Here is a 115343-nt window from a genome sequence, read left to right on the forward strand (position 1 = left end):
CTAACAACTAGAAAAAAGCTACCATTTACTGCGGTTAAGTGATCTCGATCTAAACTCTATAATACCCAAAGAAGTAATATCTTATTCGATAATTAATGAGACGACTCTCATTCATGTTTTGAAGCGTAATTTTTGATGTGTAACTCAAACTTATCTACACATTCCACCGCTCAAAAAACGGTATAACAATTTAGGCGATAACTGCCTTGAAAATACCGTTAATAAAATAATACAAATAAATCAAAGGCAAATAGATGATGAAATGTAATAAGAATGTACTCGTGATTGCAATGGCAATGGCCGGTATCAGTGGCAGTGCCTTAGCAAGCGACACCCTTGCGGACGCATTTTCAGATGGTCAGTTTAAAGGACAAGTAAAGTCTTACTACTTCGATGAAAGCTATGACTCTAACGAAGCTGCCGACAACAACATATGGGCCAACGGTGGTTTCGTAAACTATAACACTGCTGAATTCTACGGCTTCAGTTTTGGCACCACACTACAAACTTCTCATGTGACCAGCATTGATGATCCTGCTGATAAGATGAAGACGTCTATGAATGCCCAAGGCGCCGTAATGTCGGAGTCTTATATTGGTTACAAATACAACAACACAAGCTTCAAAGGTGGTCGCCAATACATGGCACTACCTTTGATTAAAAGTTCGGGTTCGCGTTTGATTAAAGAATCTTTTGAAGCCTACTCGATTACCAATACCGATTTGCCAAATACACTCGTATCTTTAGCAAACGTAACAAAATACCAAACCCGTACGGATAAAGCTACTAAGTATACGAACGCAGCAACCTTTTTCAATGATGATGTACAGCGCGGAGATGTGGGCGGTTTCTACGATATTGGAACCGACGGTGCCGTGTCTTTATACATCAAAAATAATTCTGTTGAGAATTTAAATCTTCAAGCTCACTATGTTGATTTTATCGATGAAGTGGCGGATCTCTACGTTGATGCGACCTACACCTTTGGTGGCGAATTTCACCCATTTGTAGCTGCACAGTACTATGGCTCTAACTACGATGATGCCGCGACTGAAGATAGCTCGTTAATGGGTTATAAAGTCGGCGCATCGTTTAGCGGTTATAATGTGCACGCATCTTACACTACAGTTGATCAAGACGGTTCGGTTAATCGCGGTATTGGTGAGGCCGCCACAGCGTCATTCACCAGCTCTACGTTAACATCAGGCAACTACAATGCAGACGCTGATACTTGGCAAGTTGGTGTTGCTAAATCGTTTGCCGATTTGAAATTGAAACTGGTTCATACAGAAACAGATAACCCAATATCTAAAAATCAACTCACACAAACATACTTAGATGTTGGTTATACACTTTCTGGCGCATTCAAAGGCTGCTCGACTTCGATCCGTTACACCGTTTATGACTACGGCACTGACGCAGATGCAAAAGACAAGGGTGAGCTAAGAGCTAGGTTCTTTTACTCATTCTAAGCAATATAGACTTTGAGATGTGAAAAAGAGGCCTCCTGGCCTCTTTTTGATTGTTTCACAATAACCGCAACGCTAATTTTTTGCAGCCATTGGGTGACGAGGCTGCAGCGAAGTAACGAAAGTCAGCAGCAACATGGCACAAGAAACCTACAGCCAAGCCGCTCGCAGGGCTAAGCGCCTCATACGGCCAAACTCGTAATTCCAATTTTGATAGTCATGCTTGCCGCAACATCTTTTACAGCCTTGCGACTTATATTGGCAGCAAAGACAACAAACATAAGTCATTAAATTACCCATTTGGCACTACTTTTCAAGGTTAGCAGTTGTTTTCAACGCTGCAAGACCTCGGCTATTTTACTTTTGCTAAACCAGTAGAAGTGATTGTTAATACCGATGACTTAGAATATGCATACCCAAAACCTTATGCCGGATCATTATCAGCAATTTAATTTGCAATGCATTACAGCATACCGCAGAAGGCCGAGTGATTATTGAGCAATCAGGCCACAGGGTCAATATCGAGAATCACTGTGACTCTACCGTATATGATGCAGATGATTTGGGCTTTGACCTAGGTCTTGAACTCACTCAAAAGTTGATTGCTCAGTATGGATGGTATTATCACCATACAGATATGGGCAGTGGCGGAAAAGTGTCAGTGGTGTTTGGTGACCGTGATATTGGATTAGTATCTGCTTGATGATCGTCATCATGCCTAATACTGGTTAGCTTGGTGTGTGCTTATCGCGCAGCAATGAGCATTTAGCCCATAACGATAAAACGATTGAACTCTTTCATCTTAGTACAGCCATTAAGTAAGGGCTATGCTTTAGCTTTTACGTTTATTCGCTTGTTATCGCTCGTCACCGCTTGCTCGCATGATTTTATAACATCTAGCAGCCGCAAAGCGTCCTAGCCTCTAGGCTTGTAGCTCGTATAGCCTATAGGCCTTTCGCTTCGCTTTTAGCATGACATCACCCAGAAACAGGTTGTTTTTCATCTTGGCCATCGGGAGTTCCCGTAGGATTTTTGCAACGAACATTTTGAAGTGACTTGGGTACGGCAGCGTTATTTAGCCCTGTTTAGGCTGGTTATCATTAATGTATTCAGCTTGTTGCTGCTTCCGTTTCTATGCCTGTTCATGGATCTTTTTTACAACAATTTATTATAATAAGATTATCATTTAATTATTTTAATATGATAATCGCATTATAACTGCAAGGCTGTTGAATTGTATGTATATGAGCATATAATTACCGGTATCTCTTTGCACGCCGAAGACAGTTTGGTTTTACGAGGTTACTTGACGATGAAATATAGAAAGCATTTATTTTCTTTGCGAATTGGTCATGCACTTAGAGAGTCCTTAAAAGATGTTCCTTACAAGGCTACTGCATTTTATAAAGATTTATTAGCGGGTTTGACCGTAGGCATTATTGCCATTCCGTTGTCGATGGCGTTGGCTATTGCCATTGGTGTTGCGCCCCAATACGGTTTATATACTGCCATTATTGCCGGTTTTATTACCCCGTTTACGGGGGGGTCGCGTTATAGCGTATCGGGTCCTACCGCTGCGTTTGTGGTGATTTTATATCCTATAGTCCAACAATATGGCTTATCAGGTTTACTGCTTGCCAGTCTCTTATCTGGGCTTATTTTGATCATCATGGCGCTGTTTCGGCTAGGACGATATATTCAATATATCCCAGAGTCCGTCACGTTAGGCTTTACCGGCGGTATTGCCGTGGTGATTGCGGTGCTGCAAGTTAAAGGGTTTTTCGGCTTAAGCATTACCGAGATGCCCGAAAGTTTTGTGGGTAAAGTTGTTGCGTTAGCCCAAGCATTACCGGCATTTTCACTGCCGACATTGCTGGTGGGATTAAGCGCGTTAGGGGTGTTTATTCTGTGGCCTAAACTCAAGATCGCTGTTCCAGCCCATCTTCCTGCTGTGGTTATCGCCAGTCTGGTGGCGGCGGTATTTAACCAGCAAGGCTTTAATGTGGCCACCATAGGTTCTACTTTTAGTTTTACCTTGCCTGATGGCTCTTTGGGGGCCGGCATTCCATCAATGTTGCCCGACTTTCAATGGCCTTGGCTACGCACGCAAGCAGATGAATCGCCTTTGGTGTTGAGTTGGGCAGTAGCAAGCGACTTGTTGTCTGCTGCATTTGCGATTGCCATGTTAGGTGCGATTGAATCGTTACTGTGCGCCGTGGTGCTCGACGGCATGTCAGGTAAAAAGCACAGTGCCAACAGTGAATTACTTGGCCAAGGCATTGGTAACATTATCACGCCATTTTTTGGCGGTATTACCGCAACAGCCGCCATTGCACGCTCTGCCGCTAACTATAAAGCCGGCGCGGTAAGCCCGATTGCGGCCATGTGTCATGCGGTTGTGGTGTTGGTGTCTTTATTATCGTTAAGTACTATTTTGGCTTATATCCCGATGGCAGGCATGTCGGCATTGCTGATCATGGTGGCATGGAACATGAGCGAAGCCCACAAGATTGTCCACTTGGTGAAAAAAGCCCCCGCCAGCGAAGTGTTGGTGTTGATGGTGTGTTTGTCACTGACCATTTTCTTCGACATGGTGATCGCCATCAGTGCGGGGATTATTTTGGCGTCGTTATTGTTTATGAAGCAAGTGGCCGACATGACCAAGGTGAAAGACATCAGTGGACAGAAAAAGCACATACATGTTGAGTTACCCCCACGTTGGAAAGTGTTTAAGATTAATGGCCCGTTATTTTTTGCGGCCGCCGACACTGTGTTTGGTGAGTTAGGGCATTTAAGCACGAGCCAAGATGGGGTGATTTTATACCTAGATGGGGTATCGATACTCGATTCCGGCGGAGTGGCAGCGCTGTACAAATTCCTCGGTAAATGTCGACATAATAACACTCGGGTATTGTTGGCCGATTTCCAATTTCAGCCACTTAAAACCTTAGCTAAAGCGGGCTTTGCACCAGATGGCGTTCATTGCGAGACCTATTCAACCTTGGCTGATGCGCTAGATGATGTGGTTCGTGAGATTGCGGTTAGTAAAATATAAGAAACGCCATACTGACGGATTAATACCAGAAGTATTGGTTGGTCAGTATGGCGCTTGCTATTTTGTCATTAGGTGACGGTGATCTGTGTTTATTTGCTAGCCGGTGCCACTTCAATATACTGCCAAGCGTCTGCAATGTGCAGTCTTGCTGAAGTAACGTGCTTATTACGCTCAACATTAATGTGGTAAGTAATCACTTGCTCACCTTGAATACGACGCTTTGGTTCATCAAGTGTGACATTGATTTTATAATCAACTTGCTGTTGCCAGTAATCGATTCCCGGTTTACCAGCGGCATTGCGATAATCATTTGGCGTGGGTAGGCTCTCTTCAAGTTGACGAAACTTGTCGTCGAAATGCTGCTTGCTTTGGACCATTTCTGTAGCCGAACTTGTAAAGGTTGCTGAACTGGTCAATGCCAATAACAGCTGGTGACGATACACGCGCACAAATACTCCTATGACGTCAGCAAGCTGATGCCAATAATCCCAAAATGATGATTTATTATGTTTTTGTTGGCGGAGTGTAACTAAGTTGACAAGGTTATGCAGTGAGAAGAGTGTTACGAAGTTTTGCACCTTGCTGATGCCAATTCCCTATGGCATAAAAACAGCTAGCAGTATTAATTGAAGCTAGGCAGAAACTTTTGCAGGTTTTTGTGGCGGGCTTCACCTGAGGTTAATTCAGGTAAAATTTTGTACTTATTGATAATCTGTTGATATTCGCCATTAGCTTTTAGTATCTCTATGCCGTTAGCAAAGGTGATCGCATGGGCTTTATTTTGCTGACTAAAACCAACATACAAGGGCACAGGTTTTCCTATGGTGCCAGCATAGCGAAGCTGTTTACTTAAATTTAATTGACTCGCGGTGTACTCAATAACATTTCTGTTGTCGACGATCACGGAATGACGGCCTTTTACAAGGCGAATAATATTCATCGCTAATGGATCGCTACCTGAGGCAAAGTACGTATTAGCATGCGCGTTAAACCAGGCGTCAAGTGCTGCGCCATAGCCGTAACCATTCACTATCGCCGCTTGTTGAGTTTTATTCAGGTCGCTAATCTGCTTAAATGACTCATTACTGTCAACAAGAGTATAAAAGTCGTTGCTGTTATAGCCCAAAATCACATCAGCACTGAGTAATTGATTGTCGGCTATCGCGCTTGAGGTCAGTGCAAGGACTGCATCAATATTGTTTCTTTGCAGTTCAATCAATGCCCGCTTAAACGGAAGCTTTCGAAATTCAACGGCTTGACCTTGGATCTCAAAAGCGCGACGGGTTAGTTCTACAACGTATCCAGTTTGATTTTCGCAGATATACGGACACCAAATATCTGAGGCGATACGAAGAGGCGCAGAGTGGGCATTAATACTGAAAAGAGACAGTAAAACGATAAAGTACTTTAACAAGTATTTTGCTCCATGATTTGAATGGGCGAGTATAGTAATTGTTTAAAGTGTATAGACAACCTTTTTTGATTAAAAAAGATACTAGTTTAGTTGTTCCTTAATAAACATGTCTGTTTTGTGAACAGATCCCAGAGCCCTATAACAGGTTGTTAATTCTGGTTACTTTTTGATAACAACCAACCGAGATAATATTTTTATGGCGACATTAAATAGACAATTTACCCATGTGGTTGTTGAACAAACCGGCGAACCCAGTGTGATGACCATGACTCAGTCAACGCTTGCGATGCCAACCGCGGGCCAAGTGACGATTAAAGTGTATGCTGCTGGCGTTAATGGCCCAGATATCAAACAGCGCGCTGGTGCTTACCCACCTCCAGCAGATGCCAGCCCTATTCTTGGTTTAGAAGTGGCGGGTGAAATTGTTGCTGTAGCCGACGATGTCACTCAGTGGCGAGTAGGCGATAAAGTGTGTGCATTAGTGCCTGGTGGCGGCTATGGCGAGTTAGTCAATACTTACGCAGCTCATTGCTTACCTATTCCCACCGGTTACAGTTACGTACAAGCTGCTGCTCTGCCAGAAACCTTTTTTACTGTTTGGGGTAACTTATTTATTCGCGGCGGGCTTAAAGCAGGTGAAACCGTGCTTATTCATGGTGGTTCTGGCGGAATTGGTACTACTGCGATTCAAATGGCGAGTTGTCTAGGCGCGACCGTTTTTGCTACCTCGGGCAGTGCAGAAAAATGCCAATATTGTCTTGAGCAAGGCGCCAGTGTGGCGATTAATTATAACCAGCAGCATTTTGTTGAACCCATCTTAGAGGCGACGGGTGGCCAAGGGGTTAATGTGATTATGGACATTGCCGGTGGCGACTTTATTAATGAGAACTTAAAAGCCATCGCAGTAGACGGGCGCATGGTATCGGTATCAATGGAGCGTGGTGCACAGGCCAACGTGGATATTTTCCGCATTATGGCGAAGCGGGTAGTGTGGACAGGTTCAACCCTTCGACCACAAAGTGTGGCTAATAAAGCCCAAATTGCACAAGGCTTGGCTCAATATGTATGGCCATTATTGAATAACGGTGAAATGAGTATCCCTGTCGACAGCGTATTTGCTTTTTCGCAGGTGGTTGAGGCGCACCAGCGAATGGAGTCTGGGCAACATAAAGGCAAAATAGTGTTAGCTCTGCAAGCGCAAGCTGATTAAGTCATGCACAGAGTAGCGATTGGGTCTTAATCAGCGATATATTTTGATAAAAAACTTGAAGCTTGGTTTTTTTAAGCTAAAGTCGTGATGACATAGTGATTGGCCTGAAAGTGGTTAATCACTTTTGTGGGACGTTTATTTGGTGAGAAAAATGACAGTAAAGTGTAAAAAACTGGCTACAACCGGCATTTTATACGATTACGTGAAAAATTCATCGTTTTAGGCATTGATTATCAGAAATATTCTGGTTAAATACCCACACAAATACAGAACAGATAATCGTGGCGCAGTATGAAGATGTTATCTTCAATAATTCTGCATCATTTTTAGAATATGTGTTGATTAAGGGCGTTAGCATATATGTATAACACGGCAAAAAAACAAGTTTGGTTTGGTGAATTAAGAACATCGAAAGGTAATACGATTGTCGTTCATGATAATCAATTGCCAGAAGCGTCTCCGGGACGCATCTACTTATACAATACAATTCGAAACACAATTGTTGAGTATGTAGAAGACATCGTTAAAGTTAATTTATATGACTTGGATGATGAGCAAACAAAAGTCGCTGTCGCTGAGTTAAATGAAGCTTGGAAAGCGGAGCGTGCTGAGTTTATGTTAAAACATCAATCACGTATCGATTTGTCAAAAGTACCTGATACTGCGCCTTCTCGTAAGGCTAAACCTGTACCAGAGCCAGATGAAATTGTTGACACAGATGATGACATCCCAGAATTAGATGACGATGATGATGACGATAGCTTTGATGAAATGGGGGATAGCGTAGACGATTAAACAAGCAGATAACATTAAGTCTCCGACTCAAGGTGTTTCTGTGGTTAATCTTATAATCCTATTTTTATTTGTTATAGATGACTAACGGCATAAAGAATAATCCATTCTTTATGCCGTTTATTCTTTGTCGAAACTGTCGACAATTATCGCCCCCATGGATGCGGGCATCGCAATCAAAATAATCCGTTTTAATGCTAAAATGGGATCGTCCCATAAGGGCAATTTATTTAATGCCAATAGCACAATACCCACCACCAATAACGTCAATATATACGCCGCTATCACCCGCAAAAAAAAGGCTCCTCTGCGCTTAACAATATTTGCCTGAAATACACTTTGGTAAGCAAACAGAGTAATAAATGCCAGCGATAACACCACCACCAGAACCAAATTTAATGTCGGTAAGCTTGCCGATAAGCGCCATGCTTCTTCAGAAAATGCTATCGGCACCGACAGGGCAAAAGCGCCCACGGCAATTTGGCCAATATCTTCGGCGTTAAATGTCGTCTTTCCCGGCGGATTACTCGGCATCGAACTGGTATCGAGTTATGTGGTGATACACTTGGCCAGGTCTTATCCACACATCGCCAGGTAAGTCGGGTTGATTAGGTGAATCAGGTAGCATTTGCGGTTCAATACACACAGCTTGATGGTCGTTCAATATTCGCTGTTTTTTGCCAATAGTGCCTTGTAAAAAGTTAGCGCCATACACTTGTACCCCAGGTTGATTGGTATAAACCGTCATGCTACGACCGCTATTGGGGCTGGCTAAACAGCCAAAACGTTGCAAGTCTGCCCCAGGGTTATCTAACACATAGCAATGATCAAACCCCTTGGTAGCGGCTAATGCAGCGCGCCCAGTTTGTACCGACATTGGCGTAGGTACAGCCATGTCTAAGTCGCTGCCCGCAGTCGCTTGCATTGACGTTGGTATGCCAACATCGTTCATGGTGAGGTAGGTTTTCGCATCCACTTGCAAGGTATGTTGTTGGTTGGTGTCGCTGCGATTGCCGTCTAAATTAAAGTAGCTGTGTTGGGTTAAACTGATTGGACAGGCTTTATCGGTGCTGGCGAGCATTTCAACGTACAAGTTGTTAGCCACCAAACGGTAATCGATTTGCACAGTACAATTGCCCGGAAATCCCATGTCGCCGTCTGGGCTTTTTAAGGTTAAGCGCATGCCATCACTTAACGCCCCAAGCTGCCACAACTTGCGATTGAAGCCCTCAATGCCGCCATGTAAACAATTGCTCGCTTGGTTAACGCTAAGATGATACTCGTTACCATTATATTGCGTTTTGCCATTGGCAATACGATTGCTATAACGTCCTGCAATGGCGCCTAAATGGACTTGTTGGACTAAATAGTCTTCGACACTGTCGCAACCTAAGACAATATTCTTACGCTCACCACTGCGATCGGGGGTCCATAATGATCGAATAATGCCACCTAAACTTAATACTTCAAGTGCGATGATGCCATTATCAATTATAACTCGTTCAATCTCACCACCACGGGGATCTTGCCAAGGTTCCAGCACACTAAAACGTACCATTTATGCCTCTCTGATCTAGATACATTACCGATTAACCGATGCGTCCTGCACCGCCACTGGCGGAACATAAGTATATAGTTGCTTCGATACCGGTTTGCTTAAGGTATTGGTTTTCAACCACATTAATCACCTTATCGGTGAGGTCGTGATTGACCAACGCTAACACACAACCATCGCTCATACGCACACCGCCTCGCTCACCGATAAGTGTTGCAACCATAGTGACTAAGGTGTCTATCTCGACAGTGATAATATCAAAGTCATCACGCATTGATGCTTGAGACTGAGCCATTAACTGACTAAAACGAGGGATGTTATTCTGTTGCAAGGCTCTGGCGGCATTACTGGTGCGTTGGTTTTCAGTGATGATATGGCGCGCTCGTCGAAATTGCTCATTACTTAGCACATCTTTATTTTGGGTCAGTTGGCTTAGTGATAAATCTCGCAGTGAGTCGAGGCCAAGCAACGCGGTGATCTGGTTGCATTCTTGTTTGCGTTGTTCAAATTGCTGGGTAAACCCATGGCGGTCTTGTTTTAAATCAATCACGATCAAGCTTAACTCTTCTGGCAATAAAACCGTTTCGCTTTCTAATTCTAAACAATCAATCAATAAGGCGTGATCGGGTTGTGCCATCGCGCTGATAATTTGGTCCATCATGCCGCAATTTAACTGCATAAATTGGCTTTGGCCGCGCTGAGCCAATTGGGCAATAGCTAAAGGTGACAAGTGTAATTGGCTGGCATAACTGATGGCCGTACCAAAAGCGATTTCAAGTGCTGCCGACGACGATAAACCTGCTCCGAGTGGCACGTCACCCACTATGGCTAAGTCTAAGCCATTTGCGCGTAAACCCGATTGGTTCATGGCTGCTGTCACGCCTTTGAGGTAATGACACCAATCATCACCTGCCGCAACTGCACCTTCTTCACCAAAGTGCCATTGTTTGATTTGTCCTGGAAAAGCTGTGGTCACGGCGCGAAATAAATTATCATCGCGATGTTTTACTGCAATCACAGTGTGAAAGTTAATTGCTGCAGGTAGTACGAGTCCTTCGTTATAGTCGGTATGCTCGCCCATAATATTCACTCGCCCAGGGGCTTGGTATAAGTCGTCAGGCTTGGTACCAAATGTTTGAACAAATAATTTAGTCGCGCGTTGAGCAGGGTTTGACATACTTCAAAAAATCCAACAAAAGGGTGACAATAAAAGTCTTATTAATGAGTTATAGCATGACTTTACTGTGTATGTAACGGAGATTTTTAATCCGCAGCAATACGCGGCAATAAACAAAAACGCCTAGAAAGTTATCTAGGCGTCGGTAAGTTAACCTCAACTCGGTATAAGAAATGGGATAAATCGATAAAAACCGGTTTATTATCCCGAGCTGAGGCGACTGTTCGTTTTATTATCACGACTCGGAAGAGACTTCATCGGTCACTGCCCGTGTTGGCTGAAGATTATTCTTCGTCAATGAGTCTGGGGTGATTTCTGGCGGAGAGTCGAGTAACTCTTTGATCACATGATCAACAAAACCGGCACCCGCCGCTTCATACAAGTTATATACAGTGTGCACACCTGAATCTTTCAACGATTCAGCATCTTCAGCGTACTGTACAATGGCACTGATTTTTCCTTGGTAGTTTAATTTTTGCAGTTGTTGTACCGCAAATAAATTACCGACGTGATTAGGCATCGCCAACAAGACTAATTCTAAATCTGGCGCCCGCTCAAGCTTCTCCCAAAAATCAGTATCGCCAGCGTCACCTTGGACGACATTACGGTTTTGGCTACGATGAAAATCAACCAATTCTTGTTTATGCTCAATCCCTAAAATTTCGCCGGTAAATTTTGAATGCAGTTCATCATAAGCACCGCAACCAATTCGTCCCATACCTAAGATTAAGAAGCGCGGATTACCAATGCGGATTTGACGATCTTCAGGATGTAATGGGTGACGTTCTAGCTTTATCAGCTTGGCTTGATAGCGCAAGTAAATTTTTGCGACGCTGCTGTTCAGCGGTGCAGCAAATAAGAAACTGATGCTTAACGCGACCGCGATAATGATCAGCCATTCTGGCGGTAACCAGCCTTTATGCGCCGCAACAGCGGCGACAATTAACCCAAATTCACTGTAGTTACCTAAGTTAAATGAGGCTAATAATGAGGTGCGCGAGCGCAGTTTAAAGCGGGTGAGCAAGTAGATAAACATCAAAATCTTAACCGGGATCAACAGCACTAAAATACTGGCTAAGCCGATATCAGCTAATGTTGGTAATCCGTTTAAGCCAATGGTTAAGAAAAAGGCGATTAAAAATATTTCTTTAAAGTAATAAATCGATTTGGCTAATTCCGATGATTTAGCATGCCCTGCTAATAAAATACCCACAATAAGCGCGCCTAAATCAGGTTTTAGCCCCACGGCTTCAAATAACCATGCACCCACCACTAATGCCATCACCAGGCCAAACAATACCAGCATTTCACCGTGGCCGACGCGATCAAACACTTTATAAATAAGCGGCCTTGCTAACGGCAACAAGAGTAAAGCAAAAGCCCAAACAGACGGAATATCACCTTTAGAAATGGTTAAAAATATCACGGCGAAGATGTCTTCCATAATCAAGATACCAATCGCCACGCGGCCATAAAGCGACTGCATATCACCGCTATCTTCAAGCACTTTTACGGCAAACACGGTACTGGAAAAACTTAATGCAAACGAAATCAACATCAGTTGATTAAAGCTAAATCCGTCCAGCTGCTCGATGCCTAAAAAGCCCAATAACTTGAGCATGGGCACAAAAAATAAAAGCGAACCAATTAAATGTAAGCTTGAGCCTGCCCATACTTCGGCTTTAAAAAGGCTCTTAAGATCAAGTTTAAGGCCAATGGAAAATAGCAGTAAGGTGACACCTAAGTCAGCCAATTGCTGCAAAATAGGTAAGCTAGTGTCTTTAATGCCTAAGGTGAACAATACAAAACCAGCAGCAAGATAACCAATGAGTGGTGGTAAACCTACTCGGCTGACAAGCATGCCGCACAATAGGGTTATGATCAGGATTGCGGGTTCCATAAAGCGCCTTAAATAAACAATAAAACCGTATTGTATAAGAAAAAGGTTAACTTTCGATGACTTTCGTTGCTTAAATGCAAAAACAGCATCTTTAGTGACTAAAGATGCTGTTTTACATTGTTTTTTTACATTATTTTTTACGGAATTATTTTACGAACTCGTTTTACGCTATAAGATCACTGATTGAGTGAATTTCATTAACGTACTTAATTTAGCGCATTAACTTATGCGCTAAATGAGTCGGTTAATTTACTTTGCTAACAGTAAATCTAAGTGAGCGGCAAAGTCTTTTGGGCCCATAAAGCCGGTAACGCGTAAGTCTTTACGTTGTTCGCCATCGCTATTAAACATTAACAAGGTGGGTAAACCTAATACGCCATAATGTTCTAAAAGAGTAATATCAATATCATCGCTGGCGGTCACGTCGGCTTGCAATAACACCATTTGACTCATGCGCGCTGCAACCTCGGCATTTTTAAAGGTAATGGCTTCAAATTCTTTACAGGCCACACACCAGTCGGCATATAAATCTAACATCACCGTTTTACCGCTAATACTGGCTTTATCCAATTCAAGTTCTAAGTCTTCCAGCGACTTAATATGGATAAAGTGATTGGCTTCGGTGTTGGCTTTGCCATCTATACCGGTTTGGGTCATATTTGAGGATTGATGACCAAAGCTGGTCATTAATGCTTGGAAGCCATAGGAGAAACTTGCCATCAAAGCCAGCAATAACAACACCCCTCGAGTGCTTTGTTTCCAGTTAAATGCTGACAACCTGTTTTGATGCATTAAGTAAGCGATTAAGCTTATTGCCCATACTGACCAAAGTAAATCGGACACTAAACCAGGCCAAATACGGCCAATCATCACAATCGATACTGAAATCAGTAAGAAGCCAAAGACGGTTTTAATGATGTCCATCCAAGCCCCTGCGCGCGGTAAGATTTTACCACCCGAAGTGCCAATAATTAATAACGGTACGCCCATCCCCATGCTCAATACATACAGGGCTAAAAAGCCTTGCAGTAAGTCGCCAGACTGCGCCACGTAAATGAGCACCCCAGATAATGGCGCTGTGGTACAAGGCGAAGCGACTAAACCAGAAATCACTCCCATCATAAACACACCAATGAGGTTGCCACCTTTTTGGTTGTTCGACATCGAGTTCATTTTTTGTTGCCATTTTGATGGCAGTTTTAAATCGTACATGCCAAACATCGACAAGCTCAGCAATACAAACATCACCGCTAAGAAAATCAAAATGGCCGGGTGTTGTAAGGCCGCTTGAAACTTAAGTCCGGCAGAGGCCACCACTAACCCGAGTAAGGAATAGGTAATCGCCATACCTTGCACATAGGCCATTGATAGGGTGAAGGCTTTGGCTGTAGACAGCTTCTTGCCTTGACCAACAATAATGCCAGACAAAATAGGGTACATTGGGAATACACAAGGCGTTAATGCTAAGCCTATTCCCAAACCAAAGAAAATCACTAAGGTCCATAATAGACTGTCGTTTTGTAGTCTATGGTTTAAGGTGTCTTGTTGGGTAATCGGTGCGGCTGGGGCATCGGTCGCCGTTGATGATTGTGCTTCATCAGGTGCGCCAATCACTTTTTTGCTGGTTAACTTGCCATCATTAGCATCAATAGCGGATAAGGTAACATCGTGTTTGGTGGGTGGATAACACAAGGTCCCTTCAGCACAACCCATAAAGGTGACATGAAATACTGCATCTGCTTGCGCTTCTTTAAAAGCAATCGGGATTTCAACAAACGAGTAAAACACCTCTTGGTCGCCAAAGTATTCGTCATGATGGTTTTTGCCATGGGGTAATGCAATATCACCAATCACCGCACCGTCGACGGAAAACTGTAGCTTGTCGCGGTATAAATAATAGCCTTCGGCGATCACAAAATTGATTTTGAGTTGATTACCTTGTTGTTGGTAATCAAACACAAAAGCATCGTTCACCTTCATTAATTCTGGTTCACTGCTTAAAAAACTGAATTTATTACTCAAGACATCAGCACTGTGTGCTGCTGGCGCGAGTATGATTGACGACATCATTAACAATGATGTGAGGCATATTGCGACGATTTTTTTCATGATGGTGAGTTGTCTTTTATCCATTGTAAATAAGGGCCAAAACCAACGATAATCGGAGTGGCAATGAATTCTGGTACTTCATAAGGATGCATTTGGATCACGAGTTGTTCAATTGCATGATAATCAGTTGCCATGCATTTTATCTGCATCGGCACTTCATTTGACTGACAAATGTTATTGTCCCAGTGATATATTGACTCAACGGCTTGGCCTATTTGTACACAAGCCGCTAATTGGGCCGCTACTAATGCAGTCGCAATACGTGAAGCGATTTCAACATCGGGACAAGTGGTTAAAATAAGTAGCTGTTCGGGTTTATACATAAGTTGTCTTAAAGTTTACTTAAGTTAATGCTGTTATCATGCTAAAAGTCATCACAGTACGCTTTTTTAAACGCATTTTCATTAAACTGAGGTGATATTCGTGACCTGTCTTGAAATCAGACCTGCTCACCCCCATTTAAGTTTCATCGGCAACAGTTATTTTATCGGTCGCCACTCTATCAAAAAGCGATCATTAGAGGCCAATATGTTTTTTATTTTATTGTTAATATTTGTTTTAATACCGGTTATAGAGCTCAATGTGATCATTGAAGTTGCCAGTTCGATTGGCTCGTGGCCCACGGTTGGTTTAGTGCTCTTTACTGCCGTAGTCGGGGTGTCGTTGGTGCGTAGCCAAGGTTTAAGCACCCTAATGTCAGTGCAACAAAAGTTAGCTCGAGGCGAAGCGCCTGGGCAGGAAATTGTCGAAGGCATGATGCTAGCTGCCGCAGGGGTATTATTACTGATCCCCGGTTTTGTGACCGATTTTATCGGTTTAATTTTATTAACACCGTTAACCCGTGCACCCATTGCGGCATTTTTTTACAAGCGCATGCAATTACGCGTAGTGGCTAATGGTGGTTTTAAACCAGGTTTTGGCGGTGGACAAAGTCCTTTTGGGCCATCAGGTCCATTTGCGGGACAAAAACCATCTGATCAACCCGGCAACACCTTCGACGGTGATTTTGAACATAGAAATGAGCAACCTCGTAGCCATCAAATTGAGCATGACGATGTTGATGACAACCTTAATGAAGACAAGCATCAAAACAGTCATAAAGATAACCATGACGACAAGCGTGACGACATTATTGATGTTGAGCCCGTTAACCCTAAAGATGACAACAAACCGACGTAGTGTTACCCAGCGAATTCAATGTCCATTGAGTCTTACGTTGAGGTCATTAGGTTTAGATCATTATTGTTAAAATAGTCGCTTTGGGGTTCAATTTTTAGAGCGTGTTCGATTGGGTGTGGCGTTTAAGCCCTAATGAAAGAAACAGCGAAACAGCCGATAGATCCATTATTCGGCTGTTTTTGTGTCTGTTTGTAGCTGAAGTTGTTTATCCTGCTGAGCGCCAAACCAAAATGCACTAATGATACTCAAGCCCCAATTGGCCAAAAATACCCAGGTTAACGCCGACATGCTTGAGCTGCCTGTGTCGAGTGCGACCTCTGATACAGCAGCATAAATTGAGGCTAAATCGTTGCCGATATTGCCCGCTAAAATTTGCTCTGCAATGACTTGTGCTCGACTGATCATCTGGTCCATAAGCACCATAATGCAGACCACACTGACACTGATAAACCCCCAGCCCTGTAATTTTTTACCTAACCAGAGTTGACCACTGCCAGGGCAAATAATGCCAGAGAGCATGGCGGCATAAATGGATTTTTTCATCATAGCTTAATTGTATTTTCGATTAATATACTGCTATTAATCCTCTGACAGCGATTAAAAAGCAAGTTTGGTCGGCATCATTAACACAGTTTAATATTCGCCAAGGTGAGTTGCTGAGTCTTTTGCATCAACTTGTTTGTCGGCTGCGCCAGTGTCAGTTGGCTCGGATTTGTCGGGACAAGGTACAGCATGCTTAATGTTGTCTGGCTCGCTAATTTTAGTCGCCAAATAATAACAAGCTAAGCCCATAAGCGTATTGGTAATGGGCAGTGCCAGTAAAATACCTTTTACCCCACCAACATAAGATCCTAAAACCGCTAGCGGTAACATCAATAACATTAACCGACACAAGTTAATCACCAGTGAACTCAACGGCCTATGGTAAGCGTTTAAGCTAGTGGCAAAAATAATCACAATACCCAGAGGCCCATAAGCGACAGGTAACACTAGGATATAAAAACTCAGCCACTCGATAACAAGCGGGTCGTGAGTAAACAATCCAGCAATAAAATCAGCATTAAAATACAGTGGAATATACAGCAATGTTTGAAATACAAACACGAATTGCAACGACATCAATAAGGCTTTTTTAGCGCGTTCAGGCTGGCCAGCACCTAAATTTTGCGCAATAAAGGGCATTAAACTCGATGACAGCGCCATCACCACAATTAGCGACACCGACTCAAGGCGAATACCTGCGCCAAACGCTGCAACGCCGGTATTATCAATTCGGGCTAACATCGCCATGATAATGCCGTTAGTAATAGGGTTAATCACATTCATTAATGCCGCTGGGCGGGCAATATGAGCTAATACCTTCCAATGCAAAATTAATCGACCAACATCAAAGCGAGCAAACTTGACCAGTTTACGCTTAACAATAATCAGGTAGCCCGACAACGACATTGCCATCACCCAGGAAAGCGTTGTCGCAATGGCTGCGCCTTGTATTTCTAATCGAGGAAAAGGGCCAATGCCAAAGATAAGTAGCGGGTCGAGTACTAAGTTTACAATGGCGGCGAGCATCATAATTTTAGCCGGTGAGCGGGTATCACCCGTGGCACGTAATCCCTGATTACCCACCATCACTAACACTAATGCAGGGGCACCTAAATACCAGTACCACATGTAGTCATGTATTAATGGCAAACTGGCACTATTGGCACCCAGCAAACTAAAAGTAGGTTCAATCAAGACACAGCCGAGTATCGATAACCCCCAAATAATAACTAAGGTCATGCACAAGGTGTCATATAAAAACACTCTAGACTCGGGCGCATGCCCAGAACCAATCAAGCGCCCCAGATTGGTCGACACGCCAGCACCAATGCCGATACCGATACTCGAAATGACCAAGGTTACCGGGAAGGTAAAACTCACCGCCGCCAGTGCTTCAGTGCCCAACTGACTGATAAAAAAGATGTCTACCAGACTGCCACCGAGAATGGTCATAATGCCAATCAGGTTAGGCAAGGTCATGTTAAGCAGAACACGACCAATTGGGGCTGTGAGCAACCCATGTCTGTCTTTCATCTATTCTCGGTCTTAATATTTCAAAGGAACAGAATTCTATCAGGATTAGTGCAGCATTAATAAATCAGACTTAAAAAAGTAGAGTTTTTTTTTTAAGTCCCCTTGGATCTGTGATCAATCACCCCCATATCACATGCATTAAGGGGGAAACCCTTATTTGTTAGTCAATAGCCTCGTTTTCTGGGCATCACATCATTAGGAGAGTTCATAGATGAATATTCGTCCATTACATGACCGCGTTATCGTTAAACGTTTAGAAGTTGAATCAAAATCAGCCGGCGGTATTGTGCTTACAGGCAGCGCAGCTGAGAAATCAACTCGTGGTGAAATCCTTGCTGTAGGCAACGGTCGCATCTTAGAAAACGGTTCAGTTACTCCGCTTGACGTTAAAGTGGGCGACGTTGTGATCTTCAATGAAGGTTATGGCGTCAAGAAAGAAAAAATTGACGGAGAAGAAGTCTTAATCCTGTCAGAAGCTGACCTGATGGCAGTAGTAGGCTAAGCCTCTTGCATCAACTCGACTTTCCAGTTAATCAACAAATTTAAAGGAACATCAAAAATGGCAGCAAAAGAAGTCTTATTTGGTAACGACGCACGCGTAAAAATGCTTGCGGGCGTTAACATCCTAGCCAACGCAGTTAAAGTGACCTTAGGCCCTAAAGGTCGTAACGTTGTTTTAGATAAAAGCTTTGGTTCGCCAATGATCACCAAAGACGGTGTGTCAGTTGCGAGAGAAATCGAACTGACAGACAAGTTCGAAAACATGGGCGCACAAATGGTTAAAGAAGTTGCTTCTAAATCAAATGATGCAGCCGGTGACGGTACTACTACTGCAACAGTATTAGCTCAAGCTATTGTTGTTGAAGGCTTAAAAGCAGTTGCAGCGGGTATGAACCCAATGGACCTTAAGCGTGGTATCGACAAAGCAGTTATCGCAGCCGTTGCTGAGCTTAAATTACTTTCTCAAGATTGTGCTGACACTAAAGCGATTGCCCAAGTCGGTACTATCTCTGCTAACTCTGATGAGTCAATCGGCGAAATCATTGCAACTGCAATGGAAAAAGTCGGTAAAGAAGGCGTTATCACCGTTGAAGAAGGCCAAGCGCTTGAAAACGAATTAGACGTTGTTGAAGGTATGCAGTTTGATCGTGGTTACCTATCACCGTACTTCATCAACAAGCCAGAAACTGGTAGCATTGAATTAGACAGCCCATTCATTTTATTAGTAGACAAAAAAGTGTCTAATATCCGTGAATTGCTGCCAATCCTTGAAGGTCTAGCTAAAACAGGTAAGCCATTGCTTATCGTTGCAGAAGACGTTGAAGGCGAAGCATTAGCAACATTGGTTGTCAACAACATGCGTGGCATCGTTAAAGTGGCTGCAGTTAAAGCTCCTGGTTTTGGTGACCGTCGTAAAGCCATGCTTCAAGATGTAGCCATCTTAACTGGCGGTACTGTTATCGCTGAAGAAATCGGCCTAGAACTTGAAAAAGCGACACTAGAAGATTTAGGTACTGCCAAGCGCGTTATCATTACTAAAGATAACACCACCATCATCGATGGTAACGGCGACCAAGTGCAGATTTCAGCTCGCGTTTCGCAAATCAAACAACAAGTTGAAGAGTCAACATCAGACTACGACAAAGAAAAGCTACAAGAGCGTATGGCTAAGTTAGCTGGCGGTGTTGCAGTCATTAAAGTTGGCGCAGCAACTGAAGTTGAAATGAAAGAGAAAAAAGCCCGCGTTGAAGATGCATTAAATGCTACTCGCGCAGCGGTTGAAGAAGGTGTTGTAGCCGGTGGTGGTGTAGCCCTTGTTCGCGTTGCAAGCATGATTAAAGATATTGACGTGCTTAACGAAGACCAAAAGCACGGTGTGCTTATTGCGCTACGTGCGATGGAAGCGCCTTTACGTCAAATCGCGACTAACGCAGGTCAAGAAGCATCAGTTGTGGCTAACACTGTTAAAAACGGTGAAGGTAACTTCGGTTACAACGCAGGTAACGACACTTACGGCGACATGTTAGAAATGGGTATCCTTGACCCAACTAAAGTGACCCGTAGTGCATTACAGTTCGCAGCGTCTATCGCGGGCTTAATGATCACGACTGAAGCGATGATCGCTGAAATACCACAAGAGTCTGCGCCAGATATGGGCGGAATGGGCGGTGGTATGGGCGGAATGGGCGGCATGATGTAATCTAGCTTGTCTAAATCGGTGATAACTGCGTTGCTTCACCACTCGTTTATGAAAAACTAAACATCGTGGTAAAGCGCCTTGTTCTAACACGATTTATCCTGCGCTATATTGCTTGTCGTTCTAAAGCCTAAAAGCTTAGAACCAAACTTCTTGTAAAAGAAAAGAGAAAGCCTCGATACTTAACTGTATCGGGGCTTTTTGTTATTGGTTATGAGGCAACGGTTCAAGATCTAAAACAAAGATTTCTACACGCCCTTGTTGAGTTGCTAGGCAATTTCCCTTGAGCATTACTCGTAACTCTTTGGCACATTTAGGCTTAGTTTTACCTTTACCGGGGGTCTTTAATTTTTTATTTGGTGGCTGATTTTGACCAAACCAAAGTACTAAATAAATACCACGATTTTCTGCTCGCCAATCTTGTGTATAAAGTCTATCTAGCTGTGTATCTGCTGCGTGCCATAGATCCTTATGCCATTGCCCCTTTACTTCTATCGGAAGTCTAAGTTGATCTATAGCACAAGTTATATCAACTTCTTTGTCATTTGATACATGTTGCTCCGGAGTATATTCAATACTTCTCATACCTTGGCGAAGTAATCCAATTAATGCGCTACTACAACGTTCTTCTTTGTGAGCAAAATGTTTATCATCATAGAACACACAACGGCTATCTACATCATCACTTTTAATTTTTGCTTGAACGATTTCTAACTCTGCAATGATTAACGCTTGGAGATCAGCTATTGATTTAGGAAGATTATTACAAGTGATAGCCTTGATTGTAGCTAAAGTTGGTGGTGTATAGCTGGCCTCAACAACAAGACGATGCTGCTCGGCAGCTATAACTTTTATCCACGATGTGTAGCTATCTTCTGGTGCTTGTCGTAATCGTCTTATCACTTTAACTGCCTCTATATCTGTAGATTTTCCTATACGTTCAATAAAGGAGTTTATGAATTGACTGGCATCCCAAGCATTATTAGAGCCGTACATTTCTTCATTTTGGAGCTCTGCAGTAGGCCATTGAACTCTAAATGTTTGTACTATCCATTCACATTGGGCAAAACTCAGCTCTAAAGGTGAACCGTGTCTGTAGTGACCTTGTATTAATTCGCGCAACTGCCAAATAAGCCCCGAGTCGATTTGGTCTCCTAATTTTTCAGTGATATTATGAAAATCAGCAATAAAACACACAGCATCCCAGATGGGACGATGAGTTCTATTTTTAAGGTCTAGATATTCATCAAATAAACTTCTTAATTCATCAAAATGATATGAGTAAACAAGCCTCTTAATTAACTCATTTTCTGAATTTTCATGAAGAGTCTTAAAACGTTTTAGCCATTCAAGCGCTAATTGATTACAGGCATTTTTTTTATTGTCATTACGCATAAGCTCATGAAAGCCTAAAATACATTCTTTATTAGCTTCAAGTTGTGGTTCATAAAAACGTCTGGTGGCAGTTTCCCAAAGACCACGAATTTCTATCTCTTGCTCAACGAACTCTGTTACGCCAAGTTCATTGATTCCTGCGTGTTGTTCAATATGAGAATGATGTCGTAATGAAAATAATACTGATAATATTACCTCATCGGGGAGGTCTTTAAGTTCCAGCCGTTTTCTTACGCGTTCTGCGACAGCTACGATAATGATGTACTCAGCATTATAATATGGCCTATCTTCTCTTATTTTCATTATTTCATGGGATGAAGGAAAGAAAGGTTTTTTAGTTAAGTATGCTTCAAAGCCCTCAAAAGCGGCATCACTTAATTCATCACCAAGCCACTCTGCAATACGTTCATGTGCTGGACTTTGTTGTCCCAAATCACTAAATTGCTTTAAATATGCCTGAGCTGGATTGACTATGTCTTTCAAATTTCCTGATCGCATTTTACTAATGTGGGGTAGAAACTGCTGTCGGTGAATTTCATTCCTTGAAGCGACTTTTTCTTGATATTTTCGCTGATTTTCTTCTTGCTCAATTTGCCACAATGAGACTAGTGGAGTAGCTAAGCTCGTTAACCATTCAATATCGACTTGTTTATTCTGAGTAAACTTTTGCGCTGTTTGTCGTAATTGACTTCCCTCTACACCATCATGGTAACAGAGCTGTATCAAATCTCTCCAACGCTGTTCAGTTTCATCATGATGATCCAACGTATTGAGAAGTAAGATTAAATCTTGCTCGTTAGGTGCCAGAACGGGGAAAGAATCTGTGAGTTTATAATTTCTTTCTCTAACAAATTTTGTTGAAGGTGAGTCAAGTAATACCCATTTTTGAATTGCTAGTTTTAGTTCATTATTCTCTGATATAAATATATTGAGTTCTTTTAGGTTATCTCGGTTGTATGCTTGTGAACTATGAAATGGGCTTAACCAAGTCCAAATTCTTTCAACTTTAACTTCTGTATTTTTTAGTTTTCTCAAGACTAGATGATGGGTAAAGTCAGTAAGTTCATGATCTCCTGAACGCTCATGCCACTTACCTTGACCTGTGAGTGTATCAGCAAGTAAATCTAGAATGTTGCCAATACGGTTTTCAGGTAAACTCCGCTGAATTGAATATAGGACTCCAAAAACGTGCTCTTTACTACCAGCATAAGCAATGACAGTATCTACGATAAGTTTGTCTTCAACATAATTGAAGTCAAGATGCTCAATTGCCTCAATTACTATACGTAATGAGTCCGCATCATTATATTTGTATAGTGAATTTAATATAATTGGCATATTAGTTTGGGCTTTGCTATCAATTAAAACTTCTAATGCCGTATTTCTAATAGTAAAACTATCTTTTTTATCTAATGTTATTATTTTTAAATCTTCAGCTAATTGAAAGCTGGCTTCAGTATTCTGGAACGCTTCAAGTAATAGCTTTCGCAACCCTAATGGAGTATTTGTGGAGATGATTAACTGCTTTAATTCATCAAAAAGCTCATCATGGATTAATCCTCGAACAGAATATTTTTTCCAATCTCGAAAATGAGAATTTTCATCCGCTAATTTTTGTAAAGCGGTCAAAAGAATACGTGCTTGATTAACAGTAAGTACGTCAGCATCACCGTATTCAATAAATCCCATTGGGTCATTTTCGATAATGATAGGCTTTAGTGTATGGTCTTGAGCTAACCAAGCATGAATACCTCTCAAACTGGCAGGTACTAAACCATCACAATAAAAAAGCGACAGAAACCGTCTTTTGTTAGTGCCTGAGTTTGAATGTTGAGCTAACCATTTCGCTCCAAGGTATTCACCTATGCTGCGATGTAGATAGCTAAATCTATCCACTCCACAACTTTTAAACAACCGCGTTGCAATAACATCATTGAGAGTTTCTGCATTGGGTAGTGTGCGTATATCTGAAAACGATAATTCGCCTTCTTCAACATTGGCAGCAGCCTTACGAGTTAAAGCCTCGTTACCAGTCAAAATTAAACTAGCAAAGGCCGCTCCTGAAGCGTTTATCGTTGTTTCTTTATCAAGCTGAGTTTGAGCTTTTATGTCATTATGCTCACACCAGAGTACATCAATAGCTCGCTCAAATAGTTCACTTTTACTATTGGGTAAATCACCTTTTTTAGCTACTTTAGAAATTAACTCAAGTGTTTGGGGATTTCCCAGTAATTGACTTAAACCACGAGAATTAAAATGTTGAATGACGGCCTTGGATTGTATATCCCCTAATGATAGAGATAAAAAGTTCTGGATGTCGTTATCACTAAAAGGCATTAAGTGAAGCTCAATTGGCTTCTCTGAGTAATCGTCACTAATTGAATTTACAGCAGTCGCACTTTGCCAATCAGCTACTCGACAGGACAAAATAAAAGGTGGGCAGCCTATTTCTTGGAGTTTTTGGAGTACAGAATCTACTGCTGCACCATCTTTTTGAGAACTAATTTCGTCTAAAGCATCTATGACAAGAACGCGAGCATTGCCAAGAATCATTGATGGTTTAAAGCTGCGAATAAGCTTCCTTGCTGTACAAAATTGGTAGCCAGAACGCTCACTGAGTCGAGTAAGTAAGAATGACTTTCCCATTCCAGCCTCACCTAAAATAATCAAGGGTTCGATTAAATCGCCTAGCTCAGATTCTGTGATTTCTGTACGGCCATCTTTATGATTAAACCAAAGAGATCTTTCTACACTATTTTCGATCATATTTGTGCCAGTTCCTATGGTAAATGGGATCTCTAAGGCTCTGAGTTAACTTTTTTACCATCTAAATAATCTGCTTTTCAAACCCACAATCCACACAATTCAATGTGTAGGTTTCTTTGCGCTTAGTGACTTTGGTATTTTTACTCATGCATTGTGGGCATGGTTGTTTCATCGATGTATTTTTGCTGCATTGGTTGCAGTTGATGTAGTAACCGAACTTGCCATACATGGGTGTATATTGTGTTGATCCACCGCAATATTTACAGCTTAGTATTGGTAGTTGGTTTGGCGCTAATGTGTTTACTGGTACAAGCGGTACAAGCGGTACAAGCGGTGCAAGTGTTGCCACACTTGCACCATTAGATTGAACTAGATGATTAGTGGGCGCTAACGCTGGCTGAAGCTCTGGTTTAAATTCTGGTCTTTTTGGTATCGGTTGGATTTGCTTTAGTTGTGCCGGAGCAGCGTCAGCTTGTTGAATATTTGAATCGATATGTTGGCTAATAAGAAATTGGCCGATTGAATTGAGTTCTCGTTGGCTAAAGTCTGGTCGGGTATCTGCGACGTTCATTAAGCGGATTATTTTGTGTTTAAGGTTCATGATATTTTTGAGTTCATCGACCAAAAACTCAGTTTTATACAGTTTGTCCGAAATCACTTTGGGCATGGTTTTTCTGTCGATCACAGCATTACTGGATACCGCACATAAATAGTGCCAACAGCGTCCATTGAAGCCTTGCTGCTTTATACCCAGTAACTTACTTAATATGTTATTTCTATGATGCATGAACATTTCTTTCAACAAGGCTTGTTGCAGCTCAACTTGCTTGATGGGCGAAGACATACCTGACCATTGGCTGTTATAGCTGCGTGTCCATTCGCCCTGGTTGTTCACTTTAACGTGACCTTTTATGCTTTTTGATTCAATTAGCACAAAACCATAGGTATACACGATCAAGTGATCGATTTGAGCCGTTTCATCATTAAAGCTGAATTTGAAGTCGTTGATAACCAGTACTTCGGGGTTGTCTTTAAACGCACGGCGTAAGAAGAAGGCCACATCCTGTTCTTGTTTTTGACCTGCAATCGTTTGTGGCGTTTTGGTCATTTGTAGTGTTTTAGTTTTAAGAATCATTTACCAACAGCATCCATTCATAACTTGATAATAATCATACTCATAATACCTATGATGCCGATAAGAAAGCCAGTGTTTAATTTTAAAAGCCGCAATAGGAATAAGTAGGGATCCCTCTGGGGCAGAGTAAGCTTTCTTGCTGGTCTAAATCGGTAATAACTGCGTTGCTTCACCACTCACTTAGTTGATTGATCAAAGCCGAACGTCTTGGTGAAGCGACATGTTATAACCTGATTCATCCTTCGAAAAATATTGCTGTGCTAAAGTCTAAAAGCTTAAAAATGGATAAATAGCGTTGATACTTGATGTGTTGGTTTTTTTTGTTTTACACAGGAGTAAATGTGTTTATTGTCTTGCTTAAGACTAGGCTATATAGAACAGCAGACTAAATTAGGCTATAATATAGCCATTATCGAGGAGGGTATAATGGCAAATTCAACAACAAATAAAACACCGAAGAATACACGCATTTTCACCCCGAAAATGAGTAATTTTGAAATGAGCTCTCGTTATGAAGGTTTGTCTACAAAAAAAGAAAATGTTGGAAAATCGATTAATGATTTGAAACTGAAATATGCGCGATAAGTATGGGGTAAGCCACGACAGTTACTGTTACCCAGATTCTGAAGTACTTCAAAATAAACTTAACATTCAAGATTATGATAACCTCGTGGAAGCAGAATTAGCATTTACTGCTATTCGATATAGTGAATACTCATCAACAATTACCTCGATACAAGACTTTAATTTAAAGCATCTCATGCGCCTGCACAGGCAATTATTTCAAGACATCTTCCATTGGGCTGGCGAAGTTAGAACCGTTGATATTGCTAAGGGTGAGACACGTTTTTGTACTTGTTCAAGAATTGAGGCAGAAGCAAACAAGCAATTCTCTCGAATTGTATTACTGGAACGATTCGATTCAAAAGATCAATTAATCACTAAAATTGCGGATATTTTCTGTGAGTTGAACATTATCCACCCATTTAGAGAGGGTAATGGAAGAACACAACGGTTTTTCTTTGAGGAGCTATTTTTCTATTTTGGTCTGAGTGTTAATTGGCCTGATATTTCGAAAGATGAATGGGTAAATGCAAACATTCAAGGGTATTTAGGCGACCTAAGATCGTTAAATCAAATATTGAGTGATGCCACTTCATCAATGTAATTATTATCGAATATCTCGGTACTTAAATCGGGTGATAGCTATCTTGAAAACACAGGTTGCATTGCTTCACCACTCTCTTAGGTGATTGATAAAAGCTGAAAGCTAAACGTCGTGGTAAAGCACCTTGTTCTAACACGATTTATTCTGCTTAAGAAATATATGCTGGTCTAGAGCCTAGAAGCTTAAAACCGAGTTAAAGAAAATCCTAGGTACTTAAAAGTGTCAGGGATTTTTTTATTTGGGGATCCCTCAGACTCTGGACTCATTTTTTGTGTGTTGTATTTAATATTTTGATTTTAATCCATGTATATAGTGAGTAGCTAGCGAATATTTTTTATATTATCACCGTAAAGTTATCAATATTAACGACTTTAATAGATATGCTGATATTTAATTGTTAGTGTGAAACCCCTTGTAACCTAAAGAGAAAATGACATGAAAAAAATAATACTCGGTTTGGTTTTAATCGCTGTTACGGGTTGTTCAAGTAATGGTCTAACAACGCTGAAGCAAATGGATCCAAACTTTGAAAAAGAAATCGTGATGACAAACGATCCAGATCAAACCGCAAAAGTTAGGGGTATTGTGACTAACTGGATGGTTGATAATGGTTACAATGTGTCTAAGGAAACTGCAAGTCCAAATGCTGAGTTAGGCGATGATCAAGTCATGTTTGAATTCAATGCTAACTGGTGGTGGGACATGGCAACTTATATGCGTTACGTAAACTTAGATGTTACTGATAGTAAAGGAAGCAAGGTGGCTGAACTTGATTTCGATTCAGTAAGGTATGGTGGTATGGATAAGTTTGGAAACGCAGAAGAAAGATTAAATCTAATTATGGAAGTGTTTTTCCAAAAGATTTCAGTACAAGATGCTGAACGTCAATTAGAGCATGGTAAAGAGAGAAGTACTAAATCAGCACCTACCTGTGCTTACGACTGCTAGCAAATGATGGTTAGGCAGATTACTTTTTACTCCTTAGAGGCTGGATTAAAAGGGGGGGGTAGATTAAACTTTTATCTGACCTACATCGTTGATAACTGAGTTGCTTCACCACTCACTTAGTTGATTGATAAAAGCTGAAAAGCTAAACGTCGTGGTAAAGCGGCTTGTTGTAACCTGATTTATCCTGCGCCAAAATTGCAAAAATCATTGCTGGTCTAAAGTCTAGAAGCTAAAACAAAATTTCTTGTAAAAGAAAAGAAAAAGCCTCGATACCTAACAGTATTGGGGCTTGTTGTTATTGATTATCGGGGGGGAGGACTTCAGAATAAGTTTACTCTGATCCCTGAGGGATCCTTATCAATAGAGACAGATCGAACCAACAAGTTACGATTTTTCAGCTTGCCATTCACTTATGGCTCAGAGTTATGGCGTCAAGTATCACTGACTTTCTTGAAAAGAGCTGAAAGAGTAGCACCACCGGATGAACCTGATTTTGGAGAAGATTCCTTATGGGTAGCTGACAACGTAGATAAGAGTATCAGCATTTGTATTAGAGCAACCGTAAATTGATCTATATTAAGACCTCATTTGTCATTACAGATCTTGTAAAGAGGCAGAGCCTTTAACTAATAACCCTGCTTCGATATAAAGAGTCAATGAGCTGGCTTCCGATAGCCTTGGGTTTTATCCTGTATAGAATATCCGAATAAAGCGCAGAACTCCGGAGCTCGGCCTGTTGCAGGTAGGCTTCTTTCACTGCTTGGGCCAATGCCTCTTCATCTTCCGGCGGCACCAACCAGACACCTTTATCTGTATTATTTAATAACTCTGCAATTGCGGGGGAGTCACGAGTGATTATCGGTTTGCCAGCTGCAATGATCTGAAACGCCTTATTTGGGATAACCATTGCACTTTTTTCAGTGTTTCCAAAGATACCCAGGCAAACATCTGCTTCCTGAATCTTTCGGCCAAGTTGTTCATAGGGTACCCATTTGATCCACTCTAGATTGGAAATATGGCCGGAATCTAACTCCGCCTGGATTTTGGATTCCTCTTGCCCCTTACCGATAATAGTCCAGTTAGCCATTTCACTCGGGACCAAGCGGCAAGCTCTAATAATAGTGCTGATGCCGTGCAGTGGTATGAAGGTGCCGTAAAAAAGCACCTCAATCGGGCCATCAACTTTAGCATTGTCCTTGATATTGGGCGAACTTAGAAAAAAATGAGCCTCTGCACCGACAAAAGTATAATGAACTTTGTTGTGTTCAAGATGATAACTTCTGCGAAAATAATCAGCATGTTCATTAGTATCGAGCAAAACCGCATCAGCCATTCGGCAAGCGAGCCACTCCCAAGCATAGAGTACCAGACTAACAGGATGGCGCTTGCCAAACATCTTACGATCTTCAACAACCGTATTATAAAGAGAAATAAAAGCATCCCAAACAATAGGAATGCCTCTGATCCGTGCAAAAGGCCAGAGAACAAATATATCTAGGTGACCCAAGTAACCTATTATAATAAAATCACTTTTCTTGAGTTTAAATAATCTCATCACCAGTCTTGGATAGGCCACTAGATAACTACATGCAATTGAAAGCCAGCGACTTAATTCCTTAATCTGGCTCTTATCATTATTAACGGTCCAAATATTCTCATGGCACGTTATAACATTGCACCCCGCTTGTTCCAGACTGTCATGCAAGATAGGATTACGAGGCTTGCTGAGATCGTAGGTTCCCCAATAAATAATGCTAAGCTGATCATTACTCTGTGGTGAATCAGACCATATATTTGTGACCTTTCTATGCTTCAAAATCAGCCTGCCGATAAGGAATGTTAATAGATCGCCAGACATTTGGGCGATTCGGGAAAAGCTGGCTACACCGACAGCACATAATTCGCCATAGATCGGCGTTAATAATAAAATCAGCATAAACTCTCTCACACCAATACCCGCAGGTGCTCCTGGTGTAAGGAATCCGGCTACAAACGAAATCGTGAAAATACCACTAACGATCAAGATATTATTAAATTTCACATTGAAAATGCTCTCCGCCAAATAGTTAGTCGAAAGACCTAAAAGCATATAGCACACCCAAAACAAGGCTAGGCAAAGGGCAAAAATCCTTATTGGTGGCATTTTCGGAATGTTCAGGATATCCGGCTGTCCCAAACGCGCTGATAATTTAGGAGAGAAGAAAATGATTAAGGTAGCAATGGCAATACAAAACAGACCAATTGTCAGAAGTTGAATCAGGCTAGGGATATGTCCAGAAAACTGGCTGAGATCCGAATAGTAAATAGTAATTGCAGCGAAAATTGTTGCTGACAAGACTAGTAGAATGAGTTCGAAGGCTAGTGTATATAAAACACTGGTCGGCCTGATACCGATGGATTTAGCGTTCACTACGCGACCAATTAAATGGACGATATTGCCAGGGATATATTTACCAATCTGGGACACAAAAAATATCTGCGTAGTGGTCGAAAAATGATGCGGCTCATCGACGCCCGTTAGTAACAGAGACCAGATACAAGCGCCTATAAAATTAATCGCCAAATAGACAAGCGCAACAACAAACAAAGGAGCAAAGTAGGAGGCCTCCCATCGGAAGTGTTCGAGTTGTTGTTGTGCGAAGTAGCAGAAAAATAAAATTGTAAATACAACAAAAATTTTTGCAACCAATCCGGACAACGACTTTAAATTTTGCTCTTTAATCTAGAAGTCTCCTAATGCTATCAGCTTGATTTTTGAACCAAGACTATAAATCCATCACCGTAACCAAATTTGGCAAAAACGGTTTGTATTTTACAGAATAAAAACATTAAGGCACGTCCAAAAATACTGGCCTGAATACGGAAAAAAACAGCTTCCTTAGAACGTTCAACACCACTGCGATCTGTTCCTTGTTGACTTCCACGAGGGAGTTTTTGGACTTCCCTCGCATATAAAATATTTCTTACATAGTTGGTGATATATGAGAGAGGATATCCGTAGGCTTCAAAGTGTAAACATTCAAGACCATTATTATTGAGTAATGCCATAAATTCATCTTTCTCGTAGCGTCGATAATGCCCCGCCCATACATCTGAAGGCCCCCACATAGATTTTAACGCCGGAACCGACAACAAAAGGTAGCCTCCCGGCTTTACCCAACCTGTCCACTCCTTTAAGGCCGCATCGTCAAACTCGATATGCTCTAACACTTCAAATGACATAAGCACATCGAATTCATCCTTCCATAAGGCCGCACTAGCATGAATTTTTACTGGAGAACTTGCCCTTGCGAGAATTTTACCTGCAATGCCTCTAGCTTGAAGAGATGTTTCAAGTGCTTCACAGTTAAACCCCATTTGTGTTGCATCGAAGGTGATACCGCCAGCACCACAACCTACTTCTAGCACTCGACCAGGCTTTAATTTTCTGAGTATCTTGAGCACCCTCGAACGGCGTAGAAGATATTTTGGGGCGGGCACCCAAGTTTTGTCTCTGAGAAAGACACCATAGTCTGGGTGAACATCTACTTTATTGGTATCGGTCATTGTCTTCATGTTTAACTCGTTGTCATTAGATTGAAATTCCTACCCTGGGCAATAATGATGCTCCTACATTAATCACTGGGATTGACCAAGTTATCCGCGAGTATTAAATATTTCGAGTTAGGCCCTTAGTCGATGTCGACCGAAAACCGGTGGGTATTATATTGGCATTGAATCGATTGCAATAGCTTATAAAACAATCAACTTTATAATAGCAGACGGGGAGACTGTTGAGGTCAAGTAATGTTGACCACAGTCAATTACCATAACCCGCTGGATCCATCCGCGATACGCCCGTAAATAAACATCTTGCCGTCTGAATCGATTAAGTTTTTGTTCGGGTAAAATTTAGTTGACATAGCTAGCTGAACAAAAACGCACCACTACGGGCGTGCAGAACATGACCAGGCTTGTTTGTGGGAATCGGGGACGATACTGTTGAATATACCGAAACATTATGATTTACCCTCGCTGCTATCACCTTTGTTGGATGGTCTTAAATTGTTTATTTTTTCATCCATTCTCTCCATTTTATGAAGCATTTTCTCAGTCAGTTTTCGATTGAAATTGATGAGGTCCGCAATGAGACCGACCAGAAAAGTGACTAACCCTAAAGTCATCAAAGTACTACCTAAGATCAATGACTGCATATGGCCGTCACCGGTTCCCTGCATATAAAAATGAAGGAAACGAATAATCGGTAATATGCCTATTAACATGGCGAATATCCCTAAAGAGAAAAATACTCGTAATGGGCGATACATAGTGTAAATGCGCAGTAATGTCGTAACTGAGAAATACAGAAATTGTGGAATGGACTTAAACAAGCGTGATTCGCGTTTCTTTGGGTTGGTACGAATTGGTACCGACTTGATACTCAGGCGTTTTGCACTCGCCTGAACCAGCATCTCTATGGTATAGCTAAACTCAGAGACTATGTTGATCTGCTGCGCCGCATTTCTCGATATAGCCCTGAAACCACTCACGGCATCCTTGATGTCCAGCCCCAATATTGTTCTGATAACAAAGCTGCCAAATACTTGGAGACAGCGTTTAAAAAAGGAAAAGTGTGGGTTATTGTACCCTCCGCGATCACCGACTATGATGTCGCCTTTTTCATCAATAAGAGGAGCGACTAATAAGGGGATATCATCCCCTCTATATTGATTATCACCATCGATATTGACTATGATATCGGCCCCTAGCTTAAGGCATTCTTCGATACCCATATGAAATGAACGGGCAAGTCCCTTGTTTGAAGTGTTGGACATGATGTGATGAGCTCCGGCTCGAGCCGCAATCGCGAGCGTGTCATCTGTAGAGCCATCATCGATGACTAAAACCTCGATAATGTCGAGCCCTGCAATCTTCTTTGGGATCGCATTGATGACATCTTCTAAATTTTCAGCTTCGTTGTAACATGGAATTTGAACGATTAGTTTCATTTCTTATTACCTTCCATTGGTAGAAGAGCGCACTTAATAGTTAAAAACCGGTAAAAATAGCATTATCGTCCGGTTGGTAAGTAGGTCGGTAAAGAGTCTTTCCCCAGCGTAAAGTATATTCGCTACCTGAAGCATCAGATTCAATGATATGCTCTCCTGAAGCTAAATATAGTAAACTTCCCGGAGGTTGTGGGAGACCGTCAATAACGGCTTCAAATTTACTTTCCAATGTATAAACTCCCGGAATAACGATTGAAAATTCAAGTCTCGTTTCAGGTAAGTATAGTTGCTTACCGGCGACATATAGTTCACCCCAGTGATGAATGTAGTTCTCTTTTAAAGTAGATAGATCGTTCTCAATAATGGCGTACTGTTTCATGAAGGGAATTGGTGTTTGACGGCTAAAATCCAGAGACCCAACATTGGCGATAAAAAATGGTGGGGTGTCGTTAAGAATTGCACTTCTCAAAACCGGTAGGTTATTGTTTGTATAGTTCTCGACTCCCCAAGTACTCATGAAAAAGCCGACTTGCGGGTAGGAAGCTATCATGGAGCAACGATCAAAATAGGGGGTGGGTTCGGGGAACGCCTTATGGACCACCTCTAATAATTTGTGCTGTCTATCTAAGTTTTGTTTGTGAGGTACCACAAAACCATGGTAAGCGATGCTTAAGCCCATCAATAAGAGCACACAAGAGGCAATGCCAAAGGATTCTTTTAATTTATGTTGATCCCACCGAAGAGCATTCCACGCAACGCCACAGATAATACTCGCAGGCGCCAGCATAAACGAATAGAAATAGGGAAACGCATTGCGATAGAAGAATACTGAACAAAGCGGCAAGATAAGGCATGCCAATATTAGGGAAGATTGTCGGTCTAACGACTGAGGGTTATAGAGGTTCAAACAAAGAGTCTTGAAGCCATACAAGAGTACCAGCCAATAAAAAATATCGAATTTGAAAGAGTGAAAAAGATAACGCTCTCTGGGTAAAAACTCATAATGTTTGATCGTTTTATTGAAGCTCTCGGATAGTGTGTTGATTGCTTTAGTCGAATCCACTACGGAAATACTGCTTTTATGATAAAAATAAAGAAGTAAGAAAGTGACAAATGTAGAGCCGATAACAGTTAATATGTGACGTTTATCCAGTTTATCTCTTTCAGGCATTAATCCAAGCGCCAAAGCAATTAAAGCAAATGTTGGTAGGTAAAGTGATGACTTTATCGTTACCATTAGTGATAACGCAATTAAAGCTCCCGATAGCAGGGACCTCTTTAAGTCTAATACTTTCGTGAGTATAAGGTCTAAACTTGCCATCAAACAGAACGTCGCAAATGGATCTGCACGAAAGCTGGCGCCCATTCTTATGTTATATGAAACGCTAAAGTAAGAGAGAACGGCAAATAGTGCGGCAGGCTGATTGAGATAACGACGACTGATCCGATAGATGAAAAACCCTGTCGCTAATTGTAGCGACAACATGATTAATCTTGCTGTGATGATTTGATTCACTTCATTGGCAGATATCCATTTTAACCAAGTAAAAAAGTGAACATGAAAAGTCTGCAAACTATCATAAAGAGTGTGATTTGTGTATTTGTAGATGAAGGAAAGATAGAAAAATTCATCCCAGTTTATCTCATAACGATATGCAACATAGATACGAGCAGTAAGGGCCAATATAAGAAAGGCTGAAAGCACTTTTTTTTGGCTAAGTACAATACTGTTATCTTCGTGCAGAATAGTTAATGCTTGGCCATTTCCATATTCGTTCACCGTTGGTTTCCTTGCCAAGTGATTAACGCCCATTTTTTATATGATTTCTAACTATAACATTAGTACAAATTCAGGTGTATTGTTGTATTTATTGATAATAACAGTTAAATAAGTATGATTATTAGATTGAAGTGGCATAGTTAATTAGGCCACCTAGTTAGAGGTTGATACCACAGGGTCAGATCGTGAACGTTATTTGAGCAGTTTCAGAAAAATATTTACCTGATCAAATGCTTGTGATCTTATACTCTTTTTTAAGGAGTCTCATTATGAATATCGAATCATTTAAAGAACATTTTGGCGCGATTGACGACCACCGCCAAAGTGCGAAAATCACCTATCCATTGTTCGATATACTATTCGGTTCTCTTTGCACTGTTATTGCAGGTTCGAATGGTTGGTTCGATATCTGAGAATACATTCTTGGTCATCACCATTGGTTCAAAAGGAATACAGAAAAATCCGTCGTGATCATACCTTCAGTTATAACAACACCATGTACTTGATCGACTCTCCTTTATGGTATTCAATCTTGAACCATAAAGTTGAAATACGGAAGCAGTTAGATGGTAATTTCACCGCTTATTTTGCAGGTCGTAAGCTCTATATCGCTGAAATAAAGGAATCGTGCAAACTCACGAAATATGGAGAAGAGGTTCAGAAAAAACTTGATGCCATCAAGCTTGCAGAAGAGCTAGGTAACTTATCTGAAGCGGCACGGATCAGTGGTTGCTCAAGGGAAAGTATCTACAACAATCGACGTCTGCTTGAGACTTAGGGCCCTCTGGCGCTAAAACGGATGTATGGTATCCCTCGTCATACCAATCGTATAGACTAGGATACTGAGGATAAAGTCATTGCCTTAACATTAGAAAAGCCTTCGATTACCCAAATCTTTATAAGTAGTGAAATGATGAAAAGGCACAAGATATCAATCAGTCACTCGACAATTAGGAACATCTGGGTAAGATAAAAACTGAATACTAAGGTGCTACGAATCGAGCGTTCAGAGGCATTAGCAAATACACCGTAGTATAAGTGATATGGATGGACTAAACTTTATAGTGAAAAACGACAAAGTCTCAGGGTAATGACTCAGTCATACTCCCTCGGTAATCACAGGTAGCAACGAGACGTTCCAAATCCAATCTGCATAACCTTGCTTTTTTCCAAATCAATTTTGGCAACGCAATGGTACGGTAACAATGGTTAGCAATTCAGGTGAATTACTCAATCAAATATACTGCGGGTATAATCAGGGGTATGCTAATTACGGTTTGACATTAAGATTTATAAAATCAACAGCTTGATTCCCAGTGGGCTGCATGATGTAATCTAGCTTGTCTAAATCGGTGATAACTGCGTTGCTTCACTACTCACTTATGTGATTGATAAAAGCTAAACGTCGTGGTAAAACGCCTTGTTCTGACCCCATTAATTCCATCTAATTCCATCTAATTCCATCTATTATAATGGTAAGCTGTTGTTTAAGTTCAATTTGCTGCATTCATTTACACTTCCGTTCTGCCAGCAAATCATTAAAGTCGATACCTCACTTCGGAATAAATTTCGTAGTAGATCAAAATTTTCTTCATTAAGCGTTATACCTTGAATCCTGTTTACAATCGATCCGACTTTAATCCCAATAATTGCAGCATGTGAATCTTCTGAAACGTGCTTAACAATCCCACCTAATTGATGTGGTTCAAGTACAAAACCACTTTGGTCAATATAGGTTTTATTTGACAAAGTATTTCGATGCAAGGCCATGTAACCAGCTCTGTAATTAAAATGAACATCAAATTTTCGCAATAAACCACTACCAATCAAGCCAACACCATAGTCATCTTCAAAATAAGGTAAGTCATTTGCAGCAATATCTAAAAATGTTTCACCAGCTAAGCCGAATAACTTGATACGACTGGTTTTTATCACATGTTTACCATCAAAGTTTTGAATTTGAGACTCGACAAAAACTGATGGGAATTCAATCCCTTTAGCGAGCTTTTCATTCAGGTATATGTACTCTGGTGCGCCAGTATCAACAACATAACTGTATTGACTTAAATTACCTTCACTATTCTCCATAGTAGCATCAACATATGGAATGCGACCTTGAATAGAAATAGGTAATGTCACCCATTTATCGTCAATAAAGTCGAGATGTGCGTCTTGCCTAGAAAATGTCACCAGTTTCTCTGCGTAGTGAATAGTAACATTGAAATGATTCAGAATATCAAAGCCTATTGCACCATCAAAATAGGCCATCTCGTAGCTATCGAATAATGGATTCTGGTCAATTGGAACATGGATAATAGTAAGCTCTGCGAGTTTAATGTCACCAATTTCTATCAAAACGTCATTTACAACATTGACAATACTGCTTCGAAGTTTAATTTCTCGCCCTATATCTAAAGGTAGTGATTTAGTTCTTTGTGTTTCAAAAAGGACGGTAGTAGAGGCTCCAGAGTCAAGTGCTAAACGTAATGATTTAGCTCCATTAACTTTTGTTTCAATAATGATATGACCATCGTGCCAAACAAATGGTACGGTAAAGCTGTTGTCTTCATTGTGCCAAGTTTGAGACGCAAAAACATTCCCACTCTGTAGGTTCATGATGCCTCTAGCATTGCATCCAGACACTAAAGTTATCGTTATCAAAATACCGATTAGCGAGATCAAATTTATGTTTTTTATATCCAACATACATAGTCCTATAATTTTTTTTAACATTATACTTTCAATAAATTGCGGGTGATTGAACAATATTGCGGTAATATTCATTTATTGAATTAAGTCATGTTAAATTTTCACCAAGAAGTAAGTGGGGTAAGAGTCTGACGAATCCCCACAAAAGAACTGAATAAATAAAGAGATAAGTAAAAGAAAGGAACATTCATGGCATTTGGTGATCAAATTTATCGCCAAACAAATATTACCACGAGTAAATACCATGAATGCTAAACATGTTTTATCAAAATGCCTCTCACTTGTCACCCCATTAATGCACAAAACACTTCGTACTAGTTTGTTTGCTGCCATTGAAAGCTCAATGAATGGTGGTCCACTTTCTATCACGGGACTCGGCCGTAACATAACGAATAAAGCGAAGGAAAACATAAGATTAAGCGTGTAGATAGGCTTTGTAGTAATGCTAATATTCATCGTGAAATCGAGTGTGTCTATACTCGAATGACACATTTGTTAGTGGGTAAAATGAAGCAGCCAATCATTCATATCGACTGGTCAGATCTTGATGACCGAAAGCAGCATTTTCTCATTCGAGCATCTCTTGCCGCTCGAGGACGTTCACTGACACTTTATGAAGAAATACATCCACTAAACAAAAAGAGAAGCCTAAAACCCATTTACTCTTCCTGACTCAACTTAAGGCTATGCTACCCAATGACTGCAAGCCTATTATCGTTACTGACGCAGGTTTTCGGATCCCTTGGTTTAAGCAAATATTGTCGCTTAACTGGGATTACGTAGGTCGATTTAGAAACCGAACACACTGCAAAAATGCCTTGTGGATGACTGGTATCCCGTTAAGCAACTCTATGTTCAAGCAAGTGCTAGGGCCAAAAGTCTCGGCGTTTACTTGTTAGGTGAAAAGTGTCTTTAAATCACGCTTAGTTATTTTAAGCGCAACGCAAAGGTCGAAAAGATAAAGTGGCCACAGGTGACAAAGCTAGACGGAGTAAACAGTCTCGTGCAAGTGCAGAACGAGAAAAGAGCCTTGGCTACTAGCGACATCACTATGTAATTCAAGTGCTACCGCTAAAGGGTCGTTAAAATTTATGCGACAAGGATGCAGATAGAAGAGAGCTTTAGGGATGTCAAAACGGGTTTGAAAATGAATGAGAGTGGCTCAAGGATTATGCATAAACTAAGCGTATTGCTACTCATCGCCTGTCTATCTCAATTTATATTGTACCTGCTAGGATTGGCAGTCAAAGCGGCTGATAAGCATAGGCAATACCAAGCAAATTCGATCAAACATCGTAATGTTTTATCAAACCAATTTATAGGATTAAGAGCCTACAAAGATAAGTCTTTGAGGCTGCTGAAATCTCACTGGCAAACAGGGATCAAGACGCTACAAGATTTAATCAAGGATCCACAAGCATGCTATTAAATTCGTGGGGATCCCTCAGGGTAAGAGTCAACTTTCTACCCCACTATTTATCTATGCCGTCAGCACAACTACAGTCTGCTATTATTTGCGGGTAATTTTATCCAGATATCCCATGGCAAGGCCGATAACACAAAAGTGATGTGGATGAGTAGATACCACATGATCTTGTCGTTCGCGATATTTTCGGCATTCATAAATACTTTAAGTAGGTGAATGGATGAAATCGCTACAATTGACGCGGCCACCTTGTTTTAAGCGAACCGGCGTCCATCTTGCCAAGCCAGTTTAGTTTCTCACTGTTTTCACCCACATCAAGCTGTGATACGAAGTTTTCGTAGCCTGAAAACATCACCATGATGAGCAGACCACCGACTAAGGTAATATCGATAAGTGATAGTGTGATTAGCACCAAATCAACTTCTGCTATCGAGAAGATATTGGGTAGGAGATGAAAGATCTCCTGAAAGAACTTTATGCCTAAGGCGAATAAGATTAGGCTTAATCCCAGATAAATAGGCGCCATGATCCAGCGTGATGCATACATCAATCTTTCAAACACTTTTCCATAAAAATTTAATCCTTCAAATAAAAACGCTATAAATCAACCGAACCACTTATTTTAAAATATTAACATAATCAACTTTATCTGCGCTTGCATACAGTAGTGAGCTTGATGATGTATCATCTGTACACTTTGCATGATGCATAGTGTATTGCATTATGTCTTTAGACGTTGGAATTTAGTTGGGTCAGAATTTGGTTAAGTCAGAGTATGCATTATTGCCGTCTAAATCATCTACTGTTTATTTATCGCAACAATTTTAATCTAGGCCTCAGCTTTATTAATTATACTGAGTTGCTTGGCTATGTACTTCAACCGTTAAAAGAGGGACCTATTATTATGGATAAACATAATTCAAACGCGACGCGTAAAATGCCTTGGATTACGATAAGTGTTATTGCATCCATCGTCTTGCTGTTTGGACTGTTGCTAATGGTGATGCCCAAGGGGTTTAAGGCGACCCACGAACAAATCGGAACGGGTAAGCCTTCGGTAGTATTTGTCTATGATCCTAACCTTGTTGCGAGTATCAGCCAGACTGAGCAGATGAATGAAGCTCGTGCTCATCTTGGTGATAATGTGTTCTTTCTTCTTGCCAGAGTGGGTACTCCTGAGGAAAGGCGTTCATCACTAAACATCGTGCCAGCGCTTCAGAGTTATTACTCTTTGACTCAGCAGGAATCTAACTAAAAGGCAGATCGCGGTGATAGATGCTAACGAGCTCATGCGGTGGGTACGTTAGTCATTTTGGAGTGATCGCTATCAGGGTTCGTCAGGGCGAAGTAAACTTTAGTGAGTGGGTCCAGTGAGTGGGTCAGAGTAAACTTTATTCCATTTTAAATCATCTGCACATTAAATCCGCAATCAACACAATTCAGGGTGTGGGTTTCCTTGCGTTTGGTGACTTTAGTCTTTTACTTTGACACTGTGTGCACGGTTGTTTCATTGGGTGTTTTGCTGCACCGGTTGCAGTTGATGTCGTAGCCGAACTTGCCGTACATGGAGGTGTATTGTGTTGTTTCGCCGCAATACTTACAGCTTAATATGGAGTGTGACTGCGGGTCGGGCGCTATAGCGAGTGCTGGTGCGAGTATTGTTGCATTAGCTTGATTACGATTAATAGTTTGCTGCAGCACCGTTTAAGGTCCCGGTATTTGTGGTACTTGCTGCAACAGCTTTGGTGGGAATGGAATAACGTCAACTTGCGGAGTCGTTGATAACCAGTACTTCGGGATGGTTTTAAACGCGCGGCGTAAGAAGAAGGCCACGTCCTGTTATTGTTTTGTTCGGCAATCGTTTGCGGTGTTTTAGTAATTTGTAGTGATTTAGTTTTAAGTATCATTTATCAACAGTTTCCATTCAAATATGATAAAAACAATTTCATAATATCGCTATTAAGATTGTAAAAGCTAGATATTTAATTTAGTCGAGCATGTGATGACTATTGGGTATTTGTCGATATCTATTACGATATTTACGGTAAGCTATTGGATTTTAATTACTATAGCTGTATTTTGATTGTAATTTAAAAATAAAGTGAATGGATATGGATATTAATTTCAATACAAAAATAAAAGCCACCAGACCTTATGATTTGAATATTCCGCTTTCAAAGCAGTTTGAAAGTGATCGCGGTCGGATAATTAATTCGGCAGCAATCAGACGATTACAACAGAAACCCAAGTATTCCCATTAGAACGAAATGCTGCTGTGCGTAGTCGCTTAACCCATTCATTAGAAGTGCAGCAAGTTGGACGTTACATCAGTCAACTTATTTGTGAAGAGCTTACTAAAAGCGAAGATGAAAAGAAAATTTTGGTTTAAAAGTACTTGCTAGAGAGCTTGAAACCATCGTCGAGATGTCCTGCTTAATGCATGATGTGGGCAACCTCCTTTTGGCCATTTTGGTGAAGCCGCATTGATCGATTGGCTCGAAAATAACATCACCGCGATATATTCTGGGGTGTATGGTAAATCATTACCTGATGACGTCGCTAGAGACTTAATCCATTTTGAGGGAAATGCCCAAGGTCTTAGGTTGATCCATAGCTTATTACAGTTAAACCTCACTTATACCCAAGCTTCGGGGATCATGAAATATACCCGTTGTGGTAAAGATCAAAACCGAACAAAAGTGACAATGATCAATTTAGCTATTTGAAGAAAAAGTAGGATTTTACTTAAGCGAAAGTGACTATATTTTCCAATTAAGACAAGCACTCCAAATCGAGGAGCATTGTCGTTCACCTTTTCCTACATCATGGAAGCGGCTGATGATATTTCTTATGGTATTGCTGATCTTGAAGATGCCGTAGAAAAGGGTTTTGTCAGTTCATCAAATGAAAGTCGCACTGTCCAAAAGTTTAAGGAGGTTGCTGAAAATTTTGGTGTTCCAGAGCGAGATGCGATGGACGAAATGTTAAAAGAGCATCCAATCGATGTTGTGAAAATATCAGTATGTTTTTGTATTTCTACGAGTTGAGGTCAATGGACGTTTACCTAAGCATGCACAAAAGGTTTTCATTGAAAACATTGAGTCAGTATATAACGGTAGTTTTAACCGTGCACTAATTGAAGACTGTAGTGTTAATCATGTCATCGTTGAAACGTTCAAACAGGTAGCTCGAGAAGAAGCATTTTGTCATCCAGAAGTTGAAGCCCGAGAATTACAGGGTTATCGAGTATTAAATGGACTTATGGATTGTTATAAACCCTCTTCTAATGCTATCGGAAATTCAATTTAGTGCTTTAATAAATGAAGATGATAAAAGTATTTCAATTTACGTTAAAGGTTATTTAAAAATTGTCATCAAAACATAAAGCAGCATACAAAATCGCAATGAAAGATCTGCATTTAGAAACTGAAATAGACGATGCAGATTGCCGTGAGTTTTATTTTCGAACTCGTTTAATTATTGACTATGTTAGCGGAATGACAGATCAGTTTGCATTTGATGAATATAGAGCATTTCATGTCATAGATGAATTCTAGTGGAATTGGTGCTTGCGGGCTTTTTGCCGCTTCAAATGCCTATCTTTATCGATTTTAGTTTATAAAAATAAGCATTTGAGTGTGGGTGAGCCATCATCATTAACAATGGCTGTTGATAGGGGCTTACTGTGCGGTATCAGTAAATTCTGCTTGAACCTTGTCTAATTCTTGCTGGTTTTTAAGCTCGATTTGTTGCTGTCTTTTAATACTGACGTCTTCTGCAAGCGCTGCTTGTCTTTCCTTAAGGCTATGTTTCTCATCTTTGGTCAGAAACTTAAACGCTTTATCATTGGCAAGTGCATACGCAACAACATCTTCGCCCTTTACCCTGCGTTCATCCACTCGTTGTGAAAAACGTTCGTTATCACGGGCTTTACGTTCTTCGGCATTTAACTTACTCATTGTTGTATCCTCATTAGTTAATCACGGTAGCGTTTCACTACGCTCAGTCAAACAAATGAGAGTTGCACATTCATAAAGCTGATTGGTGCATTTTAGCATAAGTTGTCTCGCTAGCTGGAAATACGTGATGTTTGAGTAAACTTTCCATCAATCCATCAATCCATCAATCAATTATCAATCATTAAAGCGATTTAATGCCATTGCTATGTTATGAGTGGCTTGTTTGGCGCGCGCGCTGAGCTTTGTTATTGAAATAAAGCCATGCATGCAATCATCAAAATGCTGGTGTTGTGTGTTGATGCCTGCTGCTTTTAGGCGTTGCGCATACGCAATGCCATCGTCCCTTAATGGATCAAAACCAAGGGTTAATATGTAGCTTTTTGGCGATTCGCTAATGTCTGCTGCTTGCAGTGGACTCACTAAGGGCAGAGTGACTTCGTCGAGAGAGTTTAAATATTTTAACCTGAAATAATCCATTAAATCGCGGGTGAGTATTAATTGCTTATTGAAACGGCGATAAGACTCGGTTAAGCCTTGTAAATCTACCATTGGGTAGATTAAAAACTGAAATGCGGGTGTTACTTTTGCCTGTACTGGCAGTGATGTTTGCAGTGAATGTAAACCGATGATACACGCTAGATATCCGCCTGCGCTGTCACCACCCACGCCTATGTGTTGTGGATTAATATTAAGTTGTTGATGGTTGGCATTGATATAGTTCCACGCTTCGATAGCATCACAAATCGGGATTGGGAATTTATGTTCTGGGGCCAGTCGATAACCGACTGAGATAATGTTCATCTTGCCATGTTTAGCCAGGTAGCGGCAAAAGCGATCATGGGTGTTAATACTGCCAATGACGCAGCCGCCACCATGAAAGTACACCAGTGTTTTTTGGGGTGTTTTGGCGCTGGGATGGTAGATGCGAAGCTTTATTGTGCTATCACTGCTATTGCTAGTACCGCTGGGGCTATGTTCGTTCAAAGGAATAGTGCCCATAAGAGGAGTGCCAGCGCTCACTGGGACAGTTAAATTAACCACCTTATCCATTTCAATTTTAGTCAGCCCAAGTACTCGGTCCATCGCGAGAAATACATATCTGAATAATGTTACTGGCAACTTGTATAACGGTGCTAATGACAACATCTTTGCGGCCATTAATTGTTTAGCTTCAAGTTGGGGGGCTTGTAGTGATTTGCCTTGTAATTGCTCGATGGATAGCTGTTTTTTGTGTGATTGAATGCCTTGTGCCGGTGGCTTGTTGAAACTGTCCATTTTAATAGGCCTTGTTGTTATTGTTACGCATTTAAAAAAGCTTTATCGACTTAAAAACTTCATTGCTAGGCGATTGATAAGCGCTGGTGATACGTTACTTAATCTATGTAATAGGCCATAAAAAACACTCACCGTTCTGTGGGTTTTAGGCTGCCTTACTTGCTTATCTATAACTGCTACCACATCTTCTGCGGTGATATTAACGCCTAATCGTTGCATGACTTTTGCATTGTTTTTCTGTGACTTAAGCATATTGGTGGCGACAAAGGGCGGCATAACATCGCATACACTGATGCCGTACTTTTTCCATTCTAGTTCTAGCGCCTCGGTAAGCGCTTTTACGGCAAATTTACTGGCCGAATAGCTGGCCAATTCTGGCACTCCGTAATCGCTGCTGGCTGACGACATATTGATAATGGTACTTGTGCCATTGTTGTTTAAATATGGCCATGCAGCATGACATAGGTTCATTACACCGATGACATTGACACTTAGCGTGCGCTGATGCTGTTCGATAGGTATGTCTTCAAAAGGACCTATCTCCAATATGCCGGCGTTATTGAGTAATACCGCTAAGCTATTATTATGTTCAGCACAAAATTCGGCCACAACATTTTGTGCTTGGGTAAAATCACTGACATCAAGTTGAAATAGCCGCACCCGAGCGTGATCCCATGGTTTGGTGACGTCTTTTAATAGCGCTAAATTTAGGTCGGCCATGGCGACCCAGTAGCCCATTTTATGAAAGTGCCGTGCTGCCGCTAAGCCAATGCCGGAAGCCGCGCCGGTAATCAAGATGGTGTTTTTGTTCATCATAAAATCCAGTTAATCGTTACCGCTAATCGTTACCGCTAGTCGTTACCATTAGTCGCCAATTAAAATGATCGGGTATTAAGGTGTTCCATCTGCGGCTGTTTCATTTCATCCACCCATCGCTGCCAAGTATAAGGCCATAAAATTGGGTCGCCATCGGCATCTAAATACCAACTTTGGCATCCACCAACCCAGCTCGTACCCTTTAACCCTTCCTTTACGTAGGCATTAAAATCGTCAATGGCTTGTTGCTTGGCTTCAAACTCATCAAATTCATGGTCACGCCATTTATCGATCAATTTGATCACATAATCTGTTTGAACTTCACTCATGGCGATAACCGAAAAGTTACCAATGGGGGTATTGGGGCCGAGCATTAAAAAGAAGTTAGGGTAGTCGCTGAGCAACATTGATCGATATGCTTTAATTTTATGTTGCCAGGCTTTATCAATGTGCAAATTGTTACGACCAATAAGATTCATTGGGCGCATAAAATTAAATGCATTAAATCCCGTCGATAACACCAACACGTCTAGATCATGGTGTTTACCGTCTTTAGTGATAATGCCCGTAGCAGTAATGCGCTCAATGCCCTCTGTTATTAACTCAGCATTGGGTTTTTGAATGGCTTTATAAAAGGTGGTGTTGATAATGACCCGTTTGCAGCCTACTTGATATTCAGGTCGCAGCTTTTCCCGTAAGGTTTTGTCTTTGATGCTTAATCGTAAATTGGCTTTACACAAAAAATTTAACGCATGCTTTTGGATAAAGTGTCCCGTGACTGCTTTGGTAAAAAAATGTTCTAGAAAAAACTTGCCCGTATTGCGATGAATTTTGGTGATGATGGGAAAGCGAGCCATTAACTTTCTGCTGGTTTTTGAAAAGGTAAAATCGGGCAGGTGCATTAGCCATTGTGGTGTGCGCTGAAAAATCGAGACTTTAGCACCCGTGTTAATCAATTCGGGTATGGCTTGTGCGGCGGTTGACCCTGTACCTATCACCCCAACCCGGGTTGCAGCGGATATGTTGACGTCGTGGTTCCATTGGGCGGTATGAAATGTCGTACCTTTAAAATCTGCTAGTCCGGGAATGTCTGGAAATTGCGGATGATGCAAAATGCCCGTGGCGCACACTATAAAATCGGCAATATAGGTTTGCTGTTGGCTGGTTTTTACGGTCCATTTTCCATTGGTATATTGTGCGTCAGTAACCGCTTCGTTAAAGCGTATGTCTCGTTTAACCTCATACTTATCTGCCACGTGCTCGAAGTATTGTTTAATCTCTGGTCCATGGGCAAAAAAGCGACTCCAGTTGGGATTGGGTTCAAATGAATAGGTATACATGTGAGCGGGTACATCGCAGGCAGCCCCTGGATAGGTGTTTTCTCGCCACGTTCCGCCCACGCAGTCTTTTTTCTCTAGAACTACAATGTCAGTGATACCAGCTTGGCGCAGTTTAATGGTCATTAAGATGCCCGTCATGCCTGCGCCAATGATGACAACTGAAGGGTTTCGCTTTACTTGGTTCATCGGGACCCTCAATGATGACTATCGTTATTCGTTATTCGCTGTTGTTATTGCTGCTTTGAGTAATAATGCCTCTAAGCATTCAAAGAATGTTAACGATTTGTATTATCCTTCCAGCATAGAAAACTATTGTTAATTGATCTACACGCTAAAGGGACGTATATTTGTGATTTTAAGACATGGCGGCCATCAGTTATGACATTTCGCAGCATTACCAGTGTGCAAATTATTGTTTCTTATGGCATCGAGCTGGGTATTGATCAAGATCGGTTGCTGCAAGGGTCGGGGCTGGTGAGCGCCCAATTAACAGATCACGAGCAACTAGTTGAAGACAAGCAAGAATTACAGGTGTTAAATAACCTAATGCTGAATAGCAGATGCCCATTTAAGGTAGGAATGGCGTTAGGTTGCCGTTATCACCTGACCAGTTATGGCATCATGGGCTATGCCCTATTGGCGAGCAGTACTGCGAGAAAGGCGATTGAATTAGGCTTACGTTATCTAGATTTAACCTATGTTTTTTCACAGATAACATTAACTGAGCTTAAAGACGATTTATCCCTAAGGTTCTCATGCGACATTCCTGGTGAGTTAGGCGAACTGGTGTTAGTCAGAGACATGTTGGGCGCCGCTATGATCCAACGAGAAGTATTTGAAAGTAACGACTGGCCGATACAATTGCAGTTTACGTCGCCCCAGCCCGCAGGCTTGTCACTCGAAGATATAAAGCAAAGACTGGGTGCTGAGATTGAGTTTAATGCCAGCTATAACGGTTTTGCTGGATTGGCAACGCTATTAGATTTGCCATTGATAAAAGCCAATGAAGCCACCGCCAGACTATGTGAAGCGCAATGCAGCCAACTTCTGCAACAAAAGCAAAACTGGCAGCCTGTCGCTAAGTTGGTAAAAGACACCTTAGTACACTTAGGCTTAACAGCATCAATGGAAGACATCGCCCAGCATTTAGCGCGAACCACTCGCACTTTACATCGTCAACTAACACTAGAACAAACCAGTTGGCGCCAAGTGCGTGATGATGTTCGTTTTGGCATCGCCGAAGCGTTATTATTAACGCCGATACAACTTGATGAAATTGCTGAACGCCTTGGTTTTAGTGATGGGGCTAATTTTAGCCACAGCTTTAAGCGCTGCAAAAACATGACCCCAAGCCAGTATCGAAAGCAGGCAAAAAAACAGCGATAGCCACCTGTGCGACATAGATAAAGGCTTTAGATCCTCAAGCCTAGAACCTAAAGCCTTAGATCTAGAACTCTAGAACCCAGAGCAAGCGGCTGTTAGCCAGAATCTGCTTTCTATGACTCAATTCCCTTATGTTTAATTACAGAACTGCCTTTCACATGGAACTCCGTCCCCATCACCATCCATTTCAGTTCCTGGGCAGTTGCGGATATAAAAGGTCGCTTCTGCACATGAGCGCATCTGACTGCAGTGTGTTTTACCTGCTTCGCAACGAAAGCTAGGAGTCGGTTCAATCCACTGCATCTGTTCAACATCTTGATTGGTCAGCACTGGCGTGGCGGTCATTTTTTGATATTGTTTATAACCGAAAACACCAACCCCAAGGAGGATAATAAGCATGATTATGCGGCCAAGCACAGGGCTTGAACGGTAGTTTTCGTCATGATGAGATTGACTGTTTCGATGATGTTGACTGGTGTGAGAAGCTGGACGAATGGTGTTGGACACAACTGCCACACCTTCAATAGTGGCTTTTACGGCTTTGACTTTGCCATCGGGTTGGTTCTCGCGGTGAAATAGTATCTCATCGCCAACAATGGGTTTTCTGGCCATGTGCTTTAAGGTTGAAATGTGAATAAATACATCTTGATTATCACCGATTTCTGGCTTGATAAAACCAAAGCCTTTTTCTGTGTTCCAACGAACTAACATGCCTCTTTCCATGGCGATTTCTTTCCTTGATAGTCATTAAGTTAATAAAAGTCATGCTTTAGAATCATGCTTTTAAATCAGCAACATAATACCTATAACTAGAGCGTTTTAGCCAGTTATTTGATTGAATTTATAGATAGGGCAATAAAATATAGTCGACACGTTTACCTACTCAGGTAAAAACTGAATTGATATCGACTTGGCCAAGTTATCAACTGGCTACAACAAAAACGTGGTGTTATTTAAGATTAAGTTTAACGTGTATATAGGCAGGATTATTTTTTAATGAATTGGCCAAAAGTGACAACCGGGGCCACTGATGAATGATGAACAATCTTAAAAAGGGCTTGAGGTACGTCGCAAGGTGATGGGGAAGCTTATGTCGATAAAGCGCTTAGTAATGTCACTGATTTTACGCAACCATTGCAAGCGTTAGTCACAGCAAATTGTTGGGGTGAAGTGTGGGTGCGTGATGCTATTTCTAAGCAAACTCGTAGCCTAATTACTATTGCAGCACCGGCAACACTGACCGCGTTAAAAGCACCAACAGAATTAAAAGGCCATGTTCGAGGGGCATAGCGTATTGGATGTTCTATTGAACAAATTCGGGAAGTATTACTGCATTCAACCGTTTATTGTGGCATGCCGTCTGGTATTGAGGCATTTAGGGCTGCGAGAGAAGCCATCGAGGAATGGCAGCTAGAGAATAGCTAGCTGAATGAGATGCTTATTGTATTTTGCTTTGGGTAAAATGATGCTGCAGTGGCTACATTTGGCTTTTAATGCTATCAATTATTATCTGAATTTGGGAGCAAGCAATCCTTTTGCCGTTTAGCAGCGTATAAAGGGATAAGGAATTTATCAAAAAGGACTACAGATGCGTTATTTAATGATTATTGCAAGTTTATTGCTACTTAGTGCTTGTAGCACTAGTTATCCAAATCAGGCTATTACAGGGCAAGCTTTCCCGTCTGTATCAGGGCAAAACCTTGAAGAAAAGTCTATGACCTTGCCTGACGATTTAAAAGGTGAAGTGGCGTTATTATTGATCGGTTACAAGCAAGACTCTCAGTTTGACATTGATCGCTGGTTGATTGGTTTAGACATGACCCAAACTCAAGTTTCGGTATTTGAGGTTCCGACAATACAGGGACTGTTTCCTAGAATGTTCAGTACATTTATTGATAATGGCATGCGTTCAGGAATACCTAAACCGCTTTGGAAAGGCGTAGTTACTGTCTATAAAGATGGTGAAAAAGTACAAGCCTTTACCGGTAATGAAAAACCAAACAATACTCGAGTGGTGCTATTAAATGCACAAGGTAAAGTGATTTACTTTTATGACCAAGGCTTTTCAGTTGATGCACTCAATCAGTTAAGAGCAATGCTGTAATTGCCAGCTAAGTAACTAGTCTAGTCACTCGCTTAATTTTTAGTCTATTAGCCACTAAGCGACTAGCTTAATGGCTAGAGTGACCAACTTAGTTACGAGTCTCATTACTCGCTAAGTTACTCGCTTAAAGGCTAGAGCGACTAGCTTAGTTACAAATCTAGTTACTCGCTAAGCGACTAATTTTAATCGCTAGCCTAAGTGCTGGCTATTCTTTGGCGTAACAACTGAATTAATGTTGGCGCGATAGAGGCTAAAATCATCCCGCTCATCAACAGATATTGCTGTGGTGTGTATGACTCACCCATTAATACCAGGCCGCAGACTATACCTGCTACTGGGTTGGCAATGCCGCCAAAAGTGAAGTCGACCACTGACATGCGTTGTAATAACCACACATACATACTGTAACCGAGTACGGTGTTGAGTAAGATTATCCAGCTGATGCCTAAACCATTAGTTAGACTAAATTGGTTTACCACATTGAGGTATTGCTCAGGTGAAAACAGTGCCTGAATACCTGCTGCAACCAATAAGAATGCACCGCCGATAACGAGTTGCCAGGTTAATATTGTCCACCAATGAATCCGCGAACCTAACGATTTAGTTACCGTGCTGCCGATAATAATACAGCTGATAGCCGCCAGCATCGCCACTAATCCGATCGGATTTAAGCTGATCGAATTTGGATCAAACAGCATCCAAGCTAAGGCCATTAAGATAGCGCCAGAAAAGGCTTGCTGCAGATTCGGGCGCTTTTTACTGCTAACCCAATGAAATAACATCGCGAAAACCGGCACTGAAATCATACCAATACCAGAAATGGCCGACGGAAGTGTGAGTGCCATAATAAAAATCAAACTGAAAAATATCGCAATATTGATTGCGCCGAGTTTAATCAAAATGGGCCAGTCTGCCTTTAGAGGTCGGCTAGGTTTTATTGCCAATAATATCAGTCCAGCAGGCAACGCACGTAGGGCACCGAGTAATAATGGTGGCCAGTCGGGCAAGGTGAACTGGGTCATCGCATAAGTGGTACCCCAAAAAAATGCTGGGATCATGGCCAGTAAAATATTCATTAACTACCTTTATATTAAATATCTTCACGTAAAGATAAGTATCAATTCTGAACCGTTAAGTTATTTTTGTAAAGTACCTTTTTATGAAGTATCTTTACATTAAGTTTTTAACTTGTGTTTTGAGTGGCAAATGATAAGGGTGAGGTATGGAGGATATTGATAGAGTGGTAGCACAATGGGGCGAACAAAAGCCGCATTTAGATACGCTACCAATGGCGTTACTTGGGCGCTTTTTGCGTTTGCAAAAACACATTGAAGCCGAAATATCCGCTTGCCATAAACAGTTTGGCTTGACCATGGGTGAGTTTGATGTGCTGGCGACATTAAGACGTGCAGGTAAGCCTTATATCTTAACCCCTTCAGGGTTATTATCGTCAATGATGTTAACCTCTGGCGCGATGACAAACCGTTTAGATAAGCTTGAATCTAAAGACTTAATTGCACGTGTACACAGCACTGAAGACAGGCGCAGTGTCTCGGTTGGCTTGACTGAAAAAGGTCTTGTCACCATAGATGAGGTGATTGAACAGCATGTGAAAATTCAGCACAAACTGGTCCAAAGCCTGTCTGATGCTGAAGTGCCCGAATTGAACCAACTACTCAAGACGTGGTTAGCGGCCTTTGAGGGCCATAAATAGCGGTAGTGATTAGATGAATCAAAACAATTTCATATCAAAAAAGTAACATTGTAAATTTATTATGATAATATAAATTCAGTTACTTACTGTTTTTTGTTATGTTTTTTTACTCAAAGGAATGGGCGTTTTATGTTCATATGTCAACGGATGACGATGGTGATATTATCATCAACATTATTTTTTATGCTTTCTGCTTGTGGTGGTGGAGGTTCTTCAGATGAGCCGGTAAAAACAGCACCGCCAGCTCCTCAAATTACCTACACCGATTACACCATTACAGCCATTGACGGTTATTTAGAAAATGCGACAGCATGGTTAGATGTAAATAATACGGGGCATTATTTTCCAACTAATCCTACGGCTCAAACACATGAAAATGGGGCAGCGGTTTTAAGTGTTCCTGATACTTTTATTGCAACAAACTTCCCTGTTATTGTTGAAGCAACACCTTCGATCACTTTTGATAAAGGCCTTAACCGGTTAATCACTAATCGTTTTACCTTAGCAGCGCCAGCAGGTGAGAGAATAGTGACCCCATTTTCTACGCTTGTGTATATCAAGATGAAATCTGGATTGTCTCAAGGTGCTGCTATTGTAGACGTTGCAAATGAATTACAAATTTCGCGTGCCGAGTTGCTCACTGATTTTATTGTCAGCAATAACCAACGTATGACATTAATTGCTGCAGATATGGTGAGATTAAATATTTTCCCTGAAACACCACCAGAATTAGTCCAAGCAGCTATTAATCCGCTAAATATTTCAGCCGAAGTTACTCAGTATGCCAATATCCAAAATGACCCTAGCAGCTTTAAAGCAACAGTTAGAAATTCTTTTAATCTAATTGAGTTGGATACAGATGATGATGGTATTGCTGATGGCGATGATAGCGACATTGATGGTGACAATATTCCAAACGAACAAGATACTTATCCCTACATTATGGATCGTCATACAGCTGGAAGCCCGAGTGAGTTGATGCTTGGCCAGATAAAAATTGAAACTGTCTTTGCGGGTCAATGGCATTATTTTGAACTGACAACTCCTGATGATATTTTATTAAATGTTAATTTGTCGCAATTAACAGGAGATGTCGATTTATATGTAAAGCAAGGTTCGGTTCCGACTAAGTTTGAATATGATTGCCGTTCAAATAACAGTGTTCAAAGTGCAGAGAAGTGTCTTCAAAGATTAAAAAAAGGTCAAAAACATTTTATTGCCGTTGCGGCGAGGGAAGATTCAGGATATCGCTTAGAAGCTATTTTAGATGAAATAGTAGTGAGTAAAGTTAGTTTACTATTACATGGTTTAGCTTCAACTGTAGGGACTTGGGATAGCCTAGTTAACGATGATAGTTTTTTTCCGGCTCATGTTCCACGTTGAATATTGATGATGAGTTAACCGAGTTGCCGCAGGTTAATAGCAAAGGTGAGTATTGCTTTAGACTCGATTTTGGTGGTTATGACCGAGATAGTAATTTAGCCACAGTCGGTTTAGATGGTAAAACGTGTATTACAGCTATTGGGTGTAATGGTGACTTTTCAAACTTTAATTTATTAGGTAAAGAGGTCGAAACCGCGATAGACCAGATTGTGACTGCATTCGGTATAGATACTGAAATTGTTTTACTTGGACACAGTCGCGGTGGATTAGCTGCAAGAGCCTATTTGCAAAACTCCGATTCACAATATAAAGAATACGTTAAAAGTTTAATTACTACAGGTACGCCTCACCAAGGTTCACCTTTAGGGCGTTTTTATCAATACATGGATGAAAACTGCACGCCTAAAACTACTTATAGACAGGATAATAGTGTTTGCGAAGATAGTTGGGAGGTGATCGAGCTTCTAGCCGGAGAGCGAGTCTATTTTGGTTATCCATTTGGCAATGATGAAATGGACTTATTAGTGCCAAGTATTGACTTTCTATCGCCGGAATCTTCAGAAATAAAAAAATTAAATGATAATGTTCTCGCTCTTGAAAATGTCATTATTGCTCAACTGAGTTATCGAGGTACTAAATTTGGCATACTGGCAGAGAATATAGGGCCATTAAATTTAGATTATGACCTATATAAATATCAACAATTATTTGGCGGCGACCATCCACATCCAAGCACACTGCGTTATATTGAGAAGGGGCAAACAAGAGAGAGTTTTATTGGTGATGGAATTGTGCCAGCCTATAGTCAGCAGTTGAGTGAGTTATTGATTCCTTTTGCTCGAAATGTTGATTTATCTTTTTCTAGTAATGCTTATAACGTGATTCATACCGAGCAAACAGAACAAGTTAGCGATTTAAATTCAATGTTTGAATCAGTTCGTCTTCAAATTAGTTGGGAACAGTAATCATATGAAAAAGAAGATTATTATCCTTTCAGTTATTGGCATTATTTCTGTCGCGACTTATGTTGTTTCTGATGCGAGCAAACAAGGTCAAAATATTGTTCAAGCTGCCAGTGATGCAGAAAATGTAACTCACTTAGCAAATAATGCTCCAGATAAAATTGCACCAATAGCAAAAATTGAAACCGCAATGTCTAAGCCAACAACTAAGTCGATATCACCCGATGCGGTCTTTGATGTATGGGGAGAAATCAAAACCCTCTTAACTGCGGGTAAAATAGATATCGGTCTTGAAAAGCAACTCATTAATTCATTGAAACAGACGAGCAACCCACAAATATTGGCAGAAATTAGCCAATTATTACAACAACCAGATGCTAATTTAACGTCCAGAAATCAAGAGTATTTATTGAGTTTACTCGCGGTAGTTAACACCCATGAATCTGTTTCATTACTACTTGATACACTCGAAAACACTCCCATTACCGATTCGAATGCGATTTATTCGGCGAAAAAATCACTGCAAAAAATAGCGCGTTCTGATACTTATTTGAGTTTGTTTGAGTCCACTTTTAGTAATATGGACAGTGATAATTTATTTTTGCCAGATATTGCCAATGCTATTGCGAAAAATGCATCTGAATCAAGTTTCGATTTTATTATTAATCAAATCGATAGCCTTGGTGATAAGTCCAGTATTGCAATGAATAGCATGGAAAATATAACACAGGAAAAGCTTGTTCCTAAGCTACAGCAAATAATTAACTCCAGAGACCCAAACAGTGAACTAAGTCAGGTGTCACTTACAACACTTGCCAATATGGGACAATATGAAGCTGCGGCGGCACTGATTCAATGGAGCGCATCTCAACAGCCAAGTGCTGACAAACTCGTCACTGAACTGTTTAATTCTGCAGTTAATAAAAGCCCGTCAGCCTACAGAGCGATAGAAAAAGAACTTAATAGTTACGACTTCTCGAGCTCAGAAATAAAAAAGACAATTAAGGCTATTTATTCAGCTCGTCAGTAGTCTGGGCCATATATCAAAAAACGGCCAGTGTCTTTAAGATACTGGCCGTTTTTGTTATTGCAGGTTGAGAAGGCTTTGCGCTTATGGCTGTAGCTGCGCTTTTGCTGCTTCAACTTTTGAAAAGTCTAAACCCAGTTCATCGACTGCTTCTTTGATTAAGGTTGGGTTTTGCATAACCATGCCCATCAATTGTTGTAGCTTATCCGCAGGGATCCCTAACTGGCCAATAGTCGCCATTGCGGCAAATGGGTTTTCAGTCAACGTCTGGAACAGCTCATTAATTTGCGCGTCACTGATATTGTGTTCTTTGAAGATGGCAAGAATAGGGTTCATTACGATACCTTGTGTGATCGTTGATGTTAAACATAGGCTAATTCTACCACATAACTGCGGTAGTAAGTTTTCATGGCGCTGGATACCAAGCCGTTAAGCTTGATCTGTATAAATGGCCCGACCGCAAGTAATATGCGGTCGGGCCATTTATCCGTTATTTTTCAGCGGCGCAACGTGCTTGCGACAACGAGGTGGTATTGCCGCTTTGCACATGACGCAATAGGCAATTATCGCCTTGTTTAAGCAGTTGCACAGTGACTGGCATCTCAGTACTGCGCCCCATTATGAGTAAACCATTAGCATCCTTGTGCTGCGCACGTTCAATCACTTCTTGGCTGAACTGTGTGAAGGCATCGTCTGCGATTAATACATTACTTGCCCCTAACAAGGTTGCCAATGCTTGTTGTAACTCAGCATGGATTTGGCTGCTTGGGTTGGTCAGTGTTGCACGTTGCATTTGGGCTGGTGACTCGTTTGCAGTTGCACCACAGCCGCCCACCGCCAATATCGCCAATATGCCAATTAATTGCTTTAGCATTATTGCTCCAATGCCAATGGCGTGAGAATACGGTTATTTTTAAGCACATTTTGATTACGTGTGTCTTGCAGCATAAAGCCTGGGTCGACAAAGGGATCTTGTGCTGGTGCGCGCGCGATTGCAGTTGCTGTCGATGGGCAGCGGTTGTTGGCGCGATAAAATAAGGCTGCACTCAATAATCTTTCGTTGGTATCACCTAATGGGTGTCCAAGGTCGTCTGCTAGCTCGCAACCTGGTACTTCGCTGTCTACGGTTGGATTGGTTGATGGCATAAAACCGTCAGAATATTCGCCAAAGCCTTTATCATTTACCCCTTTAAACTGGATGGTAAAATACGTTGTGTCGCAGTTATTGGTGGGGTAAAAGCCGTATGGTTTTCCACAGGTGGTCTCGCCGAGTTGAATTACCTCAACATCAATACCGCGAAGGGCATTCATTAAGGCTTCACTGGCAGAACACGTACCTGGCGTTGTTAGCACAAATACCCGTTTAAGATTTAGCGAAGGTAGTGGGACTCCGCTGCGAAGCAATGAAGTATTAAATCCAATTGATTCAGGAATAAACGGCATCGGCGTTAAGGCTTCGCGGGTAACGGGATTAACGGTAGGGTATTTGTCATTAAAGCTGGTGCGTTCAAATACTCGGTTGGCTGTAGCATTATCGCCGGCAATCATGTAGCCCAGTTGGCTGGCGAGGGCTAATAATCCGCCGCCGTTATAGCGAATATCCACGACTAAATCGTCAACTTGCGCGTTGCTGAGCAAAGTCATGGCATCGTATAAACCTTTTTCAGCGGTTGCGATGTGGGCGTTAAATTGTAAATAACCCACTTTGCCGTTGGCGGTTTGAATGGTTTTGGTGTTTTGTACTGGCGTCGATACCACAGTCTCAGCTAATAGTGTCACGGTGCGGTCTGCTTGTGCATCTAAATCACGAAGCGTAAACACGGTTTGCTTGCCACTGGTACTGGGGAATAAACCTGCATTTAAGGTATCGATACTGCCGCTGTCATTGGCATCTGCGACGCTAACGCCGTCAACAGTGACAATAATAGCGCCACGGCTAATGCCTGCATCACTCGCTGGCGAGTTGGGTTCGTTGTAAGCCACAGTCACTTGTCGTGAAATACCTGCTGAAGCGTTACGCAAATTTAGCGTCATGCCATAACCAACCGAGGCGCCGGATCCATTAAGTAATTCCCATTCTGCTGTCGACATGGAAAAGTGAAAGTTATCTTTTAGGTTGCCAGTGTCAGACAACTCTTCTGTTTTAAGCAGTTCAAAATATTCTGCCACGTTATAGGGCGCTGGATCGCGATCAATAATTTCGTTGTACCACAGGTAGGTGTCATTACTCCATGAGCGGAGCCACAGCTTTTGGGTTAATGGCGCGCTGCACTGATTTGCTAAGGTCGAATCGTTAGCAAATTGGCCTGCAACCCACTGAGGTGAGGTAGACCCTGTATTGGTGCTGTCATCGCCGCCAGATGAACCGCCACAAGCGGTTAATAGCAGCAGACTGGCACTGATAATCAATGGGGCTAATATGTGTCTAGGGCGTAACTTCATCATAATCCTTTAATATACTCAGATGTCATGATTAATTTGAGTCTTTTATTATTTACAACTTTATTACAATTGACTTGATTTGTAACTCGGTTTTTATATCTTTTTGGGAAAGCCTTTACTCTTAATGACTATATCTAAGGTGAATCAATTTGTTATCACTAGCGTCAATGCAATAAAAAAAATCACTTCAAATTGAAGTGATTTTTTTATCGAGTCACCTAGATGACGACTCTGGTTGATAAACAGTTTTACCTTGTTAGAAGGTCACGCTCTTTTCTGCACTACAAGTTGAGGTTGAAGCCTCACACACTTGATAGGTGTATGTTCCACCGCCTTTTGATGCAATGCTATCTGTATAGCTACCATTATTAGCCGTAGTGGTTATTTTGTTGTTATCACGGAAAACATCAACATTGGCAGAGCTTAAACCACTGAAGCTTAAATCGACATTTTTAACCCCTTTTGATTTATAACCGTTAAGGGATAACGTGATATCTCCACCGGTTGGTGGTGGTGTTACGCCGCCAGCACAACCATTGCTAGATAAATAAGCATCTGCAGCCGCCGCTTGCACAATACCATAACCAAAGTAGTCGTCTTTACCTGACGCACCCGCATCTAATGCAGTGGCTTTAAGTGCTGCGCGGATCTCGCTACCCGTACAGGCATTATGTTGTGACCACACTAATGCCGCAATACCCGATACGGCAGGTGTTGCCATTGATGTACCACTCATAAAGCCAAAATCAGAGGTTCCAATATTTATATTTGCGCTTGAGGCATTAACTAACGCGGCTCTATCTTCAAACGCGGCGCCTACAGCAGGAATGCTGGTGGTATTGGTGTCACCTAATGTGCCATAAAGTACACCGGCTACATTATTTACAATAATGGCACCTACACCGCCAGAGGCTTCACAATTAGCCACTTTGTCGTAGAATGAAATCACTCCACGGTCGATCACACAAATATTACCGTTAGCACCTGAGTTGGTTGATTCAGCCGTACCCATGTAAAAAGTACTACCTGTTACTGAACCTGAATTTTCCATTGCTGATGAGGCAAAAGCAAATCCGTCGACGGATAAATTAGATGCAGTAGCTTGTCCTGCAGGATAAGTTGACAGCGTATCAACCCCGCCAGCAGTGACCTCGACACAAATGGTTTCATCGTTGGTCACTCGGCGACCTTTACCTGATGAACAAGAAGGGAATTGAGAGAAGTCAGCGATAACGTTATTGCCATCATTAGCACCAACCATCATGACTGATGGATAACCTGCTGGGTATGAGCGCACATTGTTACCATCATTACCCGCGGCAGCGACAACTAATCCACCGGCGTCACTAAAACTTTGGAAAGCATTCGATTCGGTTGAGTTTGAACCACCGCCGCCTAAACTCATGCTGATAATGTTAGCACCGGCTTGTGAACAGAGATTGGCAGCTTGAGCTAGATCTGATGAGTAGCCCCATCCAGCGGCGTTAAATACTTTAATAATATGCATGTCAACGCCAGGTGCCATACCAATAACACCAATTCCGTTATCTGCCGCACCAATGGTACCGGCTACATGGGTACCGTGTGGTCCGCCGTTTTCATCCCAATTACCAGTGCCGCTGTCGTTGTTGCCGCTAATATTATTCCACACAAAATCGGCATTACTGCGATCAAGCCCAGAATCGATCACACAAACTTTAATACCGGCACTGGGGTTAAAAGTGACTTGGTCGGCTTGTGATTGATACACAGCATACGGGGTAATCTGGGTTGTCATCGGGTTACCAATGTCATCAGCAAAACCCATCAAATAACGGCGTTGATCTTCTTCAACTAATTTAACATGAGGGTTATTCAGCAATCCTTTTACTTGCGCTAAATCTTTACCCGTAAATGTAGCAGCAATAAATCCATCGCCATCCACATGAATTTGAGCACCTAATTGTTTTGCAAGAGCTTTTACTATGCCCTTTTTTTGTGGGTCCACTTGAATGACATAACGATCATCGCTGGCTTGTACATGAGCCGTTGCACTAAGGCCTAGAGCTAATAGTGATATTGAAATTGTTGATAGTTTCATAGAATAAATATTCCTATTTGTTATTATTTTACTGTTTTGAATCTGCTTTATAGACACTAGGGTACCTACATCATTAGCAGCTAAACTATTCTGACATTAAATTTGTAACACAAAATGACATAGTTTAACAAATTAATAACAAATGTTTTTTAGCGTTTTTTTATCTAAAATTGGTTTTTTACCTTTTAATTCAGATGAGTAAAAATATAACATCAGCGAGCTTTTTAGGGCGCGTTTTATGTTCTCTCTCCGACGGTAATACCAATATAGTTAGCTAGCTGTTTATGCTGATATTGATCCCCAGAGGTTTTTTATTAGGTGTTTAGCCAAAGAGAGCATTACCATGATGGGCCAACATAGAATAAAAAAAGGCGAGTCAATGCGAGCTTCATTAATCAATATCTCGGCGCTATGCCGTCGGCAAGGTGGCGCGTCTGGGGTTAAACTACTGCTGATTATTTTAGCGACCATGTTGGTGACTGTGGGATTAACATTTTTTATTATCCGCACTTATATCTTTCCGTCGCCGTTAACCCCCGTTACCTTAACGGTCAAAGAAACTCAACAGCTAGACCATAAACTGGCACAATTAGGCTGGCAAGCTGAGCCTAGCACTCAAGTGAGTCATTCGTCAGATCCCAACGAGCGAAGCAATCGTGGCAATAATAACAGCGCAGAGTTAACCCCACAGGCCTATCGAGAATTTGACGCCGACCGTCAGGTGACCTTTAGTGAAAAAGAAGTTAATTCAATGATTGGCCGCAATCCTGATTTTGCGCAGCGGGTTGCGATTGATTTTTCCAATAATTTAGCCAGCGCCAAAATGCTGATCCCCATTCCAGAAGATTTCCCGATTATGGCAGGGGAGATTTTACGAGTGAATACAGGGCTAGATATTCATTTAGACGCTAATCGTCGCCCAGTGGTCGCTCTGGTTGGCGTGAGCTTAATGGGCGTACCTATCCCGAATGCCTGGCTTGGGAATATGAAAAACGTCAATTTGGTGGGTGAGTTTGGCGATCGCGGCTTTTGGAATGCGTTTGCCGATGGTGTGGATGATATTCAAATTCGTGACGGTGAGCTGTCGATCAAACTGCGAAAATAATCGAATTGAGTCGTGGGTGTTTACATCAAGCCCACTGTCTATATACCAAGGGACTATTCTCATGCTATTCATTCTGAGTGCGGCTAATACCAAATGCGACAAAGCACTTTAGTAACCTGCTTATTGCAATGTACTTATTGAACACTTCACCATGATAAAGGTTTTAACACACTCGAAAGTCAGCTTACAATCGCTATGGATGATCAATAGATCATCTATGTCCTGTAAAGCACTTTTACCACATGCCAACCAAATTTGGTTTTGACTAGGTGTGGGGTGATTAGCTCGCCATTGAAACACACTTTGTCAAATGGTGGCACCATCTGACCTTTTTTGAACTCACCTAAGTTACCACCACTTTTAGCTGAAGGGCAGCTAGAATGCTTTTTGGCTAACACGTCAAACTTGGCGCCATTATTAAGCTGCTTGATGATGTCTTCAGCTTGAGTTTGGTGTTTAACTAATATATGTAATGCTGCTGCGGTTTTGGCCATGATGTCGGTCTTAGTGTCGCTGTAGTTAGCGCATTATTATACCTGCTTTGTCAGCTAAATTGGCAGTAGATCCTTACCCGAATAATATATTCAATCCCATAAGGTCAAAGATGGTGAGCATTGAGTGATGTTTACACCATTATGTTGCCGGGTGACCAAGTCAATCTCTCGCCAAAAAAATCAATTGTAAACACAGCACGAGAGCAAAGGGGATTACGCCAACAATAACGATTGCCAGCACGAATAATAAGCTTGAAAACTGAATACACGGTGAATCAAAATGCGCTAAACAGAATTGCGTAAATTGACTGAAAACTGCCAAAGTCTCATAGGTAAACATCAATAATAGTGTTGCAATAATGATCACTGGCAGGTAAAAACCATATTGAGGTTTAGTCCAGCGTTGCCGCCTAGCTTTACTCACAAAAAACGCATTTAAGAGTGTGTTTGACATGGGTATTTAGGCAGTCCAATGACGCGCTTACTATGGCGCACTTTAGCGTAAGATAACCGTGTTGAGATTTGCATCGTTCATGCTTTTCTTAGGCTGAATGCGCTTACAAGCTCAGTTAGCTATGGCATATTATCTCATTGGGACTGGCCATTTTCGTGCCGTTGTCAGTGATATTCATTACGCTAACCAGTCAATCAGCTAGGCATAACTTGCTATCGTTTGCGCAAGTTTAGTGATTAAACACTGTTTAAATGGATTACAGTATTGGCAAGTTTATAAAATACCGCGAGCAGATAATGAAAAGGAAATTTTAATGCTTAAGCGAATCATACCATTATGTATAGCGAGTGCGATGACTATGGCAACACCTGTTCATGCAGAAGAAGACAAATATATTTGGCTAGAAGATGTTGAAGGCGCAAAGCCAATGGAATGGGTTAAGCAGCAAAATGCCCTGTCTGCGGCCCACATTAAGGCTTACCCAAGTTTTGATAATCTGGTGGCAAACAGCCTAGAGATCTTAAACGATAAAGCGCGTATCCCTTATGCCACCCGCATTGGCGATTATTTGTATAATTTTTGGAAAGATGAAACCCACCAGCGTGGAATTTATCGCCGTACCACGTTAGCTGAATACGCCAAAGCGCAACCAAACTGGGAAACGGTGCTTGATATTGATGCCCTCGGTAAAGCTGAGAGTGTTAATTGGGTATTTAAGGGCATTGAATGCCAATACCCACAAAACGAGCGCTGCTTGGTGTCCTTGTCTCGCGGTGGTGCAGATGCTGCTGAAGTACGCGAATTTAATTTAACCACTAAATCTTTTGTCGACAGTACTCAGCAGCCGTTTGTGTTGGCTGAGGCGAAGTCAATGCTAAGCTGGATTGATAAAGATAGCGTGTTTGTTGGTACTGATTTTGGTGATGGGCACAGTATGACCGATTCAGGCTACCCAAGTGTGGTTAAATTGTGGCAACGCGGTACGCCATTGTCTGCCGCTAAATTAGTGTTTAGAGGCGATAAAACATCCGTTGCGGTGTCGGGTTATGTGATGTTTGATGATAAAACACCACTGAATATCGTCACCGAAAGCTTAACCTTTTACACCGCGAAACATTATGTTTATCAAAATAAAAAGCTGGTCTCGCTGCCTATTCCTGAGGATGCAGATTTAAAAGGCTACTTTAAGGGGCAGCTGTATATTGAGTTAAAAAGTGATTTAGTCACTAAAAACGGTACTTTTAAACAAGGTGCCATCGTCTATACCCCAGTAAATAAGCTGATTGCGCAAAAACCAGAGTTTAGTGAATTGGTATCGCCAACGAAGCACGCCTCTATTTCGCAAGTGTCATTTAGCCAGAATGCTATTTTTGTCACTTGGTTGGATGATGTAAAAAGCCAACTTGTACGCTACATGCAAAATGATAAAGGTGAGTGGCAAAGTAAGCCTGTCCCCTTTGAAGCTAATGGCACCTTAAGTGTGTTTGATGTTGAACGTGATAGCGATGACTTTTTTGTTAACTACACCAGTTTTTTAGAGCCTGCCAGTTTATATCGCTTAAATGGTGCAAGCCTAAAAGCGGATAAAATTAAAGCGATGCCACAGCAATTTGGCGCCGATAAATTTGTCACCCAGCAGTATTTTGTTGAATCAAAAGACGGCACTAAAGTGCCTTATTTTGTGGTGATGGCTAAAGACATCAAACTCGATAACAGCAACCCTACGTTACTTTACGGTTATGGCGGTTTTGAAGTGTCTCGCTTGCCGGCCTATTCGGCCACTATTGGCAAAAACTGGTTAGAGCAGGGCGGTGTATACGTGCTTGCCAACATTCGTGGTGGTGGCGAATACGGCCCCGCTTGGCATCAAGCGGCGTTAAGACAACATCGTCATAAAGCGTATGAAGATTTTGAAGCCATTGCAGAAGACTTAATTGCCCGTAAAATCACCTCAAGCCAACATCTTGGCATTCAAGGTGGCAGTAATGGTGGCTTGCTAGTGGGCGCTGCATTTACTCGTCGCCCTGAGCTATATAACGCCGTAGTGTGTCAAGTGCCGTTATTGGACATGAAACGCTACAATAAGTTATTAGCAGGTGCCAGCTGGATGGGTGAATACGGTAATCCTGATATTGCACAAGAGTGGGCGTATATTAAAACCTACTCGCCACATCATAATTTAACACCAGGGGTTACATACCCTAAAGTGTTTTTTACTACCTCAACACGTGATGATCGGGTTCATCCGGCACACGCGCGTAAAATGGTGGCTAAAATGGCAGATATGGGCATTGATGTGTTGTATTTTGAGAACATCGAAGGCGGCCATGCTGGCGCGGCAGATAACACTCAAGCTGCCGAGTTAAGCTCAATGGTTTACGCTTACTTAATGCAGCAGCTGCGTTAAAAAACTTGGTTAGTGATTAATAAAGAAAGGGTTTCAGTGCTGCTGAAGCCCTTTTTTATATTTTAGAATTCAACGTTGATTTTTATGCTAATTATCACAGTGATGTTCACATTAGTGTTTACGTTAGTTTTTACCTTAGTGCATCGATGCTTAACCTACCCAATAATGAAAAAATTGCCGCAGTGAAGTACTGCGGCAAAATAGCCTGAAGCAAATGAGCGCGAGTGATCCTTTCGCGCCATTAGCTAGGGGGGTAGGCTCAATGACGATTAATTAGTGGCGCTAATTAACTCAATATCATTACTTGCCAGTGTGCCATTGATTTTAATGGCGACCTGGTAAAGCAGATCGGCATTATCGGATGCTTTGCTTTGTAAGTCGAGGTCATGGACATTAAACGTATATGTACCGGTTGTGTCGGTGGCTTCCAATGATCCAGTGCACTCATCGCTAGTTGAACTGTCGCATTGATAGCTTTGGGTCACATGCCAACGTTTCCAAGCCTTAGGTTTGGTGGACGGTGAGGCTGGGTCGGGGAAACCAAAATACACAATATCGTAATCGGCTACGTTAGTGAGTGCTTCGCCGTCACTATTGGCAACGGTGAATGATAGTGCGCCAGTGGTGGCATCAAATGTGTCGAGTTTAACCACCACGCTGCTGGCATCATCGATACTAACGCCATCAATTACTGGCGGCACAACAACTGGAGGTACAACGACCACTGGTGGATCAATAACAGCCACGTCGTCATCGTTATCACTATTACAGCCAAATATTAGTAATGAACTGGCTAATATGGCGCTGAGATATTTAACTTTCATCATGCGCTCCTTAATTGAAATGTCCGGTATGACAAGTAGTACATTCCATATCGGTTTGAACACTGGCCAAAGGCATAACAGATGCTTCTTTATTATGACAGACTTGACATGCTTGTGCTTCAGCAGAAGGTTTAGCTTCTGGTAATGCTGAAATATCTTCTAAGGCATAAGCGCGGTTGAGCAGTTCAACAATATGAAAAGCCATACTGGCTGATAGACGTTTACAGCGCTCACCTTTTTTGACAAACGGTAAGCCTGATGCAGCAGACCAGTTACTAATAGATGAGTGACATAATGGGCTGTTGGCAATAGAGGTTGCACCGACTTCTAATGATTTCTCTTCCGTAGAACCAATCCCAGCAATAAACTCAGCAGAGGATAAAGGCAAATCTGTCGTTTCATAGTAGCGGAATGAAGCACCAATAATGGCACTGTTTTGGCCATTAATGTCATCTAGGAAATTGATTAACATACCCGATGCATTCAAGTTTCCACAAAGTGTTCCTTGACCCACAACCCCTGCCCAACCATAACCGGCTAATGCTGTTGGTATGGTGGCAAATTTGCTGGCATCAGCACTACTAGATGCTGCAAGCATAGTGATAATGGCATGGAAAACTTGGTGCATACAGCCGCCGCCAGTTTCATAGGCTAACTTAGCGGTTGCCATTGCATCTAAAGGTACATATTTGAGTTTTTCACCTAACTCTAAGCGGTAGTTACCGGCTTCATCGGTGGCGGCAAATGCCGATGTACCTAATAGTGTTGCCCCAGCAGCTGCGGTGCTTAATCCAATAATTTTTGTTAATGCTTGGCGTCTATTTATGCTCATTGTGGTTACCCTCTATATCATTGTTGTTATATTCAAGCGCTAATATTTGTTATGGCTTAGGCTTGTTTTGACATTCGTTGCTGGCCTGAATATCGACAGCAACGCGATGACCTAACAATAATCAATAGGGTTATTAATGGTGTGATTTATGCCCGATAAAACTGTTTTTAAAAAACCATTAAATTTAGCTAATAAACACTGACTATGACGGTCAAAAATAAATACCAAAAGCGCTTTTTTGTGACAGTAGTCTTATCATTTATAAGATTTATGCATATTTATCTGTGTATTTATTGAAATTAACATCATGAAATTATGTGATTAACGTCTCAATTACATCATTGTTAGTCATTACACCTTACAAAATGTAAGGAATAATAGTGTGAAGATATCGGGATCACAGATTTCATAAGATTTTCTGCATACACTTTATCAATTGTTAACAGTATTGAGGCAGTTGATATGCAATTGGGCCATTGCAGGTTTGATATCGACAAAGGTGATCTGATCAATCAGGAAAGTGGCGTGGTGTGGCATCTTCCCCGAGCAGAGCTACATGTGCTGACATTATTGGTCGAGTATCAAGGCAAAGTTGTTGCTAAACCCTTATTAGAATCTGGCTATGGTGATAAATCGCATTTAAGCAGTGCTTCGGTGGCGCGAGCCATATTTACATTGCGGTCTTTTTTTGGGCCACAGCAGGAATCACTTATTGAAACGGTTAAAGGTCAGGGCTACTTACTGCGGCATCATCGTCCTCGTAAGCAAACCGCAAGTGTATTACCGTCGATTATTCGCCGTCATTCTGGATTACTAATCGTAACGGCAATAATACTAATCGTTTGTAGCATTGCTGCAGTGAAACTGATGCAGCCTATTGTTACACCAACCCCGCCTTTGAGTGTCAATACCGTTAAACTCTTATCTGGAAGTACCGTTGATGTGATGCTCTATGCCCCATCAAGAACCAACAATGAGCAGTTGATTGAACTTGGGCAACAAATACAGCAAAGCTTTGCCGATTGTGACGTGAGCAGTTGGGAGAGAGTTTATTTATCACTGTCTCACGACAAGCAAGTATTGAACATTACCTTGCGGGGAGATCTCTTAGGGCAGTCTCTTATTCGTAATTTAAAAATCAGTGATTTAAGGCAGCCTAAACAGTTTGTTAATCGTGATTGGCTCAAGCAGGTGAATATTTGTGACACGATTAACGCACAGCTAGCCCAAACAAGTCAGCATTTGGAGTAATAATAGTATGACTAGAAGTAGATTGTGGGCTATTAATATTATGATCTTAGTGTTATTGCTGGCCAGTATGGGAATTATTTATAGGCTTACTACACGTGTGCCAAGTTTTATGCTCAGTTGCAGTTCAGAATTATTTCATCGTAAGAGCGCGGCACAAGACCAACGTCATTATTTATTAGTCGATTTAGTCTCCAATGAAGGCCAAGCTCAGATTAATTATCGTTATTTTGACTACGAGGGTAATTTGGCGGGTACATTATCAATGAAAGGAACTGTGGATAGAATTGATACCGAAAATCAAATCTACGATATTTCAGTGACCACCAAAAAAGAATTCCTGGCGAGTCACAACTCAAAAGTGCCACAGCATTTAGCGTACTTGTCTTATGTCAGTAGTTTAAATTTAAATAAAAAAGGGCTGCATTCGTTATCGCTTCAAGTTATTGAGCGAGACGAAGCAAAAGATTATGCGGTGGTCCTGTTTCAACCTAGCAATACCGTGTGTGGTTGTCGCTTAGTGCATTAATCAAACCCAATAAAAAGGTCGATGCAAATACATCGACCTTTTAGTGTTTAGGGCTTGTTGACCTTTCGTGTTCAAAGGGCTAAACGGTTTAGCGCTTTGAATAAAAATGCGGCGCCTAGCATTGTACGCTAATACCTTGCACAAACTCTTCGCTTACAAATAAGGACGACCGTTTAGCCGAACCCTTCGGGCTGCATTTGTGGCTTCTTTGTACTGCGTTATCGCTTATTAATGTATAACAACATGTCATAAGCTCTGCCTTGGATAAAACTGCCACAAAATGCAGCAGCATTCACCTTCAAAGATCTACCGGCCCTAGTGACTACCCGTTATATTTTTATTGAGTTGAGCGTGACTTGTTTGGTCTGAGTGACTTCACCCACGGGCAAAATAGTACGGCCGTATTCGGCATTCAGTAACTGCGCCATAGCAAAATAAATGGCACTTGCTCCGCAGAAAATACCTTCAAATCCAGCGATAGTGCCAAGCAGGGCATTATCGGTAAAGTCGTGTGCAGCCAGTAAGAAAAACAACACCGTCAATGAACCAAATATCACTTGTTTTGCTCGTGGATAACGTAAAGACCCGACAAACATAAAGGCGGTAAATATGCCCCATAAGGTTAAATACCAGCCCATAAAATGAGCGGGACTGGCGGCAACACCCATGTTTGGCATTAATATTAGCCCAACTAAAGTCAACCAAAACAAACCGTAGGAAGTAAATGCTGTTGTGCCAAAGGTATCGCCGCGCATAAAGCACATGATGCCCACAATCACTTGGCCAATGCCACCGTAAAAAATCCCCATCGCAAGGATCATCGAATCAATTGGAAAGTAACCCGCATTGTGAATATTCAGCAAAATGGTGGTCATGCCAAAGCCCATTAATCCCAGTGGCGCTGGGTTGGCCAGTTTTGTAGACATTAAGTTCCCCTAGTGTAAAGGTCACTGAATCCTGTCGATTCAGTGAGCGTTAATCTGTATCTTTATAGCGTAAGGCGCGCATTCTAGAGAAAGGGGCCGGGGTCGCAATATGCCTGAAGAGGTAGCAGCATTGTAAAATGTAATAATAAATTCTCATTAAAACAATTACTTAAACTCGTTGTGAGTAATTGGCATATTTGAATGAAAATTAATATTGTAGGAAGTTATTTGAATTCAATTAGATAGACAGACATCTTACAATGAGGGTGATGGTATTCACCGTTTGAGTGGTAAGCGTGACCCCCATAATGTATCGCCTAAATAATCGCCAATTCGCCGCAGCAATAATGGGTTAAAGCCGCAGATATTTGTGATCATGCTTGGGTTAATGAGCTAAACTTGATTAAGGCTACAAAACGTTAATAAAGTTTCTTTTAATGCTAAAAAGTGTGTCGTGACAGAGGTTGTTGTCAGTTAATGTCAGTTAATGTTAATTGATGCCAGCGCCGTTTTCGGTGTCTATCGGCTTATGATTCACTCAATATCACCTTATTTCGGGCGCTAATTTTGGACTGAAGCAATCCGGCATCCGCAAGATCGATTGCTTACTCTATCGGTATGTCTTGGTCGCTGAGTTCAACTACCCCCAAAATTGGTGATAATGTTAATTTGCTGTCCGCAATTGTCATTGGCATGAGTCGGACAATGACCGAGTATATTGAGGGCTCTTTAAGGTATTGTTGGGCGAATTCAAATTATCTAATTTGTTTCCTAGGTCATAGATTAGCTTTCTAATGATAGTTAATCTGTGGTTAGCTCTTAACTAAAACCACATTAAATAGGTCAAAATCATTTTGGTTTATTTATCATCGGAGGTTATATGCAACATAAGTTTATCACTACGGTATTAGGCACTTTACAGCCCAATCTTCTGCAATCACTTGCTCAAGTCAGCCGTGAAATAGGCGCAAGTTGGGAAACCAGTAAAGTCATCAAACTCGACGGGCAATTTGTTGCAATGATGCGGGTTATGATAGATGTCGATAAGGAAGCTTCCTTAAAACAAGCATTAGAGCAGCAGTTTTCCCAATTGACTTTTGTCTATGCTGAGTTTGAACATCAATCTATACATTTATCTACAGAGTGTAAACTCACTTTAGATTGCAATGATCGTTCGGGTTTAACCCATGATATCAATGAAATTTTATCAGACCTTGATGTGAGTGTTGATCACCAAGAATGTTATCGTGTGCAAGTAAGCAGTTTAGGTAAAACGGTATATAGCGCTAAGATGACGTTAAGGTTACCGGAGAACGTGACCAAAGCGCTGTTAGTATCTCAACTTGAAACCTTAAGCGATAATATTCGTATCGATGTTACTAAGTAAACTCTGCTTAATACAAGAAACGATTATCAGACAGCCATTTGTTATGCTATCTGAGTTGCATTGACTTGCAATAGGTTAACTATTGACCCCGCGGTTAACACGTGAAAACGGCTTGTTAGCTAAACAAATGGCAAGTTTGATATGAAATAGATGAACTATGCTAATTTTTACCTATTTACCCCATGCTTAACCCGAGATGAGGTTAAGTTGAGGTAGGGCAACCATTACGACTGTGTTTGTAAGCTGTCGACGGCAATAGTAGCCTTGGCCAATCGTGACAAATAGGTGGTTAATTAATTTACACTTATTGGTATTACACCATAGTAAGTTGCTTAATCGCCTGCTCGGTTAGCGATTCGGTATAAGGGTTAATTTTGCAATGCTCAACACTCCAACCTTTGACAAAACGCTGAAAATCAGCCCAAGCCACGCAATATAAAGGCCGCCATTGCTGTTGTACATCAAGCGGATTTATTTGAGGGTGAAACGCTATGAGTCCTTGCGTTAAAGCGGCAAAGTAATGATTAAGATGGTCATTAATTAAGGCTTCTGGCTCACGATAGTTCAGCACACTGCTTAACAGCATGATCACGTCTTTCATGCCACAGCCCTGACCAATATATTGAAAGTCTACCGCAGCGGCGCGATCATCTGGACTAAAGCAAAAATTAGCTAATTTTGCATCACCGTGTACCAAGGTTTGGTACTTAGATTGCCTCAGCGCTTGGTCGATAAGGTGAGCCGCTGACTTAAGCGGGCTGTCGGGTAGGGCGGCTAATTCATCCGGTCGGGTGCCTAGATGCCAGTAAGTGCCTATAGGCCAAAGCCCATTAGGCTCGACATGCATGTATTTAGCATGAAAATGTCCCAACCAGGTTAAACACTCGCGCACAGTCGCGGGTGTGGCGGTTTTTCTTACTTGGGTAAAACCGATGTTATATAAATCTTGTAATATTAATAGGGTTTCATCGGCTTGTTGGTCGACATGTATGCAACGGGGCAACGGGCACATTGAGTGCTCTGCATGGGCATTAGCATAGTGTTGATACCAATTGACTTCTACTTGATACGATCGCAATTTACGTTGATGCGACAGCGGCGTGTTCCAACCTTTAGGATGTGATTCTGGTTGAGGGAAACATATATATTTTACAATCACAGACGGGTATGGCTTGCCAGTGACATAGGCTCGAAATAGCTGACCATACCCTCCCCAAAGCGGCTGTATTTTCTCGATATGATCTAGCGAAGTTGCACCTAGGGCATGGGTAATTCGCGTTAGTATATTAGGTGGAATACTCAAGGTGTTCTCGTGTTAGTGATGTTATCGATATGATTTTTTAATCGCGACCTTAGTCTTGTAATAATAGTAACAAATTTTGTTGGTTCAATTAAATATTCGCTAACATGCTAGCCAAGACTGGTTGAGGATATAGTCAATTTGATATTATTTTACTAAAAAATCATGATATTAAAGGTAGTGAAGAGACTATTTTATTGTTTTCAACAACAAGGCTGCCAATGGCAACTTTGTTGTTAAGTCATATTTATGAGTGGCTTACACCGTTGGGCGGTGTAAATCAAAGCGTAACTGGTCTGAAATACCATAATAGGCAGATGGACCGCCAGCACGTAATACCGGTTCAGCTAATGCCGTTTGATAAATCCCTTCGGCGCTGAGTAAGTGCTTTTCAATATGCACCGCCACGACTTCACCTAACACTAGCCAGCTATCAATTTTGTCACCATTTGCTGCCGTTAGCTGGATGCATTGCGACAGTTTGCATTCGAAGCTAACAGGGCTTTGTGCAATACGATCAGCCTTAACTATGTTGCCTGCTATTGGGGTTAATCCTGCAAATTCAAATTCATCGGTGCCATGAGGTAATGCCGCAGAGGTTTGATTCATTTGCTCGGCTAAACTGCGGGTGGTTAAGTTCCACACAAACTCGCCGGTTTCAACAATATTGGCGACGCTGTCTTTCCAGCCGGTACTGGCAAAACCGATAATGGGCGGATCGTAATTAAAGCAGTTAAAGAAACTATAAGGCGCGAGGTTTCGCTGGCCTTGGGCATTACGAGAGGCAATCCAACCAATTGGGCGCGGGCCTATAATGGCATTTAGTGGGTTATGTGGTAGACCATGGCCTTTGCTTGGTTCATAAAAATAGCGATTATCAGCACTCATATCTTCCCTTCTTTATATTGGTAAACTTAAATGACGTTATTAGGCATGACGATGTCATCAATATTTTGAAATCAATACGTTAAAATTAATATCATATCATCAATATCATGGCATTCATTATAGGGACAGATATGGCCATAGTTATGACCATCGTTATGGCATTCATTATAGGGACTGATATGACCATAGTTATGGCTTTCATTATAGGGACTGATATGACCATCGTTATGGCTTCATTATAGGAACTGATATGACCATCGTTATGGCATTCATTATAGGAACCGATATGGCCATAGTTATGACCATCGTTATGGCATTTATTATAAGGACAGTTATGCCATTAATGCAGTCCACAGCAAGCGTAAACCGACTATTATCATTAAACTGAGAATGATTTTCTTAAACTGTTTGTCGTTAAATTTATCTTGAATACGCAGCCCCAGTTTTACCCCAATCCAAGCGATAGGCGCCAACGATACAGATATCAATAAATTGCTACCATTGATTTGTCCCAGCATGCTGTAGGGAATTAACTTGACCATATTTACCACTGCAAAAAAGACTACCGCAGTGCCCAAGTATTCTGTTTTGGCTAAACGCAGTGGAATTAAATAGGCATTTAATGGTGGCCCGCCGGCATGGGCTACAAAGCTAGTAAAGCCTGCAATAGTGCCGCAAACTTGGCCAATGAACGAGGACGGTTTACCTTGTGACCATTCACCTAAAGTGAGGCCATAAATACCAAACCCTAACGAAATCCCTCCTAATATACCGCGTAAATATTGCTCGTTAAGTTGATCAAATAACAGATAAGCCACCACGATACCGACAATGGCAGCAGGCAATAAAATCCACAATTGCGCGGTATTGTGTTTTCCCCACCAAGAACGCACACTTAAAAAATCCATGTAAACTAATAACGGTAACATCACCGCTGCCGCGGTTGCTGGGCTAATCGCTAATGCCAACAACGGGACGGTTAATCCGCCTGCACCGCCAGCAAAACCTGATTTTGACATACCAGTGATTAACACTGCCGGAATAGCCACTAACCAAAATAACGGATCTGTTAACACCGATGCTCCCGCGCCAATCATTGCTATTGGCTATTGATATTAGATAATTGGAATTGGCTATTTGATATTGTTAGTCAGAGATAATATCACTGCCTTTTAGTATAGAGTCAGTTAATTAACACAATATATAACCTCAACTCCAGATAAGAGATATAACTCTACGGCACATAAACTATCAATGAAGGGATAACGAAACGATGATCCAATTGAGCGAGTGGCAGCAGCAGGGACAATACCTTCTCATTAACGGTCAGCAAATTTTTACCCGTCAAGCGGGGGATTGTAAGGCGCCTGCATTATTGCTCATTCATGGTTTTCCTAGCGCCAGTTGGGATTGGGAAGGCATGTGGTATGAATTAACCCAGCACTATTATGTGATCACTTTGGATATGTTGGGTTTTGGCTTATCAGATAAACCCAAAAATTCGGCATATTTAATAAGCGACCAAGCCGATATTTATCAGGCATGCTTATACAAGCTAGGTGTCAGTGAATATCATATTTTAGCTCATGATTACGGTGACACTGTCGCGCAAGAGTTGTTAGCGAGGCAAATTGACGGCTGTAGTCCATTGACCATCGAGAGTGTGTGCTTTTTAAATGGTGGTTTGTTTCCTGAAACCCATAAACCGCTACTCATTCAGAAGTTGTTGTTGTCGCCGTTAGGGGTTTTGGTGTCTAAACTGATCAATAAACAAAAGTTTGCCCATAATCTACAACACATATTTGGGCCGTCGACACCACCTTCGCCAGAAGCGATCGACACTCTATGGCAATTATTAACCCACAATGACGGTTTGTCGGTGATGCATAAATTGATTCACTACATTACTCAGCGACAACAACACCGTGAGCGTTGGGTGGGTGCCATTATCAACAGTAAGATACCGATAAAGCTGATCGCCGGAGCGCTCGATCCGATCTCGGGTCAGCATATGATCGATCATTATCGAGATTTGATCCCTAATGCCAACGTCACTGAAATGCTAACCTTAGGCCACTACCCGCACATCGAAGATGCACAAGCCATTACCACGGCCTATTTACAATTTAGACATAGCATTGAGTGAGGCTCAAAATATTGAAAAAAGACAGCATAAAGATCAATAAAGCTGTCATGTTTAATTGATATTATTAGCCGATATTCTTTAGATTTATTGAGTAAATCACAATGCGTGTAATTGCCATCATAAGTGTCGTTATTAGCTGCATATTTTTCAGTGTGAGTAGCTTTTTTTTATTGGCTCAGCCAATTGAAGCCGCAATAGCACAGCCCGAGAAACCCTATGTTTTGCTGATTTCTATTGATGGCTATCGATACGATTACAACCGTCTGCATAAACCCAAACATCTGAGCGAATTTGCTCGCCATGCAGCGCAAGTGACTCGCTTTAAGCCATCGTTTCCCACGGTAACGTTTCCTAACCACATTACCTTAGTCACAGGTTTGTATCCCGCCCATCACGGCATAGTGTCAAACCGTTTTTATAACCATACTCTGCAGCAGCCCTATGGGTTGAATATTAAACAAGCTTTGACCGATGGCCGTTTTTACCATGGGGTTCCATTATGGTCATTAGCGGGTCAACAAGGGTTAAAAAGTGCCAGCTATTTTTGGCCAGGTTCAGAAGCCAAAATTGCGGGTCACCGTCCAGATTATTGGCTGCCTTACAAAGATGATGCGGCAAATAATCAACGAGTACAGCAGGTGTTACAGTGGTTTAATTTGGCCGAAGATCAGCGTCCACAATTTGTGACCTTGTATTTTTCAGACGTTGATACTGCCGGGCATCTCTATGGTCCAACATCAGATAACACCTACCAAGCAGTGCAGAACGTTGACCAAGCCATAGGGCAATTACTGACCGGAATAAAAGCCTTACCCTTTAAAGTGAATGTAATTATCACCTCCGACCATGGCATGACTAAGGTTGACGGATTTGAACGTGTATATACCGACAAACTGTTTGCTGGCAATGAAACGTTAAAAGATAAATTTAGCTTTAACAACGATGCCGCATTTTCGTTAGTGACTGCGACAGGGCAAAACAAACAGCAAGACTTAGCCGCGTTAGAAGCATTAACCCAAAAGGTACCCGGTTTACAGTTTTATCGTCAGCAAGATATACCGGCCAATTTACACTTTAGCGCGAATCCCTCTATTGAAGATGCGGTACTGATCAGTAATCAACACTACATTACTAGTACCGATGCACGGGCAGGGCGCATTGGTAAGCACGGCTACGATGCCAATGTGATTACCGACATGAATACTGTGTTATATGCTCAAGGACCCGCGTTTAATCAAGTCACCATAGCCAATGCTGAAAACATCCATTTGTATCCTCTTATCGCCCATATTTTAGGCTTAACCATAACAGAACCCATAGATGGCCAGTTAACCGTGTTAGCGCCTTTATTAGGCAAATGATTACAGATAACACTCGTCGACGTGTACCATGATTCATGCTTGTTTATCTCAATCAACATTGGATAAAAAAAGCTAAATAGACATTACGTCCAGTTGCAATATAAGATGATATTGTACAAATGAGTGGTGTTTTGGTGTTACGTTAAGCTTAGTTATTGCAATAACGTCAGCAGATATAACTGTACTACTCGCGTTTTTTATAGGCCTAATAGGGCCTGTTGATCTTTCAAGGTTGTTTTTGCAGCGAATTGTTGCTCATTACTTAAACATGAGCTATGAAGCAGAGGCTGTGTGGTGTAGTTATTCTACATAAAAAGCCAATAACGCAGTAGAAATGACCAACAAAAGCTGCCCGAAGGGTTCGGCTAAAAACGTTTTACTCTTTGTTGAGCGAATTTTGCTTAGATTGCTAGGCAGCAATCCACTCGCCTCGATTAAAACGTTTTTATCTCGAACAAAATTTAACCAGCAAAGATCAACAGGCCCTAGCTTTCAATGCAATATTTCTATTGGTGTAAAGCGTGACTATCTTCCGATGTCATCTGAGTTATTAAACCTGCTAACACCTGCTATAGTTTGAGTAGCGATTACCCAGCACCGAATACAGTATGTTCAAGATGAATTTAAAATGAAATCATGGGGTCGTGTTAATTATCCCATTAACATAAAGGTAGTGCCAACCATGACAACAGCAATAGATTATTACTTTACTAGCCTCTCTCCTTATACTTATTTAGGCCACAACACCTTTATCTCGTTGGCAAATAAGTACCACTTAGGGATAAACTATAAGCCCATTAAACTGTCAAAATTATTTGCGGTATTAGGTGTGCTGCCTGTAAAACAGCGCCTACAAGCTCGACAAGACTATCGCTTAATAGAGCTAGCTCGCTGGGCAAAAAAACGCCAATTACCGCTTAGTCTACATCCGGTTTTTTTCCCTGTAGACCCTAGTTTGGCAGATAAGTGCACGATTGTATTACAGCAAGCTGGGCAAGAGGTCAGCGAGTTTGTCGGCAATGTACTGGCAGCATGTTGGGCTGCAGATCAAAACATTGCTGATGAGGCAGTTATTAGACAAATATTAACCTCGGTTAATATCGATGCAGACAGTGTTTTACAGCAAGCGCTATTAGCCGATATCGATGCAATATACGAAGCCAACACCTTAGACGCTATCGAGAAAGGTTTGTTGGGTGTGCCAGCTTATGTGTATGAAAAAGAGCAATTTTGGGGACAAGATAGATTAGATTTACTTGATGATAAGCTGAGTGAGTAATGTTATTTAGATGACAGCCTAAAGCAAGGTTGCAGTGACTATTTACTGCAGCCTGCATCGATCCCAATAGTTACAGAATGAGCCTTGGTTATTTAACAACTTGTTTTAAAAGATAAGTTTAGCTGTATGCTCGACGTTAATGTGCAGTTCTTGCAACAAATAACCTTGCATATAAATAGGCATAAAAGGCGTTAACAATAAATAATATTTATTGTTAACGCCTTATTATCGTCAAATACTTTGCTAAGTGTTTAACCACAACAAATTTACTTTAATTTTGTGATACCAATTAACACGCAAATGATACCCCCCGCCATTCCTGCCCAAGCTTCAATAGGCGCATCACCACTTAACGCTCGGCTAAATTGAGAGCCCGCTGAATCATAAATATTGTAGCCCCACATAGCTAAAAAAATACCCGCAATAACAAGCACGATCCCAATAATTTTATTATTCATTCTTACTCCTGACTTTTAAGAGGTCACAGTTGATGAGGTTACAGATAATGGACCTGAAACTAATGGCACTTACGAAACCAATAACGTTTCGTTATTGGGGATCCCCAGATAAATTTTCTGTCAATTTCCAGAGAAATGATAGCTTCCATCGAGTCCATTTTAGCTAAAATTGGACTGACAAAAGCTAAACCACTATTAACTATATAAATTACGTTTGTAAATTTTTTATTGTTGTTCATATGCGTTAAATTTATTTCTAATTTGTTCTATTCGCTCCCGATTAACACCAAAGTCAGAGTGTCCGATACGTGAAGCTGATCTGACATGTATGGATATTTTATCGGATATTGTAGATGGGAAATAAAACTCAACATCGTCAACAAACTGCAATACCTGAGAGGTAAACTCAACTCGAATATAATTTTCCTCAACCACGACGATATTTGTTCGCTCCGAGGCCTTTAGTATGTGCAAAAGACGCACTTTCGCTTGTTGCTGCGTTCCGATGAAATCGATCGGTGCTATAAAATGTTCTTCATCTGCTGCTTGTTGACTATTGACACAGTTTGGCGAGTCTGGGCATGGCATTAATTGGCCATCATTTAAGCCCAGTGTAGGTACAGTGCCAGAGCAACCCATTAACAGCATCATGCTGAGTGTAATAATTGAAATCTGTTTGTACATTATTAATATCCTTTTATTTATTTTCACGGTGACCGTAACTTAATACGCGAGTAATTTGCCATTTGTCGTCTACTTTACGCCAAACCATGACAAAGTCAGCTTTACCTTCGCATTGGTTGGTTTTATTTTGACAAAAGATATGTATCCCTTCGGTAATAGCACCGAAATCTTTAATCGAGTGGACGTTAAAAGATCCTCCAACCAACTTTCGGGTGTACTGACCACAGGCATTATTTTTAGTATTGGCAATCATGCTGTCACGGTCCCACGTCACTCCACCATTATCATGATAAAACTCAACGTCAGTTGCAAAAAAGCTTGCGTGCTTATCAAGTTCTTCAGGTTTTTGACAATGATTAAATGAGTCGAACACCGCAGTATCAAGGGCTTTCATTGTCTCAGTCAACACCTTGCCATCAGCCAATGATGACATTGAGACCAAGGCCAATAAAACCATGTAGAAATTTTTCATTAAGTGCAATTCCTAATGTGTCAGTGACAAGTCTAGTGAACATCTCGAATTTAGTGGTTCAGTCACAAAGCGTGTTAGCTAATAGGCAATCAAATACGATCAATACAGAAATTTCATGAGTATCAAAGCATGTCTACAGAATATACGTAAAGTCATAGTTCTTAAAACTTAACATTCAAAGGGGTAGGAATTTGAACCCTACCTCCGCTTCTAAGACGCAAGTATATGCGGGTTGTACGTATATTGAATTAGTTAATTGTTACACCCAACTGTTATGACTGTCATACAGCATTTACAGTTAATAGATGAGGGTATAGGAAGTATCAAAAGCTTAAAATGAGCTTCCGATGCATTAGTTTTACTGGATTGCATTTAACTCTTTTAGTTTATTCAAAAATGGAGGGAATTTAGAATTAACAACAGCGCCAGAATGACTTGTTCCAAAAGTCGATACCGAATAGGTATCAATTTTGATTAATTTCATTTTTACGTCAATCCCTTGCGCTACTTTGACAAATTCATTTATTGGCATAACAAGTCGACGAGTAGACCAACTACCATATTTTGTTAAAACACTTGCCTCTGAGATATTTTCAATTATTTCCCCATCCACATTAAAAGCTACCCCCTCAACATTCGTGATTCCGTTTGTTCCAACCTCTAGGAAAACGACATCTGGAAATTTTTGATTCCACTCAAACCCCATAGTATGCCAGCCCTCAGTTAAGCTTGAAGAGGAACTTACTGGAGCCTGTGAAACTATGAGGGCACCATCAAATGAGTCTTTATGGGTGTTCATAGATGGAGTCAAAGCATCGTTTAAGCCAGTACAACCGGCTAGTGTGATAAATATGGCTACTATTATTAGTTTTAACTTAATCTTGAACATTATATTTTCCTTAAGTTTTAGATATTCAGACTCGCGAAGCTAGATTCCCTAGATAAGGGATAAGAGTTGTTAAGCACTTGCAAAATAACTACAAGCTCTTGGTTCTTTGGAACATATACCAAAACCATTTGCTTGGTAAACATCAAAAACAGCTCGGATAAATACTATCGGAAGTAGTATTTCTTTTTGAATTTCATAGCCGTTTAACCATTGACCTACTTGGCAATTTTCAACTTTTTCTAATAGTAAATCCATCTTTTTAGTTTCTTCAAAACGGGCACATAAATATAAAATAAAACAAGGATCTGTGATATTTATCTCAACAGGATATGAAGAACCTAGTTCATTAAATTTCTTAATTAAACCTTTAGAGTCGAGTATAGCGAAGGCTTTAGAGTATTTTTTGTAAACGTCATCCCTGAAATTTAACATTGATGAATCGTTGTTAACTAAAGCGAAATAAATAACATGAGATAACGCAGGTACGTCTGGATGTAGAGAGCTAATGGGGTCTTCTAAAGCATCAAGTCTTTGTTGAACTTTAATAGCATCAAGTTCATTACTTATTTGGATAAAAGAGGCTGCCACTGGAAAATTGACACCTGCAATTTTCATAATTCTTATAAATGATTCCATATACACTCCATTGCGATTGATTCTCCGTTTAACTCCCTCGACACGGATAATAATCCCTGTAACTTAGTGGAGGCTAACCGACAGTTTGTCCGTTTAAAATTCTTGCTGCATTTTGATAATACGGCGATTAATCTTAATTATCAAAGCCAAATTTGTATCTAAAACTTGTTTATTAGTTTTAGCACCAAAACATCTTCCATGTATGCCTCAACGATTACACTTAGTTGCATTTAGGAATGCGGTATATAGAGCCAAATGAATACATCAACTAAGTGCTGAGTGAATTAGCACATGCTGAATACAGTAAAATTCTCGTGTAATTGCGCCGTAATTAAAAAGTAAAAAACTGATTCTATAATGCAAAGGTTCAATACTTCTGATTCGCCTAAACGAAAAAAGGCTCATCATTTCTGATGAGCCTTTTGTCTTGAATCTTGCGGAGGGATAGCTTGCTTGTAATAAAGAGGAACCCAGGGTTTAAATCTCTATCTTTCGCCCAATAAAAAGGCCCGCTATAAATAGCAGGCCTTTTTATTTAAATGTGGCGGAGGGATAGCGATCTTTTGTAAATAGGAACCCGTGGGTTTAAATCTCTATCTTTCGCCCAAACAAAAAGGCCTTATCTTTCGATAAGGCCTTTTCATTGAATGTGGCGGAGGGATAGGGATTTGAACCCTAGAACGGGATAAACCGTTGCCGGTTTTCAAGACCGGTGCATTCGACCACTCTGCCATCCCTCCGAACAGGGTGGATAATAAGGGTATTGGCGAAAATGTAAAGCCTTGAGGTGTTTAATGGCACAACAAATGTGCAAAATGACACAAATAAGCTCACGGTTGCGCAATATTTATCCTGTATTACCCTGGTGGCACTTTTATTATTAGTTAGCCTCTCGACGGGGTGAGTTACCAAAGTCGAGAGGCTAATGACTTTTTCGTGATTAGTTAACCAAACCACGGCGCTTTAATAAGGCGTCGGTAGTGGGTTTTTTACCGGTAAAGTCGATGTAGTCTTGCATCAGATCTTGGCTGTTACCTTTTGACAACACTGTATCACGGTACTTTTGGCCGTTTTCTAGGGTTAATCCACCATTTGACATCATGTAAGAGAATGAGTCAGCAGCAAACACTTCAGTCCATAGGTACGCATAGTAACCTGCTGAATAGCCGCCAGCGAAGCTGTGGCTAAAGTAGGTTGTTTTGTAGCGAGGTGGTACAGGCGTGTAATCTAAACCGTGTTTAGCCAGTGCTTGTTGTTCAAAGGCCGTAACGTCGGTGATTTCAGTTCCAGCAGCAATAGAGTGCCATTCCATATCAAGTAGCGCAGCGGCTAGGTATTCAACCGTATTAAAGCCTTGGTTAAAGGTGTGTGACTTTAATACTTTTGCGAGTAACTCTGCTGGGATTGGTTCGCCCGTTTGGTAGTGCTTAGCGTAATTGGCAAGCACTTGTGGGTCGACGCTCCAGTCTTCATTAGCTTGTGATGGAAACTCAACAAAGTCACGCGCGGTTGCGGTGCCCGCTAGGCTAGGGTAGTTAACTTGTGAGAACAATCCGTGGATAGCATGGCCAAATTCGTGGAACATGGTGTTAACTTCGTCGAATGTCATCAGTGTTGGCTGACCTTCGGCTGGCTTAGGAATATTCAGCGCGTTATAGACCACAGGCTTAGTGTTTTGCAAGAATGACTGGGTGACAAGTTCGTCCATCCAGGCGCCGCCACGTTTACCTTGGCGAGCGTATGGGTCTAGATAGAATAAGCCAATTGAGCTACCGTCTTTGTTAAAGACTTCATAAGCTGACACGTCTTTGTGCCATACCGGTAAGTCATTGCGTGGTTTAATCGTGATGCCGTACAGTTTGTTCATGGCAAAGAACAAGCCATCGTTTAGTACGGTATTCATTTCAAAATACGGCTTAACTTGGTTGTCGTCTAAGTCATATTTGGCTTTACGTACTTTTTCTGCGTAGTACGCCCAGTCCCATGGCTGAAGTTTGAAATCTTTGCCATCTTTAACGATTTCGGCTTGGATGTCAGCGGCTTCGACTTTGGCCTTAATCAGTGCTTTTGGTGCTAGGTCGTCAAGTATTCCATAAACCGCTTCTGGGTTTTTGGCCATTTGGTCGCCTAAGGAGTATGCCGCCCAAGTTGGGTAACCTAATAGTGTGGCTTTTTGTGCCCGCAGTTGAGCTATTTTGATGTTTAACGGCGCGTTAGTGTCCATGGCGCGATAAGCTGAGGTTTCCCACAGTTGTTTGCGAACATCACGGTTTTTAAGGCTAGACAGTAGCGGCTGAGTGGTGGTGTTCACTAGCGTGATCATGTAGCCCGTTTTGCCAGCATCTTTTGCTGCAGCAGCTAATGATGCGATGTCGCTGTCTGACAAACCATCAAGTTGAGCTTTGTCTTCGATGACGATAACGTCAGCGGTAAATGATTTTAAAACGTTTTGTGAAAAACTGGTTTCAAGTTTGGCTAACTCACCGTTTAGCTCACGCATTTTCGTTTTGTCTGCGACAGATAATTCAGCACCTGCGCGCACAAAACGGTCGTAATACACTTCAACCAAGCGTAAATCTTCGCCTGTTAATGCGGCTTTGTTTTTATATATAACTTGGACGCGAGCAAACAGTTTTTCATCAAGGTAAATGTTGTCTTGGTGTGCGGTTAACTTAGGCACAATCTGTTCTTCAACGCTGATGAAGTTGTCGTCTGAAATAAGTCCTGAAAGATTGAAAAAAACACGTTGAGTTCGGTCTAGTGTGGCTCCGGTTTTTTCTAACGCGACAATGGTGTTGTCAAACGTGGCTGGTTCGCTGTTATTGGTGATAGTTGCGATTTCAGTTTTGTGCTCTAGCATTCCTTGCTTAAATGCAGGCAAGTAATCGCTGGCTGTAAACTTGTCGAACTGCGGCGCCATGTATTGTAAAGGGCTGGGTGTTAACAGTGCGTTGTTGGCAGTTGCAGGAGCTTTAGTCATTGTTTTTGTTGCCTCTGCGGTGGTTTTGTCTGCCATGGCAGTATCTACTGATGGCTCTGAACAGGCGCTGAGCATCAGTGCAGCACTCACTGCAGTGGTAATAAGTGTTTTGCGCATTGAAATATCCTTGGGTCTTTGCCCTTTTAGGTGTTTTTATGCCTATTCGAAATGTAGCTGTGGCGAACAATAGTGACAATAAAAACGTAATGAAATAACCACAATACAATAACAAGACTGCGTCTTGCAGCATAGGTTAAAGGGATAAACTATGATTAATTATTGTAACGAAACTTACCAATAGTGATGTTTGTTAGGTTTTGGGGCATTCTTGGCGCAATTGTAGTGGCAATTTGTGGATATTCGCGTAGCTTAATAGTGATAAATAAGCACGATGAGGCTGATAGATGAAAGTTGGTAAGCACGATACAAAACTGCTCAAGCTCGCGATGGAGATTGGCATGGGATACGCGCAAAAGCGTGGTTTTGATGATTTTGGTAAAGGCATTTCGCCAAAAGATAAAGTCGAATGTATTTATCGATTATTGGTTCAAGACAACTTAATCCAACCCTTAGCCGAAGATAAAGATGATGGTCCAAATCGCAAACATAAATTGATATTGTGGATTAGTAAGCAGCTGCCTAAAGAGCATGAATTGTTAAACTAACCCGTGTCCCTATGCGGAGGGTGTGTTAACACTTTGGCGCGCAAAGACTAAGCCTAAATGAAATATTGATTTCGCTTAGGCTTTTTTATGTCAATTTTTAGTCGCTATTTGTTGAACTGGATGCAGGGTTAGCGAGACTCAATTTCGACAATTTTTAAACTTATCAACTGCTTTTGCCATTGCTGTTGATTAATATCTTCTATCCATATGGTATCACTTTGGCGATGCTGACCTTTACGCAGGTAAGTTTCTGGCATCCTAGGAATAGCTTCCCACGCTTGTAGGTTTTCTTGTTTGATCAGTTCACCTTGGTCGTTATAAAAGCTGGCTTCAACTTCAACCAGGGTGACATGCTCGTTACTGGTGCTGTCAAAATCAAACACTAAGCCGACGTTATCATCCTTCCATTTGGTGTCTACAAGGGTGATTTTAATGCCATCTTTGGCCGTGCTGCCTAACAGTTCTGGTTGTGCTAACGCCGCTGCCGTTAAGCGTGTGGTTGATACCTGAGTATTAATTGCTGCCGCAGTGGGCATGGTAACCGTTGGTGCTGCAACAGGTGTCGTCACTGCTGCTATTGACGCTGCAGATGCAATGGTAGGCTGTGTTACTACGTTTGCTTGCTCTGTGATGCCTGCTTTAGCGGCTTGCACTGGTTGACTGACGGTTTCGGTAATGATGTATTCCCAGGTAAAGTCATCTTTTAGGCGAACATTAGCGCCATTGTCTAAAGTGATGACTGCAACATCGGCGGCCATTGCTGCGGGGGCAAGCACCAACAATAGGGTCGATGCGATAACATTAAGCTTGGTTTTCATCTGTTCATCCTGATTGAAAATCTTTAATTAATTCTACTTGCTTTCATTGGGTAAATGGAACGTTTTTTAAAGACCGACTGTTACTATCATATCGACTTATACTGACATTGATAATAGGCCTTGTTGTGGTACCTATCGGTGTTCATGCTTGAACAAGCTAGAAAAAAAGCTGATTATATTAGCGATCGCTGAAGGTGACGTAGCTCGTAAAATACAACATTGGCACCGAAAATAGGTTTTGCTTTACGGTGTAAAGAGTAAACTCATTTATAACATGTAAACTTTATACATGAATTATATTTGAGGAGTAGAGTTATGTTTTGTGTGCAATGTGAACAAACCATTAGAACACCAGAAGGTAATGGCTGTAGTTACTCGCAAGGAATGTGCGGCAAGTTGGCGTCGACGTCTGATATTCAAGACTTATTAATTTATATGCTGCAAGGCGTGTCTGCTTACGCAATTAAAGCCCGCGAGTTCGGCATTGTAGACAACGACATTGATGTCTTTGTTCCTAAGGCCTTTTTTGCCACACTCACTAACGTAAACTTTGACGATGAACGGTTAATTGATTATGCCTATCAGGCTCAAACCTATCGTGACCAATTAAAAGCCGCTTATATCGCTGCTTGTAAAGACAAAGGCATAGAGCCTGAAATGGTCAGCGCCCAAGGTGAGATATTACTTGGTGCTTCAAAGCCTGAAATTTTAGCTCAAGCGCCAATAGCACTGCCTAATCGTGGTGACGTGCATGAAGATATTCTTGGCTTACGCTTATTATGCCTATACGGTTTAAAAGGCGCGGCTGCTTATATGGAGCATGCTCGCGTATTAGACCAAACTGATGTTGATGTGGCTGCTGAATTCCATAAAATCATGGCATTTTTAGGTGAAGACTCGGTTGATGCGGACAAGTTATTTGCTACCTCAATGGAAATTGGCCAATTAAACTATCGCATTATGGCGATGTTAGATTTAGGCGAAACCACCTCATTTGGCCACCCTGAGCCAACGCAAGTGAATACAAAATCTGTTAAAGGCAAGGCGATTTTAGTGTCTGGCCACGACATGAAAGATTTAGAGCTTATTTTGCAACAAACCGAAGGCAAGGGCATCAATGTCTTTACTCACGGCGAAATGTTACCAGCTCTGGCTTACCCAGCCTTTAAAAAGTACCCGCATTTAGTCGGTAACTACGGCGGCGCTTGGCAGAATCAGCAAAAAGAATTTGCCACTTTCCCTGGTGCGGTGGTGATGACCTCAAACTGTATTATCGACCCTACTGTGGGTGAATACTCTGACCGTATTTATACTCGTAGTATTGTCGGTTGGCCTGGTGTGACCCATGTTGAAGGTGATGACTTTAGCGAAGTGATTAATAAAGCACTCGCGCTTGAAGGCTTTATCTATGATGAAATCCCCCACATGATCACTATCGGTTTTGCTCGCAATGCATTAATGGCTGCAGCACCAACAGTGGTTGAAAACGTTAAGAATGGTTCTATTAAGCACTTCTTCTTAATTGGTGGTTGTGATGGCGACAAATTAGAGCGCAATTACTTTACAGACTTAGCTAAGTCTGTGCCTGATGATTCAATTATTTTGACATTAGGTTGCGGTAAGTACAAATTCAATAAACTGGAATTTGGCGACATTAACGGTGTGCCACGCTTGCTAGATATTGGCCAGTGTAATGATGCATATTCTGCTATTCAGTTGGCGTTAGCGTTAAAGGACATTTTTGAATGTGACCTTAACGACTTACCGTTAAGCATCGTGTTGTCGTGGTTTGAGCAAAAAGCGATTGTAGTGTTGTTAACCTTGTTGTCTCTTGGGGTGAAAAACATTCGTACTGGCCCAAGTGCACCAGGATTCTTAACCGAAAACCTAGCAAACATTTTAGAGCAACAGTTTGGTTTACGCACCACTACCGATGTTGAAACAGACTTAAAAGCCATGATCAACGTGGCGTAATCTTGTTATAACAATAGTGCATCTAAGCCCGGCTTATTTGCACTATTGCGATTAATGGCACTATGGGATTATCCATATTGCCACCTCTCTTTTTTACTGCGTTAAAGGCATCAAAATGAGTAGTACTCCCTCCGTTGGTTTTTCATTTTCACAAGCGCTTTCTGCCCAAACGGCTAAAAAGGTTACCCCAGTTAGTGAGGCTCCACCTGTGGTTGAACCTGCTGCACTGGCAACTCCGAAAGCACTTTTGGCTGCCGATAACTGGCAACGAGGTGAAGTACAGCTTTGCTGTGTTGAAAAATGGAATGAAACCCACGATGTGGTCAGTTTTCGCTTTCAGGGACTTACACCGGTTAAATTTAATTTTAAACCGGGACAGTTTATTACCTTTAAATTAGCGATTAATGGCGACAAGGTTTACCGCAGTTACACTATTTCATCATCACCTTCACGACCATTTTCATTAGTGGTCACGATTAAAAAAATCGCTGGTGGCATGGTGTCTAATTACTTAACTGAGTCGCTGAACGTAGGCGATGAAGTGACTGTTACTGGCCCTGATGGGATATTTAACTTAGTCGACATTGAGGCCGATAAGTACTTATTTTTAAGTGCGGGTTGCGGCGTGACGCCAATGCATTCTATGTCGCGCTGGCTTTGCGATACCACTACCGACAGCGATATTGCCTTTGTACACAGTGCTAAAACTGTCGATGACATTATGTTTGCTAATTCAATGGCGTCGATGGCATCACGAAGCCAATATTTCAATCTCAATTATGTACTTGAGTCTGACGGCAATAAGCAAAATTTGACGGATAAGCATGCCTCTACTGGTTGTGAAAGTGGTCGCTTAAGTTTAGAAACCTTAGTCAAGTTAGTGCCAGATTATCAACAGCGCACGGTATTTGTGTGCGGACCTGAGCCCTACATGGCGGCGGTAAAATTAATGCTTGAAGCTGCCGAATTTGATATGAGCCAGTTCAACCAAGAAAGCTTTGGTGCAAGTAGTGCCATGGGCGTGAAAGCCGCGATGGAAAGTAATCCATCTACCGAGCAGTTTATGTTGAGCATTGGCGACAAACAGATCCCATTAACGGGCAATCAAACGCTATTAGATGGTATTGAGTCTGCAAAGTTACCGATTATTGCTGCTTGTCGTTCTGGCGTATGCGGGGCGTGTAAATGTCAGGTTGTTTCGGGCACCACTGAGTCGTCTAGTAAGATGGCATTAACGGCTGAAGAAATTGCTGCAGGGTTTGTGTTGGCGTGTTCAACCAAAATGACCTCGAATGTGCGCTTACAAATGTGATTAATCTCAACTCGGGATATCTGAGGTTGATTAGTTATCACAGTGCTAATAGGCCAACGTTGAATCAGTAGGCTTACCCAGCGTGGGTTGTTTGACACCACGCAGCGATACGATTGCTATAGATTAAAACAGTGTTGTCATTGAGGGGATTAAGTATTGCTGGGCAAAAGCATTGGCATCTACCGGTTTTCCCAGATGATAACCCTGCCATATATTGGCTCCTTGCTTGGCAACAAAATTGGCTTGAAATTGATTTTCGACCCCTTCTGCCACTAATGACAACTGTAAGTTATTTGCCATGGCGATAATGGTGTTCACCAACTGTCGGCTCTGTTCTGAGGTTTCAAGATTGCGAATAAAACTGCGGTCAATTTTAACTGAGTTAAAAGGGTAATACTGCAGATAACTGAGTGATGAATAGCCAGTACCAAAATCATCTAACGACAAACGGATCCCATGCTGATTTAACTTGCTCAAGACTTCCTGGGCATATGCTGCATCGTGGATTAACGCATTTTCTGTTAGCTCAATCTCAAGCAAATGGCCGGGTATTTGGTATAACTTAAGTAAATTAACAATTTTATCGACTAAGTAACTGTCTTTTAGTTGTATGGGTGACATATTGATCGCGAGATAAAAATCTTGATTGTATAGTTCGCGCCAATAAGCTAATTGCTTTAGCGCATTCCTTAATACAAAATAACCGATTTCAATGATTTGCCCTGAATTTTCTGCAATTTCAATAAAGTCGACCGGTGAAACTTGGCCTAAAGTTGGGTTATGCCATCTTATAAGCACTTCAGCGCCGACAACACTTTGGCTTTGAGTGCTTACAAATGGCTGGTAATGCAATGACAACTCATTGTGCTGCAGTGCCCCCCTTAATAATGATTCCATTTTTATACGACTAGACAGTTCAGATTCCATTTTTGGGTTAAAGAACTTATAGCTATTGTTATTGCCCATATCACAATGTGATAGCGCGGCACTAGATTTTCTTGATAGGTCCATAAATCCACTACCATCGTTGGGGTAAAATGAGACTCCCATTGCTGTGGTAATGGAGAGTGATAATTCATCGATATCAATCTCTTGGCTAAAGTGCTGACATAAGCGGCTGCAAAAAACAGCCATCTTGGTGGCATACTGCTGTTTTTTGGTCGGGATAATGATGCAGAATGTGGTTTCACTGAAAATGGCAAGATAGGTACTATTATTAGTAAAGAGTTGCAGTTTTTGGACAACGGTATTACGCACTTTGTCACTTATGTCATAACCAAATCCGTCTTGAATTCTCTTTAGGTTATTGATGCTGAAATGAATTATCGAAATACTAGTCAACTCATTTTTTGCAATAAGTTTGTTAAACACTTTTTCGAGCTGGTTAAATTTAGGCAAACCAGTGACTGAGTCGAAACGTTGCTGGATATCTAATAGTTTTTCCGCCGCGATGCGTGAATCGATTTCTTGCATTAAATCGCTGTTAAGCTTCTCTAGTTCAACGGTGCGCTGTGCAATACATTTTTCTAAATGTAAATTGGCTTGTGCAAGTTTTTCCTTTTTCTCTAACATTTCTAGATTACTTTCAATACTGCGACGAAAACACTCCATCAACATCATAAGATCGGCTGAGTAACTATTTGCTTTTATGTCTAGCATGCAAATGGTGCCAAAGGGCTCCCCATCGGGCCAATTGAGGGGTAAGCCATAATAAGACATCATACCTACTGCAAGCGCAGGGTTTGTGCACCATTTGGGATCTTCTAGGGCATTTTCGACATGTAATTCAGTTTGTTGAACAATCACTGATTCGCAATATAAACCATTACCCAGCGAGTCCTTCATCCCAGCCGCAAATGGACTGTTAGTATTATTGTTGGCAACAAAGACTTCTAATTCATGAGAGTGAAGTTTCATGATTAATGATGCTGGCACTTTAGCGACCTTGGCGATGAGGTCTACTGTGGTTTGCCAAGACGTTAGCATTTCTGCTGGTATCGCAATAGTGTTGTTTTTCAACATCGTATTATCCCTACTTTTATTGTCTTGTTACTCAATAAACAGACCGTTTGTATATTAAAAAAACGTTAACAGCTTGCCATTTTGTAAGGTGCGCATATTCGAGTTAATCACTAACAGCTATATTGTTAGCGCTATATAAACCTATATATTATTTTAATCACATATCAACATGCTATTACATAATGTGAGGTCATGAATGAAGGGGAAATACTGATCAGGTAATTTCTAAAGAGTCCATTCTGTTGCTACATAACAGGTCTAGCAATGTTAAGTGCAGTAGTTGCTCTTCTTCCATGAATATCATATCGCTCTTTTACACTTACGCTTACACAGCACTCTTACAACCTAAGTGTTAGTCATAAATATCGTTTGTACGCTTCAATCTATACGGTTTTTATTTAACTTTAACGCTCAATCAGCGACAGGATAAATCGATAAAAACAGCTTTGATAACCGACTATTACCCCGAGCTGAGGTTATTTATCAACCTACTCAAATAAGTTGTGTTATGCAAACATTAATTAAACTTATATTAGGTGATCAGAATTTACTCTGTGGCAGAGCGAATACGGATATACAACTGAGTCGTCAGCGAGCCGTTAAATCTGTCCTTAATCGAGTATAGGCGGGTTAAGGGGATATTGTGACATTGATGTTGTTTAATTTATTTAGTTAACATTTCATGGAACAATAATTTTCATGTTCTTTGTTATAACGGCTTATATCATCACTATCTTAGGCCATTTTATAAAGTGGATTTGTTTGTGGGAGGCTAGCTTGGGACAAAAATAAGCCAGCAGCACCGAGTGAGTTGTGATGGCAAAGCAGGTTATCCTCTTGCGGCTTGAGATCTTTTTTAGTGACTAGATTTAGTGCTTAGATTTAGTACTTAGATTTAGTACTTAGATTTAGAGCTTAGCGTTAGTACTTAGATAAGTGCTCGTTAGTTGCCGTTCAATAACATGACATAACGATTAAAAGTAAATTCATCTCGTTGGAATTGAGAATGAAATGTCATGCCTAACTTTGTGGCCACGTTGATCGAGCCGCTATTGGCATCGACAACATCGGCATAGACGATGTCTAAATCCATGTGTTGTTTGGCATATTCAATACAGGCTTGATTGGCTTCAGTGGCTAAGCCAATACCCCAGTAGTCAGGGTGTAAGCGATAACCAATATCGATGGCATTAATGCGGGTTTCATTTTTAAAACCACAAAAACCAATCACAGTATTGGTCTGTTTCAGTACCACGGCCCAATGGCCAAAACCGTATTGCTGATATTCAGCTAACCAAATATTGGTAATGATGTTTTCGGCGTCGGTTAATGTTGTGCACATTCCCGCGTCACCGGTATAGAGGCTGACTTGTTCTGGGGTATTGAAGTGTAATACGGCTGGCGCGTCATCAAGGGTAAATTGTCGAATAATTAACCTTGGTGTTTCAGTAATGACTGTCATTGGTTTCCCTTACTATTATTTTTATGGCCGCAATGACTTAATCACTATGCCACTACAAACTTTATCCCTTAATTGGCTTGGGGTTAACGAAAATCCATTACAAAGTAGCTTAAGCTTATGCTAGGTTAACATACTCAATTCCCGACAATTAAGAATAATAATATGACCTGCTTACGTATTGCATATCCCTTATTAGCGTTAGTGTTTTCAGCTTCGTTGTTGTCTGTTACTGCTAGCGCGAGCGATCTTGATCTCTCTGTAACTAAAGCATTACCTAAACTGGAGCAGCTTTATTTACACCTTCATCAGCACCCTGAACTGTCATATCAAGAGAAAGCCACTAGCCAACGCATGGCGCAAGAACTGAAACAATTAGGCTTTGAGGTGACTGCTAATTTTGGCGGTTATGGTGTGGTCGGCATCGTTAGAAATGGTAGCGGCCCTGTAGTGATGATCCGTGCTGATATTGATGGATTGCCTATTATTGAACAAACGGGCAAACAATACGCCTCGACCGTGACAACCCTTAATGCGGACAACAGTACCGTGGGCATTATGCATGGTTGCGGCCACGATATTCACATGACCAGTTTAATTGGCACTGCACAACAATTAATGCTTCACAAAGCTGATTGGCAAGGCACGTTAATAATGGTGGCTCAACCTGCAGAAGAGGTTGGCGGCGGCGCCAAAGCCATGCTCAAACAGGGTTTGTTTAGCCAATTCCCGACACCAGACAGCATTATTGGTTTGCATGTGAGTGCGTCAATCCCTGCGGGTAAAGTAGGTACCGTAAGTGGTTATGCCTTGGCGAATGTTGATTCGGTTGATATTACCATTAAGGGTAAAGGTGGCCATGGGGCTTATCCGCACGCCACCATCGATCCGGTAGTACTTGCTGCGCGCACCGTACTTGCACTGCAAACTATTGTGAGCCGCGAAGTGTCGCCGTTAGAGCCTAATGTGGTGACTGTGGGCTCGATTCATGGAGGCTCAAAGCACAATATTATTTCCGATGAAGTGAAGCTTCAGCTGACCTTGCGTTCGTATAATCCGGCGGTGCGTGAGCAGCAAATAGCGGCGATTAAACGTATTACTACAGGTATTGCATTGAGCGCAGGCTTAGCAGATGAGTTAATGCCTGTGGTGTATGTGCATGATGATGAAACCATTCCGTCAACCTATAATGATCCAGCGTTAGCCGCTAAGGTTAAAGCCAGTATCGAAGCCGAATTAGGCAGCGATAATGTACTGGTGGCGCCACCGGTAATGGCTGGCGAAGATTTTGGTTTATATGGACTGACACCAGAGAAACGCCCTATTACTTTATTTTGGCTTGGCGCGGTAGAACCTAGCCAGTATCAAGCAAGTGTTGAGTCGGGCGATACCTTGCCGTCTTTGCATTCTAGCCAGTTTGCGCCAGATTATCCGTTAACCATCCGCACAGGCGTTCGGGCGATGACGCGCACCGCGATGGATTTATTTAATCAGCCCGCCCAATAAGTGGAAAATGTAAAGGGCAGGGATTTCATTCAAGGATAAGCGTAATAGCCGCCTTCGGTACTATAGAATATACTGGCGGCTATTCTCATTTTTGGAACATGGCAGTATATGATTATCTTTAGCACCAACCTTGGCGATTTTACCGTAGAGCTTGAAATGGAACGTGCACCGGTTTCTTCAAAAAACTTTCTAAAATACTGCCAAGACGGTTTCTATGAAGGCACTATTTTTCATCGCGTTATTAAAGGTTTTATGGTGCAGGGTGGTGGCTTAACCGCCAAAATGACAGAAAAACCAACTCGCGACCCTATTGCCAATGAAGCCAATAAAGGCTTGAAAAACGTGTTGGGCACGTTAGCCATGGCGCGAACGGATTCGCCGCATTCTGCTACTGGGCAGTTTTTTATTAATGTCGCTGACAATGATTTTCTAGACCACGTTGCGACAACTAATGCAGGGTGGGGTTATGCGGTGTTTGCTAAAGTGACCGCGGGTATGGAAGTTATCCAACAAATGGAGCGGGTTAACACCACGACTATTGCGGGCCATGATGATGTGCCGCGTGAGCAGATTGTGGTTGAGAAAGTAACGATAATTGACGAGAAACCCGTTGCTTAAGCGCGGTGGTTTAAGGGGTTTGGTTTAAGTGCTTTTTTGAGTGCTTGTTTAAATGTGTTGTTCAGCATTTGTCTTTTAAGCCTTGTGGCTTAGGCGCGCTGATTTAAGCGCGCGTTTTAGTTAGCTTAACAACAGCCATAAAAAAAGGTTCGACATCACTGTCGAACCTTTTTTGATCTGCTATTAATTTGATCTGCTATTTAGCAATAGCACAGAGATATAGCACAGAGGTTCAGATTAAAGCGTGTAGCGAAGACCGATGGCGATACCGTCATCTTCAGACACTTCCATTCTGGCTTGTTGTACTTTGTCAGCACTGGTAAAGTCACTGAAGTCACTACGAGTTTCAATGTATATCACCGTTTGAGGGTCAAATAAATAGTGCAAACCTACTACCACAAATTGGCGCTTAAAGACGTCGTTAGGGTCTGCATTGTAGTTAGGTTGGATCACATAGTTAGATCCCGCATCCAGTACGTTGTATGACACAAAAGCACGAATGTCATTATCGAACTTGTATGAGAACAATGACTCAAGACCCACAGCGTCGTTAATTAACCGGCCGATGTTGTCGGTGTCGTGATTTTCGTTTTTATTCACGTTGGCAGCGGCATAAAAACCGTTTTGGTCAAAGTTGCCCCACGTGATCCCCATACCGTAAATAAGATCAACCGCAGTGGATGAGCCACCATCAGCAAAGTTCACATCAAACTCACCCCGGTTAACCCCGGCGGTTAACACTAACTTGTCGGTTGCTTGGTAAGTGACAGCACCGCCATAAGTATAATTGAACTCAACTTGTTGTGCTGCCGTTGAGCCAGAGTCCCACAATTCTTCACAGGCACTTTCGGTAATATTTTCGACATCACAGGTATAAAAAGCAGAGTTTTTTAACTGGGCTTGCACTGCAAAACTGACGTCGCCAAAGCTGTTGCGATACTGAACTGTTTTGTCGCCACGACCGACACCGTTTACGGCGCCGTCATCTTTGTTATAAGTGTAAACACCAGCAGTGTTACCGTCCCACACAAAACCATAGTTTGTGCTATAAACCACGTCATACCAAGCACCCCATTGCTTGCCAATTGTGATGCTACCGTAGGTGTCATGTGCGAGACCGACATAACCTAAACGGTTATAAAAAAACTCTTCTTGGATTGATTCAAAGCGATTGTTGTAAACAATGTCTGTGCTACCTACCGGATTTACACCCCATTCAAGCAAGGCGTAGGCTCTCCAGTCATTTTGTAGCTGACGATTAAAACCAAAATTAATGCGTGAAGCACCGTTAACAACTTCTGTTTCACCTTGAGTATTGATCACGCGCGCATCGATAAAGCCGCCAATTTTAACCGCATTGACATCATCTTTATAAATTTCGATTGCCGACGCTGAGGGTGCGATAAGAATGGTTGAAATTAATGCTGCAATTAATGTTCTGTTCATTTTAATCTCTTGTCTTGTTGTTTGAGTAAGCACAGCTTAGTCCGTTAAGATATCTTTCCATTAAGACGACGGAGAATATCAAACCTATGAGTGACTCACAAAGTGAAATATGCTCAAAAAAGGCGATATATCTCTTAAAATACATTGTTCAATGACTTAGCAAAATTGAGTGTTAACACTGGGTTGTAGGATGGTTAATAATTGTAAGTAAATGTTATATTGCGGTTGCTTATGCATTTAATATGAATTTTTATTTGCTTTATAACTAGTGTGTTTTTTAAGCGTTTATTTGATGTAGATCGCGACTTTATTTCACCAATGGCATACGCTTAATTTAGCACTGTTATCGATTTTATCGGGGGCGACATTATGGACATGACTTTGCAGTTTCACGGCGCAACTCAAGAGGTCACTGGATCTTGCCATTTACTCACAGTCAAAGGGCAGCAAGTGCTGCTTGATTGTGGGTTAATTCAAGGGAGTAAAGCTGACTGGTTACGTAATCACGATCCTTTTCCATTCCAAGCGCAAGATATCCATGCTGTGGTATTAAGCCATGCACATATTGATCATTCCGGTCGTCTACCTTATCTAATTAATCAGGGGTTTACTGGGCCCATTTATACTCAAAAAGCCACCGCGCAGTTATGTGATGTGATGTTGCGTGACGCGGCTATGCTGCAAGAAAGAGACACCGACAGACAAAATAAAAAACGTGCAAAACATGATTTAGAACCGCTGGAGCCGCTATTTACCGAGGAGGATGTTGAGCAAGTTATGGCGCAGTTTGTGATGGTAGATTACGGTCAACGCGTCCAGGTTGCCGATGGGGTAGAGGTTTGTTTGTCCGATGCGGGACATATTCTGGGTTCTGCGGTGGTTGAGTTGTGGTTAGGCAATAAACCTCAACAGAAAAAACTGGTTTTTAGTGGTGATTTAGGTCGTGCAGGTATGCCGGTTTTGGATGACCCAACGTTTATTGAACAAGCTGATTTAGTGCTAATGGAAAGTACTTACGGCGATAGGTTGCATCGCAGTTGGCAAGATACCTTGGTTGAACTGAAATCAATTTTCAAACGAACTATTCATGAAAGTAGGGGCAATATTTTGATCCCAGCATTTTCGGTGGGACGTGCTCAAGAGCTTCTTTATCTATTTCATTTATATGCCAAAGAGTGGGACTTATCACGTTGGCGTATTTGTTTAGACAGTCCAATGGCGATAAAAGCAACCGAGGTATATGTTAACAATTATCCATTGATGGACGATGACTTTAAGCGTTTTACCCGCTTATCTTCTGGGCAACATCCCTTGTTATCCAGTGCTGAATTTGTCTGTAGCACTGAAGAGTCGATAGAGCTGAACGATATTCATAAAGGATTAATCATTATTGCGGGCAGTGGTATGTGTAATGGCGGCCGCATTCGTAATCATTTTGTGCATAACCTATGGCGTAAAGAAGCCGATATTATTATTTGTGGTTTTCAGGCAATGGGAACGCCAGGCCGAATACTCGTCGACGGTGCTGAAGAACTGACGATTCATGGCCAGAGTATTAAGGTTGCTGCAAGTATCCATACGGTAGGTGGGTTATCAGCCCATGCCGACCAAGCCGAGTTATTGTCTTGGTATCGCCATTTTGAGCAATCTCCCGCAGTGATATTGGTACATGGTGAACTAGACGCACAGCAAGTATTGATTGAAGCGCTTAATCAAGACAGTGCCAATAAACCGAAAAATAGCGCCATTGCTGAGCGAGGAGATTGCTTAGACTTAAACGCTTTACCTGAGTTCGTGTGGCTGAATAAGGCAAGTGGGTCAGAAACTTAATTCAAATAAATGTGTTATGAGGTGAACGATTGCTTAGCCTGCGGGCTAAGCATCAATTTCGTGTTGCAGCTTTTCGATGTCATCTAAAATGCGCATAAATTTTTGCCCAAATTCGGTCACTTGGTATTCCACTCTGGGTGGAATTTCAGGGTAATTAATTTTATTCAAAATGCCAAATTCGATGTTTTTCTTCAAACATTGATTAAGCACTTTAGTGCTGAGTCCTTCTACTGACTTTACCATTTCACCGGGACGGTTAATGTTATTGGCTAATAACTGATACACAGTTAAAGACCATTTACAGCCGTAAATGGTTTCGACCATACGGGCACTTTTTTCTGGGGCAGATTTTCGAGGGAATATTTTTTCTTTTGTATTCATCAATATGTACCTAAAAGTACCTATGTCACCGATTTGTACTTACTATTCAATCGGATAGTTTACCCATAAGCTTAACACACTTACTCTTACATTAGGTGTGAACACATGACGAATTTACCCCAAGAAACAGCGCTAATTATTGGCGGCACAAGTGGTATTGGCTTTGAAACAGCAAAGCAATTAGTGGCTCAAGGTATCGATACTATTATTGTTGGTAACAAAGTCGATAAGCTCAATACCGCAGTGGCGCAACTCTCATCATTAGGCAGTGTAAGCGGGCTTCAAGCTAATTTATATGACTCACAAGACCTTGCCCGTTTGATTAATATGATCAACTCAACAGACAAGAAGATTGCTTATTTGGTTAACGCAGCAGGGTCTTTTAATCCTAAGCCATTTTTAGACCATCAAGTAAGTGATTACGATACTTACATGGATCTTAACAAAGCGATTTTTGTTATTTCGCAAGCGGTTAGCAACAACATGATTAAATATGGCGGTGGAAGCATTGTGAATATTGGCTCTATGTGGGCTAAACAAGCCATTAAAGCCACCCCATCAAGTGCCTATTCTATGGCTAAAGCGGGTTTGCATTCCTTAACGCAACACATGGCAATGGAACTGGCAGAGCACCATATTCGAGTTAATGCGGTATCACCTGCCGTGGTGAGTACACCTATTTATGAAGCCTTTATTGAACCTGAAGATATGGCTAGTGTGCTTGAAAGCTTCAATGCATTTCATCCTATCGGCCGAGTGGGTAGTCCGGCCGATGTCGCTAATAGCATAGTGTTTTTGCTATCAGAGCAAGCATCTTGGGTCACGGGCGCCGTATGGGATATTGATGGCGGCGTGATGGCAGGACGTAATTAATCTACACCTCTTCACCGCAACACCGCGAGCCATGGTATTGACGGTTTAACCATTGCTCAAATAATACAACAGGGTGTTCAACATCGGCTGCTTAGGGGGCGATCCGCTAAGGCGCTGTTTGAGGTATTTTTGTTTGAGGGGTTCTGTTTGGGGCGATCTTCGTCGCCCCGTCTTATCAGTCGACCTATTTTGAGCGCCATTAGATTAAATCACACTTAATAAGCGTTAATATTTCATTCTATAAATAGGCGTGACACGTTAAGCTATGCACAAAATAAGAGATGTGAGTGGCGTGATGAAGTTAGTCAACATAAATAAGAGCCAATATCGTTCGGCCAACAATTTAGTGCAGATAGGATTACTGGCGACATTAGCCATTTTGTCGCTGATATTTGGTCAGTTGCTGATCTACTTTTTCGGTGTGAAACCATTACCAGGTGCAGAGTCGACCGGTAATTTTCATTTGAATTTAACCGGGGTTATTTTGGCATTGATGGTGTGCAGTTTATTGGTGCGAAACCTACGTCAAAAACCGAAGTTTTATGAAGTGTATTATGTGTGGCAATTGAAACAGCTACAGAATAAAATTTTTCGTAAACTAAAATCGATTCAACAAGCCGCTAAAGATAATAATCGCGATGCATTGCTGATACTGTGTTTTTATTATCAAAGCTTAGCGTTAGTTTATAATTTAGATAACAACACCTTAACCATGTCAAACGTGAACAATGAGTTAGATAAACTCCAAAAGTCTATTGACGCTGCTGGTTTTTCTATTGATGTGGATGAGTTTACTCCCGAAATGCTAAAAGACTTTTAGATCTATCATCTGCTGATAACCTTTTTTGCTGGCTCGACAGCTTGATTTTTTCAGTAGATGCCATCAATTCTTACCTTAAATAAGGAGCCATGATGTCAATATTGGCAGATATTCCTTTCTCATTACTTGAACTCGCGCCGATGCGTGAAGATTCCACTGTGTCAGAGACCTTACAAGACAGTTTACGTTATGCCCAGTACGCCGAACGCCGTGATGTGAAACGTTTTTGGTTAGCCGAACACCACAATATGCCGGGCATTATTTGCTCTGCCACCTCAATTTTAATCGGTTACATTGCCGGTGGTACTGAGCGCATTCGTGTTGGTGCTGGTGGGATTATGTTACCTAACCATCCACCGCTCGTGGTGGCAGAGCAGTTTGGCACCTTGGCCAGTCTGTATCCTGGACGAATTGATTTAGGCTTAGGCCGTGCACCAGGCAGCGATCCGGTCACAAGTTTAGCGTTCAATCGTGATAACCAACGGGCAGAACATTTTCCTGATGAGGTGCGCGAGTTGCAATCGTTACTCGGCCCACATGAACTGCGTCATCACAGTAACGGCAAAGCGGTGCGAGCGATCCCTGGTGAAGACACCAATGTGCCTATTTGGTTATTAGGCTCTAGCTTATTCAGTGCGCAATTAGCGGCAGAGCGAGGCTTGCCTTATGTGTTTGCTGGCCACTTTGCGCCGCGTTTTCTGTCTGAAGCCCTTGCGCTTTATCGACGTAAATTTACTCCTTCAGCTGTGCTGGATAAACCTTATGTGATGGTCGGCCTGCCTTTAGTTGCCGCGCCAACCGATGCCGAGGCAGAGCATCTTAGCACTACCTCTAAACAGCGTATTTTAGCGTTAATTCGTGGCCAAGAAATGTGGCTTAAACCGCCAATAGACAGCATGAATGGCCTGTGGAGCGAGCAAGAAAAAAACTATGTTGATAGCTTTTTAAGTTTGTCTATCTGCGGCGGCCCAGTAACGATTAAGCATCAATTAGAGATGTTTGTAGAGCAATTTGGGGTAGATGAGTTGATGTTTACCAATGACTTGTATGACAGCGAGCACCGTTTACGCGCCTTAGATATTTTAATGAGCGTGAAGCAATAGCATACCCATTTGCTGCACAATTGCTTAGTTGATGGTGGCTAAAAGCATAAAAAAACCAAGACACATGTCTTGGTTTTTTTGTCTGTCAGATCTAAACTGGTCAGCTCAAAAAGGCTAAATAGCTTGACCATTTACAGTCAGTTTTACATCAATGTTGCCACGTACTGCGTTTGAGTATGGGCAAACTTGGTGAGCTGTTTTAACTAACTGTTCAGCTTCTGCTTGGTCCAGATCAAGTTCAACGGCTAGCGCAACTGTTAATGCAAAACCACCACTGTCATTGGCGCCTATACCCACAGTAGACGTGGTTGGAGCCGATTTGATCGCCACTTTAGTTTGACTCGCAACGTGCAGAATCGCGTTAGAAAAACACGCGGCATAACCTGCAGCAAATAACTGTTCTGGATTAGTAAACTCACCGCTGCCACCCATTTCTTTTGGGTAACTTAACTGTAAATCAACTTTTTTGTCGTCAGTAGAAACTTGGCCATTACGACCTGCTAGTGCTGTAGCTGAAGTTGTGTATAACGCTTTCATAATAGACCTCATAAAGTATGTTAAAAATATTGGTGGTAAAAATTCTGTTGATTGCTTTGGCTCATATCGACATCTTGTTGATGTTACTAAGTGATGATCATATCAAGTGATTAACGATATTAAGTTGCGCACAATCTAATTGTGTTTACTATAACTCGAGAGTTTATCCTTTGCAACTACATTGTGCGCAATTTAATTTTTTATTGTATCTACTTACCGTTATTTTATTGCCCCAATTCGTATCTGCTCCTCGATATCAATATGATTAGCTTGTCATTATTTTGTCACCTTTATGTCATCATTTGCTTTCACAATAGCGTCTCATTAGATCCCTTAGGCAGATGCTAAGCATCGCCGTATAAACAGCTAACGATAAAAATAAGGATAGGCTATGAAACGGTTTGTGACTCGTCGTGATTTTCTGGCAATGTCAGCTAAAGGCGTCGGTGCGGTAGTCGTGTCGTATGGATTAATGGGCTGCAGTAGTGATGATGACGATGCTATTTCAGGGCAGTTTTTACAAGGTGTTGCCAGTGGCGATCCCGCAACCGATGCAGTCATTTTATGGACCCGGGTCACGCCCGATGTTGAAGGTGATATTACGGTGTCATGGCAAGTCGCCACCGACAGTAACTTTACTCAGCTAGTCACTAACGGCCAAATGGTGACGACTAAAGATCGTGACTATACCGTTAAAGTGGACGCGGTCGGTCTGGAGGCGGGTCAGCAGTATTTCTATCGTTTTACAGCCGGTGACACAATATCGGACATGGGCAAAACGCGCACGTTACCCGAGGGCAGTGTCGCATCGGTAACGTTAGCGGTAATGTCATGTGCTAACTTCCCCGCGGGTTACTTTAATGTATACGAAATGGCGGCGCAGCAAGATGATATAGATGCTGTGGTGCATTTGGGTGATTATTTATATGAGTATGCCCGCGGTGAATATGCCAGTGAGCATGCCATTGAGCTGGATCGTGAAGTGTTGCCAGCCGGCGAGCTATTTCTATTAGACGACTATCGGACTCGTTACAGTCAGTATCGTAGTGACGCCAGTTTACAAAAACTGCATGCCAAAGTGGCGTTCATTACCGTGTGGGACGACCATGAAGTGGCCAACGATACCTGGAAAGACGGTGCCGAAAATCATAACGATAGTGAAGGCGATTTTGATCAGCGCAAAGAGGCGGCACTGCAAGCTTACTTTGAATGGCTGCCAATTCGCCCATGGAGCGAAGGTAATCATGAGGAAATCTACCGAAGCTTTAATTTTGGTAATTTGGTTGATTTGCATATGCTCGATACTCGGGTACTGGCTCGCGATAAGCAGTTAGAATATAGCCAATACATTGATGCGATGACGGGGGCATTTAACAACGTAACCTTTCTAGCCGATGTGACCGATACCAACCGCACTATGCTAGGCCAGACACAATTATTGTGGTTACAGCAAACCTTATTACAGTCTACTGCTAAGTGGCAAGTGTTGGGTCAACAGGTGCTAATGGGTAAAATGTTAATGCCAGCGGCCATTGCCACTCAACAAATGAGTATTCCGCAGTTTGCAGAACTTGCCGGATTAGCGCAATTAGCCGGTCGCGCCCAAGCGGGCGACCCGACATTAACCACACAAGAGTTGGCTTACCTACAAGCTAATCAAGACAAATTAACCCCTGAGGTTATTGCACTGCTACAACTACCAGCCATTCCATACAACTTAGATGCTTGGGACGGTTATGCTTACGAGCGTGAAGTTATTTTAGCGACGGCAAAATCGTTAAATCATAACTTGGTGGTTATTGCCGGTGATACTCATAATGCATGGGCGAGTAATTTAACCGACAGTGGCGGGGATATAGTGGGGATAGAATTTGCCACCAGTTCAGTATCGTCTCCTGGGCTGGAATACTATTTAGGATTGTCTGATGCTGAAATGCCAGCAACAGAAGCGGCGATCGTTGATTTGATCGCCGATCTTAACTACGCCAACTTAAAAGACCGCGGTTACTTGCTACTGACATTTACTCAAGATGAAGTGCGCAGTGATTGGCAATATGTAGACACGATTTTAAATAAGACGTTTGCTCAGTTAGATGGGCGTGGTTACAGTGCCACTAGCGCGGCGGGTAGCCCTAAAGTGATGCCCGTTTCGTCATAGGTAGTGTCATTTAATCTACATTGGATGTAAAAAAGCCACCTTCAGGTGGCTTTTTTATTGCTAAAGCTGTTGGAAACAAGATCCGAATCGAGGTTAATTAATGGTCAGAGCGACAATTTTTAACGGATGATTATCATCAAATGACGGAAAATCTTCATAACAGTCGAGCCATTGATTATAAATAACTTTACGCCCTTGTTTTTCAACGCAGCGCACTAAACTGTCATACCATGCTTGGCGATCCACTTTGGCGACATTATTACAGCATACTAAAGTGCCGCCGACTTTTGTCGCCAGAACAGCAGGTTTAAATAGGCCTTGGTAATCATTGACGAGATCGACAATACCGAAGGCACTTTTGGCAAAACGTGGCGGGTCTAAAAAGACTAAATCAAATTGTGTTGCGCGCAGCTTGGGGTATTTTGGCAGTTTTTGATTGCGACGTCCGCCTATCGGTAAACCCGCCAATTGGCGCAGCGCCGGAAAGGCATCACTTTGGACAAATTCACACACATCAGTGACATTGTTTAACTCGGCATTTGTTTGCCCCGCGGCCAATGCAAATGATGAAAAGTCGACATTCATCACTCTACGAGCGCCGCCCATAGCGGCGGCAATTCCAATCCCACAAGTGTATGAAAACAGGTTTAACACCGTCTTGCCTTGGCTATTATTACGAACATATTCGCGGCCAATGCGCATGTCTAAAAATAATAATGGATCTTGACCTTCATGGCGCAGTTTTGACGTGAACAGAATGCCATTTTCTTGGATAACTTGGGTCGATTGCGCGTAGTCTTGGGCTTCATTTTCGGGATGATTTACCACCCGAGAATGACTGCCAGAGCGGTCGTTGTAAACGATATGGTAGTCAGCATGGGCGGTAAGTAGTCTTGATATGTCTTCAAGTTGCTGCGCTGATAATGTTTGATGAAAGGTTTGGATTAGCCATGCATCACCGTAACGATCGATATTCAGGCCATTCTCACCTTCAACAGTGCCATGGAAAACGCGATAACAATCAGTATTATTGTGGGCCGCTTGCTCAAAAAAAGTGGCTCGTTTGGCTAACGCATCGGCTAAAACAGCTTGAATGGACATGGGAGCTCGTTAAATGGAGTGGCAATTGGCGCGGATTATAGCAAACATTCCGATTTAGTGAAGTTGCGGCAGAGACTATTCATCTGGCAGATGCACTTTAAAGGTTTTGTTGGCAATGATTTTACCGTTTAGCTCTAGCGTCATTCGCCAGTTACCGACTTTATTGGTGATGGGTGCCCAAATGCAATCACCCAAGTAAAAGCGCCAATCGTTTTGTTTAATAAACACTTCACCATCAAATGGCAGACGAATATTGCCATTGTTATCAGTAATATCCGGGTGGTAAATACAGTAGGTTAGCACTTGATTTTTGGCTTTACGGATGCGAGTGATAAAGCCAAATTCGGTATCGATAATAGCGGGCACATGAACCGTTGCCTGTAACAAGCGTGGCAAGTCATCACTGTTACTGTCCCATTGGCTGAATATTCCACTGTAAATAATGCTCACATCCGCTGTTAACTTACTCAAGCGCTATCCTTTTGTTGATTTAGCAACAATTGAGACCTAATTGTGTTCGACGTAAATACCCAATGAGGCGGATCAATGGCGATTAAATCGTCGTTATTAGTGTTGATCTGTTAAGTGTTTAATTGCCGCTTGCAACGCAAAGTCATAGCCTTGCGCACCTAAGCCACAAATCACCCCTAGGGCTTTATCTGAAAAGTACGAATGGTGCCTAAATGGCTCACGGGCATGTACGTTAGATAAATGCACTTCAATAAACGGGATCGAGACACCGAGTATGGCATCACGCAAGGCGACACTGGTGTGGGTAAAAGCGGCAGGATTGATAATAATAAACTGCGCATCAGTCCCATGGATGGCATCAATCAGCTGGTACTCAGCATTAGACTGAATATGTTCCAATTGAACCCCTGCTTGGACCGCACTTTTGCTTAACGCTTCAACAATAGTGGTGAGCGTTTGGTGACCGTAATGTCCGGGTTCACGACGGCCGAGTAGGTTTAAATTGGGGCCGTTGATCAATAAAATTTTTGTTGTTTGGCTCATGACGGTTCCTGTAAAAATCGCAACGTAAGTCGATTTAATCTGCAGCATAAATAGGTTTTTAACAAGCATTCTTACCGAAGATGGTTATCAGGTAAACCAAAAAATGCTCAACTAGCGTGTAACCTTATTGATTGAGCGATGGCAGGCTCACTTTTTTATTAATAGTCAGATTTATTTTGGCGCATCGCTTTGGTGGCACCGCGTTGTTTTTTGGTTTCAATGCGTCGCGTTTGGCTGCCTTTTGTTGCTCTAGTCGGGATACGTTTTTTTTGAACAATACCAACACCTTTTACCAGCTCAATAAATTGTTCCAGTGCCGTTTGACGGTTAAAGTCTTGGCTGCGTGATTGTTGACATTTTATAATGACTTTGCCGCTTTTAGTAATGCGATGATCGGCTTTTTCAAGCAGCTTTTGTTGATAAAATTCGGGTAACGATGATGAAGCAATATCAAAGCTGAGTTGAGCGGCGGTCGACACTTTATTGATATGTTGGCCACCCGCACCACTTGAGCGGACAAAGTGCCATTCAATTTCGTTGTCTTGCAATATGACTCGTTGAGTAATTTGTATCATTGGGTTGTGATAGCCCCCTTCATTGACTGTCGATAAACCTATCGTTGTGCTTAAATGTCGCTAAGGCATGAGTGTTGATGTTGGGTGATGTAGGTCTATTCTACCGCAGACGCGGAAAATTTTCAGAGTTGTCTTATGGTGATATCTGTGTTGATGTTTCAATGACCCGTTAGCCTTTAACCGCGGGGGCGTTAACCCTTGGTCTTTAACTATGGGCTTTGAACTAAAAAGCCTGACTGGCCTCTGAGTTATTACATATTTAATGAAATGATTAGAATAGTTTTGCTATCATAAGCGCCATTGTCGCTTTACACGATAACATCACCGTATAAAGTCTGTTCTATGGCCTGATTATAAGGCTGGAGTTGCCGTTATGTTATGTCAAATCCCCGATATTACCAAGGGTGTCATTAGTTTATTTGTCAGCGGCCGTTTATCGGCTCAAGATTACCGTAGCCGTTTACAGCCCGCCATTAAGAGTTATCGTAAAGACTGGGATCAAGTGTGTCTTTACATTGAAGCGGATGTGTTGTTGGAAGGCTGGGAATTTGCTTCATTAACCGGCAGTGGTGAAGTACAGTTACCTGCGTTTGATGCCTTAGTGTTTGTGGGCGGCCCTGATTGGGTCGGTAATGCTGTTAGGTTAATGGGGCCGTTTATGCAAGGTGAAGTCGCCTGGTTTCCATTAGAACGTAAACAAGATGCGGTTACTTGGATCACCAAACGATCGCAATGTTAGTATTGATGTTATTACTTTAGAACAGGATAGCTTATGTCATTATCAAAATTATTTGCCGTATCAAGTGCGTTATTGTTAACCCTTAGTTTAACGGCATGTGCACCAGAAGTCGGTAGCGAAGCATGGTGTAAGCAGATGAAAGAAAAACAAAGTGGTGATTGGACTGCCAATGAAGCAGCCGATTATGCTAAACACTGCGTCTTTAAATAATTTAGTTTAGGAGTAGGTGGTTGAGTCATACTGTTTTGCCTTTTATGGCTAACATAGCCAAATTACTAATTGCTATTGTGTTACTGCAATTTGTGGGCGCCAATATGGGTGCGCATCAACTGCATGTGGGCAACAGCAACGAAGAGCAAAATAATCATTCACATCTGCAATTTACTACCGAAGTGATTACCCTTGCTGAATGTGTAGACTGTGCTTGTGCGCTAGACGGTTCACGTATTCATTCAGCTAATGATGATCATCAGCATGCTAATAACATCACCGAGATTGAGCAAGTTGATATCTGCTTAGATTGTCAGTGTCATGGTGGCCATGTGGCACTGGTGACGCTTGGTGATAATGTTATCCGTGAACATTTTCATGATGCTTATGGCAATGTTAGCTTGCACTATATGGCGCCAGCGCCTTTCCCTGCTTATCGTCCTCCTACCGTTTAATCCTTTTAAACACTTTTTTACTGTTTAGAACCCCCTCTTGATCCGCTCACATTGCGCCAATGAGTGCTGCTTTTGCATTCTATTATGACGTTATGTGAAGCTTTTTATGGCGGTGGCTAAACTTATTACCGTTGATGTCATATGTGGCTATCGACGGTCTAGATTGTTTTAGGATTAACCATGAACACCAAATTAGTACCGCCTCTGTCTTTGCTGGCAGCATTAAATGCCAAATCTCTTGTGAATAGTGCCGTGAGTCGTGTCGTGAGTAATACAGATACTCATGCTCAGTTAACAAGCCTGTTAAATCCCCTATTAAATGCTCGTAGCAATGCTCGTAGAAATAACCAAAGTAACTTAACTGTTTCTCGAGGATTATTGTTCGGCTCAGCATTATTCGGTTCATTATTAATGTTATCTAGTTTGCCTGCTCAGGCAAGTAGTCAGCCAGCCGAAACTGACCACCAACAGTCGTTACTAAGCTTAAATACTGAGCAGCGCCAATTAGCGGGGATAGAGGTGTCACAATTGAGTCTGCAAGCTTTTAATTTACAGGCTGTCGCTACCGCGCAATTAATTGTTGATAAAGATAAAACCATTACCATTGCACCGCAATTAGATATGCAGGTACTTAAGCGTCATGTGGTGCCTGGAGAGCAGGTGACAAAAGGCCAACCTTTGTTAACCATAGGCGGAGCGGAGATTGCTGCCGCCCAAGCGAACTACATTAATGCGGCGACGGAATGGGACCGAATAAAGCGCATGAGTCCTGGCACCATCAGTGCTAGCCAACGCATGCAAATCGAAGTGAATGCTGAGTTAAAACGGGCCATTTTAGAATCAATCATGATGACCCCAGCGCAAATTGCTGCGTTAGCCAAATCGCCGAGTTCGATTGGCCAGTTTCAGTTATTAGCTTCCATTAATGGCCGGGTACAACAAGATGTCGCAACCTTAGGCCAAGTGCTAATAGCGGGTACGCCTTTGATGCAACTGACCGATGAATCGTATTTATGGGTAGAGGCTGAGGTTACGCCTATGCAAGCGGATCAAGTCAATATGGGCAGCAATGTGTTGGTTCATGTCGGCAGTCGTACTCGTAATGGGGTCATTATTGGCCGCTCTCATGAAATTAATCCGCAAACCCGCACAGAACAAGTATTGGTGAGGATGGCTAATCCAGGCCATGAATTACATGCAGGTGAGTTTGCCGAATTATACCTAGCAGACGATCAGCAGGCGAAGTCTGCTGGTTTTATTGTGCCTGATGCGGCCTTAACTCGCGGTGGTGATGGCGACTGGCAAGTGTTTGTTGAGCAAGATGGTGGTGGATTTAGCGCAGTAGAGGTCACTGTGGTTGAACGCCAACGTGGGTTGAGCTTTATTCGCGGTTTAGCTCCCCAAACACGAGTGGTTATTTCTGGGGCTTTTTTCTTAGCCTCAGAGCAAGCCAAAGCTGGTTTTGACATCCATAACCACTAAGCGCTAGGACATCATCATGTTATATAAATTAATTGAGATTGCCGTTGAAAAGCGGTTATTGGTTTTACTTGGCTTACTCGCGACAGTGGTGGCTTCAATATTAATGCTGCCAAAGCTAAACTTAGATGCGTTTCCAGATGTGACTAACGTGCAGGTGAGCATCAACACAGAAGCCGAGGGCTTGGCGGCTGAAGAGGTTGAGAAGCTGATCAGTTATCCGGTTGAATCAGCCATGTACGCCTTGCCGGCTGTGACTGAAGTGCGTTCATTATCGCGCACGGGTTTGTCGTTGGTGACCGTAGTGTTTGCCGAAGGTACCGACATTTACTTTGCTCGCCAGCAAGTATTTGAACAACTACAAGCGGCAAAAGAGTCTATTCCCGCAGGTGTTGGTACGCCTGAAATTGGCCCGAATACCTCTGGTTTAGGGCAAATTTATCAATACATTTTGCGCGCCGATCCCGAAACCAATATCAGTGCTTCTGAACTGCGTAGCTTAAATGACTACTTGGTGAAGTTGATATTAATGCCGGTGAGCGGCGTGACTGAGGTGTTGTCATTTGGCGGCGAAGTGTTGCAGTACCAAGTGCAAGTCGACCCCAATAAACTGCGCAGTTATGGCTTGTCGATGACCCAGGTTAGCCAAGCACTGGAAAGTAATAACCGCAATGCGGGCGGCTGGTTTATGGACCAAGGCCAAGAACAATTAGTGGTCCGTGGTTACGGTTTATTGCCAGCAGGTGACGCTGGTTTGCAAGCCATTGCCGACATTCCGTTAACCGAAATCAATGGCACGCCAATCCGCGTGGCCGATATTGCTAACGTGGCATTTGGTAGCGAAATAAGAGTGGGCGCGGTGACCATGTCTCGTAGGCAGGCATCTGCTGATAATGACTCATCATCCGATGTACAAGCATTGGGTGAGGTCGTTGCTGGCGTGGTACTTAAACGCATGGGCGCTAATACAAAAGCCACCATTGATGACATCAATTCACGAGTGAGTTTAATTGAACAATCCTTGCCAAAAGGCGTGTCATTTGAAGTGTTTTACGACCAAGCGGAGTTAGTTGAAAAAGCCGTGACCACGGTCATTGATGCGTTATTAATGGCATTTGGTTTTATTGTAATTATTCTGGCGCTATTTTTGGTCAATATACGGGCGACATTGTTGGTATTGTTGTCGATCCCGGTGTCGATCGGTTTGGCGTTATTGATCATGTCTTACTATGGTATGTCGGCTAATTTAATGTCGTTGGGTGGTCTTGCTGTTGCGATTGGTATGTTGGTTGATGGCTCGGTGGTGATGGTTGAAAACATCTTTAAGCATGTCAGCGGGCAATCTGTGGCAAGTCAGCAGCAAGATGCCAACGCTAGCGATACGAGTGAGCCCAGCAGCATTGCGATTAGGATCATGCTGGCGGCAAAAGAAGTTTGCAACCCGATCTTTTTTGCCACGGCGATTATTATCGTGGTGTTTATGCCGTTATTTGCCCTTGAAGGCGTAGAAGGTAAGTTATTTCAGCCAATGGCGATCAGTATTATTTTAGCCATGATGGCGGCATTGGTGGTGGCGTTATTTGCGGTACCTGCATTAGCGGTATTCCTATTCAAACGCGGTATTGTGGTACGTCAAAGCAAAGTGTTAGCGCCCATTGATGCGGTTTATCGACGTATTCTTACGCTGGCGTTATCAAGCCCAAAATGGGTGATGATAGCCGCGGTGTGTTTGTTTGGGTTAAGCATGTTATTGCTGCCCAAGTTAGGTACTGAATTTGTGCCGGAACTCGAAGAAGGCACCATCAATTTGCGAGTCACTCTTGCGCCCACGGCAAGCTTGGCTACTTCTATCAGCATTGCGCCTAAAATTGAAGCCATGTTGCTGGAGTTTCCTGAGGTGGAATATGCCTTAAGCCGAATTGGCGCGCCAGAGCTTGGCGGCGATCCTGAACCTGTGAGTAATATTGAAATCTATATAGGTCTTAAACCGATAGAACAATGGACGTCGGCAAGTTCGCGTTATGAACTACAACGCTTGATGGAGCAACGTTTAGCAATATTCCCAGGACTATTGCTGACTTTCTCACAGCCCATTGCCACCCGTGTCGATGAACTGTTATCAGGGGTTAAGGCGCAGTTAGCGATTAAGATATTTGGTCCAGATCTGACGATATTGTCTGAAAAAGGTCAGCGGTTGACGGACTTAGTCGCTGCCATCCCCGGGGCGGTTGATGTGTCGTTAGAGCAAGTCAGCGGTGAGGCGCAATTAGTGGTTCGGCCTAAGCGCGAGGTGCTTGCCCGTTATGGCATCAGCGTCGATGAAGTGATGAGTTTAGTCACCCAAGGTATTGGGGGTGCCAGTGCAGGCCAAGTGATTGATGGTAACGCCCGTTATGACATCAACCTGCGATTAGCGAAGCAGTATCGCAATGCCCCAGATGCGATTGAAGACTTGTTACTCAGTGGTGCTAATGGCGCGATTGTGAGGCTGGGGGATCTCGCCGATGTGGTGACAGAAATGGCGCCGCCGAATATTCGCCGTGATGACGTGCAACGCCGAGTCGTGGTGCAAGCTAACGTGGCGGGGCGCGATATGGGTTCGGTCGTCAGCGATATTTATGCCATAGTGCCGCAAGCTGAATTGCCCCCTGGATATACCGTGGTGGTGGGCGGTCAGTATGAAAATCAACAACGGGCACAACAAAAGCTCATGTTGGTGGTGCCAATTTCTATCGCACTGATTGCGTTATTGCTGTATTTCTCGTTTGGTTCAATTAAACAAGTTACCTTGATTATGGCTAATGTGCCGTTGGCATTAATTGGCGGCGTGGTGGCCTTGTATGCCACTGGCACTTATTTGTCAGTACCCAGTTCAATCGGCTTTATTACCTTATTTGGCGTTGCTGTGCTCAATGGTGTGGTGCTGGTGGACTCGATTAATCAGCGCAGACAATCAATGGATGAAAGCCTATATAACAGTGTGTATGAAGGCACTGTTGGGCGATTACGTCCGGTGTTAATGACCGCGTTAACCTCTGCATTAGGATTAATTCCAATCTTGATATCGTCCGGCGTGGGCAGTGAAATCCAACAACCATTAGCGATAGTGATCATCGGCGGCTTATTTAGCTCAACAGCCTTGACCTTACTGGTGTTGCCAACGGTGTATCAATGGTTGTATCGAGACAAGGTTTTAGTTAACCCGAGTTGAAGCTAACGAAATAAAACCTCATTAGCTTAATAAATCCACAAGCCTAATCATCTGATTAGGCTTTTTTAAACCTTAAACCTTAAACTTTAGGCAGTTTAGGCGGTTTAGGCGGTTTAGGCGGTTTAGGTGGTTTAGGCTTTAAGTTGAGCTTGAGTTTATTGGCTAACGGCTCGATAGCTGCACCTTGAACTATGACCGAAATCAGTACAATGAAAAATACCATGTGGATCATTTCACGTGATCCCTCAACGCCGGCAGCGGCTGGAATAAGCGCAAACACGATTGGGGTGGCGCCTTTGAGGCCGATCATCGACACAAACAAGCGCTTGCGCCAATTAACTTGTTTAAAAGGCAGGTAACACAACTGTACTGCTAAAGGGCGTGCCACTAAAATCAACAAGATTGCGGGCAATAAAGACACCATCAACACAGGCAATAATTTTTGTGGGAATATCTGTAAGCCTAAAATGATAAACATCAACGATTGTGCTAACCAAGATATGCCATTGAAGAAATGTTTACTGACTTCAGCGCCTTTCTTCAAATAGTTGCCTATTATTACCCCTGCAATATACACAGCAATCAGTTCATTACCGCCCAAGATTTCGGTACTCGATACTGTGATGGCAAAGGTTGCCAAAATAAATACCGGAATAAGCCCAAATTCTGGCAACTTGATGCGATTAAGTGCCCAAACGGCCATCTTACCCATTATTAGTCCTACTACCACCCCAACACCAATTTGCTGAACTAGGCTAGAGAGTATTGACAATGCAGTGGGTGCACCGTTGGCACTATTGATAATATAGTCGGTTAACATGACAACCATCAGTAGGGCGACGGGGTCATTGGTAGCAGATTCGAATTCTAAAATAGTGCCAGTGCCATATTTTAATTTAAGCTTTTTGGATTCTAAAATAGAAAATACTGCCGCAGCATCAGTCGATGACACTACCGCTGCAAAGAGCATGCAAGTGATGAGGTTAAAATCGAGTAACGCATTCAAGATAAAGCCAAAAATAACCGTTGTAAAGATCACTCCAGCGGTGGATAACATGCCGCCTTCTTTCCAAGAAAATTGAATGTGTTTCATTGGGGTATTCAGCCCACCCACAAACACTATGGTGTTTAACGCTAGGGTACCGATAAGCGAGGTAAGCTTCAGGTCGTCGTATACAAAACCAAATTCACCATTACCAAAAGCAAGGCCTACGCCCATGAAAATGAGTAGCGAGGGTAAGCCTAATGTTTTAGAAGGATGATGGAGCAAAATGCCAATAGCAATAAGAATGGAGATCCCTAAAATAATAATATCAGATGGCATATAGGCACTCCTTGGCTAGTTTAAATTGCACTAAATGGCTATTTTAGCATTAAATTAGCCTAAACTCGTTTTATGAGTATTTATTAATATTAATTCATATCCTATCAGTGAGTTGCAATAAAGACCATGCATTATTGACTTGTGGAAATAGAGATATAAACAGGATGAGTCTATTTGTTTTAGCTTTAATCATAATGGATAGATCGTTTACCCGCGCAATAATAGCAGTCTAATAACATTTTTATTACATTTTAAACTGCTAATATCAGCTCATAAAAGTACATAGTGGAAACATTATGGCCATATTCATTAGTGTTTGGGGCGTTATTACCTGTGGTGTTGGGCTGTTTATGCTGCTTAAGCCCCAAGGTTTTGCTGATGCTATTGTTCTATTTAGTCGCCAAGATTATTTTCATTATGTCGAAATCATTTCTCGGTTAGTGATTGGCGCAGCATTGTTACTCGATGCGCGTAATACCTTATATCCGTTAGTGTTTGAAGTAATAGCTAAGATTTTGTTTGTAGTCGCTATTATTTTAGTTTTTATGACTGAAAAACACCATAAGACATTTGCGTTATGGGCTGTAAAACATTGCCTTAGTTGGTTTAGACCAGCAGGATTTTGCGCCTTAATATTGGGTCTTTGGACGTTATACGTCAGTATCGATTAAAGACTCAGCTTTGTTGTATAGGCAGTGAAACCGTTATTTTGGCTAATTTGTTAAAATTTTATGTCAACCTAAACTCCCCCTAAGCCGCAGCACCATTGGACTTGCATATTTCTGTAATGTTAATGAAATGTGAGTGTCATGTTTACGCAGTCTTTTTGTCATTTTTGCAGGTTAGTTTGTAATCCAACCAACTTACTCACACGCTTACATCCGTCTTCGGAGATGACAATGGAACTGAAAAACATTTTTAAACTTACTGCACTTGCTACCGCCCTTGCTGCAACATTAGGGCTTGCTGGTTGTGGTGGTGATATTAATATCAATGCGGGTAGCGATACCGTTACCCCTATTACGCCAACAACTCCAACAACGCCAACTCAGACAGATCAAGAAAAATCATACAGTGGCTTTGCAACTAAAAGCACCACAATGACAGCCGTTGATGGTAAAGAAGTTTGGGTATTAAAAGGTACGTTAGCCCCTTCAACAGCAGCATCAACCATTACCACCGGTGGCCAAGATGGCGACAAAATAGTGTTAGGTAATGATGTTGTATGGCAGCTTGATGGCGCGGTGATTGCCGGTGGCGATAATGCCAATGCAGTTGAGTTATCGATATTACCTGGCACCAAAATCTTAGGTGGCAGCGATTCTTATTTAGTGATTAGCCGTGGTTCAACAATTATGGCTGACGGTACTGCAGCTGCGCCAATCGTATTTACGTCTGTTGAGACGGCTTTAGGCCAAGAAGGTAAAGCGGGTCAGTGGGGGGGGTTAGTGTTATTGGGTAATGCGCCAGTAAACACCTGCCCAGATTTAACCAATTGTTCAGCGTCTTTTGAAGTGGGTAACCACAGCTATGGCGGTAATGACACCGAAGACAATTCAGGTTCAATCAAGTATGTACGCGTTGAGTTTGGTGGTTTCAAAATCAATGACACCCAAGAAATGAACGGTATTAGTTTTGCCGGTGTGGGTGCGGGTACTGAAATTGACCACGTACAAGTTCACATGAATAACGATGACGGTTTTGAATTCTGGGGCGGTAATGTTTCAGTAACAAATATCGTACTAACAGAAAACTTTGATGACTCGTTAGATTGGACTAACGGTTGGCAAGGTAGCGCGCAGCACGTTTATATCCGTCAAGCTGACAATGCTTCTAACCGTGGTATTGAAGCCGACAGTAACAGTGACGCAAGTGCTGTACCTATGTCAAAACCAGTGCTCGCTAACTTCACTATCCAAGTGGCTAACGGCACTAACAGTGGCGGTGACGATGCGGAAGGTATTTTGTTCCGTAAAGGCACTGGGGTGAATACTTATAACATTTTGGTTAAAGGTGACGTTGATTCTGGCGAATGTTTAGAGGTTAACGACGACAATACCGTTAACAACGCCAATACTGCACAATTGACCATGCAAAACAGCTTAATTGACTGTGTTGAACCGTTTAAAAATGCTAAGGCAGATGCTGCTGAAGGCCGTACTTTAGCGCTAGATGTTGAAGCCTGGTACACAGGGCAAGACGATAACTTGGTTGCCGCAGCTGATTTAACCGATTACATGCCTAATTCATCATCTGTTGCCTTAACGGGTGGTAAAGCTGATTTGGCTAACCTTGATGCGCGTTTAGTTAATGCTAACTATATTGGCGCGTTTGATGGCTCTAATGATTGGACGACAGGCTGGACTACAGCCATTCATGACGATGTGACGCCAACGCCAACAGCATTACCAGTATTAACTTCTTGTCCAGTAGGCACAACAGCTTCAGCAGCGGCAACAGGTTTATATAAAGATGCATCAATTACCTTAATTTGTACCCTTGAAGGCAATGTAGTGAGCAATACAACGCTGCTTGCTGGCCAAAACGTAATGTACAAAATTGATGGTGGTGCGGTAGTCGTCGGTGGTGATAACACTGCGCCTGCAACATTGGCTATTCAAGCGGGTACTAAGTTATTCGCGACATCTAACAGCTTTATCGCGGTGAGTCGTGGTTCAAAAATTATGGCTCAAGGCAGTGCGACTCACCCCATTGAAATGACTTCTGAAGAAGATGTGATTGCGGGTGCAAGTGGCGAACGTGGTCAGTGGGGGGGATTGGTTATTCTAGGTAATGGCTTAACCAATACCTGTCCTGATCATAATGCCTGTTCAGCGTCATTTGAAGTCGGTGACTTCCCATACGGTGGTAACAACAACGCTGACAACAGCGGTCAAATCAGCTACGTAGTGATTAAGTATGCTGGCTTTAAAGTGAATGATACTCAAGAAATGAACGGTATCTCATTTGCAGCAGTGGGCAGCGGAACTCAAGTAGACCATATTCAAATTCACGCTAACGGCGACGACGGTGTTGAGTTTTGGGGTGGTGCGGTTAACTTGAAATATGTGTACTTAACTGACAACTTCGATGACAGCTTAGATTGGACTAACGGTTGGACAGGTAAAGCGCAGTTTGTGTATATCACTCACGAAGACGGTAATGCTAACCGTGGTATCGAAGGTGATAGCCATAAAGGTGCTAATGATACCCCAGTGTCTGCGCCTAAATTAGCTAACTTCACTATTTTACCGGGTACAGATATTGCTAACGCAAGTGGCGATAAAGGTGAAGGTATCTTACTACGTGTGGCTACTGCTGGTGAGTTATACAACGTGTTAGTTCAAGGTCGTAAAGGCAGCACTGCTGAAACTGAGTCTGGCGAATGTTTAGAGTTAGATGGCTCTTACGCTGGTTTAGTCGACAACGTAAACAGCAAAACGCTGACGATGTCCCATTCAATTATCGACTGTAACGAGCC

Annotated in this window: 99 protein-coding genes, 1 tRNA gene and 5 pseudogenes (1 of these 105 running past the window's edge); 51 read left to right on the plus strand and 54 right to left on the minus strand. The window is 42.0% G+C overall.

Going from position 1 to position 115343, the window contains the following annotated elements:
- Positions 1 to 254 precede the first annotated feature (254 nt).
- The 4 genes from CXF80_RS15655 (at position 255) to dauA (ending at position 4524) form a co-directional block, all read left to right on the plus strand.
- The gene (locus tag CXF80_RS15655) at positions 255 to 1472 is read left to right on the plus strand and encodes an OprD family outer membrane porin (protein WP_101033874.1); all 1218 of its coding nucleotides are present in this window, start codon (positions 255 to 257) and stop codon (positions 1470 to 1472) included.
- Between the two features lie 323 nt (positions 1473 to 1795).
- A complete protein-coding gene (locus CXF80_RS20640) occupies positions 1796 to 1921 on the plus strand; it encodes a hypothetical protein (RefSeq protein ID WP_269801263.1) in 126 nt (41 codons plus the stop codon).
- Positions 1922 to 1956: 35 nt separating this feature from the next.
- The gene (locus tag CXF80_RS15660) at positions 1957 to 2172 is read left to right on the plus strand and encodes a hypothetical protein (protein WP_101033875.1); all 216 of its coding nucleotides are present in this window, start codon (positions 1957 to 1959) and stop codon (positions 2170 to 2172) included.
- A gap of 609 nt (positions 2173 to 2781) precedes the next feature.
- Positions 2782 to 4524 (plus strand): C4-dicarboxylic acid transporter DauA, encoded by a 1743-nt coding sequence (dauA, locus tag CXF80_RS15665; RefSeq protein ID WP_101034792.1) that lies wholly within the window; start codon positions 2782 to 2784, stop codon positions 4522 to 4524.
- Positions 4525 to 4613: 89 nt separating this feature from the next.
- Here dauA and CXF80_RS15670 read toward each other — a convergent pair whose 3' ends face one another.
- Together CXF80_RS15670 and CXF80_RS15675 are read right to left on the minus strand one after the other, a co-directional pair.
- Positions 4614 to 4973 (minus strand): hypothetical protein, encoded by a 360-nt coding sequence (locus tag CXF80_RS15670; protein WP_101033876.1) that lies wholly within the window; start codon positions 4971 to 4973, stop codon positions 4614 to 4616.
- Positions 4974 to 5146: 173 nt separating this feature from the next.
- The gene (locus CXF80_RS15675) at positions 5147 to 5938 is read right to left on the minus strand and encodes a substrate-binding periplasmic protein (protein WP_157822240.1); all 792 of its coding nucleotides are present in this window, start codon (positions 5936 to 5938) and stop codon (positions 5147 to 5149) included.
- Positions 5939 to 6134: 196 nt separating this feature from the next.
- Here CXF80_RS15675 and CXF80_RS15680 point away from each other — a divergent pair, with 196 nt between their 5' ends.
- Both CXF80_RS15680 and CXF80_RS15685 read left to right on the plus strand, forming a co-directional pair.
- Positions 6135 to 7148, plus strand: a complete 1014-nt coding sequence (locus CXF80_RS15680) for an NAD(P)H-quinone oxidoreductase (protein WP_101033878.1) — start codon at positions 6135 to 6137, stop codon at positions 7146 to 7148.
- A gap of 360 nt (positions 7149 to 7508) precedes the next feature.
- Positions 7509 to 7943, plus strand: a complete 435-nt coding sequence (locus CXF80_RS15685; protein WP_101033879.1) for a hypothetical protein — start codon at positions 7509 to 7511, stop codon at positions 7941 to 7943.
- A gap of 117 nt (positions 7944 to 8060) precedes the next feature.
- Here the strand turns inward: CXF80_RS15685 and CXF80_RS15690 are convergent, their stop codons facing one another.
- The 6 genes from CXF80_RS15690 to cutA all read right to left on the minus strand — a co-directional run bounded on the left by CXF80_RS15690 (position 8061) and on the right by cutA (position 15004).
- Positions 8061 to 8474, minus strand: a complete 414-nt coding sequence (locus tag CXF80_RS15690; RefSeq protein ID WP_101033880.1) for a DUF2391 family protein — start codon at positions 8472 to 8474, stop codon at positions 8061 to 8063.
- Complete coding sequence (locus CXF80_RS15695; protein WP_101033881.1) at positions 8464 to 9498, minus strand: aldose epimerase family protein; 1035 nt, start codon at positions 9496 to 9498, stop codon at positions 8464 to 8466. Before CXF80_RS15695 ends, CXF80_RS15690 begins: the two co-directional genes overlap by 11 nt.
- A 31-nt stretch (positions 9499 to 9529) precedes the next feature.
- Positions 9530 to 10672: a galactokinase gene (gene galK, locus CXF80_RS15700; protein WP_101033882.1), complete on the minus strand. Its 1143-nt coding sequence runs from the start codon at positions 10670 to 10672 to the stop codon at positions 9530 to 9532.
- Between the two features lie 235 nt (positions 10673 to 10907).
- Positions 10908 to 12572: a cation:proton antiporter family protein gene (locus tag CXF80_RS15705; protein ID WP_101033883.1), complete on the minus strand. Its 1665-nt coding sequence runs from the start codon at positions 12570 to 12572 to the stop codon at positions 10908 to 10910.
- Positions 12573 to 12821: 249 nt separating this feature from the next.
- Positions 12822 to 14681, minus strand: coding sequence for a protein-disulfide reductase DsbD (locus CXF80_RS15710; RefSeq protein WP_101033884.1), 1860 nt, complete (start codon positions 14679 to 14681; stop codon positions 12822 to 12824).
- Entirely contained in the window at positions 14678 to 15004 is a 327-nt protein-coding gene (gene cutA / locus CXF80_RS15715; protein WP_101033885.1) for a divalent-cation tolerance protein CutA, read from the minus strand. The genes CXF80_RS15710 and cutA overlap by 4 nt, the downstream gene beginning before the upstream one ends.
- 205 nt (positions 15005 to 15209) lie before the next feature.
- Here cutA and CXF80_RS15720 point away from each other — a divergent pair, with 205 nt between their 5' ends.
- Positions 15210 to 15860 carry an FxsA family protein gene (locus CXF80_RS15720; protein ID WP_101034793.1) on the plus strand — a complete coding sequence of 217 codons (651 nt, stop codon included), beginning with the start codon at positions 15210 to 15212 and terminating at the stop codon, positions 15858 to 15860.
- 165 nt (positions 15861 to 16025) lie between these two features.
- Here CXF80_RS15720 and CXF80_RS15725 read toward each other — a convergent pair whose 3' ends face one another.
- A complete protein-coding gene (locus tag CXF80_RS15725) occupies positions 16026 to 16406 on the minus strand; it encodes a hypothetical protein (protein WP_232772118.1) in 381 nt (126 codons plus the stop codon).
- A gap of 87 nt (positions 16407 to 16493) precedes the next feature.
- On the minus strand, positions 16494 to 17936 hold the full coding sequence (locus CXF80_RS15730) for an MATE family efflux transporter (RefSeq protein WP_101033887.1): 1443 nt from the start codon (positions 17934 to 17936) through the stop codon (positions 16494 to 16496).
- Between the two features lie 211 nt (positions 17937 to 18147).
- Between CXF80_RS15730 and CXF80_RS15735 the strand changes: the two genes are divergently transcribed.
- On the plus strand, positions 18148 to 18438 hold the full coding sequence (locus CXF80_RS15735; RefSeq protein ID WP_101033888.1) for a co-chaperone GroES: 291 nt from the start codon (positions 18148 to 18150) through the stop codon (positions 18436 to 18438).
- 57 nt (positions 18439 to 18495) lie between these two features.
- Positions 18496 to 20136 carry a chaperonin GroEL gene (gene groL, locus CXF80_RS15740; RefSeq protein ID WP_101033889.1) on the plus strand — a complete coding sequence of 547 codons (1641 nt, stop codon included), beginning with the start codon at positions 18496 to 18498 and terminating at the stop codon, positions 20134 to 20136.
- 201 nt (positions 20137 to 20337) lie between these two features.
- Here the strand turns inward: groL and CXF80_RS15745 are convergent, their stop codons facing one another.
- Entirely contained in the window at positions 20338 to 24294 is a 3957-nt protein-coding gene (locus CXF80_RS15745) for an NACHT domain-containing protein (protein WP_101033890.1), read from the minus strand.
- Positions 24295 to 24355: 61 nt separating this feature from the next.
- Positions 24356 to 25429: a nuclease-related domain-containing protein gene (locus CXF80_RS15750; protein WP_101033891.1), complete on the minus strand. Its 1074-nt coding sequence runs from the start codon at positions 25427 to 25429 to the stop codon at positions 24356 to 24358.
- Positions 25430 to 25855: 426 nt separating this feature from the next.
- Here CXF80_RS15750 and CXF80_RS20290 point away from each other — a divergent pair, with 426 nt between their 5' ends.
- The 3 genes from CXF80_RS20290 (at position 25856) to CXF80_RS15765 (ending at position 27545) form a co-directional block, all read left to right on the plus strand.
- Positions 25856 to 26014 carry a hypothetical protein gene (locus CXF80_RS20290; protein ID WP_198554773.1) on the plus strand — a complete coding sequence of 53 codons (159 nt, stop codon included), beginning with the start codon at positions 25856 to 25858 and terminating at the stop codon, positions 26012 to 26014.
- An 85-nt stretch (positions 26015 to 26099) separates the two neighbouring features.
- Complete coding sequence (locus CXF80_RS15760; protein ID WP_232772120.1) at positions 26100 to 26597, plus strand: Fic/DOC family protein; 498 nt, start codon at positions 26100 to 26102, stop codon at positions 26595 to 26597.
- 435 nt (positions 26598 to 27032) lie between these two features.
- Positions 27033 to 27545: an Sbal_3080 family lipoprotein gene (locus tag CXF80_RS15765; RefSeq protein WP_101033894.1), complete on the plus strand. Its 513-nt coding sequence runs from the start codon at positions 27033 to 27035 to the stop codon at positions 27543 to 27545.
- Positions 27546 to 28167: 622 nt separating this feature from the next.
- Here the strand turns inward: CXF80_RS15765 and CXF80_RS15770 are convergent.
- From CXF80_RS15770 to CXF80_RS15785, 4 genes are all read right to left on the minus strand, one after another.
- Complete coding sequence (locus CXF80_RS15770) at positions 28168 to 30234, minus strand: glycosyltransferase (protein ID WP_157822241.1); 2067 nt, start codon at positions 30232 to 30234, stop codon at positions 28168 to 28170.
- 53 nt (positions 30235 to 30287) lie between these two features.
- Positions 30288 to 31100 carry a class I SAM-dependent methyltransferase gene (locus CXF80_RS15775; RefSeq protein ID WP_101033896.1) on the minus strand — a complete coding sequence of 271 codons (813 nt, stop codon included), beginning with the start codon at positions 31098 to 31100 and terminating at the stop codon, positions 30288 to 30290.
- Between the two features lie 443 nt (positions 31101 to 31543).
- Entirely contained in the window at positions 31544 to 32533 is a 990-nt protein-coding gene (locus CXF80_RS15780; RefSeq protein ID WP_101033897.1) for a glycosyltransferase family 2 protein, read from the minus strand.
- 40 nt (positions 32534 to 32573) lie between these two features.
- Positions 32574 to 34313, minus strand: coding sequence for an ArnT family glycosyltransferase (locus CXF80_RS15785; protein WP_157822242.1), 1740 nt, complete (start codon positions 34311 to 34313; stop codon positions 32574 to 32576).
- Positions 34314 to 34582: 269 nt separating this feature from the next.
- Between CXF80_RS15785 and CXF80_RS15790 the strand changes: the two are divergent.
- Positions 34583 to 34723 (plus strand): annotated as a pseudogene (locus tag CXF80_RS15790) (transposase family protein); the annotation flags it as partial.
- A gap of 122 nt (positions 34724 to 34845) precedes the next feature.
- Positions 34846 to 35091 carry a helix-turn-helix domain-containing protein gene (locus CXF80_RS20295; protein ID WP_198554774.1) on the plus strand — a complete coding sequence of 82 codons (246 nt, stop codon included), beginning with the start codon at positions 34846 to 34848 and terminating at the stop codon, positions 35089 to 35091.
- Between the two features lie 689 nt (positions 35092 to 35780).
- Here the strand turns inward: CXF80_RS20295 and CXF80_RS15800 are convergent.
- A complete protein-coding gene (locus CXF80_RS15800) occupies positions 35781 to 37019 on the minus strand; it encodes a hypothetical protein (protein ID WP_157822243.1) in 1239 nt (412 codons plus the stop codon).
- Between the two features lie 247 nt (positions 37020 to 37266).
- Between CXF80_RS15800 and CXF80_RS15805 the strand changes: the two are divergent.
- Positions 37267 to 38451 (plus strand): annotated as a pseudogene (locus tag CXF80_RS15805) (IS4 family transposase).
- 81 nt (positions 38452 to 38532) lie between these two features.
- Here the strand turns inward: CXF80_RS15805 and CXF80_RS15810 are convergent.
- A pseudogene (locus CXF80_RS15810) lies at positions 38533 to 38995 on the minus strand (TIGR00645 family protein).
- Positions 38996 to 39352: 357 nt separating this feature from the next.
- Here CXF80_RS15810 and CXF80_RS15815 point away from each other — a divergent pair.
- Positions 39353 to 39703 (plus strand): hypothetical protein, encoded by a 351-nt coding sequence (locus tag CXF80_RS15815; RefSeq protein ID WP_232772121.1) that lies wholly within the window; start codon positions 39353 to 39355, stop codon positions 39701 to 39703.
- Positions 39704 to 40222: 519 nt separating this feature from the next.
- On the opposite strand, the pseudogene CXF80_RS20800 reads toward CXF80_RS15815, so the two are convergent.
- A pseudogene (locus CXF80_RS20800) lies at positions 40223 to 40355 on the minus strand (nuclease); the annotation flags it as partial.
- 576 nt (positions 40356 to 40931) lie between these two features.
- Between CXF80_RS20800 and CXF80_RS20300 the strand changes: the two are divergent.
- The 3 genes from CXF80_RS20300 (at position 40932) to CXF80_RS20805 (ending at position 42005) form a co-directional block, all read left to right on the plus strand.
- Positions 40932 to 41174 (plus strand): hypothetical protein, encoded by a 243-nt coding sequence (locus CXF80_RS20300; protein WP_198554775.1) that lies wholly within the window; start codon positions 40932 to 40934, stop codon positions 41172 to 41174.
- Between the two features lie 75 nt (positions 41175 to 41249).
- A complete protein-coding gene (locus tag CXF80_RS20305; protein ID WP_198554776.1) occupies positions 41250 to 41495 on the plus strand; it encodes a hypothetical protein in 246 nt (81 codons plus the stop codon).
- A 357-nt stretch (positions 41496 to 41852) separates the two neighbouring features.
- A complete protein-coding gene (locus tag CXF80_RS20805; protein WP_443019093.1) occupies positions 41853 to 42005 on the plus strand; it encodes a hypothetical protein in 153 nt (50 codons plus the stop codon).
- A gap of 123 nt (positions 42006 to 42128) precedes the next feature.
- Here the strand turns inward: CXF80_RS20805 and CXF80_RS15830 are convergent, their stop codons facing one another.
- The 4 genes from CXF80_RS15830 to CXF80_RS15845 form a co-directional block, all read right to left on the minus strand.
- Complete coding sequence (locus tag CXF80_RS15830; protein ID WP_101033900.1) at positions 42129 to 42407, minus strand: DNA polymerase III subunit epsilon; 279 nt, start codon at positions 42405 to 42407, stop codon at positions 42129 to 42131.
- Between the two features lie 174 nt (positions 42408 to 42581).
- Positions 42582 to 43682 (minus strand): alpha/beta hydrolase, encoded by a 1101-nt coding sequence (locus tag CXF80_RS15835; RefSeq protein ID WP_232772122.1) that lies wholly within the window; start codon positions 43680 to 43682, stop codon positions 42582 to 42584.
- Positions 43683 to 43724: 42 nt separating this feature from the next.
- A complete protein-coding gene (locus tag CXF80_RS15840; protein ID WP_232772123.1) occupies positions 43725 to 44498 on the minus strand; it encodes an SDR family oxidoreductase in 774 nt (257 codons plus the stop codon).
- Positions 44499 to 44557: 59 nt separating this feature from the next.
- Positions 44558 to 46024 carry a flavin-containing monooxygenase gene (locus CXF80_RS15845; RefSeq protein ID WP_101033902.1) on the minus strand — a complete coding sequence of 489 codons (1467 nt, stop codon included), beginning with the start codon at positions 46022 to 46024 and terminating at the stop codon, positions 44558 to 44560.
- A 192-nt stretch (positions 46025 to 46216) separates the two neighbouring features.
- On the opposite strand from CXF80_RS15845, the gene CXF80_RS15850 reads away from it, so the two are divergent.
- A complete protein-coding gene (locus CXF80_RS15850; RefSeq protein WP_101033903.1) occupies positions 46217 to 47224 on the plus strand; it encodes an AraC family transcriptional regulator in 1008 nt (335 codons plus the stop codon).
- Positions 47225 to 47356: 132 nt separating this feature from the next.
- On the opposite strand, the gene CXF80_RS15855 is transcribed toward CXF80_RS15850, so the two are convergent.
- Complete coding sequence (locus CXF80_RS15855; RefSeq protein ID WP_198554778.1) at positions 47357 to 47944, minus strand: excalibur calcium-binding domain-containing protein; 588 nt, start codon at positions 47942 to 47944, stop codon at positions 47357 to 47359.
- Between the two features lie 355 nt (positions 47945 to 48299).
- Here CXF80_RS15855 and CXF80_RS15860 point away from each other — a divergent pair.
- Positions 48300 to 48646 (plus strand): annotated as a pseudogene (locus CXF80_RS15860) (carboxymuconolactone decarboxylase family protein).
- 163 nt (positions 48647 to 48809) lie between these two features.
- Positions 48810 to 49325, plus strand: coding sequence for a hypothetical protein (locus CXF80_RS15865; RefSeq protein ID WP_101033905.1), 516 nt, complete (start codon positions 48810 to 48812; stop codon positions 49323 to 49325).
- A 194-nt stretch (positions 49326 to 49519) separates the two neighbouring features.
- Here CXF80_RS15865 and CXF80_RS15870 read toward each other — a convergent pair whose 3' ends face one another.
- On the minus strand, positions 49520 to 50401 hold the full coding sequence (locus CXF80_RS15870) for an EamA family transporter (RefSeq protein ID WP_101033906.1): 882 nt from the start codon (positions 50399 to 50401) through the stop codon (positions 49520 to 49522).
- A 146-nt stretch (positions 50402 to 50547) separates the two neighbouring features.
- Between CXF80_RS15870 and CXF80_RS15875 the strand changes: the two genes are divergently transcribed.
- From CXF80_RS15875 to CXF80_RS15885, 4 genes are all read left to right on the plus strand, one after another.
- Complete coding sequence (locus CXF80_RS15875) at positions 50548 to 51039, plus strand: MarR family winged helix-turn-helix transcriptional regulator (RefSeq protein ID WP_101033907.1); 492 nt, start codon at positions 50548 to 50550, stop codon at positions 51037 to 51039.
- 153 nt (positions 51040 to 51192) lie between these two features.
- On the plus strand, positions 51193 to 52422 hold the full coding sequence (locus CXF80_RS20530) for a PPC domain-containing protein (protein ID WP_232772124.1): 1230 nt from the start codon (positions 51193 to 51195) through the stop codon (positions 52420 to 52422).
- A complete protein-coding gene (locus CXF80_RS20535) occupies positions 52419 to 53387 on the plus strand; it encodes a PGAP1-like alpha/beta domain-containing protein (protein WP_232772128.1) in 969 nt (322 codons plus the stop codon). The genes CXF80_RS20530 and CXF80_RS20535 overlap by 4 nt, the downstream gene beginning before the upstream one ends.
- A gap of 4 nt (positions 53388 to 53391) precedes the next feature.
- On the plus strand, positions 53392 to 54414 hold the full coding sequence (locus CXF80_RS15885; protein ID WP_101033908.1) for a hypothetical protein: 1023 nt from the start codon (positions 53392 to 53394) through the stop codon (positions 54412 to 54414).
- A gap of 81 nt (positions 54415 to 54495) precedes the next feature.
- Here CXF80_RS15885 and CXF80_RS15890 read toward each other — a convergent pair whose 3' ends face one another.
- The 4 genes from CXF80_RS15890 to CXF80_RS15905 form a co-directional block, all read right to left on the minus strand.
- Entirely contained in the window at positions 54496 to 54747 is a 252-nt protein-coding gene (locus CXF80_RS15890; RefSeq protein WP_101033909.1) for a DUF2999 family protein, read from the minus strand.
- Between the two features lie 154 nt (positions 54748 to 54901).
- A complete protein-coding gene (locus CXF80_RS15895; protein ID WP_101033910.1) occupies positions 54902 to 55285 on the minus strand; it encodes a hypothetical protein in 384 nt (127 codons plus the stop codon).
- A complete protein-coding gene (locus tag CXF80_RS15900) occupies positions 55285 to 56853 on the minus strand; it encodes a S41 family peptidase (RefSeq protein ID WP_101033911.1) in 1569 nt (522 codons plus the stop codon). Before CXF80_RS15900 ends, CXF80_RS15895 begins: the two co-directional genes overlap by 1 nt.
- A gap of 256 nt (positions 56854 to 57109) precedes the next feature.
- Positions 57110 to 58933, minus strand: a complete 1824-nt coding sequence (locus CXF80_RS15905; RefSeq protein WP_101033912.1) for a S8 family serine peptidase — start codon at positions 58931 to 58933, stop codon at positions 57110 to 57112.
- Positions 58934 to 59312: 379 nt separating this feature from the next.
- On the opposite strand from CXF80_RS15905, the gene CXF80_RS15910 reads away from it, so the two are divergent.
- Positions 59313 to 60038 carry an arginine N-succinyltransferase gene (locus tag CXF80_RS15910; RefSeq protein WP_101033913.1) on the plus strand — a complete coding sequence of 242 codons (726 nt, stop codon included), beginning with the start codon at positions 59313 to 59315 and terminating at the stop codon, positions 60036 to 60038.
- Positions 60039 to 60253: 215 nt separating this feature from the next.
- On the opposite strand, the gene CXF80_RS15915 is transcribed toward CXF80_RS15910, so the two are convergent.
- Positions 60254 to 60532, minus strand: a complete 279-nt coding sequence (locus CXF80_RS15915) for a peptidylprolyl isomerase (protein ID WP_011639051.1) — start codon at positions 60530 to 60532, stop codon at positions 60254 to 60256.
- A gap of 767 nt (positions 60533 to 61299) precedes the next feature.
- Here CXF80_RS15915 and CXF80_RS15925 point away from each other — a divergent pair.
- On the plus strand, positions 61300 to 63393 hold the full coding sequence (locus CXF80_RS15925) for a prolyl oligopeptidase family serine peptidase (RefSeq protein WP_101033915.1): 2094 nt from the start codon (positions 61300 to 61302) through the stop codon (positions 63391 to 63393).
- Positions 63394 to 63662: 269 nt separating this feature from the next.
- On the opposite strand, the gene CXF80_RS15930 is transcribed toward CXF80_RS15925, so the two are convergent.
- Both CXF80_RS15930 and CXF80_RS15935 read right to left on the minus strand, forming a co-directional pair.
- Complete coding sequence (locus tag CXF80_RS15930; protein WP_232772129.1) at positions 63663 to 64220, minus strand: hypothetical protein; 558 nt, start codon at positions 64218 to 64220, stop codon at positions 63663 to 63665.
- Between the two features lie 7 nt (positions 64221 to 64227).
- Positions 64228 to 65049 (minus strand): cytochrome C, encoded by an 822-nt coding sequence (locus CXF80_RS15935; RefSeq protein WP_101033917.1) that lies wholly within the window; start codon positions 65047 to 65049, stop codon positions 64228 to 64230.
- 462 nt (positions 65050 to 65511) lie between these two features.
- Between CXF80_RS15935 and CXF80_RS15940 the strand changes: the two genes are divergently transcribed.
- The gene (locus tag CXF80_RS15940) at positions 65512 to 66300 is read left to right on the plus strand and encodes a winged helix-turn-helix domain-containing protein (RefSeq protein ID WP_101033918.1); all 789 of its coding nucleotides are present in this window, start codon (positions 65512 to 65514) and stop codon (positions 66298 to 66300) included.
- Positions 66301 to 66307: 7 nt separating this feature from the next.
- Positions 66308 to 66826, plus strand: a complete 519-nt coding sequence (locus tag CXF80_RS15945; protein WP_101033919.1) for a hypothetical protein — start codon at positions 66308 to 66310, stop codon at positions 66824 to 66826.
- Positions 66827 to 67155: 329 nt separating this feature from the next.
- On the opposite strand, the gene CXF80_RS15950 is transcribed toward CXF80_RS15945, so the two are convergent.
- Positions 67156 to 67752: an acetate uptake transporter gene (locus CXF80_RS15950; RefSeq protein ID WP_101033920.1), complete on the minus strand. Its 597-nt coding sequence runs from the start codon at positions 67750 to 67752 to the stop codon at positions 67156 to 67158.
- An 880-nt stretch (positions 67753 to 68632) separates the two neighbouring features.
- Between CXF80_RS15950 and CXF80_RS15955 the strand changes: the two genes are divergently transcribed.
- On the plus strand, positions 68633 to 69139 hold the full coding sequence (locus tag CXF80_RS15955) for a glycine cleavage system protein R (protein WP_101033921.1): 507 nt from the start codon (positions 68633 to 68635) through the stop codon (positions 69137 to 69139).
- A gap of 313 nt (positions 69140 to 69452) precedes the next feature.
- Here the strand turns inward: CXF80_RS15955 and CXF80_RS15960 are convergent, their stop codons facing one another.
- The 3 genes from CXF80_RS15960 to CXF80_RS15970 form a co-directional block, all read right to left on the minus strand.
- Positions 69453 to 70442 carry a phosphotransferase gene (locus tag CXF80_RS15960; protein ID WP_101033922.1) on the minus strand — a complete coding sequence of 330 codons (990 nt, stop codon included), beginning with the start codon at positions 70440 to 70442 and terminating at the stop codon, positions 69453 to 69455.
- A 255-nt stretch (positions 70443 to 70697) separates the two neighbouring features.
- Complete coding sequence (locus CXF80_RS15965; RefSeq protein WP_101033923.1) at positions 70698 to 71327, minus strand: flavin reductase family protein; 630 nt, start codon at positions 71325 to 71327, stop codon at positions 70698 to 70700.
- A gap of 332 nt (positions 71328 to 71659) precedes the next feature.
- On the minus strand, positions 71660 to 72403 hold the full coding sequence (locus CXF80_RS15970; RefSeq protein ID WP_101034795.1) for a sulfite exporter TauE/SafE family protein: 744 nt from the start codon (positions 72401 to 72403) through the stop codon (positions 71660 to 71662).
- Between the two features lie 197 nt (positions 72404 to 72600).
- Between CXF80_RS15970 and CXF80_RS15975 the strand changes: the two genes are divergently transcribed.
- From CXF80_RS15975 to CXF80_RS15990, 3 genes are all read left to right on the plus strand, one after another.
- Positions 72601 to 73473 carry an alpha/beta fold hydrolase gene (locus CXF80_RS15975; RefSeq protein ID WP_101033924.1) on the plus strand — a complete coding sequence of 291 codons (873 nt, stop codon included), beginning with the start codon at positions 72601 to 72603 and terminating at the stop codon, positions 73471 to 73473.
- 170 nt (positions 73474 to 73643) lie between these two features.
- Complete coding sequence (locus CXF80_RS15980) at positions 73644 to 74834, plus strand: alkaline phosphatase family protein (RefSeq protein ID WP_198554779.1); 1191 nt, start codon at positions 73644 to 73646, stop codon at positions 74832 to 74834.
- A gap of 682 nt (positions 74835 to 75516) precedes the next feature.
- Positions 75517 to 76113, plus strand: coding sequence for a 2-hydroxychromene-2-carboxylate isomerase (locus CXF80_RS15990; protein WP_101034796.1), 597 nt, complete (start codon positions 75517 to 75519; stop codon positions 76111 to 76113).
- Positions 76114 to 76379: 266 nt separating this feature from the next.
- Here the strand turns inward: CXF80_RS15990 and CXF80_RS15995 are convergent, their stop codons facing one another.
- From CXF80_RS15995 to CXF80_RS16025, 7 genes are all read right to left on the minus strand, one after another.
- Positions 76380 to 76571, minus strand: coding sequence for a DUF3185 family protein (locus tag CXF80_RS15995; protein ID WP_101033926.1), 192 nt, complete (start codon positions 76569 to 76571; stop codon positions 76380 to 76382).
- 225 nt (positions 76572 to 76796) lie between these two features.
- On the minus strand, positions 76797 to 77255 hold the full coding sequence (locus CXF80_RS16000; RefSeq protein WP_101033927.1) for a DUF1499 domain-containing protein: 459 nt from the start codon (positions 77253 to 77255) through the stop codon (positions 76797 to 76799).
- 13 nt (positions 77256 to 77268) lie between these two features.
- On the minus strand, positions 77269 to 77727 hold the full coding sequence (locus CXF80_RS16005; RefSeq protein WP_101033928.1) for a nuclear transport factor 2 family protein: 459 nt from the start codon (positions 77725 to 77727) through the stop codon (positions 77269 to 77271).
- Between the two features lie 358 nt (positions 77728 to 78085).
- Positions 78086 to 78616, minus strand: coding sequence for a hypothetical protein (locus CXF80_RS16010; protein WP_101033929.1), 531 nt, complete (start codon positions 78614 to 78616; stop codon positions 78086 to 78088).
- A gap of 69 nt (positions 78617 to 78685) precedes the next feature.
- On the minus strand, positions 78686 to 79252 hold the full coding sequence (locus CXF80_RS16015) for a hypothetical protein (RefSeq protein ID WP_101033930.1): 567 nt from the start codon (positions 79250 to 79252) through the stop codon (positions 78686 to 78688).
- Between the two features lie 650 nt (positions 79253 to 79902).
- Positions 79903 to 79992, minus strand: a tRNA-Ser gene (locus CXF80_RS16020).
- Between the two features lie 200 nt (positions 79993 to 80192).
- Complete coding sequence (locus tag CXF80_RS16025; RefSeq protein ID WP_101033931.1) at positions 80193 to 82349, minus strand: M3 family metallopeptidase; 2157 nt, start codon at positions 82347 to 82349, stop codon at positions 80193 to 80195.
- 287 nt (positions 82350 to 82636) lie between these two features.
- Here CXF80_RS16025 and CXF80_RS16030 point away from each other — a divergent pair, with 287 nt between their 5' ends.
- Entirely contained in the window at positions 82637 to 82897 is a 261-nt protein-coding gene (locus CXF80_RS16030) for a DUF5062 family protein (RefSeq protein ID WP_101033932.1), read from the plus strand.
- A gap of 128 nt (positions 82898 to 83025) precedes the next feature.
- Here CXF80_RS16030 and CXF80_RS16035 read toward each other — a convergent pair whose 3' ends face one another.
- Positions 83026 to 83715, minus strand: coding sequence for a DUF3157 family protein (locus CXF80_RS16035; RefSeq protein WP_101033933.1), 690 nt, complete (start codon positions 83713 to 83715; stop codon positions 83026 to 83028).
- Between the two features lie 315 nt (positions 83716 to 84030).
- Here CXF80_RS16035 and hcp point away from each other — a divergent pair, with 315 nt between their 5' ends.
- A complete protein-coding gene (hcp, locus tag CXF80_RS16040) occupies positions 84031 to 85689 on the plus strand; it encodes a hydroxylamine reductase (protein ID WP_101033934.1) in 1659 nt (552 codons plus the stop codon).
- A gap of 115 nt (positions 85690 to 85804) precedes the next feature.
- A complete protein-coding gene (locus CXF80_RS16045) occupies positions 85805 to 87001 on the plus strand; it encodes a hybrid-cluster NAD(P)-dependent oxidoreductase (protein WP_101033935.1) in 1197 nt (398 codons plus the stop codon).
- 123 nt (positions 87002 to 87124) lie between these two features.
- Here CXF80_RS16045 and CXF80_RS16050 read toward each other — a convergent pair whose 3' ends face one another.
- Both CXF80_RS16050 and CXF80_RS16055 read right to left on the minus strand, forming a co-directional pair.
- Complete coding sequence (locus CXF80_RS16050; RefSeq protein WP_101033936.1) at positions 87125 to 89023, minus strand: sensor domain-containing phosphodiesterase; 1899 nt, start codon at positions 89021 to 89023, stop codon at positions 87125 to 87127.
- Between the two features lie 943 nt (positions 89024 to 89966).
- Positions 89967 to 90485 carry a GNAT family N-acetyltransferase gene (locus CXF80_RS16055; protein WP_101033937.1) on the minus strand — a complete coding sequence of 173 codons (519 nt, stop codon included), beginning with the start codon at positions 90483 to 90485 and terminating at the stop codon, positions 89967 to 89969.
- 162 nt (positions 90486 to 90647) lie between these two features.
- Between CXF80_RS16055 and CXF80_RS16060 the strand changes: the two genes are divergently transcribed.
- Both CXF80_RS16060 and CXF80_RS16065 read left to right on the plus strand, forming a co-directional pair.
- Entirely contained in the window at positions 90648 to 91988 is a 1341-nt protein-coding gene (locus CXF80_RS16060; RefSeq protein ID WP_101033938.1) for a M20 metallopeptidase family protein, read from the plus strand.
- Positions 91989 to 92096: 108 nt separating this feature from the next.
- On the plus strand, positions 92097 to 92606 hold the full coding sequence (locus CXF80_RS16065) for a peptidylprolyl isomerase (protein ID WP_101033939.1): 510 nt from the start codon (positions 92097 to 92099) through the stop codon (positions 92604 to 92606).
- Positions 92607 to 92843: 237 nt separating this feature from the next.
- Here CXF80_RS16065 and CXF80_RS16070 read toward each other — a convergent pair whose 3' ends face one another.
- Positions 92844 to 94052, minus strand: a complete 1209-nt coding sequence (locus CXF80_RS16070; protein ID WP_101033940.1) for a porin — start codon at positions 94050 to 94052, stop codon at positions 92844 to 92846.
- Between the two features lie 369 nt (positions 94053 to 94421).
- Between CXF80_RS16070 and CXF80_RS16075 the strand changes: the two genes are divergently transcribed.
- A complete protein-coding gene (locus CXF80_RS16075; protein ID WP_101033941.1) occupies positions 94422 to 95882 on the plus strand; it encodes an MBL fold metallo-hydrolase RNA specificity domain-containing protein in 1461 nt (486 codons plus the stop codon).
- A 45-nt stretch (positions 95883 to 95927) separates the two neighbouring features.
- Here CXF80_RS16075 and CXF80_RS16080 read toward each other — a convergent pair whose 3' ends face one another.
- Positions 95928 to 96263, minus strand: a complete 336-nt coding sequence (locus CXF80_RS16080) for a winged helix-turn-helix transcriptional regulator (protein WP_101033942.1) — start codon at positions 96261 to 96263, stop codon at positions 95928 to 95930.
- Positions 96264 to 96368: 105 nt separating this feature from the next.
- On the opposite strand from CXF80_RS16080, the gene CXF80_RS16085 reads away from it, so the two are divergent.
- The 3 genes from CXF80_RS16085 to CXF80_RS16095 all read left to right on the plus strand — a co-directional run bounded on the left by CXF80_RS16085 (position 96369) and on the right by CXF80_RS16095 (position 99059).
- Positions 96369 to 97136, plus strand: coding sequence for an SDR family NAD(P)-dependent oxidoreductase (locus tag CXF80_RS16085; RefSeq protein ID WP_101033943.1), 768 nt, complete (start codon positions 96369 to 96371; stop codon positions 97134 to 97136).
- A gap of 295 nt (positions 97137 to 97431) precedes the next feature.
- On the plus strand, positions 97432 to 97956 hold the full coding sequence (locus CXF80_RS16090; protein ID WP_101033944.1) for a DUF3087 domain-containing protein: 525 nt from the start codon (positions 97432 to 97434) through the stop codon (positions 97954 to 97956).
- 92 nt (positions 97957 to 98048) lie between these two features.
- Positions 98049 to 99059, plus strand: coding sequence for an LLM class flavin-dependent oxidoreductase (locus CXF80_RS16095; RefSeq protein ID WP_101033945.1), 1011 nt, complete (start codon positions 98049 to 98051; stop codon positions 99057 to 99059).
- Between the two features lie 114 nt (positions 99060 to 99173).
- On the opposite strand, the gene CXF80_RS16100 is transcribed toward CXF80_RS16095, so the two are convergent.
- Positions 99174 to 99596 (minus strand): organic hydroperoxide resistance protein, encoded by a 423-nt coding sequence (locus tag CXF80_RS16100; protein WP_101033946.1) that lies wholly within the window; start codon positions 99594 to 99596, stop codon positions 99174 to 99176.
- A 391-nt stretch (positions 99597 to 99987) separates the two neighbouring features.
- Between CXF80_RS16100 and CXF80_RS16105 the strand changes: the two genes are divergently transcribed.
- Positions 99988 to 101754, plus strand: a complete 1767-nt coding sequence (locus CXF80_RS16105; RefSeq protein WP_101033947.1) for an alkaline phosphatase D family protein — start codon at positions 99988 to 99990, stop codon at positions 101752 to 101754.
- 93 nt (positions 101755 to 101847) lie between these two features.
- Here the strand turns inward: CXF80_RS16105 and CXF80_RS16110 are convergent, their stop codons facing one another.
- From CXF80_RS16110 to arfB, 4 genes are all read right to left on the minus strand, one after another.
- Positions 101848 to 102855, minus strand: a complete 1008-nt coding sequence (locus CXF80_RS16110; RefSeq protein ID WP_101033948.1) for a class I SAM-dependent rRNA methyltransferase — start codon at positions 102853 to 102855, stop codon at positions 101848 to 101850.
- A gap of 75 nt (positions 102856 to 102930) precedes the next feature.
- Positions 102931 to 103326 (minus strand): DUF3859 domain-containing protein, encoded by a 396-nt coding sequence (locus tag CXF80_RS16115; protein WP_101033949.1) that lies wholly within the window; start codon positions 103324 to 103326, stop codon positions 102931 to 102933.
- A gap of 96 nt (positions 103327 to 103422) precedes the next feature.
- Complete coding sequence (aroQ, locus tag CXF80_RS16120) at positions 103423 to 103869, minus strand: type II 3-dehydroquinate dehydratase (protein ID WP_101033950.1); 447 nt, start codon at positions 103867 to 103869, stop codon at positions 103423 to 103425.
- A 158-nt stretch (positions 103870 to 104027) separates the two neighbouring features.
- On the minus strand, positions 104028 to 104444 hold the full coding sequence (gene arfB, locus CXF80_RS16125; protein WP_101033951.1) for an alternative ribosome rescue aminoacyl-tRNA hydrolase ArfB: 417 nt from the start codon (positions 104442 to 104444) through the stop codon (positions 104028 to 104030).
- Positions 104445 to 104817: 373 nt separating this feature from the next.
- Here arfB and CXF80_RS16130 point away from each other — a divergent pair, with 373 nt between their 5' ends.
- From CXF80_RS16130 to CXF80_RS16150, 5 genes are all read left to right on the plus strand, one after another.
- Entirely contained in the window at positions 104818 to 105183 is a 366-nt protein-coding gene (locus tag CXF80_RS16130) for an STAS/SEC14 domain-containing protein (RefSeq protein WP_101033952.1), read from the plus strand.
- A gap of 33 nt (positions 105184 to 105216) precedes the next feature.
- Positions 105217 to 105393, plus strand: a complete 177-nt coding sequence (locus CXF80_RS16135; RefSeq protein ID WP_082707351.1) for a DUF3012 domain-containing protein — start codon at positions 105217 to 105219, stop codon at positions 105391 to 105393.
- A 44-nt stretch (positions 105394 to 105437) separates the two neighbouring features.
- Positions 105438 to 105848: a hypothetical protein gene (locus CXF80_RS16140; protein ID WP_101033953.1), complete on the plus strand. Its 411-nt coding sequence runs from the start codon at positions 105438 to 105440 to the stop codon at positions 105846 to 105848.
- Between the two features lie 180 nt (positions 105849 to 106028).
- The gene (locus tag CXF80_RS16145; RefSeq protein WP_101033954.1) at positions 106029 to 107330 is read left to right on the plus strand and encodes an efflux RND transporter periplasmic adaptor subunit; all 1302 of its coding nucleotides are present in this window, start codon (positions 106029 to 106031) and stop codon (positions 107328 to 107330) included.
- A gap of 16 nt (positions 107331 to 107346) precedes the next feature.
- The gene (locus tag CXF80_RS16150; RefSeq protein WP_101033955.1) at positions 107347 to 110538 is read left to right on the plus strand and encodes an efflux RND transporter permease subunit; all 3192 of its coding nucleotides are present in this window, start codon (positions 107347 to 107349) and stop codon (positions 110536 to 110538) included.
- Between the two features lie 79 nt (positions 110539 to 110617).
- Here CXF80_RS16150 and CXF80_RS16155 read toward each other — a convergent pair whose 3' ends face one another.
- On the minus strand, positions 110618 to 111862 hold the full coding sequence (locus CXF80_RS16155; RefSeq protein ID WP_101033956.1) for a potassium/proton antiporter: 1245 nt from the start codon (positions 111860 to 111862) through the stop codon (positions 110618 to 110620).
- Positions 111863 to 112158: 296 nt separating this feature from the next.
- Here CXF80_RS16155 and CXF80_RS16160 point away from each other — a divergent pair, with 296 nt between their 5' ends.
- Positions 112159 to 112533, plus strand: coding sequence for a hypothetical protein (locus CXF80_RS16160; RefSeq protein ID WP_101033957.1), 375 nt, complete (start codon positions 112159 to 112161; stop codon positions 112531 to 112533).
- A gap of 228 nt (positions 112534 to 112761) precedes the next feature.
- Positions 112762 to 115343 carry the 5' portion of a hypothetical protein gene (locus tag CXF80_RS16165; RefSeq protein ID WP_101033958.1) on the plus strand. The gene runs 253 nt beyond the window's last position, so 2582 of the gene's 2835 nt are visible here — the first part of the coding sequence; its start codon is at positions 112762 to 112764; the stop codon falls past the right edge of the window.

The organism is Shewanella sp. Actino-trap-3 (assembly GCF_002836275.1).
GTDB lineage: Bacteria > Pseudomonadota > Gammaproteobacteria > Enterobacterales > Shewanellaceae > Shewanella > Shewanella psychromarinicola.

Excerpts from the sequence above, each read along its gene's own strand:
- CXF80_RS15655 (WP_101033874.1), top strand. The coding sequence starts at position 255 with ATGATGAAATGTAATAAGAATGTACTCGTGATTGCAATGGCAATGGCC.
- dauA (WP_101034792.1), top strand. The coding sequence starts at position 2,782 with ATGAAATATAGAAAGCATTTATTTTCTTTGCGAATTGGTCATGCACTT.
- CXF80_RS15680 (WP_101033878.1), top strand. The coding sequence starts at position 6,135 with ATGGCGACATTAAATAGACAATTTACCCATGTGGTTGTTGAACAAACC.
- CXF80_RS15685 (WP_101033879.1), top strand. The coding sequence starts at position 7,509 with ATGTATAACACGGCAAAAAAACAAGTTTGGTTTGGTGAATTAAGAACA.
- CXF80_RS15690 (WP_101033880.1), bottom strand. The coding sequence starts at position 8,474 with ATGCCGAGTAATCCGCCGGGAAAGACGACATTTAACGCCGAAGATATT.
- CXF80_RS15695 (WP_101033881.1), bottom strand. The coding sequence starts at position 9,498 with ATGGTACGTTTTAGTGTGCTGGAACCTTGGCAAGATCCCCGTGGTGGT.
- galK (WP_101033882.1), bottom strand. The coding sequence starts at position 10,672 with ATGTCAAACCCTGCTCAACGCGCGACTAAATTATTTGTTCAAACATTT.
- CXF80_RS15705 (WP_101033883.1), bottom strand. The coding sequence starts at position 12,572 with ATGGAACCCGCAATCCTGATCATAACCCTATTGTGCGGCATGCTTGTC.
- CXF80_RS15710 (WP_101033884.1), bottom strand. The coding sequence starts at position 14,681 with ATGAAAAAAATCGTCGCAATATGCCTCACATCATTGTTAATGATGTCG.
- cutA (WP_101033885.1), bottom strand. The coding sequence starts at position 15,004 with ATGTATAAACCCGAACAGCTACTTATTTTAACCACTTGTCCCGATGTT.
- CXF80_RS15720 (WP_101034793.1), top strand. The coding sequence starts at position 15,210 with ATGTTTTTTATTTTATTGTTAATATTTGTTTTAATACCGGTTATAGAG.
- CXF80_RS15725 (WP_232772118.1), bottom strand. The coding sequence starts at position 16,406 with ATGATGAAAAAATCCATTTATGCCGCCATGCTCTCTGGCATTATTTGC.
- CXF80_RS15730 (WP_101033887.1), bottom strand. The coding sequence starts at position 17,936 with ATGAAAGACAGACATGGGTTGCTCACAGCCCCAATTGGTCGTGTTCTG.
- CXF80_RS15735 (WP_101033888.1), top strand. The coding sequence starts at position 18,148 with ATGAATATTCGTCCATTACATGACCGCGTTATCGTTAAACGTTTAGAA.
- groL (WP_101033889.1), top strand. The coding sequence starts at position 18,496 with ATGGCAGCAAAAGAAGTCTTATTTGGTAACGACGCACGCGTAAAAATG.
- CXF80_RS15745 (WP_101033890.1), bottom strand. The coding sequence starts at position 24,294 with ATGATCGAAAATAGTGTAGAAAGATCTCTTTGGTTTAATCATAAAGAT.
- CXF80_RS15750 (WP_101033891.1), bottom strand. The coding sequence starts at position 25,429 with ATGATTCTTAAAACTAAAACACTACAAATGACCAAAACGCCACAAACG.
- CXF80_RS20290 (WP_198554773.1), top strand. The coding sequence starts at position 25,856 with ATGGCAAATTCAACAACAAATAAAACACCGAAGAATACACGCATTTTC.
- CXF80_RS15765 (WP_101033894.1), top strand. The coding sequence starts at position 27,033 with ATGAAAAAAATAATACTCGGTTTGGTTTTAATCGCTGTTACGGGTTGT.
- CXF80_RS15775 (WP_101033896.1), bottom strand. The coding sequence starts at position 31,100 with ATGAAGACAATGACCGATACCAATAAAGTAGATGTTCACCCAGACTAT.
- CXF80_RS15780 (WP_101033897.1), bottom strand. The coding sequence starts at position 32,533 with ATGAAACTAATCGTTCAAATTCCATGTTACAACGAAGCTGAAAATTTA.
- CXF80_RS15800 (WP_157822243.1), bottom strand. The coding sequence starts at position 37,019 with ATGTTGGATATAAAAAACATAAATTTGATCTCGCTAATCGGTATTTTG.
- CXF80_RS15815 (WP_232772121.1), top strand. The coding sequence starts at position 39,353 with ATGGATAAACATAATTCAAACGCGACGCGTAAAATGCCTTGGATTACG.
- CXF80_RS20805 (WP_443019093.1), top strand. The coding sequence starts at position 41,853 with ATGAAAGATCTGCATTTAGAAACTGAAATAGACGATGCAGATTGCCGT.
- CXF80_RS15830 (WP_101033900.1), bottom strand. The coding sequence starts at position 42,407 with ATGAGTAAGTTAAATGCCGAAGAACGTAAAGCCCGTGATAACGAACGT.
- CXF80_RS15835 (WP_232772122.1), bottom strand. The coding sequence starts at position 43,682 with ATGGACAGTTTCAACAAGCCACCGGCACAAGGCATTCAATCACACAAA.
- CXF80_RS15840 (WP_232772123.1), bottom strand. The coding sequence starts at position 44,498 with ATGATGAACAAAAACACCATCTTGATTACCGGCGCGGCTTCCGGCATT.
- CXF80_RS15845 (WP_101033902.1), bottom strand. The coding sequence starts at position 46,024 with ATGAACCAAGTAAAGCGAAACCCTTCAGTTGTCATCATTGGCGCAGGC.
- CXF80_RS15850 (WP_101033903.1), top strand. The coding sequence starts at position 46,217 with ATGACATTTCGCAGCATTACCAGTGTGCAAATTATTGTTTCTTATGGC.
- CXF80_RS15855 (WP_198554778.1), bottom strand. The coding sequence starts at position 47,944 with ATGGAAAGAGGCATGTTAGTTCGTTGGAACACAGAAAAAGGCTTTGGT.
- CXF80_RS15865 (WP_101033905.1), top strand. The coding sequence starts at position 48,810 with ATGCGTTATTTAATGATTATTGCAAGTTTATTGCTACTTAGTGCTTGT.
- CXF80_RS15870 (WP_101033906.1), bottom strand. The coding sequence starts at position 50,401 with ATGAATATTTTACTGGCCATGATCCCAGCATTTTTTTGGGGTACCACT.
- CXF80_RS15875 (WP_101033907.1), top strand. The coding sequence starts at position 50,548 with ATGGAGGATATTGATAGAGTGGTAGCACAATGGGGCGAACAAAAGCCG.
- CXF80_RS20530 (WP_232772124.1), top strand. The coding sequence starts at position 51,193 with ATGGTGATATTATCATCAACATTATTTTTTATGCTTTCTGCTTGTGGT.
- CXF80_RS15885 (WP_101033908.1), top strand. The coding sequence starts at position 53,392 with ATGAAAAAGAAGATTATTATCCTTTCAGTTATTGGCATTATTTCTGTC.
- CXF80_RS15890 (WP_101033909.1), bottom strand. The coding sequence starts at position 54,747 with ATGAACCCTATTCTTGCCATCTTCAAAGAACACAATATCAGTGACGCG.
- CXF80_RS15895 (WP_101033910.1), bottom strand. The coding sequence starts at position 55,285 with ATGCTAAAGCAATTAATTGGCATATTGGCGATATTGGCGGTGGGCGGC.
- CXF80_RS15900 (WP_101033911.1), bottom strand. The coding sequence starts at position 56,853 with ATGAAGTTACGCCCTAGACACATATTAGCCCCATTGATTATCAGTGCC.
- CXF80_RS15905 (WP_101033912.1), bottom strand. The coding sequence starts at position 58,933 with ATGAAACTATCAACAATTTCAATATCACTATTAGCTCTAGGCCTTAGT.
- CXF80_RS15910 (WP_101033913.1), top strand. The coding sequence starts at position 59,313 with ATGCGAGCTTCATTAATCAATATCTCGGCGCTATGCCGTCGGCAAGGT.
- CXF80_RS15915 (WP_011639051.1), bottom strand. The coding sequence starts at position 60,532 with ATGGCCAAAACCGCAGCAGCATTACATATATTAGTTAAACACCAAACT.
- CXF80_RS15925 (WP_101033915.1), top strand. The coding sequence starts at position 61,300 with ATGCTTAAGCGAATCATACCATTATGTATAGCGAGTGCGATGACTATG.
- CXF80_RS15930 (WP_232772129.1), bottom strand. The coding sequence starts at position 64,220 with ATGATGAAAGTTAAATATCTCAGCGCCATATTAGCCAGTTCATTACTA.
- CXF80_RS15935 (WP_101033917.1), bottom strand. The coding sequence starts at position 65,049 with ATGAGCATAAATAGACGCCAAGCATTAACAAAAATTATTGGATTAAGC.
- CXF80_RS15940 (WP_101033918.1), top strand. The coding sequence starts at position 65,512 with ATGCAATTGGGCCATTGCAGGTTTGATATCGACAAAGGTGATCTGATC.
- CXF80_RS15945 (WP_101033919.1), top strand. The coding sequence starts at position 66,308 with ATGACTAGAAGTAGATTGTGGGCTATTAATATTATGATCTTAGTGTTA.
- CXF80_RS15950 (WP_101033920.1), bottom strand. The coding sequence starts at position 67,752 with ATGTCTACAAAACTGGCCAACCCAGCGCCACTGGGATTAATGGGCTTT.
- CXF80_RS15955 (WP_101033921.1), top strand. The coding sequence starts at position 68,633 with ATGCAACATAAGTTTATCACTACGGTATTAGGCACTTTACAGCCCAAT.
- CXF80_RS15965 (WP_101033923.1), bottom strand. The coding sequence starts at position 71,327 with ATGAGTGCTGATAATCGCTATTTTTATGAACCAAGCAAAGGCCATGGT.
- CXF80_RS15975 (WP_101033924.1), top strand. The coding sequence starts at position 72,601 with ATGATCCAATTGAGCGAGTGGCAGCAGCAGGGACAATACCTTCTCATT.
- CXF80_RS15990 (WP_101034796.1), top strand. The coding sequence starts at position 75,517 with ATGACAACAGCAATAGATTATTACTTTACTAGCCTCTCTCCTTATACT.
- CXF80_RS15995 (WP_101033926.1), bottom strand. The coding sequence starts at position 76,571 with ATGAATAATAAAATTATTGGGATCGTGCTTGTTATTGCGGGTATTTTT.
- CXF80_RS16000 (WP_101033927.1), bottom strand. The coding sequence starts at position 77,255 with ATGTACAAACAGATTTCAATTATTACACTCAGCATGATGCTGTTAATG.
- CXF80_RS16005 (WP_101033928.1), bottom strand. The coding sequence starts at position 77,727 with ATGAAAAATTTCTACATGGTTTTATTGGCCTTGGTCTCAATGTCATCA.
- CXF80_RS16010 (WP_101033929.1), bottom strand. The coding sequence starts at position 78,616 with ATGTTCAAGATTAAGTTAAAACTAATAATAGTAGCCATATTTATCACA.
- CXF80_RS16015 (WP_101033930.1), bottom strand. The coding sequence starts at position 79,252 with ATGGAATCATTTATAAGAATTATGAAAATTGCAGGTGTCAATTTTCCA.
- CXF80_RS16025 (WP_101033931.1), bottom strand. The coding sequence starts at position 82,349 with ATGCGCAAAACACTTATTACCACTGCAGTGAGTGCTGCACTGATGCTC.
- CXF80_RS16030 (WP_101033932.1), top strand. The coding sequence starts at position 82,637 with ATGAAAGTTGGTAAGCACGATACAAAACTGCTCAAGCTCGCGATGGAG.
- CXF80_RS16035 (WP_101033933.1), bottom strand. The coding sequence starts at position 83,715 with ATGAAAACCAAGCTTAATGTTATCGCATCGACCCTATTGTTGGTGCTT.
- hcp (WP_101033934.1), top strand. The coding sequence starts at position 84,031 with ATGTTTTGTGTGCAATGTGAACAAACCATTAGAACACCAGAAGGTAAT.
- CXF80_RS16045 (WP_101033935.1), top strand. The coding sequence starts at position 85,805 with ATGAGTAGTACTCCCTCCGTTGGTTTTTCATTTTCACAAGCGCTTTCT.
- CXF80_RS16050 (WP_101033936.1), bottom strand. The coding sequence starts at position 89,023 with ATGTTGAAAAACAACACTATTGCGATACCAGCAGAAATGCTAACGTCT.
- CXF80_RS16055 (WP_101033937.1), bottom strand. The coding sequence starts at position 90,485 with ATGACAGTCATTACTGAAACACCAAGGTTAATTATTCGACAATTTACC.
- CXF80_RS16060 (WP_101033938.1), top strand. The coding sequence starts at position 90,648 with ATGACCTGCTTACGTATTGCATATCCCTTATTAGCGTTAGTGTTTTCA.
- CXF80_RS16065 (WP_101033939.1), top strand. The coding sequence starts at position 92,097 with ATGATTATCTTTAGCACCAACCTTGGCGATTTTACCGTAGAGCTTGAA.
- CXF80_RS16070 (WP_101033940.1), bottom strand. The coding sequence starts at position 94,052 with ATGAACAGAACATTAATTGCAGCATTAATTTCAACCATTCTTATCGCA.
- CXF80_RS16075 (WP_101033941.1), top strand. The coding sequence starts at position 94,422 with ATGGACATGACTTTGCAGTTTCACGGCGCAACTCAAGAGGTCACTGGA.
- CXF80_RS16080 (WP_101033942.1), bottom strand. The coding sequence starts at position 96,263 with ATGAATACAAAAGAAAAAATATTCCCTCGAAAATCTGCCCCAGAAAAA.
- CXF80_RS16085 (WP_101033943.1), top strand. The coding sequence starts at position 96,369 with ATGACGAATTTACCCCAAGAAACAGCGCTAATTATTGGCGGCACAAGT.
- CXF80_RS16090 (WP_101033944.1), top strand. The coding sequence starts at position 97,432 with ATGAAGTTAGTCAACATAAATAAGAGCCAATATCGTTCGGCCAACAAT.
- CXF80_RS16095 (WP_101033945.1), top strand. The coding sequence starts at position 98,049 with ATGTCAATATTGGCAGATATTCCTTTCTCATTACTTGAACTCGCGCCG.
- CXF80_RS16100 (WP_101033946.1), bottom strand. The coding sequence starts at position 99,596 with ATGAAAGCGTTATACACAACTTCAGCTACAGCACTAGCAGGTCGTAAT.
- CXF80_RS16105 (WP_101033947.1), top strand. The coding sequence starts at position 99,988 with ATGAAACGGTTTGTGACTCGTCGTGATTTTCTGGCAATGTCAGCTAAA.
- CXF80_RS16110 (WP_101033948.1), bottom strand. The coding sequence starts at position 102,855 with ATGTCCATTCAAGCTGTTTTAGCCGATGCGTTAGCCAAACGAGCCACT.
- aroQ (WP_101033950.1), bottom strand. The coding sequence starts at position 103,869 with ATGAGCCAAACAACAAAAATTTTATTGATCAACGGCCCCAATTTAAAC.
- arfB (WP_101033951.1), bottom strand. The coding sequence starts at position 104,444 with ATGATACAAATTACTCAACGAGTCATATTGCAAGACAACGAAATTGAA.
- CXF80_RS16130 (WP_101033952.1), top strand. The coding sequence starts at position 104,818 with ATGTTATGTCAAATCCCCGATATTACCAAGGGTGTCATTAGTTTATTT.
- CXF80_RS16135 (WP_082707351.1), top strand. The coding sequence starts at position 105,217 with ATGTCATTATCAAAATTATTTGCCGTATCAAGTGCGTTATTGTTAACC.
- CXF80_RS16140 (WP_101033953.1), top strand. The coding sequence starts at position 105,438 with ATGGCTAACATAGCCAAATTACTAATTGCTATTGTGTTACTGCAATTT.
- CXF80_RS16145 (WP_101033954.1), top strand. The coding sequence starts at position 106,029 with ATGAACACCAAATTAGTACCGCCTCTGTCTTTGCTGGCAGCATTAAAT.
- CXF80_RS16150 (WP_101033955.1), top strand. The coding sequence starts at position 107,347 with ATGTTATATAAATTAATTGAGATTGCCGTTGAAAAGCGGTTATTGGTT.
- CXF80_RS16155 (WP_101033956.1), bottom strand. The coding sequence starts at position 111,862 with ATGCCATCTGATATTATTATTTTAGGGATCTCCATTCTTATTGCTATT.
- CXF80_RS16160 (WP_101033957.1), top strand. The coding sequence starts at position 112,159 with ATGGCCATATTCATTAGTGTTTGGGGCGTTATTACCTGTGGTGTTGGG.